This window comes from Actinotignum timonense, assembly GCF_030216305.1.
GTDB classification, from domain to species: domain Bacteria; phylum Actinomycetota; class Actinomycetes; order Actinomycetales; family Actinomycetaceae; genus Actinotignum; species Actinotignum timonense_A.
On sequence record NZ_JASOKT010000003.1, the window covers coordinates 1 to 115,343 of the forward strand.

At 62.1% G+C, this 115,343-nt stretch carries 89 protein-coding genes and 3 tRNA genes (1 of these 92 running past the window's edge); 34 read left to right on the forward strand and 58 right to left on the reverse strand.

What is annotated here, in order from left to right; translation table 11 throughout:
* Window positions 1–202: 202 nt before the first annotated feature.
* From QP305_RS02750 to dapA, 7 genes are all read right to left on the reverse strand, one after another.
* Window positions 203–628, reverse strand: coding sequence for a hypothetical protein (locus QP305_RS02750; protein ID WP_284903858.1), 426 nt, complete (start codon window positions 626–628; stop codon window positions 203–205).
* Between the two features lie 297 nt (window positions 629–925).
* Entirely contained in the window at window positions 926–1,189 is a 264-nt protein-coding gene (locus tag QP305_RS02755) for a hypothetical protein (RefSeq protein ID WP_284903859.1), read from the reverse strand.
* 78 nt (window positions 1,190–1,267) lie between these two features.
* Window positions 1,268–2,482: a glycerate kinase gene (locus QP305_RS02760; protein WP_284903860.1), complete on the reverse strand. Its 1,215-nt coding sequence runs from the start codon at window positions 2,480–2,482 to the stop codon at window positions 1,268–1,270.
* Window positions 2,483–2,623: 141 nt separating this feature from the next.
* The gene (locus QP305_RS02765) at window positions 2,624–3,958 is read right to left on the reverse strand and encodes an enolase C-terminal domain-like protein (RefSeq protein WP_087070091.1); all 1,335 of its coding nucleotides are present in this window, start codon (window positions 3,956–3,958) and stop codon (window positions 2,624–2,626) included.
* Between the two features lie 230 nt (window positions 3,959–4,188).
* Entirely contained in the window at window positions 4,189–5,085 is an 897-nt protein-coding gene (gene garR, locus QP305_RS02770; protein ID WP_284903861.1) for a 2-hydroxy-3-oxopropionate reductase, read from the reverse strand.
* Between the two features lie 157 nt (window positions 5,086–5,242).
* Complete coding sequence (locus tag QP305_RS02775) at window positions 5,243–6,604, reverse strand: gluconate:H+ symporter (RefSeq protein ID WP_284903862.1); 1,362 nt, start codon at window positions 6,602–6,604, stop codon at window positions 5,243–5,245.
* 138 nt (window positions 6,605–6,742) lie between these two features.
* Window positions 6,743–7,630 (reverse strand): 4-hydroxy-tetrahydrodipicolinate synthase, encoded by an 888-nt coding sequence (gene dapA, locus QP305_RS02780; RefSeq protein WP_016442120.1) that lies wholly within the window; start codon window positions 7,628–7,630, stop codon window positions 6,743–6,745.
* 316 nt (window positions 7,631–7,946) lie between these two features.
* Here dapA and QP305_RS02785 point away from each other — a divergent pair, with 316 nt between their 5' ends.
* Window positions 7,947–8,711: an IclR family transcriptional regulator gene (locus tag QP305_RS02785; protein ID WP_284903864.1), complete on the forward strand. Its 765-nt coding sequence runs from the start codon at window positions 7,947–7,949 to the stop codon at window positions 8,709–8,711.
* A gap of 340 nt (window positions 8,712–9,051) precedes the next feature.
* A complete protein-coding gene (locus tag QP305_RS02790) occupies window positions 9,052–10,182 on the forward strand; it encodes an L-talarate/galactarate dehydratase (protein ID WP_434736382.1) in 1,131 nt (376 codons plus the stop codon).
* A gap of 133 nt (window positions 10,183–10,315) precedes the next feature.
* Here the strand turns inward: QP305_RS02790 and QP305_RS02795 are convergent, their stop codons facing one another.
* From QP305_RS02795 to QP305_RS02825, 7 genes are all read right to left on the reverse strand, one after another.
* A complete protein-coding gene (locus QP305_RS02795) occupies window positions 10,316–10,744 on the reverse strand; it encodes a hypothetical protein (protein ID WP_284903867.1) in 429 nt (142 codons plus the stop codon).
* Between the two features lie 263 nt (window positions 10,745–11,007).
* Window positions 11,008–11,898 (reverse strand): dihydrodipicolinate synthase family protein, encoded by an 891-nt coding sequence (locus QP305_RS02800; protein ID WP_284903868.1) that lies wholly within the window; start codon window positions 11,896–11,898, stop codon window positions 11,008–11,010.
* Between the two features lie 153 nt (window positions 11,899–12,051).
* On the reverse strand, window positions 12,052–13,638 hold the full coding sequence (locus QP305_RS02805) for an L-serine ammonia-lyase (RefSeq protein WP_284903869.1): 1,587 nt from the start codon (window positions 13,636–13,638) through the stop codon (window positions 12,052–12,054).
* A gap of 120 nt (window positions 13,639–13,758) precedes the next feature.
* Complete coding sequence (locus QP305_RS02810; RefSeq protein ID WP_284903870.1) at window positions 13,759–14,613, reverse strand: GmrSD restriction endonuclease domain-containing protein; 855 nt, start codon at window positions 14,611–14,613, stop codon at window positions 13,759–13,761.
* A 442-nt stretch (window positions 14,614–15,055) separates the two neighbouring features.
* Window positions 15,056–17,443, reverse strand: coding sequence for an LPXTG cell wall anchor domain-containing protein (locus QP305_RS02815; protein WP_284903872.1), 2,388 nt, complete (start codon window positions 17,441–17,443; stop codon window positions 15,056–15,058).
* 35 nt (window positions 17,444–17,478) lie between these two features.
* Window positions 17,479–19,848, reverse strand: a complete 2,370-nt coding sequence (locus tag QP305_RS02820) for a hypothetical protein (protein ID WP_284903874.1) — start codon at window positions 19,846–19,848, stop codon at window positions 17,479–17,481.
* Between the two features lie 199 nt (window positions 19,849–20,047).
* On the reverse strand, window positions 20,048–22,660 hold the full coding sequence (locus QP305_RS02825; RefSeq protein WP_284903875.1) for a hypothetical protein: 2,613 nt from the start codon (window positions 22,658–22,660) through the stop codon (window positions 20,048–20,050).
* 417 nt (window positions 22,661–23,077) lie between these two features.
* Between QP305_RS02825 and QP305_RS02830 the strand changes: the two genes are divergently transcribed.
* Window positions 23,078–23,632 carry a DUF4232 domain-containing protein gene (locus tag QP305_RS02830; RefSeq protein ID WP_284903877.1) on the forward strand — a complete coding sequence of 185 codons (555 nt, stop codon included), beginning with the start codon at window positions 23,078–23,080 and terminating at the stop codon, window positions 23,630–23,632.
* 67 nt (window positions 23,633–23,699) lie between these two features.
* Here the strand turns inward: QP305_RS02830 and QP305_RS02835 are convergent, their stop codons facing one another.
* Window positions 23,700–23,951, reverse strand: coding sequence for a type II toxin-antitoxin system Phd/YefM family antitoxin (locus tag QP305_RS02835; RefSeq protein WP_350309592.1), 252 nt, complete (start codon window positions 23,949–23,951; stop codon window positions 23,700–23,702).
* A gap of 108 nt (window positions 23,952–24,059) precedes the next feature.
* Between QP305_RS02835 and QP305_RS02840 the strand changes: the two genes are divergently transcribed.
* The 4 genes from QP305_RS02840 to mtnN all read left to right on the forward strand — a co-directional run bounded on the left by QP305_RS02840 (window position 24,060) and on the right by mtnN (window position 27,810).
* Complete coding sequence (locus QP305_RS02840) at window positions 24,060–25,247, forward strand: hypothetical protein (RefSeq protein WP_284903881.1); 1,188 nt, start codon at window positions 24,060–24,062, stop codon at window positions 25,245–25,247.
* On the forward strand, window positions 25,244–25,438 hold the full coding sequence (locus QP305_RS02845) for a type II toxin-antitoxin system HicB family antitoxin (RefSeq protein ID WP_284903883.1): 195 nt from the start codon (window positions 25,244–25,246) through the stop codon (window positions 25,436–25,438). Before QP305_RS02840 ends, QP305_RS02845 begins: the two co-directional genes overlap by 4 nt.
* Before the next feature lie 492 nt (window positions 25,439–25,930).
* On the forward strand, window positions 25,931–26,386 hold the full coding sequence (locus QP305_RS02850; protein ID WP_434736383.1) for an S-ribosylhomocysteine lyase: 456 nt from the start codon (window positions 25,931–25,933) through the stop codon (window positions 26,384–26,386).
* Window positions 26,383–27,810, forward strand: a complete 1,428-nt coding sequence (mtnN, locus tag QP305_RS02855) for a 5'-methylthioadenosine/S-adenosylhomocysteine nucleosidase (RefSeq protein ID WP_284903887.1) — start codon at window positions 26,383–26,385, stop codon at window positions 27,808–27,810. Before QP305_RS02850 ends, mtnN begins: the two co-directional genes overlap by 4 nt.
* A gap of 70 nt (window positions 27,811–27,880) precedes the next feature.
* Here the strand turns inward: mtnN and QP305_RS02860 are convergent, their stop codons facing one another.
* Window positions 27,881–30,103: a S9 family peptidase gene (locus tag QP305_RS02860; protein WP_284903889.1), complete on the reverse strand. Its 2,223-nt coding sequence runs from the start codon at window positions 30,101–30,103 to the stop codon at window positions 27,881–27,883.
* 442 nt (window positions 30,104–30,545) lie between these two features.
* Window positions 30,546–31,376, reverse strand: coding sequence for a ribonuclease H family protein (locus QP305_RS02865; RefSeq protein WP_284903891.1), 831 nt, complete (start codon window positions 31,374–31,376; stop codon window positions 30,546–30,548).
* Window positions 31,377–31,557: 181 nt separating this feature from the next.
* Here QP305_RS02865 and QP305_RS02870 point away from each other — a divergent pair, with 181 nt between their 5' ends.
* Genes QP305_RS02870 through QP305_RS02880 form a run of 3 tightly spaced genes read left to right on the forward strand, consistent with a single transcriptional unit; the run spans window position 31,558 to window position 33,810 of the window.
* Window positions 31,558–32,439 (forward strand): macro domain-containing protein, encoded by an 882-nt coding sequence (locus QP305_RS02870; protein ID WP_284903893.1) that lies wholly within the window; start codon window positions 31,558–31,560, stop codon window positions 32,437–32,439.
* Window positions 32,439–33,542, forward strand: a complete 1,104-nt coding sequence (locus QP305_RS02875; RefSeq protein ID WP_284903896.1) for a DsbA family protein — start codon at window positions 32,439–32,441, stop codon at window positions 33,540–33,542. The genes QP305_RS02870 and QP305_RS02875 overlap by 1 nt, the downstream gene beginning before the upstream one ends.
* A 28-nt stretch (window positions 33,543–33,570) precedes the next feature.
* The gene (locus QP305_RS02880; RefSeq protein WP_284903897.1) at window positions 33,571–33,810 is read left to right on the forward strand and encodes a hypothetical protein; all 240 of its coding nucleotides are present in this window, start codon (window positions 33,571–33,573) and stop codon (window positions 33,808–33,810) included.
* 79 nt (window positions 33,811–33,889) lie between these two features.
* On the opposite strand, the gene QP305_RS02885 is transcribed toward QP305_RS02880, so the two are convergent.
* From QP305_RS02885 to QP305_RS02895, 3 genes are all read right to left on the reverse strand, one after another.
* On the reverse strand, window positions 33,890–35,641 hold the full coding sequence (locus QP305_RS02885; protein ID WP_284903898.1) for an ABC transporter ATP-binding protein: 1,752 nt from the start codon (window positions 35,639–35,641) through the stop codon (window positions 33,890–33,892).
* The gene (locus QP305_RS02890; protein WP_284903899.1) at window positions 35,638–37,659 is read right to left on the reverse strand and encodes an ABC transporter transmembrane domain-containing protein; all 2,022 of its coding nucleotides are present in this window, start codon (window positions 37,657–37,659) and stop codon (window positions 35,638–35,640) included. The genes QP305_RS02885 and QP305_RS02890 overlap by 4 nt, the downstream gene beginning before the upstream one ends.
* A 1,091-nt stretch (window positions 37,660–38,750) precedes the next feature.
* Window positions 38,751–38,837, reverse strand: a tRNA-Leu gene (locus tag QP305_RS02895).
* Between the two features lie 317 nt (window positions 38,838–39,154).
* Between QP305_RS02895 and QP305_RS02900 the strand changes: the two genes are divergently transcribed.
* Genes QP305_RS02900 through pknB form a run of 6 tightly spaced genes read left to right on the forward strand, consistent with a single transcriptional unit; the run spans window position 39,155 to window position 47,084 of the window.
* Entirely contained in the window at window positions 39,155–39,853 is a 699-nt protein-coding gene (locus tag QP305_RS02900) for an FhaA domain-containing protein (RefSeq protein WP_087070127.1), read from the forward strand.
* Window positions 39,850–40,347, forward strand: coding sequence for an FHA domain-containing protein FhaB/FipA (locus QP305_RS02905; protein ID WP_087070128.1), 498 nt, complete (start codon window positions 39,850–39,852; stop codon window positions 40,345–40,347). Before QP305_RS02900 ends, QP305_RS02905 begins: the two co-directional genes overlap by 4 nt.
* Window positions 40,344–41,939: a PP2C family protein-serine/threonine phosphatase gene (locus QP305_RS02910; protein WP_284903900.1), complete on the forward strand. Its 1,596-nt coding sequence runs from the start codon at window positions 40,344–40,346 to the stop codon at window positions 41,937–41,939. Before QP305_RS02905 ends, QP305_RS02910 begins: the two co-directional genes overlap by 4 nt.
* Window positions 41,936–43,447 (forward strand): FtsW/RodA/SpoVE family cell cycle protein, encoded by a 1,512-nt coding sequence (locus QP305_RS02915; RefSeq protein WP_284903902.1) that lies wholly within the window; start codon window positions 41,936–41,938, stop codon window positions 43,445–43,447. Before QP305_RS02910 ends, QP305_RS02915 begins: the two co-directional genes overlap by 4 nt.
* The gene (locus tag QP305_RS02920) at window positions 43,444–44,901 is read left to right on the forward strand and encodes a penicillin-binding transpeptidase domain-containing protein (protein WP_274732494.1); all 1,458 of its coding nucleotides are present in this window, start codon (window positions 43,444–43,446) and stop codon (window positions 44,899–44,901) included. Before QP305_RS02915 ends, QP305_RS02920 begins: the two co-directional genes overlap by 4 nt.
* A gap of 29 nt (window positions 44,902–44,930) precedes the next feature.
* Window positions 44,931–47,084 carry a Stk1 family PASTA domain-containing Ser/Thr kinase gene (pknB, locus tag QP305_RS02925; RefSeq protein ID WP_274732496.1) on the forward strand — a complete coding sequence of 718 codons (2,154 nt, stop codon included), beginning with the start codon at window positions 44,931–44,933 and terminating at the stop codon, window positions 47,082–47,084.
* A gap of 432 nt (window positions 47,085–47,516) precedes the next feature.
* Here the strand turns inward: pknB and QP305_RS02930 are convergent, their stop codons facing one another.
* Entirely contained in the window at window positions 47,517–47,675 is a 159-nt protein-coding gene (locus QP305_RS02930) for a hypothetical protein (RefSeq protein WP_164545900.1), read from the reverse strand.
* Window positions 47,676–47,744: 69 nt separating this feature from the next.
* The gene (locus tag QP305_RS02935) at window positions 47,745–48,650 is read right to left on the reverse strand and encodes a class E sortase (protein ID WP_284903904.1); all 906 of its coding nucleotides are present in this window, start codon (window positions 48,648–48,650) and stop codon (window positions 47,745–47,747) included.
* A gap of 257 nt (window positions 48,651–48,907) precedes the next feature.
* On the opposite strand from QP305_RS02935, the gene QP305_RS02940 reads away from it, so the two are divergent.
* Window positions 48,908–49,285 carry a cell division protein CrgA gene (locus QP305_RS02940; RefSeq protein WP_126135064.1) on the forward strand — a complete coding sequence of 126 codons (378 nt, stop codon included), beginning with the start codon at window positions 48,908–48,910 and terminating at the stop codon, window positions 49,283–49,285.
* Between the two features lie 3 nt (window positions 49,286–49,288).
* Window positions 49,289–50,428: a 6-phosphofructokinase gene (locus tag QP305_RS02945; protein ID WP_026428940.1), complete on the forward strand. Its 1,140-nt coding sequence runs from the start codon at window positions 49,289–49,291 to the stop codon at window positions 50,426–50,428.
* A gap of 120 nt (window positions 50,429–50,548) precedes the next feature.
* Here QP305_RS02945 and QP305_RS02950 read toward each other — a convergent pair whose 3' ends face one another.
* The 4 genes from QP305_RS02950 to QP305_RS02965 form a co-directional block, all read right to left on the reverse strand.
* Window positions 50,549–52,708, reverse strand: a complete 2,160-nt coding sequence (locus QP305_RS02950) for a CAP domain-containing protein (protein WP_274732503.1) — start codon at window positions 52,706–52,708, stop codon at window positions 50,549–50,551.
* 255 nt (window positions 52,709–52,963) lie between these two features.
* Window positions 52,964–53,632, reverse strand: coding sequence for a rhomboid family intramembrane serine protease (locus tag QP305_RS02955; RefSeq protein WP_274732505.1), 669 nt, complete (start codon window positions 53,630–53,632; stop codon window positions 52,964–52,966).
* A gap of 84 nt (window positions 53,633–53,716) precedes the next feature.
* A complete protein-coding gene (locus QP305_RS02960) occupies window positions 53,717–55,213 on the reverse strand; it encodes an ATP-binding protein (protein ID WP_274732507.1) in 1,497 nt (498 codons plus the stop codon).
* Window positions 55,214–55,655: 442 nt separating this feature from the next.
* Entirely contained in the window at window positions 55,656–56,177 is a 522-nt protein-coding gene (locus QP305_RS02965; RefSeq protein ID WP_087070133.1) for a peptidylprolyl isomerase, read from the reverse strand.
* Window positions 56,178–56,321: 144 nt separating this feature from the next.
* Between QP305_RS02965 and QP305_RS02970 the strand changes: the two genes are divergently transcribed.
* Window positions 56,322–57,269, forward strand: a complete 948-nt coding sequence (locus QP305_RS02970; RefSeq protein WP_284903906.1) for a hypothetical protein — start codon at window positions 56,322–56,324, stop codon at window positions 57,267–57,269.
* A 181-nt stretch (window positions 57,270–57,450) separates the two neighbouring features.
* Here QP305_RS02970 and QP305_RS02975 read toward each other — a convergent pair whose 3' ends face one another.
* Together QP305_RS02975 and QP305_RS02980 are read right to left on the reverse strand one after the other, a co-directional pair.
* Window positions 57,451–58,494 carry an LLM class flavin-dependent oxidoreductase gene (locus QP305_RS02975; protein ID WP_087070135.1) on the reverse strand — a complete coding sequence of 348 codons (1,044 nt, stop codon included), beginning with the start codon at window positions 58,492–58,494 and terminating at the stop codon, window positions 57,451–57,453.
* Between the two features lie 144 nt (window positions 58,495–58,638).
* Window positions 58,639–59,307 carry a VIT1/CCC1 transporter family protein gene (locus QP305_RS02980; RefSeq protein WP_284903907.1) on the reverse strand — a complete coding sequence of 223 codons (669 nt, stop codon included), beginning with the start codon at window positions 59,305–59,307 and terminating at the stop codon, window positions 58,639–58,641.
* Window positions 59,308–59,504: 197 nt separating this feature from the next.
* Here QP305_RS02980 and QP305_RS02985 point away from each other — a divergent pair, with 197 nt between their 5' ends.
* Complete coding sequence (locus QP305_RS02985; RefSeq protein ID WP_284903908.1) at window positions 59,505–60,158, forward strand: NADPH-dependent F420 reductase; 654 nt, start codon at window positions 59,505–59,507, stop codon at window positions 60,156–60,158.
* 68 nt (window positions 60,159–60,226) lie between these two features.
* On the opposite strand, the gene QP305_RS02990 is transcribed toward QP305_RS02985, so the two are convergent.
* Window positions 60,227–61,147, reverse strand: a complete 921-nt coding sequence (locus QP305_RS02990) for a hypothetical protein (RefSeq protein WP_284903910.1) — start codon at window positions 61,145–61,147, stop codon at window positions 60,227–60,229.
* A gap of 466 nt (window positions 61,148–61,613) precedes the next feature.
* On the opposite strand from QP305_RS02990, the gene QP305_RS02995 reads away from it, so the two are divergent.
* Window positions 61,614–62,624: a LacI family DNA-binding transcriptional regulator gene (locus tag QP305_RS02995; RefSeq protein WP_284903912.1), complete on the forward strand. Its 1,011-nt coding sequence runs from the start codon at window positions 61,614–61,616 to the stop codon at window positions 62,622–62,624.
* 2 nt (window positions 62,625–62,626) lie between these two features.
* On the opposite strand, the gene QP305_RS03000 is transcribed toward QP305_RS02995, so the two are convergent.
* The 5 genes from QP305_RS03000 to QP305_RS03020 form a co-directional block, all read right to left on the reverse strand.
* On the reverse strand, window positions 62,627–63,442 hold the full coding sequence (locus QP305_RS03000; RefSeq protein WP_284903914.1) for a class II aldolase/adducin family protein: 816 nt from the start codon (window positions 63,440–63,442) through the stop codon (window positions 62,627–62,629).
* A 74-nt stretch (window positions 63,443–63,516) separates the two neighbouring features.
* Window positions 63,517–65,067, reverse strand: coding sequence for a rhamnulokinase (locus QP305_RS03005; RefSeq protein WP_284903915.1), 1,551 nt, complete (start codon window positions 65,065–65,067; stop codon window positions 63,517–63,519).
* A 35-nt stretch (window positions 65,068–65,102) separates the two neighbouring features.
* Window positions 65,103–66,281 carry an L-rhamnose isomerase gene (rhaI, locus tag QP305_RS03010; protein WP_284903917.1) on the reverse strand — a complete coding sequence of 393 codons (1,179 nt, stop codon included), beginning with the start codon at window positions 66,279–66,281 and terminating at the stop codon, window positions 65,103–65,105.
* 26 nt (window positions 66,282–66,307) lie between these two features.
* Window positions 66,308–68,572, reverse strand: a complete 2,265-nt coding sequence (locus QP305_RS03015) for an alpha-L-rhamnosidase (protein ID WP_284903919.1) — start codon at window positions 68,570–68,572, stop codon at window positions 66,308–66,310.
* Window positions 68,572–69,831, reverse strand: a complete 1,260-nt coding sequence (locus QP305_RS03020) for an MFS transporter (protein WP_284883194.1) — start codon at window positions 69,829–69,831, stop codon at window positions 68,572–68,574. The genes QP305_RS03015 and QP305_RS03020 overlap by 1 nt, the downstream gene beginning before the upstream one ends.
* Window positions 69,832–70,102: 271 nt before the next feature.
* Between QP305_RS03020 and QP305_RS03025 the strand changes: the two genes are divergently transcribed.
* The gene (locus QP305_RS03025; RefSeq protein ID WP_284903921.1) at window positions 70,103–72,310 is read left to right on the forward strand and encodes a glycoside hydrolase family 3 C-terminal domain-containing protein; all 2,208 of its coding nucleotides are present in this window, start codon (window positions 70,103–70,105) and stop codon (window positions 72,308–72,310) included.
* A gap of 112 nt (window positions 72,311–72,422) precedes the next feature.
* Here the strand turns inward: QP305_RS03025 and QP305_RS03030 are convergent, their stop codons facing one another.
* The 13 genes from QP305_RS03030 to gyrB all read right to left on the reverse strand — a co-directional run bounded on the left by QP305_RS03030 (window position 72,423) and on the right by gyrB (window position 88,188).
* Window positions 72,423–73,760 carry an MFS transporter gene (locus tag QP305_RS03030; RefSeq protein WP_284903922.1) on the reverse strand — a complete coding sequence of 446 codons (1,338 nt, stop codon included), beginning with the start codon at window positions 73,758–73,760 and terminating at the stop codon, window positions 72,423–72,425.
* Window positions 73,761–73,940: 180 nt separating this feature from the next.
* On the reverse strand, window positions 73,941–75,410 hold the full coding sequence (locus tag QP305_RS03035; RefSeq protein WP_284903924.1) for an MFS transporter: 1,470 nt from the start codon (window positions 75,408–75,410) through the stop codon (window positions 73,941–73,943).
* 41 nt (window positions 75,411–75,451) lie between these two features.
* Entirely contained in the window at window positions 75,452–76,426 is a 975-nt protein-coding gene (locus QP305_RS03040) for a nucleoside hydrolase (RefSeq protein WP_284903925.1), read from the reverse strand.
* A gap of 8 nt (window positions 76,427–76,434) precedes the next feature.
* Window positions 76,435–77,139, reverse strand: a complete 705-nt coding sequence (gene deoC / locus QP305_RS03045; RefSeq protein ID WP_284903926.1) for a deoxyribose-phosphate aldolase — start codon at window positions 77,137–77,139, stop codon at window positions 76,435–76,437.
* Window positions 77,140–77,162: 23 nt separating this feature from the next.
* A complete protein-coding gene (locus QP305_RS03050) occupies window positions 77,163–78,128 on the reverse strand; it encodes a ribokinase (protein ID WP_284903928.1) in 966 nt (321 codons plus the stop codon).
* A gap of 189 nt (window positions 78,129–78,317) precedes the next feature.
* Window positions 78,318–79,085, reverse strand: coding sequence for a GntR family transcriptional regulator (locus QP305_RS03055; RefSeq protein ID WP_284903929.1), 768 nt, complete (start codon window positions 79,083–79,085; stop codon window positions 78,318–78,320).
* A 293-nt stretch (window positions 79,086–79,378) separates the two neighbouring features.
* Window positions 79,379–80,623, reverse strand: coding sequence for an ATP-binding protein (locus QP305_RS03060; protein ID WP_284903931.1), 1,245 nt, complete (start codon window positions 80,621–80,623; stop codon window positions 79,379–79,381).
* 1,188 nt (window positions 80,624–81,811) lie between these two features.
* A tRNA-Ala gene (locus QP305_RS03065) sits at window positions 81,812–81,887 on the reverse strand.
* Window positions 81,888–82,029: 142 nt separating this feature from the next.
* Window positions 82,030–82,103, reverse strand: a tRNA-Ile gene (locus QP305_RS03070).
* Between the two features lie 72 nt (window positions 82,104–82,175).
* Window positions 82,176–82,865, reverse strand: coding sequence for a YczE/YyaS/YitT family protein (locus tag QP305_RS03075; protein ID WP_284903932.1), 690 nt, complete (start codon window positions 82,863–82,865; stop codon window positions 82,176–82,178).
* Window positions 82,858–83,523, reverse strand: coding sequence for a DUF3566 domain-containing protein (locus QP305_RS03080; protein ID WP_284903933.1), 666 nt, complete (start codon window positions 83,521–83,523; stop codon window positions 82,858–82,860). The genes QP305_RS03075 and QP305_RS03080 overlap by 8 nt, the downstream gene beginning before the upstream one ends.
* Window position 83,524: 1 nt before the next feature.
* Window positions 83,525–86,149, reverse strand: a complete 2,625-nt coding sequence (gyrA, locus tag QP305_RS03085; RefSeq protein WP_284903934.1) for a DNA gyrase subunit A — start codon at window positions 86,147–86,149, stop codon at window positions 83,525–83,527.
* Between the two features lie 14 nt (window positions 86,150–86,163).
* On the reverse strand, window positions 86,164–88,188 hold the full coding sequence (gene gyrB, locus QP305_RS03090) for a DNA topoisomerase (ATP-hydrolyzing) subunit B (protein ID WP_284904030.1): 2,025 nt from the start codon (window positions 88,186–88,188) through the stop codon (window positions 86,164–86,166).
* Window positions 88,189–88,459: 271 nt separating this feature from the next.
* Between gyrB and QP305_RS03095 the strand changes: the two genes are divergently transcribed.
* Window positions 88,460–88,831 (forward strand): metallopeptidase family protein, encoded by a 372-nt coding sequence (locus QP305_RS03095; protein ID WP_231366691.1) that lies wholly within the window; start codon window positions 88,460–88,462, stop codon window positions 88,829–88,831.
* A 19-nt stretch (window positions 88,832–88,850) separates the two neighbouring features.
* On the opposite strand, the gene QP305_RS03100 is transcribed toward QP305_RS03095, so the two are convergent.
* The 4 genes from QP305_RS03100 to dnaA form a co-directional block, all read right to left on the reverse strand.
* Entirely contained in the window at window positions 88,851–89,441 is a 591-nt protein-coding gene (locus tag QP305_RS03100; protein WP_284903936.1) for a DUF721 domain-containing protein, read from the reverse strand.
* On the reverse strand, window positions 89,431–90,720 hold the full coding sequence (gene recF, locus QP305_RS03105) for a DNA replication/repair protein RecF (protein ID WP_284903937.1): 1,290 nt from the start codon (window positions 90,718–90,720) through the stop codon (window positions 89,431–89,433). The genes QP305_RS03100 and recF overlap by 11 nt, the downstream gene beginning before the upstream one ends.
* A gap of 13 nt (window positions 90,721–90,733) precedes the next feature.
* Entirely contained in the window at window positions 90,734–91,864 is a 1,131-nt protein-coding gene (gene dnaN, locus QP305_RS03110; RefSeq protein ID WP_087070156.1) for a DNA polymerase III subunit beta, read from the reverse strand.
* A 667-nt stretch (window positions 91,865–92,531) separates the two neighbouring features.
* On the reverse strand, window positions 92,532–94,220 hold the full coding sequence (gene dnaA, locus QP305_RS03115; RefSeq protein ID WP_284903939.1) for a chromosomal replication initiator protein DnaA: 1,689 nt from the start codon (window positions 94,218–94,220) through the stop codon (window positions 92,532–92,534).
* Window positions 94,221–94,701: 481 nt separating this feature from the next.
* On the opposite strand from dnaA, the gene rpmH reads away from it, so the two are divergent.
* The 8 genes from rpmH (at window position 94,702) to QP305_RS03155 (ending at window position 100,705) form a co-directional block, all read left to right on the forward strand.
* Window positions 94,702–94,842: a 50S ribosomal protein L34 gene (gene rpmH / locus QP305_RS03120; RefSeq protein ID WP_039898524.1), complete on the forward strand. Its 141-nt coding sequence runs from the start codon at window positions 94,702–94,704 to the stop codon at window positions 94,840–94,842.
* Window positions 94,843–95,292, forward strand: coding sequence for a ribonuclease P protein component (rnpA, locus tag QP305_RS03125; RefSeq protein WP_284903941.1), 450 nt, complete (start codon window positions 94,843–94,845; stop codon window positions 95,290–95,292).
* Window positions 95,293–95,339: 47 nt separating this feature from the next.
* Complete coding sequence (yidD, locus tag QP305_RS03130; RefSeq protein ID WP_219619193.1) at window positions 95,340–95,666, forward strand: membrane protein insertion efficiency factor YidD; 327 nt, start codon at window positions 95,340–95,342, stop codon at window positions 95,664–95,666.
* Between the two features lie 11 nt (window positions 95,667–95,677).
* The gene (yidC, locus tag QP305_RS03135; protein ID WP_284903942.1) at window positions 95,678–96,805 is read left to right on the forward strand and encodes a membrane protein insertase YidC; all 1,128 of its coding nucleotides are present in this window, start codon (window positions 95,678–95,680) and stop codon (window positions 96,803–96,805) included.
* A gap of 112 nt (window positions 96,806–96,917) precedes the next feature.
* Window positions 96,918–97,418 carry a protein jag gene (locus QP305_RS03140; RefSeq protein WP_016442050.1) on the forward strand — a complete coding sequence of 167 codons (501 nt, stop codon included), beginning with the start codon at window positions 96,918–96,920 and terminating at the stop codon, window positions 97,416–97,418.
* Window positions 97,419–97,439: 21 nt separating this feature from the next.
* Window positions 97,440–98,090, forward strand: coding sequence for a 16S rRNA (guanine(527)-N(7))-methyltransferase RsmG (rsmG, locus tag QP305_RS03145; RefSeq protein WP_284903943.1), 651 nt, complete (start codon window positions 97,440–97,442; stop codon window positions 98,088–98,090).
* Between the two features lie 269 nt (window positions 98,091–98,359).
* Window positions 98,360–99,301: a ParA family protein gene (locus QP305_RS03150; RefSeq protein WP_284903944.1), complete on the forward strand. Its 942-nt coding sequence runs from the start codon at window positions 98,360–98,362 to the stop codon at window positions 99,299–99,301.
* Between the two features lie 12 nt (window positions 99,302–99,313).
* Window positions 99,314–100,705, forward strand: a complete 1,392-nt coding sequence (locus QP305_RS03155) for a ParB/RepB/Spo0J family partition protein (RefSeq protein ID WP_284903945.1) — start codon at window positions 99,314–99,316, stop codon at window positions 100,703–100,705.
* A gap of 567 nt (window positions 100,706–101,272) precedes the next feature.
* On the opposite strand, the gene QP305_RS03160 is transcribed toward QP305_RS03155, so the two are convergent.
* The 7 genes from QP305_RS03160 to QP305_RS03190 all read right to left on the reverse strand — a co-directional run bounded on the left by QP305_RS03160 (window position 101,273) and on the right by QP305_RS03190 (window position 111,555).
* Window positions 101,273–102,265: a D-alanine--D-alanine ligase family protein gene (locus QP305_RS03160; RefSeq protein WP_284903947.1), complete on the reverse strand. Its 993-nt coding sequence runs from the start codon at window positions 102,263–102,265 to the stop codon at window positions 101,273–101,275.
* Between the two features lie 54 nt (window positions 102,266–102,319).
* Window positions 102,320–103,603, reverse strand: coding sequence for a PLP-dependent aminotransferase family protein (locus tag QP305_RS03165; protein ID WP_284903948.1), 1,284 nt, complete (start codon window positions 103,601–103,603; stop codon window positions 102,320–102,322).
* Between the two features lie 229 nt (window positions 103,604–103,832).
* Entirely contained in the window at window positions 103,833–104,456 is a 624-nt protein-coding gene (locus QP305_RS03170) for a hypothetical protein (RefSeq protein WP_284903949.1), read from the reverse strand.
* A gap of 193 nt (window positions 104,457–104,649) precedes the next feature.
* Window positions 104,650–105,624 carry a thioredoxin-disulfide reductase gene (gene trxB, locus QP305_RS03175; RefSeq protein ID WP_284903950.1) on the reverse strand — a complete coding sequence of 325 codons (975 nt, stop codon included), beginning with the start codon at window positions 105,622–105,624 and terminating at the stop codon, window positions 104,650–104,652.
* Between the two features lie 163 nt (window positions 105,625–105,787).
* Window positions 105,788–108,433: a hypothetical protein gene (locus QP305_RS03180; protein ID WP_284903951.1), complete on the reverse strand. Its 2,646-nt coding sequence runs from the start codon at window positions 108,431–108,433 to the stop codon at window positions 105,788–105,790.
* Between the two features lie 36 nt (window positions 108,434–108,469).
* Window positions 108,470–111,019: a DUF6049 family protein gene (locus QP305_RS03185; protein ID WP_284903952.1), complete on the reverse strand. Its 2,550-nt coding sequence runs from the start codon at window positions 111,017–111,019 to the stop codon at window positions 108,470–108,472.
* On the reverse strand, window positions 111,016–111,555 hold the full coding sequence (locus QP305_RS03190) for an NUDIX hydrolase (RefSeq protein ID WP_026428902.1): 540 nt from the start codon (window positions 111,553–111,555) through the stop codon (window positions 111,016–111,018). Before QP305_RS03190 ends, QP305_RS03185 begins: the two co-directional genes overlap by 4 nt.
* A gap of 36 nt (window positions 111,556–111,591) precedes the next feature.
* Here QP305_RS03190 and QP305_RS03195 point away from each other — a divergent pair, with 36 nt between their 5' ends.
* The 3 genes from QP305_RS03195 to QP305_RS03205 all read left to right on the forward strand — a co-directional run.
* The gene (locus QP305_RS03195; protein ID WP_087070171.1) at window positions 111,592–113,085 is read left to right on the forward strand and encodes a CCA tRNA nucleotidyltransferase; all 1,494 of its coding nucleotides are present in this window, start codon (window positions 111,592–111,594) and stop codon (window positions 113,083–113,085) included.
* Window positions 113,082–114,380, forward strand: a complete 1,299-nt coding sequence (locus QP305_RS03200) for an MFS transporter (RefSeq protein WP_284903954.1) — start codon at window positions 113,082–113,084, stop codon at window positions 114,378–114,380. Before QP305_RS03195 ends, QP305_RS03200 begins: the two co-directional genes overlap by 4 nt.
* Window positions 114,381–114,597: 217 nt before the next feature.
* Window positions 114,598–115,343 carry the 5' portion of an AI-2E family transporter gene (locus QP305_RS03205; protein ID WP_284903955.1) on the forward strand. The gene runs 664 nt beyond the window's last position, so only the first 746 of its 1,410 coding nucleotides appear in the window; it begins with the start codon at window positions 114,598–114,600; its stop codon lies beyond the right edge, outside the window.

Genomic DNA, 115,343 nt, shown 5'->3' on the forward strand with positions numbered 1-115,343 from the left:
ATGTACCACCCCCGTGGTCGTCGTCGTTCTTCCAGATAGCCACCCAAGCCCGGCACACCCAAAGTGGTACCAGAACTACATTAACTAGATGATTTCCTGTCGTGGAGTACCACTTTGTTGGGTCACGACCGAGCCGGCTCAGTAGGTGGCAGTGTGGTTGTGAATCGTATCCTTAGGAATGGCCATAATAACTACGACACAACTACTCGGGTCTGTTTTCCACAAAAGATTCGAGGTGATCAAATATGACCGTGCCGTCAACCGTGATAACGATACGTGCCGATAGCGAATTACCGTTAAAGGGGTCTTTCTCGTCTTCGCCGAACTCGTCTCCATACCATGTTACTTCGATATCATCAGCAGTAAGCTCTCGGGGAGATGCTACTTTGTAGCGGTGAGGTTCATCGGGCTTAGCCTTCTGCCAGCTGGCCGCATCAACGTAAACATCGTTACCATCCTGATAGACAGCTACGGTGTCGTACATAGATTCAATGGAGCATATAAAATTTCCCGGAATAGGTTCTCCCGGCGAAAGTCGAAATGGACCTTCCTGGGTGGAGCATGAGGTAAGGAGACCGGCGAGGAACACGAAAACTGCAACATTCCGTCCCGTTTTACATTTCTTCATCGCGGTCTCCTTACCCCTAGCGTGTGGCACTCAACTCGTTGGTATAGTTTTACCCCACCGACTCGAACGAGGAAATGCCACGAAGAGGATTTTGCTCCTTTTTATATCCGCGAGGGCCGGGGTGCAGGCCGCCGGACCCGGTATGTATTTTCCGAGATGTACTGCCGATGTCGTACATACGAAGTACAGCTCAGCAAACACATAGTGCCACCTCAGGTGCTGGTGTGACTCCTGAGGTTCGACTTACGGATCCTCGGCTTATAGAGCCCTCGGAAAGACCGGGGCTAAATGCGCGTTTTAGGAAGCTATTTTATGGGCGTATTTTTGGAAAGCGCCCTGCCGGGAAAGATGGAGATGTCCCCCGATCTGCTCCCATGTAAGACCGTCTTCGCGAGCTTTACGCACGGCCTCAAGTGAGGCTATTTGCGCTTGCTGAGTTGCTATGCGGGCTTTTTCCAGTGCAATAGCAGCCGTATCGACCTCGATGGTATCGAAGTCGGCCAGCGTGCAGTTCTCAAACCAGTTCGCCATTTCTTCAATGCTCATTTGAGTAGAGTCCATGATTCCTCCTCGCCCTACGTTAACACTTGTTTACGCCAGGGGTCATGGGTGGTTTATCTAGCTGCTGCCGCCGAGAAATTACACCCGCTGGCCGGCCACGTAGAGGCGCAGGGCGCGCTCGGCGGCGTTTTCCAGGTTCGCCGCGCCCTCCGCGAGCGCCTCGTCGAGCGTGCAGGGCCGATCAACAATCGGCACCAGGCCAACGAAACCGTGCTCGTACAGATCCTCGACGCCTTCCCCGAGCTTCCCCGCGAAAGCAATAATCGGCACGCCGGCAGGCTTGGCGCAGCCGGTAGGTTTACCGCCGCCGACACCGCCAGCAGGCTTACCGTCGCCGGCGCTTACATCGCGCCCCGCACCCGCACCAGCCGCCGCGGCGAGCCGCGCCACCCCGGAAAGCGTTTTACCCATGAGGGTCTGGCGATCCATGGCGCCCTCCCCGGTGAGGACCAGGTCCGCGCCGGCCATCGCCTCGGCCAGCCCCACGGTTTCCATCACCAAGTCCACCCCGGATTCCAAGCTGGCGCCCAGCAGCAAAAACGCGAAACCGAGCCCGCCGGCCGCCCCCGCGCCCGGCGTCTCCTGCACATCCATCTTCCCGGCAACGGTCGCAAAATTACGCAGCACTCCGTCCAGGAAGTCCACATCCTCCGGCGACGCGCCCTTCTGCGGCCCGTAAATCGCGGAAGCCCCGCGCTCGCCGAGCAGCGGATTATCCACATCGCAGGCCACCCGGATGGTCACGCCAGCTAGGCGCGGATCCAGACCGCTGAAGTCCGCACGCGCCAGCCGCGCCATTTCCGCCGGGGTGGTGCCCAGCTCGGTGGCGGCGTCGTCGTAAAAACGTGCGCCGAGTGCGGCGAGCATCCCGGCACCGCCATCGTTCGTGGCGGAACCGCCCAGGCCCACCAGAATTTCGGTGGCGCCCTCGTCAAGCGCCCGCGCAATAAGCTGCCCCACCCCGGTGCTATCCGAGCGACGAATATCGCGTTCCTCGGGGCGCAACTGGTCCAAGCCCACCGCGGCCGCGCTTTCAAAAATGGCGCGCTCCCCCGCGAGCGCCAGCTCGGCCGTCACGGTAGCCCCGCGCACCCCGGCCACCGGAAGCGTTATAACCCGGGCACCCAGCGCATCAGCGATGGCGCGGGCGAAACCTTCGCCGCCGTCCGCCATGGGGACTTCCACGCACTGCGCATCGGGAATAGCCCGCCGCGCCCCGGCCGCGAGCGCCGCGGCCGCCTGGGCCGCCGTCATGGATTCTTTGAAGCTATCGGGGCAGCACACAATTTTCATGGCAGAGCCTTTCACGTTGATGCTAAAGCTATAGAAAATACGCGGGGCACGCGAACGCGAGGAAATGGAGAAAACCCGCGCCCGCGCACCCCGCGCGATAGGAACACTGGTTGCTAGGAACTAGCGTATGCGGTCGCCGACTTAGCGCACCAGTGCTGGCTTCTTATTGTCGAACTTCCAGCCGGGGATGAGGTACTGCATGCCGATGGCGTCGTTGCGCGCCCCGCCGCCTTCCACCTTCTCCTTGTAGAGTTCGTGCGCCGCGAGGATCTGGTCCATATCGGGCTCGATGCCCAGGCCCGGGCGCTGCGGGATCGTGAGCTTGCCGTCCACGATCTTCAGCGGTTCCTTGGTGAGGCGCTCCACGCCTTCCTGCCAGATCCAGTGGGTATCCAGCGCGTTGTATTCGCCCGGGGCCGCCGCGCCGCAGTGGGCGATCTGGGCCAGGGAAATATCGAAGTGGTTATTGGAGTGGCAGCCCCAGGTCATGCCCATATCGTGGCAGAGCTGGGCCACGCGCACCGAGCCGCGCATCGTCCAGAAGTGCGGGTCGGCCAGCGGGATGTCCACGGATTGCAGGGTTAGCGAGTGGGTCATCTGGCGCCAGTCGGTATTGACCATATTGGTGGCGGTGGGCAGGCCGGTGGCCTTGCGGAACTCGTTGAGGATCTCACGGCCGGAGAACCCGTTTTCGGCACCGCAGGGATCCTCGGCGTAGGTGAGGATGCCGACCTTGTCCTTGCACAGCTCGATGGCTTCCTTGAGGGACCACGCGCCGTTGGGGTCGAGGGTGATGCGGGCCTCGGGGAAGCGTTCCTTGAGGGCCACAATCGCCTTCATTTCTTCGGCGCCTTCCAGCACGCCGCCCTTGAGCTTGAAGTCCTGGAATCCGTAGAGATCGTGGGTGGCTTCCGCGAATTTCACGATCGCTTCGGGGGTGAGGGCTTCTTCGTGGCGGATGCGGTACCATTCCACATCCGAATCCTTTTCGCGCAGGTAGGGCAGGTCTGTTTTATCCGGGTCGCCCACGTAGAAGAGGTAGCCGAGGGCCCGCACCTGGTCGCGCTGCTGGCCTTCGCCCAGGAGCGCGGCCACCGGCACGTTGAGGAACTGGCCGAAGAGGTCCAGGGTGGCTGCTTCCAGCGCGGTGACGGCGTGCACGGTGGTGCGCAGGTCGAAGGTTTGCAGGCCGCGCCCGCCCGCGTCGCGATCCGCGAAGCGCTGCCCCACTTCGCGCAGGAAATTATTGTAATCGGCGAGGGAACGCCCCAGCACAATATCCTTGGCGTCCTCGATGGTGCGGGTGATCTTCTCACCGCCGGGGACTTCGCCAATACCAACGTTTCCGCTGGAATCTTCCATCACCACCACGTTACGGGTGAAGTAGGGGCCGTGCGCGCCGGAGAGGTTGAGTTCCATGCAGTCGTGGCCGGCAACCGGGTAAACATCGATTTTCTTAATTGTGGGAACTGACATCGTTGTCTTTCTTGTTTGGGCGCTGCGCGAATTGGGTGCGCGGCGCGGGTGGGTACGTGGGTGGTACGTGTAGTGCGGGTAATACGGGTAGTACGGGTAGTACGACGCCGCCAGCTGGCCGCCGGCCGGCCGGTCAGGGGAGGTTCCTTTCCGGCCGGGCCGGCGCGGTAGCCAGCCGCATCATGCCGGCCGCGCGGCTAGGAGTCACATTCCCGCGGCCGGCGGGTGCTTTACTCGGGCAGGCCCGGGTGCAGCTCGATATTCGCGAGCTTCTCGTAGAAGCGCACGAGGGAGGAGTGGTCCTCACCGGCATGGTCATCGCCCTCGAGTACCGACATCATCTCGCGCACCTGGGCGGTGAGCGGAAGCGCGGAATTGACCCCGTGGCCGGTGTCCATGACGTTATTGAGGTCCTTAATATGGAGGTTGATGCGGAAGCCCGGCTTGAAATTGCGAGCCAGCATCATGGGAACCTTGGCGTCCATCACCGTGGAGCCGGCCAGTCCGCCGCGGATGGCGCGGTACACGGCTTCCGGATCCACCCCGGCCTTCTGGGCCATGGTGAAGGCTTCGGCGCAGGCGGCAATATTGATCGCCACGATGGCCTGGTTGGCCAGCTTGGCAATATTGCCGGCCCCGATGGGCCCCACGTAGGTCACGTCCCCGGCCATTACGCCGAGCACGTCCTTGACCTCGTTGAAGAGTTCTTCTTCGCCGCCAACCATCACGGACATGGTGCCGTCAATGGCCTTCGGTTCGCCGCCGGAGACCGGGGCGTCCAGCATCCGCACGCCGGCCTTTTCCAGGCCCGCGGCCACTTCGCGCGAGGCGAGGGGCGCGATGGAGGACATATCAACGTAGATGAGCCCTTCGCGAGCGCCTTCGATAATGCCGCCTTTGCCCAGGGCCACCGCCTTGACGTGGGGGGAATTCGGAAGCATGGTGATGACCAGGTCGGCCTTCTCCGCCGCTTCCTTACCATTGGCAACGGCGGTCGCTCCGGCTTCCACCACCTCGGCAACAGCTTCGGCATTGTGGTCGTTCACGAAGAGTTCGTGGCCGGCCTTGAGGAGGTTCTTCGCCATGGGCTTGCCCATAATGCCAAGACCGATAAATCCGATCTTCATGGAGTTTTTCCTTCCTTTTTGTATGATCGTCAGGTTGGTGTTTCCAACGGGCGGAGCGTGTCACGTGGGGTGGGGCGCTCCGTTTTTATGCACACCATTCCTCGCGAGGGTGGGCCGACGACGCAGCTGCGCCGTCGTACCCCCTATTTCTCCAGCGTTAAGCCGGAACCACGAGGCTCAGCAACAGGCAGGCGCCCAAGCCGAGCACGGAGAGCAGGGAGGTGTAGGTGGTGCGGACCTTGATGGTTTCCGCCACCGAGAGCCCGAGGAATTCCTTGAACATCCAGAACCCGGGGTCGTTCACGTGCGAGGCCATAATGGAACCGCACGCGGTCGCCAGGGTCATGATTTCGGGGCTCACCCCGCCGCCGGCGATCATCGGCACCGCGATACCGGCCGCGGCCACCACGGCCACCGAAGCCGAACCGAGGGCCACGCGCATAAGCGCGGCAATAAGCCAAGCGATAATAATCGGGGAGAGGCTGAGGTTTTCGGTAATGGAAAGAATGTAATCGGAAATGCCGCCGTTCTTGAGCACGGCCGCGAAGGCGCCGCCACCGCCGATGATGAACACAATCATCGCGATGGACTTCACCGAAGCCGCGCAGGACGCCATGATGTTATCCATCGGTACCTTGCGGACCAGGCCGAAGTAGGCCACCGCCACCAGCAGGGAGATCATGAGGGCGAACCAGTCGTGGCCGATGAAGGCCATCACTTTGGTGACCGCGTGCTCGTGGCCCAGGGTCACTTCGAGGATGGCGTGCCCGCCGATGAGGATAACCGGGAGGGCGGTGATGCACAGCGAGGCCCAGAAGCCCGGCATTTCTTCGTCGGTCCATTCCTTTTCGTTGACCAGGCCGGCCGGCGGGCGGGCGGTCACGGACTTGACGAAGGGCAGGCGCGGCCACATGATCGCGACCACGGCGCCCAGCGGAATGGCGAAGATAAGGCCGTAAAGCATGGTCAGGCCGATGGAGGCGTCGTACATATTCGCCACGGCCGAGGGGCCCGGGTGGGGCGGAAGGAAGGAGTGCATCGTGGACAGCGCGATCGCCATGGGCATCGCCAGCCACATGACCGGGATCTTGTAGGCCCGGCACACGGCGAAGACGATGGGGATGATGATGACGAAGGCGGTCTCGTAGAAGAGCACAACGCCCACGAGGAAGGACACGATAACAATCGCGAGCTGGGAATGCTTGATTCCGAACTTGTTAATCATGGTGGTGGCGAGGCGGTTCGCCGCGCCCATATCCGCCATGAAAACGCCGAGCATGGCGCCGAAGCCGAGGAGCAGCACGAGTTTACCGGTCTGCCCGCCCACACCCGATTGGATGACGTCAAGGAGTCCCTTGACTTTCTCACCCTTGTCATCAACGGTGGCCAGGAGAGGCATACCCTGCGCCATGCCCACCACGACCGAGACGATGACGAGGGCAATAAAGCCATTCATCTTCAGCACGATCATGAGGAACAGGAGCAGCGCAATGCCAAGTGCGAGGATTACTAGTGGCATGGTTTTTCCTTAGTTTCCAATCTCATCACTGAGAGAGCCGGATGCGGCGCTGCGGTTTTCCCGCGGCGAGGCGTGCTACAGGCACAGCTACTCCGCAGGCACCGGCAGAACCGCGCGGCATGTTGAGCCGCGAGCGGCTTAGATATTGGTGACCGCTTCGACGGCCTTTTCGAGCGCCGGGCGGAATTCGGGGGCAAGTTCACGGGCCGGTGCGAAGCAGTAGCCCGCTTCCACACCAGCCATGCGCAGGCCTTCCTTGAGGACCACCGGGAAGGTGGCCACGTCCACGAGGTTGCGCAGCGGCGAGAGCGCATTTTGCAATTCGAGGGCGCGTTCGCGGTTGCCGGCGCGGTATTCGTTGTAAATGCTGGAAACGAGCTTGGGCGCAATATTCGCGGTGGAGGCGATGGCGCCGGCGGCTCCCAGGCACAGGGCCGGGTAGATGAGGGTATCGCGGCCCATGATCACATCGAAGTCATCGGGGAGTTCGCGGATATAGTCCCCGGTCAGGGTTAGGTTTCCGGCGGAATCCTTGATGCCGATGATATTGGGGACATCCACCAATTCGAGCATGGTCTTCAGGGCCACTGGGACCTGGGTGCGCCCCGGATTGGAGTACACCAGGATGGGCAGATCGGTTTCCGCCGCGATGTTCTTATAGTGTTCGACCAGTTCGGACTGGGTGGGGGTCATGAAGTAGGGGGTGAGGACCGAAAGAGCGGATACCCCGCCCACTTCCTGGACCATATGCGCGGTTTTAATGCAATCGCGCGTGGTAATTTCCGAGGCGCCGGCGTAGACCGGGACCCGGCCATTGGCTTGCTCCACGGCGATTTCAACAACGCGGCGCTTTTGGGCATTATCGAGGCCGTAGATTTCGCCGGAGCTGCCGAGCACGAAAATACCGTGCACGCCGTTGGTAATCGTGTAGTCAATGACGTCGCGCAGACCCTGCTCCAGCAAGTTTCCTTCGCGATCTAAGGGAGTGACGAGAGCGGGAATCACGCCTTCTGCATGGAACTCCATAGTTCTCCTTGGTTGCGGCTTCAGTTTCGACTTCAGCAACGAAGTTCGAAACTTTGTGGACAGTCAGCTACGTATGTAGACACTAGTATTAAAACGCGATTGCGGTACTACAGGCTGGGACTAACGTCTGAGGTATGCAGAGCGACACAGGCGTGCAGCGGCGCAGTTCCGGGGAACTTGTTGCGCTGTCCTTTACTATGGAACCTAGAGAAATGGAAGAAATCATCGTGGTACCGTGGCATCCCTGAGGTACCCCACAGCGCGTGGCGTTTTACCGCTCGCCGTGGTACCGCGGCTACGAAGGTGTTGGATTCGTTTGAGAGCTACAAGCACACATAGTGGCGGTGTTCGCCCCGTAAAATCTGCCTCGCGCACGGTTGACCTGCTCGAATTCCTCGGCAGGCGCATTGCCGACCCGCCGCGCTTGGCGGAAATCTGCACGGAGTTAGATGCGCCACGCTCCTCCACCTACGCACTGCTGCGCACCCTCATCGACGCCGAATGGGTGCAGGCTACCTCCACGGATCGCTATATGCTGGGCATTCGCGCGCTCACCGTGGGCACGGCCTATATTGATGCGGATCCCTACGTGCGGATTGTGCGCCCGATCCTGGTGGACCTGGCGAAGGAGCACGGGGAAACCTTCCACATGGGCCGTTTCGATAACGCGGAAATCGTGTATCTGCTTACTCAACAATCCGATCGGTCCACCCGCACCTATTCGCGCGTGGGGCGCCGCCTGCCCGCCGCGGCCACCGGGCTGGGCAAGGCCGTGCTGGCCCACCGCCCCGAGGACATTCCGGAGGAGTTGGTGGAGCTGACCGCGCGGACGATCACTTCGCCGGCGCAGCTGCGCAAGAACCTCAAGGAAACCGCCGCGCGCGGGTACGCCATTGATAACGAGGAAAATACCCTCGGCCTGCATTGCGTGGCATTTTCCCTCCCTTACGAAAGCCCGGTGCGCGACGCCATCTCCTGCTCGGTTCCTAGCGCGCGCTGGAGTGCCGAACGCGAAGCGGAGATCGCGGCCGCCATGCGCACGGCCGTCAATCGGATTCTCGATTCCGCGCCGATTGCGTAGCGGGAGTTCCGCGACGCGGTAGTGTTGCGGCGTTTGCGTAGCGCAGATTCAGCGGCGCGGTAGTGTTGCGGCGATTGGGTAGCGCCGATTTAGCGGCGCGGTAGTGTTGCGACGCGCGTTAGCGTAGCGAGCGCTACCGCGCGTTTTTAACGACGCCGCCAGCTGGCTTTCTCCCCATTAGCCGCGAAAGTGCGCCGCCTGGGGACTTATGTCACATTTGCCCTGGTCTACATGTGTAGATACTTGTACTGCCCGCAAATATGATGGCGTCGTGTGTATACCACTGCACGGGCGTCTTTCCGGCATATCTCAGGCAGACCCCAAGGCAAAGGAGCATATTGTGAGCCGGGATACCATCGCACACGTGAAGCTTTCTCACGTTATTTTGCCACTGAACAACCCGATTTCTGACGCAAAGGTGTTCACCGGGCGGCAAAAGCCCATGACCGAGGTGAATTTCCTCTTCTGCGAGATCGAAACAACCGATGGCCATTCCGGAGTTGGTTTTTCGTATTCGAAGCGGGCGGGTGGACCGGCCCAATTCGCCCACGCTTCCGAGGTCGCCGATAACCTCATCGGGGAAGATCCCAACGATATTGACCGGCTGCGCGTGAAGCTACTGTGGGCCGGGGCTTCGGTGGGGCGCAGCGGGGTGGCGGTGCAGGCCATTGCCGCCATTGATGTGGCTCTGTGGGATTTGAAGGCGAAGCGGGCCGGGCTGCCGCTCTCCAAGCTTATTGGCGCCCACCGGGATTCCATCCGTACCTACAACACCTCCGGCGGCTTCCTCTCCTCGCCGCTGGAAGAAGTGATCGAGAATGCGCTGACTTCCAAGGAGAAGGGCATTGGCGGTATCAAGATCAAGGTGGGTCACCCGGATCACCAGGTGGATTACACCCGCGTCAAGGCGGTGCGCGAGGCGCTGGGCGATGACTTCCCGCTCATGGTGGATGCGAATCAGCAGTGGGATCGCCCCACCGCGAACCGCATGTGCGAGTGGCTGGAAGAATTCAATCTGGTGTGGATTGAGGAACCGCTGGATGCCTACGATTACGAAGGCCATGCGGAGCTCGCGCGGCGTTTCATCACCCCGATTGCTACCGGTGAGATGCTCGCTTCGGTGGCCGAGCACGTCAAACTCATCGAGAACCACTCCTGCGATTTCATTCAGCCGGACGCTCCGCGCGTGGGCGGCGTTTCGGAGTTCCTCAAACTGACGAAGCTGGCCGAGCATGCCGGCCTACAGCTCGCCCCGCATTTCGCCATGGAGATCCACTCCCACCTGGCGGCCACCTATTCCCTGGAGCCGTGGGTGGAGCACTTCACCTGGCTCGATCCGCTCTTCAATGAGCACATGGAAATCAAGGGCGGCCGCATGATTGTTTCTGACCGGCCCGGCCTGGGGGTGACTCTTTCCGATCAGCTGCGCGCCTGGACGGTGAATACCTTCGAAGTCGGTAAGCGGCGCTAACGGGAACGCGCCCCTCAACCGTTCGGCAACTGCGAGCCGCATCGAGATGAACAACAGTTCATCTCGCAGTCGAACCTAGAGAAAACTGGGGCGTGATTGACGGCTATACGCTGACAATCACGCCCCAAGGGTACTAATTTTCGCTTCCTATAGCGAGGTTTTCCCTCCGATATTTATAGCCGACCGCATAGCCCACTACGAGGATAACGACGGCGAATCGCGTCCATGACGAATTCTGTATTACGAGCAGTGCTATTGCACTTGCCATATAGAATCCCGCGTGGAGGATTTCCGTGAGACCTTCCCGCCGCCGCCAAGAAAAACTCCACAGCGTTACAGGAACCAGAAGAACGGCCTCAAGAATAACCGGGATGTCAGTCCATCCCACCTGCTCAAGATTGGCAGCGAGGGCTACCAGGATTCCGCCCCACACCACCTCTGGGAATAGACGCCACCACATCGTTCCCCTCCTTATTTCACGGAGCTTCAATTCTTGCCACATTCGGAGTTCCGTCATCAGCGACGCAACTTGGCGAAATTCTTGCGGAGAAGCGTATCTCATATTAGATACATTATTAACATACACGTCAGTGCAGTATTTGAGCAATGTTTCAATCGGAGGGTGGGCTATTTTTCGACCGTCGATTCTGCGTTTTTGTGACAGTCGCCGATGACTGCGAAATACCCGAGCAACGGCGTGGGCAAGGAACACAGTGGCCGGTTGGCCCCGGGGTGGGCGGATTTTCCGCCCACCCCGGGCGTCGTCGTATTTAATGCGCGATATTTAGTGCACGGTACTTAACGCGGCACTTAATGCGCGTTTATTTATGCGCGTACCTCGCGCAGCAGCGTCGCGATTTTCTCCGAATCCTCCGCGCTCAGCGGGACCTGCGGGGCACGCATCAACGGCGAGCACTCCACCCCGCACAAACGCACCCCCTCCTTAATCGCAGCAATGAAAATATCACCGATCTCATACACCGCAGCCAAACGCGTAATCTTCCCCAACTCCACAGCCGCGCGCGTAACATCCCCGGCCTCATACGCCGCATGCATCGCCGCAAACACCTCAGGAATCAAATTCGTGAGACCCGAGAGCACCCCAGCCCCGCCACACACCCGATTCCCAATGTAATACTCATCAAAACCAGAAAGCACCGCGAAATCCGGGCGCGCCTTCTTCACCTCACGAATCACCCGGCGCGTATGACTCTGGGTATCCACCGTATCCTTGAGCGCCACAATATTTTCGTGCCGGGCAGCCAGCTCAGCCACCAACTCCGGACTCAAATCCGCACCCGTACGCTCCGGGAAGTTATAAAGCATCACAGGAAGCTGCGTCGCGCCCGCAACCGCGTCATAAAAATCAAGCGCCCGCCCGTGCGAATGCCCGAAATAGAAGGGCGGGAGGGCCACCACGCCATCCACACCAGCCGCCTCAGCAGCCGCGATATTCTCCAGCACCTCACCCAAACGCGCCGCGCTCACCCCGGCCAGCACCTGGAAACGCCCCGCGGCCTGCTTGACCGCGAACTTCAAGAACTCGGCCTTCTCCTCGGTAGAGAAAGAGAAAAACTCCCCAATCGAGCCGAAGAAGAGCACCCCGTTGAGCCCGGACTCGGCAAGACGATCAATATGGGCAGCCATCGCCGGATAATCAATCGCACCCGAATCGTCGATCAACGTGACCGACGGGCAATACACACCAGAAAACATTCCAACCCCTTGTCAGTGGCGCGCGGCCGGCCACCCCGAATGGGCGGCATGCCGCGGCAGTCGTTCATACATCTATTATGGAACTAAGTTCCACCTAATGGGACTGTGCGGGGCTTGCGCTACGTCACATTTCGGGGATGCCGCACGGTACGGCTAGCACTCCACCACGTTAACCGCGAGCCCGCCCTCCGAAGTTTCCTTATATTTGGAGAGCATATCCATCCCGGTTTGGCGCATGGTTTCCACCACGGTATCAAAGGAGACGGTGTGGGAGCCGTCGCCCCACAGCGCGATATAGGCAGCATTAATGGATTTCACCGCGGCCATGGCGTTGCGTTCAATGCACGGAATTTGCACCAGGCCACCCACCGGATCGCACGTGAGGCCAAGAGAATGCTCCATAGCAATTTCCGCGGCATTTTCCACCTGAGCAGGGGTGCCGCCCAGGGCTTCCGCGAAACCGGCAGCCGCCATTGCTGATGCTGAACCGACTTCACCCTGGCAGCCCACTTCCGCCCCGGCAATGGACGCATTTGTCTTAATAATTCCGCCGATGGCCGCCCCGGCGAGCAAAAAATTATACATTCCCTCACGGGTGGCCCCGGGCACGAACCGTTCATAATACGTGAGGACCGCGGGAACGACGCCGGCCGCGCCGTTCGTCGGCGCGGTGACGATCCGGTGGCCGGCCGCATTTTCTTCGTTGATCGCCAGGGCGAAAAGATTCACCCACCCGAGGGCTTCCAGCTGGTCCGCGCGATGCCCCGCCGCGGTTTTTTCCTCCAGCTCACGGGCCAGCCCGGGGGCGCGCCGCTTCACGCGCAGCCCGCCCGGAAGCGTCCCCTCCGTGGCAATCCCGGCTTTAATGGCCTCGTCCATGACCGCGTGCACCCGATCCATATGGGCAATAACCGCCGGCTGCGGGCGCAGCGCGGTTTCGTTAGCGAGCGCGAGTTCAGAAATGCGCATGCCAGTTTCGGAACAGAGCTCCAGCAGCCGAGCGGCGGTGAAAAAAGGATAGGGGACCGCGGTCTGGGCGGCCTCGGCCTGTTCTTCCGTGGCGAGCGGCGCCACCCGCGGTTGGGCCGGATCGCCCAGCTCTTCCATCACGAAACCGCCACCCACCGAATAATACGTATGTTCAGCGAGGAGCTCCCCTTCCGCCCAGGCGCGCAAAGTTAACGCATTTACGTGGTAGGGCAAAATATCACGCGGGCGAAAAATAATATCGCGGTCGCGCACGAAAGGCGTGGGCTCGAAACCGGGCACGGTGAGGGTGCCGGAAGAATCGATAGCAGCTTCCATGCCGTCCACCACCGCGATGGACACGTTTTCCGGGCTGTACCCGGACAGCCCGAGGAGGACCGCGCGGTCGGTATTATGCCCGCGCCCGGTGGCGGCCAGGGAACCGAAGAGATCCACGCGCAGGCTCGTGATGCGGGCGCCCGGGGCGCGGGCGGCCAGCAGCGTTGCGAAATGCAGCCCGGCGCGCATGGGCCCCACCGTATGCGACGACGACGGGCCTATCCCCACCCGGAACATATCGCATACCCCCAGGGGATTCGCGCGGGTTTCCTCCTCTCCGGATTCGCCGGTGGTCCCGGTTACTTGCGTTTCGCCGGCGAGGATGGCGGCGGGCAGGGCGGTGTGCGGGGTGCCGGGGTGACGTTCGCTGAGGGAAACCGGGACGGTATGTGCGGCGTCGTCGAAATCAGGATTGAGCCTTAAACGCGAGGTCATACATGTCCTTCCGGTTGCTGGTCACGCACCGTTTGTGATCATACGGCAAGCGGCCGGGAGCTGCGCGCCCCCGGCCACTTTTGTGCTTGCCTGTGTGGCTATCTGGCTACTGCCCTCAGGCTACTTACCCGCCGGGCCTTCCCAGCCGGGAACCAGCTGGTTCGGGCAGGTCTGCAAGTACTGGGCGAAAGCATCGTGCTCGGCCTGGGTGACAGTCAGCCCGTAGGTGGCCTTCACGCCGATCTGCCGCGCGACGTACTGGCAGGTGAAGTTCTTGTTCGCGGGGACCCACTCAGCGGCGGAACGCCCGGCCTTTTCCTTGGCCTGGTCCGCGGAGACGGCCTGCATATTGCGCGGGTCGCTGGCGAAAGCGGCGCGCTGCTCGTCCGTGAACTGGTTGGCGCCCGAAGCCCAAGCGTTATCGAGGCTGACGATGCGGTCCACCACCACGGTCTTGGTGCCGGCTTCCGGGCGCGCGTAATCAACCATATTGCCGGTGTAGCTATCCACCAGGGTGCCGTAGGCGATACCGCAGCCGGAGGTGCCGGGCTGCACACCCACGTTCACGAGGTCGCGGCGCAGAATGTCCGTGTAGACGTTACATTCGTCTTCGTTCAGACCGGCCGCATTGGGACCGAACTTCGCCGGATCGGCCTTATCGGTGGCGGAAGGTTCGGCAACTGTGAGGGTGCCGAGAAGTTCGGTTGCGCTTTGCGGGTGGGCCGGGTTCGGGATGACTGCCGGGAGCTTTTCCGGCGGGGTTTCCGAAGCGCCGGGAGTGACGACGGCGGAGCTAGCGGCAGGTGAGGTAGCGGGAGCGGAGGTGGCGGCAGCCTCATCACTACTCTTGGTGCATGCCCCCATCATCCCCGCGAGAATAGCCAAGGACCCCATGGCGGCGGCGCACTTCGCAAGCGAGGTGCGGGCGGTGGTGGATGCGCCGTGGCCGGCGCTGCCAAAACTAGTGCGTGGCATGACTTCCTTCTCTTTTCGTTCTCTTCTCGAATAGATAAAACTGCACGGCGCCGAAACGCCGCGTGACAATGGTAGACAAGCAACCGCGCGGATTCAAAGGCGGGGCGCATGGTGGAATACCAGGTGGACGCGGTGCCTGGGGTGCGCGGCGGTGGTGGTATGCTGCGGGCCGGTTTGCGGCGCGGGGCGTGTGCGTGCGGTGCAGCGGGGCGGGCGCGGCCGGGCGCGCGTGCGGTACGACGACGCATTCACGACGCCAGGCCGGGCTGAATCCGGCGCGGGCGGACATATATAAGTTTCGAGCTGTACTGCATACGTAACACAAACGAAGTACGGCCCTGAAAACAAGGTGCCCCGCCCGGAGCCAGAACGATACTGACCGAGCGGGGCACCTATTCGCAACAAGTGGCGTCACGTGCCACGAACTAACGCGAGTGCACCTTTACTTCATCGCATGCCGCGCACGGGAACGCCCGAGAACAACCGCACCACCGGCGAGCATGAGAAGCGTTGCCGCACCAATAGCGCCGCTCATATCGCTTCCGGTCTCGGGAAGCTTCTGGGTGGGAGTTGCATTCTTCACCGTCGCTCGCTTCGCCACCGACTTGCCTGCCGGCTGGGACGGCGACGGCGCGGCGGGTGACTGCCCCGGATTCTCGGGAACGGCAGGGTTCTCCGGATTCCCCGGCTGACCCGGCTTCCCCTCGGGCTTCCCCGGTTTCTGCCCCGGCTTCTCCTCCGGAGTCGGGGCCTGCTGACGCGCCAGTTCCAGATCCCGCAGAGCCGCCTTCAAGGCAAGCTCCGCCGCGGTCAGCTCCCGCTGTGCTTCACCCTGGGCTTTCAGTGCGGACTCCTCTGCTTCACGAGCCGCCTCAAGCGCGAGCGTCGCCTTACCGTGAGCATCCTGAGCCTTGAGCAGTTCCCCCTTGGCCGCCTGCACCTTTTCCGTGGCCAGCCGAACATCCCACTGACGCTCATCGTAGATATTCGACGCATCGGCGAGCCGAGTCAATTCGGCTTGCTTCTGGGCAGCGGTCGCACGAGCATCAGTGAGGGCACGCACCGCTTTCGCGGCCACTTCGCGCGCCTTATCCGCAGCAGCCTTCGCCTGAGCTACCGCTTCCTTGGCAGCATCCGCGGCGGCCTGTGCCGCGGTCATATCCTTTTCGGCCTTTGCGAGCCTCTCAGCAGCCTGCTTCCAGGTGGGTTCAAGCTCCGCGACGCGTTCCTTGAGCGCACTCACCTTCTCGGTAGCATCGCTGGCCGTCTTATTAGCTGTATCGCGCTTGCCCTCCGCTTCGCGTACCGGAGCTTCGGCTTGCTCAAGCACTTTTTGCTGGGCAGCAACAGCGGCATTCATTTTCTCTTCCGCGGCTACCCGAGCCTCCTGCGCGGAGGCATATTCTTTCGCCACCGCCGTTGCTTTTTCGCTAGCCTTATCGGACTCCGCCTTCGCAGCCACGAGCTCCTGCGCCCGCTGCACCGCCGCGGTCGTCGCCAGCTGTACTTGCCGCTCTGCTTCTTCCTTCGCGGTTACGGCCTTCGCCTGCTCAGTCTTTTTCTGTTCCGTTTCCTCGCGCGCAGCTACCAGCTTTTCCTCGGCCGCAGCACGCTCAGCCTTTGCTCCCTCAAGAGCCTGCTTCTTTTGCTCCGTGCTCTTTTTAGCTTCCTCAACTTTTTCTTTTTGCTGCTGGACCAGTTTCTTCACATCGTCATCGGTCTGGTCCAACCCCTCGAGATTTTTGAGCTGTTCACTCAGAATATTTTCCCGGGTTTTGGCATCCGCAAGCGCAGCCTCTGCATCTTTCTCAGCCGCTTTCTTTTCGGTTTCCTCTGTTACGAGCCGACCCTCTTCTTTTTCAAGCTCCTCGATCTCCGATGCTAGCCGCGCTTCCTTCTGCTCAGCTTCCGCCTTAGCTGCCTGCGCTTCGGTCACGACTTTCTTCGCGGTTTGGTCAGCTTCGGTGGCGGTGACCATCGCATCTTCTGCCTTGCGAGCCTCCGCTGCCGCAGCATCCTTCGCCGCTTCCTTCGCCTTCACCTCAGCCTGAGCAGCCCGGACCGCGTCCGATTCCTTGCGAACTTTCGCAGCCTCAGCATCGATGACCGCATCGCGCTTAGCCTTGGTCTGTTCCAATGCTTCCTCAGCCTGCACGAGCGCCTCCAGCGCCGCGGCTTTCTCCTGCTCGAGCTGCGTGACTTCCTTGCCCAGCCGCTCCTTATCCGCCCGCGCCGCCGCGTCCACCTCACGAGCCGTCGTCAGTTCGGCATCGGCCGCCTGCGCAGCCGCGGCCTTTTCCTTGAAGTCCGCTTCTTTTGCGGCGACGCCGCCCGCGGCTTCCCGCGCGCTCGCCTCCGCTTTCTCATGGGCAATCTGCGCAGCTGCGGCTTTGTCGGCAGACTCTGTGGCCTGCTCAGCCGCCTGCGGGAGCTGGCCCTTCGCGGTCTTCCCCGCCTCGCTGACCGCGTCCGCTGCCTTCTGGGCGGCCTTCGCTTCCTTCGTGGCATCCGCGAGCTTCTGCTCACCCTGCGTTACTCCAGCTTGAGTTTGCTCCGCCGCTTTTTCGGCTTCCGCTGCCTTGGCTTTCGCTTCCGCGGCGGCCGCGGCGAGCCGGTCCACGTCAGCTTGGCGCGCCGCCACTGTTTCTTGGGCAGCTGCCACGTTCTTTTCCGCTTCGGCAAGGCTGGGTACGGTTCGCGCGGCGGTAGCCGCGCCGGCGTCGTCGTTATTCTGCACCGGCTGCGCAACGGCAGCGCCGGCGGGGAGTAGCGCGACGGCGACCCCCGCGGTGAGGGCGGCGGCGAGGGCGCGGTGAGTGTGGGTCCTCATGGTTATCCTTTGGTCTTGGAGTTAATTGAGATTTTTTATGAGTGGGCGCGGCGGCCGCGAGCGCGAACGGCCATCGCGGCGCCGCCGGCCAGCAGCAAGAGCGAGGCCGCGCCGATGGCACCGCTGGCGTCACTGCCGGTTTCGGGGAGTTTCTGGGCCGGCGCGGGTTTTGCGGTAACGGCATTCTTTGCCGCGGCCGGGTTCTTCGCGGCGGGCTTGACCGTCGGCGCCTCGGGTTTGGCCGGCGCTTCGGGTTTCGGTGCACCTGGCATCGATGCACCAGGTTTCGAGGCGCCCGGCTGCGACGCATCTGGCTTCGGGGCCGGGGCCTGCTGACGCGCCGCCGCAAGTTCCTGTTCGGCCACGTGCAAAGCCACACTCGCCGCGCCGAGCTTCTGCTGCGCCGCCGCCTGTGCGGCCTGGGCCTGCCGCAACGCCTCCTGCGCGCCCGCAACCGCGGCACTCGCTTTCTCGTGCGCGACCCGCGCGGTTTCCGCTTCCGCACCGGCGAGCCGAGCCGCCTCGGTAGCCTGCTGCAGCTGCGCCACGCGCTCATCGTATTTCTGCGCCGCGGCGATCAAACGCTCCAGCTCAGCCTGCTGGTGGGCGGCGACCTTCTGAGCATTCTCCGCGGCTTTCACCTTTTCCGCTTCCGCGGTTCGCGCGGCTTCGAGCTGCGCATTCGCAGCCTGCACGCCCTGTTCTGCCTGCACCTTCGCTTCCTGAGCCGCCGCGAGATCCCGCTTCGCCTCGGCGTGCTTGGCCGCCGCCTCCGTGTGGCGCGCCTGCGCCTGCGTGGCCTGGTCTTTCGCCCCGGCGAGCTGCGTGGTCGCGTCCGCGTGATGCCCCTGCGCCGCGTCCCGCTCCGTCTTAGCGTTCTGGGCGGCTTCCTTCGCGCCGGCCGTCGCCGCATCCGCATCCGCCTGCACCGCGGCGAGCTTCTCCTGCGCCTCGCGCACGGCCTGCTCCGCCTGGGCGGCCTCCGTGGCAGCGTCCCGTGCTGCCGCTTCCTTGCGCTGGAGCTCCGCCTTCGCGCTGGTTTCCGCCGCGGCCCGCTGCGCGGTCGCCTCTTGTGCCTCCTGCAGCTTTTGCTCAGCCTTATTCTTTTCGACGACGGCGCTATCGTGTTCCGCCTTCTTTGGCGCACATTCGGCAATCGCGGCATCGCGGGCGATCACGGCTACGTCGTGATCCTGTTCCGCCTTGTTGTACTTCTGCTCTTTGACTTCCACGTCTGCCTGGAGGGCTTTGAGTTCCCGACGTTCCTTTTCCAACTTATCTTTGAGGCCCGTCGGATCGAGCTTCGCAGCGCGTTCCACCGCCTGAACCCACAGTTCACGCTCCGCTGCGTCGTTCTTCGCCTTCTCCCACAGTGCCTTCGCCCGCTGCTTCGCTTTCTCAAGACGATTCGCCTCGGCGGTCTTGGCCGTTACATTCGCTTCGAGCGGTTCGAGCTCGGCGACCAGCTGCTCTACCTTCTTGGTAGCGTCGCTGACATCTGACTCCGCAGCCGCTTCGACCTTCTTGGATTCTTGCAGGTCTTTGGCTGCTGCGACTACTGCGTCCTGGGCGCGCAGGGCTTCCTGCTGGGTGGTTTCGCGGGTGGCGATTTTCCCTTCCGCGGCCTTAGTGGCCTGCGCCAGGTGGCTAGCGGCGTCGTCGATCTTTCGCTGCTCACCCTGAACCGCAGCGTCGCGTGCCCCTTCCGCCTTGCGTAGGTTTTCCTCCGTCTCGGCCAGCTTGGCCTTCGCTGCCGCCTCCGCGGCGCTGAGCTTCTCCACTTCCGCAGCCAGGCGAGTCTTGTCCGCCTGCGCGGCAGCTTCGGTAGCTTCCGCTTGGGTGAGGGCCTGCGCGGATTTCTCTGCAGCGGCGGTCTTCTCTTGGAGCGTTTCCTGCTGGGCTTTCAGATTCGCGGCGGCCTGCTGGGTTTGCTTGGCTGCGGCGTCGCGCTCGGTGGCAGCGGTCTCGGCCCGAGCCGCGGAATCCTTCGCGGTTTCCTGGGCCGCGGGGAGCTGGTCTTTGGCGGCGGTACCCGCTTCTTTTGCTTCATCGACGGCACGCTGGGCAGTCGCTTTCTCGGCTTCGGCAGCGCTGAGCTTGTCCGCGGCGTTCTTCGAGGCCGCGGCAGCTGTGGCCGCGGCGGTTTCCGCTTCTTTCAGGTTGTTGTGTGCGGCGGCGGATTCGGCGGCGAGGCGATCCACCTCAGCCTGCTGGGCCTGGACCGCGGCGCGCGCGTCAGCGACTTTCTGCTCCGCCTGCTCGATATTTCGCTGCGTTTGCGGGGTACTGGCGGAGGTTCCCGAGCCGGAGAGCGGCTGGGCCTGCGCGGCGCCGGCGGGCACGAGGGCGACGGCGACCCCGGCGGTGAGAGCGGTCGCGAGAGCGCGGTGAGTCTGGGACCTCATCGTGATCCTTTCGGAATATGTGTAGGTGAGCCTGGCGCGCGGGCCAGATTGAGGACGTACGGGACTAGTTAAGAGCAGAAAATCCGGATCGGGCTTGGATTTTTCTGGAATTTCCTCAGGAGCGCTGCCCCGTGTCTGCCAGTGCGAGGCAGCGCTCCTTCGGTTGCGCGCGGCGCTGTGTTATTTCGGCTTTTTGCGGTTATTTCGCGGCGTGCAGGGCACGCGAGCGGCCCATGACCACCGCCCCACCGGCCAGCAGCAGGAGGGTCGCCGCGCCGATGGAACCGAGTGCCTCGCTGCCGGAAGCGGCCAGGGCCGGTTTGGCGGGTGCCTGGGCGCGCGCTGAAGTGTCCGGGCGCGCGGCCGGGGCAGCAGGGGCCTGCGGCTGTGCCGAAGGTGCAGCGGGCTTCGCAGCCGGAGCCGTGGGAGATCCGGGCTGCGCCGGTGTGCTCGGCTTGGTATCGGGCTTGGTCTCCGGCTTCACGCCGGGCTTGATCTCGGGTTTCACCTCGGGTTGGCCGGGCTTCACCTCAGGAGTGCCGGGTTTCGGAGCATCCGGCCTCGGAGTGGGTACATCCGGTTTGATCTCGGGCGTACCCGGCTTTGTTTCCGGCTGATCGGGCTGTTGCGGTTGTTCCGGCTGCGGAGCCGGCTTCACACCCGGCACATCGGGCTTGGGCGCGTCCGGCTTTGGCACATCGGGCTTCGGTGCCGGGGCCTGCTGGCGAGCCAAGGTGAGTTGCTGCTCGGCGGCATGCAGGGCGACCGTCGCCGCGCCAAGCTTCTTCTTCGCTTCGGCCTGCGCGGACTGCGCTTGCTGCGCTGCTTCGCTCGCCGCAGTGACGGCCTGGGTTGCTTTCTCATGCGCGGCCCGGGCCTGCTCTGCTTTTTCACCGGCGAGCCGCGCCGCCTCGGCAGCCTGCTGCAAGTGCGCCACGCGCTCGTCGTACTTCTGAGCCGCGGCGATCAAACTATCCAGCTGAGCTTGCTGCTGGGCGGCAGCCTTCTTCGCACTATCCAGGTTGCGAGCGGTTTCCTTCTCAGCTTCCCGTGCGGCTTCCAGCTTCATCTCCGCGGCACGCATATCCTTCGTTGCCTGGAGAGCCGCTTCGCTCGCGGCGCTCACATCAGCTTTCGCCGCGGCGAGCTTCTTTTCCGCATCAGCCCAGCCCTGCTTTAGCCCGTCTACCTGGCCCTTGACGTCAGCGAGCTTTTTCGCGGCTTCCGCGTGCTTATCGCGCTCAGCATCATGTGTACCTTGCGCGGCCGTCACCTTCTCATCCTGTGCGGCCTTGATTTTCTCTGCCGCGGCGTTTGCCTCAGTCAATTTTTGCTGAGCATTTTGCAGATTCGTAGTCGCCTGCTTAGCAGCGGTATCCGCCTGCTGCGCGGCAGTTTTCGCCTGAGCAACCGCCTCCTTTTTGCGCGCTACTTCCGCAGTGAGATCTGTAGCCGACTTCTGAGCGTCCTTTAGCTTTTGCTTAGCCTTATCGAGTTCACCGACAGCACTAACGCGTTCCTCTCGCTTCTCCTCTTGCTTGGCGAGAGCCTCATCGCGCTGAGCAGCCATAGCATCATATTTTTGCTTCGCTTCGGTGTAGCTCTTCTGCTTTTCGGCCACCTGCGCTTGCAGTGTAACGAGATCTTTGCGGTGTTCTGCAAGACGCTTATTCAGGGAGTCTTTTATGTTATCCGGAGCGGTTCGCAACGCGAACTCAACCTGTTTTATTTCCTGCTGTTTCGCCGCTACTTCCTTTTGGGCGTTATCAAGCTCCTTTTTCGCATTATCCATAGGAGCCTTGAGTTTCTCCGCAGCTGAGACCTTCTGCGCTGACTCTTGCTGTAACGCTTCAAGTTCGGTAGCCAGCCGAGCTTCTTCCTGCTTCGCCTTTTCAGCTGCAGCTTCGGCTTCCGCCTGAGTTTTCTTGGCTTCCTGCAACTTCGACTCAGCGGCTGCATGCTCTTTCTGGGTGCGTTCCATTTCTTGCTGAGCGGCATCCCGCTCCGCAGCCTTCTCCTCAGCGAGCTTCTTGGCCGCGGCTACCGCGCCGATTTCTGCATCAACCTTGGCCTTGTCCTGCTTGAGCGCCTCGTCGCGCTCGGCTTCGGCCTTGCTCAGTTTCTCCTGCGCTTCGGCCAGCCTAGCCTGTGCGGCTTTTTCTGCTTCTGTCAGCTGCTGGACTTCCTCGCCCAGGCGCTTCTCTACAGCCTTAGCAGCAGCTTCGGCTTCCTCAGCCTTCGTCAAGGCTTGATTGGCGGCCTCCAACTCCGCGGCCTTTTCCTGCGCCAGCTTCTGCTGCTCGCTGAGTTTCTCCGTTGCGCGCTCCAGCTCGGCGGCGGCTTCGTCATGCTTGGTTTTCGCGGCATCGGCGCGCTTGGCAGAATCCTGCGCCTGAGCGCTGGCTTCCTGCAATTGGTTCTTAGCAGCCTGGCCCTCTTCTTTTACCTCATCGACAGCCCGCTGCGCGGCATCGCGTTCTTTCTGCGCAGCGCCAAGTTTTCCTTCGGCTTCCTGAGTAGCAGTAGCAGCGGTGGCCGCCGCATTTTCCGCCTTCTTGAGGTCATCCTGCGCGGCGGAATTCTTCTTGGTGGCCTGATCGAGTTCCGCCTGGCGATTCTGGACTTCCACCTGCGCCGTGACCACATTGCGCTCGGCTTCCTCCACGCTCAGCACGGGACGCGCGGCATCGGCAACGGGCACCTCGCCCGCTCCGGAAACCGGCTGGGCCTGCGCTGCGCCGGCCGGAACAAGTGCAACGGCTACCCCAGCGGTGAGAGCGGTAGCGACGACGCGGTGAGTCTGGGACCTCATCGTTATCCTTTCAAGGAATATACATCTAGGTGAGAGTGGCACCCTTTGCCTGGGCCACGATTTTACGGGGAACAGTTAATGGCAGAAAAGCCAGATTCGGCTTGGAATTTTCTGGGATTTTCTCGGGAATGCCACCGCATTTTCGCCATTCCGCACCCACAAGCCCGCAAATAAGCGGATTATTGGTTAATTGCTATTATTTACATATACCCGCATTATTATTCCTTTAACTAGCGGTCGGGCCTTCTGGCCCATGCCAACCTCACCCCAACCACCACATTTTGTGGCGCAGGTTACTAGAACGCCGTAGACTGGCGGTGGTGCAGGTTCGCTCGTGGGCCGGGTGGCGCCCCGCTGCTGCGGCGTCGTCGTACCAATAACCACGCGGGTACGCACGCCTGCATGAAGGAGGTAACCATGAAACGTTTCGCGCTTGTGCCCGTGGCCTGCGCCGCGGCGTTACTCTTCGGCGCGTGTTCGGGCAGCGCCACGCAATCCGCGCCACCGAACGCCGCGAGCGCACCCGCGAACGCACCCGCAGAAACCGCGAGCGCGGATTCACCCTCGCGCTGCGCGCCGGCGGAAATGGCGACCACGCTGGAGTATCAGGACGGCGGCGCCGGGCATCGGTATTACGTGCTGCGGGTGGAAAATACCGGCCGGGTGCCGTGCTTCATTCCGGCGCAGCTCGAGGTGACGCCCATCAGCGCCAACGGGAATATGTTTACCGAGCCGGCGCCGGCGACCAGCGCGACCGGAGCGGATGTGGTGCTGGAGCCGGGCGAGCGGATCGCCATGGAGGTGGACGCTATTAATCCCGGCGCGTTGTGCCCGGAGAGGACGGTGTCGGGTCTCGATCTTGCGGTGGGGTACACGGGCACCAGCGTGTATTCCGTTTCCCACGGGGAGAAGATGAATTCGTGTTCGTCCGGGGAGGCCACGGTGAAGGTTGGGGATTTTGAGGTGGAGTGAGCGCGGTTGCGACGAGGCTGCGGCGCGGGAACTGGAGCGAAACCGGCGCGTGGGAAACGGCGCGAAACTACTTGGCAACCTCGCACAGTGGATGGTCGGTTCCCCCGCCCGCCTCAATTTGTTCCATCGCATCAAGCAAGCGCCGAGCATTGCGCGGCGAACGCATGGGGTAGACCGTTTCGCGCAGGGAGGTGTACTCGTCCAGCGCGAGGATCACCACGGACGGCTGGCCGCTGCGGGTGATGATCACCGGTTCGCGGTCGTCTACCGCGGATCGCAGAACCTCCGCGTAGTTCGCCAGCGACTCTGAAGACGTCATTGTTTTCATTGCGCACCCCCGGGTACATGCGTGCTATCTACCCGTAGAATAACAGCTGTGCAGCGTTGCACACGCGGGCGCCGCCCGCCGATCCGCGAAGGAGAACCCATGAAACGATTCACTCCCGCAGCCCTGGCCCTCGCGAGCGCCTTCGCGCTCACGCTCGCCGGGTGCACGAATTCTGGCGGTTCGGCCGCGTCACCCGATTCCAGCGCGCCTGCCGCGAGCGCCGCGCCCGCCACCGCTGCTCCCGCACCCGAGTTCGCGGCGCTGGCCAGCTCGGAACTCGCGCTTCCCGATTACCTCGCGCGGGCGGTGCGCGACGGCGACGGCACCTACCCCGGCAAAGAACCCGCCCAAGTCACCGTGCCCTTCACCAACGGCACCGCACTCCTCCACGACACCGAGCGCGGCACCCCCGCGCGCACACCCGTCGCCGCGGGCGCCACCCCGAGCACAAACCTTTTCGAAATCCGGATGGACGATCTGGGCTCCACCACCCTGGGCGGGGTGCCTGTGCGCGGCGTGATTTTTACGAGCAGTATCCGCAGGGCCGGGCCCGAAGCGGCGCCGGAAACTCCGTCGGTCACTTTCGCGTGGTACGACGGCGCCAACCGGCCTATCGCCCAGATTATGCCTGAGGACTACCGGCATGGCAGCGCGCGTGCTCCCCGAGTCGACGTGGTGGATATGCAGCCGGACCAGATCTCCCTGAGCTGGGCGCCGCTGGATAGTTTCGGTGGGCAGGCCAGCGTGCGTGGGCGTTTCACGTGGAACGGAAGCGCGTGGGTCCAGGATCGGGTCGAGTACACGCTGGCCGATGGCAGCGTCGTCGTGCAACCGAAAAACGCCGAGCTGGAAGCGCTGGCAACAGCAGAGAAGGCGCGGGAGGCTGGAATGCCCGGCGAGCTCGCCGGGCGTGTGTTCACGGCGGATACTCGGATCGCCGGGTGTTCGCTGCGCGGGCCGGACTCGATCACGTACTTCCCTTACGCCTCGTTTATTGCGGATAACCGGGCGGATGCGGCGGCGGGCGATGCGCAAGCTGCGAGTGGCGAGCGCGGGCGCTCCTACTGGATCGGGGAGCCCGCGGAAACCAAGCCGGCCGCGGCCACCGATATTCTGTGTGCGCTGGATGGAAATGAGTTCGCCATTTTGGGCGGCAACCGGCGCGAGGCCGCGCAGCTGGTCCCCGAGACCCCGACCAAGCGTTTCGATTCCTACCTGGTGTTGGAGGGCAACCCGGCCGGTGAGGCGCGGCTGAAGGAAATCGTTGCTGCGGAGAACGAATCATGAGTACATACACTGCACGCGCTACCCTCGAGGACGGCTGGTGGGTAGTCGAGGTGGACGAAGTTCCCGGGCTCTTTACCCAAAGTCAAAACCCGGAGGATATTCCGGATATGGTGCGTGATGCCCTTGCGCTCTTCCCCGAAGTGGAACGTAATCCGGCCAGCGCCCGCGTTCGCGTTATCCTTCCGGACTGAGCCAGCCCGCAGCAGACATGGCGAAGGCCGGGGGTCCACGCTCCCCCGGCCTTCTGAAGACTCTCGCGCTAGAACAGCGGATGAAATGGGAACCATCCGGGTTCATCTTGGCTGCGACTGAGCCTGTCCCCAGGAGATAACCAGTCTCCCGGCAGCGGAACGGGTCCACGCCTCCCGTTGCTTTCCGCTGACATGTTCTATATAACCCGAGGTTCCCTAAAATACCATGCACCAAGGCTGGAATTTTCCTGGGAATCTGAGACCGCTTCACCGCACTTGTTAAAGCTAGATACAATAGCCGTTGTTTGTAATACGCCGGGCGGACCCGGCCAGGCCAGCAAAGCCCAGCGCGCCTCGCCAGGCCCAGCAGAGCCCAGCGAGGCCTCGCCAGGCCTCGCCAGGCCCAGCCGAACCGCGCGGGCCCAGCACAACCGGGCCCGCACCCCGGCCCACACATATCGCGTTCCAAAGAAGGGAAGAGCCGTGCCGCATATGAACGTCGAGTCCTTCAACCTCGACCACCGGAAAGTTTCCGCACCTTACGTGCGGGTTGCCGATATCAAACACCTGCCGCACGGGGACGTCCTCACCAAATACGACATCCGCTTCTGCCAGCCCAATAAAGAACACCTGACCATGCCGGTTATCCACTCCATCGAGCATTCCTTCGCCGAATACTCCCGCAATCACAGCGACGCCGTGGTCGATTTCTCCCCGATGGGCTGCCAAACCGGCTTCTACCTGCTGCTGGCCGCCGAACCGGACGTGCCCGCCACCTGCGACCTGGTGGAACAAACCTTCCGCGATATCCTGGCCGCCACCGAAGTCCCGGCCGCGAACGAAGTCCAATGCGGTTGGGGCGCCAACCACAACCTCAAAGCCGCCCAGGAAGCGGTAGCCGCCATGCTCGCCGGGCGCGAAACCTGGGAACAGGTGATGGCCAAGTGAGCCCTACCCGCACCCGCTCCCTCGCCCCCGGCAAGACCCGGGCACGCGCCCTCATTATCGCAGCTCAAGACGAAGAAATCGTGCCGGTCCTCGCCGCCCTGCGCGCCGAACCTTTCTACGCCACCACCCCGGCCACCGCCGAATCCCTCCAGCCCATCTTCCCCACCGAACTGCGCGGGGCATCCGGTGTGAACGTGCCCACCGCCCTCGGCCCGATTCTCTGCATGCGCACCGGTGTGGGCCTGGTCGCCACCGCCTGCGCGCTCGGCTGGGCACTCTTCCGCTACCGCCCCGAAGTCATTATCTCGGCCGGGTCCGCCGGTGGCCTGGCTGCTGATATCCGGGTGGGCGACGTCGTCGCCGGAACCCGCTACCGTTACGGCCGCGCGGACGCAACCGTCTTCGGATACGCACCCGGGCAGGTCCCCGGCGCCCCCGAATTCTTCGAAGGCGATGCCACCCTGCTCGCCGCCGTCCCCGAGAACATCCGGCGCGGCGAAATCCTCTCCTCCGATGCCTTCGTCACGGCCGCGAACGTGGAAGACACCCGCACCCGCTTCCCCGATGCGCTCCTCACCGATATGGAATCGACCGCCGCCGCGCACACCGCCGCGCTCGCGGGAATTCCCTTCCTCACGATTCGTTCCGCCTCCGACCTGTGCGGCCCGCAGGCCGGGATCGACTACCACATCGGCATCGACGAAGCCGCCGACCTCTCCGCCCGCGCGGTCACGGCCACGCTCGCGCGCCTCGCGGAAATCACGCCGTGGCTCGGCACCTCCGCGGGTGGCTCGCGCGCCCGCCGCCTCACGCCGCGTTTCTCCCACCTCGCGCTCGAAGCCGCGATTCTCTACATTTTCGGCCGTGTCCACACCCCTGAGGGCGACGACGCCGCGGCGCCCGCCGCCTCGCTTGACGCGGATATGGTTGCGGATGTGCGCACAGCGCTCGAAGATTCTGAGTTGGACGTGGAGGAGGTGCTCGCCTGCATTGCCCGGGCCCAGGGCGCGATTGCGGCCGACCCGCACCTCACCCTCACAGCAAAGCAGTACGACGCCGAACGCCTGGCCGTCACGGAACTTGCGGGAGCGGAATCCGGGCGCGGGAAACTGACCTGGCCGCCCACTTCACAAACCGTCATTAAGCGTTTCTCCGGATATTGGAACGAGGCACTCCAGGCGGTTGGCCTGGCGGTGAGCAACGGACGCAAGCGCGGGGCCTTGAAATTTGACCGGGAGGACTACGTGGATGCGCTGCGCAGCCACGCCATCGCGGCGCGGCGGAACGGCAAAACCGTCAGCTACAACGGGTACGTAGAGTGGCTGGCCGATTCGGGCAACCAGGGCACCTACCCCTCCGGGGCCGCCATCCGCCAGCGCTTTGGTTCGTGGTCCGCGGCGCTGGCGGAAGCCGGGATTAGCTAGCCGGCGCGGCCGTGCGGCGCGCGGCAACGTGGCCCGGCCGTTGCCGGAACTGACCGGGCCGTACGCGCGCTTAGTACACCTCGGTGGCGCCCACTTGGTCCAGCATCCACGCCACTTCCTCGGCACGCTCGCGCCAGGCGTCGTAGCGCCCGGTTTTCCCGGCGTGCCCGGCCACCATCTCGATGCGCTCCAGGATGGGGCGCTCCGGGTTGGGCTTCGTTTTCTCGCGCAGCACCTGGACCCACTTGGTGGGCTCCACGTACAGCACCCGAATATCGTTGAGGGACGTGGTAGCCAGCACCGCCGGGTACTCCACCCCTTCGCGTACATTCTCCACCGGGCTGTACTCCTTCATATAGGCGTACACCTCCGGGGAAGCCACCGGGTTGCCCCATTCTTCCCACTCGCCCACCGTGAGCGGGAGTTCCGGCTTGAGGATGGTGGTCAGCGCATCCACGAAAGGCACCGCGGCATGCACGGCCCGGAATAGCTCCGGGGCCTGGTTGATCGCCGCGCCGATGAGCAGGCCGCCGGCGCTCCCGCCTTCGGCCACGAGCCGGTCAGGTGCCACCCAGCCGGAGTCGATAAGCCACCGTGCCGAATCCACGAAATCGTTAAATGTGTTTTTCTTGCGGAGGAGTTTTCCGTCGTCGTACCACTGGCGCCCCAGTTCACCGCCGCCGCGGATATGCGACCACCCGATAACGACGCCGCGATCCAGCAAACTCAGGCGGTAAATCGAGAAATAGGGCTCGTTGGACACTTCGTAACTGCCGTAACCGTAGAGGTAGCCGGGGTTGGTGCCGTCCGGGTGTATATCGGCGCGGCGCACCACCGTGAGCGGGATTTCCACGCCATCGCGGGCGGTCACCCACACCGCGTCCTGGGTGTAGAGCGAGGGGTCGTAGCCCGGGATGTCGAGGGTGCGCAGGACTTCAATATCGCCAGTGAGCGGGTCGAAGGCCTTTTGGGTGGGCGGTTCCAGAATGGACTGCTCGGTGAACACCACCCGGGAGGTGAACCAATTGCCCTCCGGGTAGGTTTCCACGAAGCTGCCCTCGCCGGTGGGGATGGCCACCGGGGTGGACCAGCCGTGATTGGTAGCCGGTGCGGCCGGCGTTTCCGCGGCCGGTTGGGCGGGCGCCACGGTGGCGGCGTCGTCGTTCCCGGAAACGGTCCCGGAATCGGAGGTGACCGCTAAGGGCGGCGTCGAACCGATGGCGCTGGCGGCAGAAAGTGGACGTTCCCGGCGCATGACCCGCAGCTGCGTTTGGCCTTCGGAGCGCATCGAGATGACGGCGTGGCCGGCGTAAGCCTCCACGTAATCGACGCGCTCGCCTTCCTCGGGCACGAAAATGGGGTCCCATTCTTCCGGGGTGGAGGTGCGCAGTGGCGCGGAAGCGACCTCGAAATCGGGGCGGTTGGCGTTGTGGACGATGAGGACCTGGTCGCCGGCCGGTTCGGCGGTGTATTCCAAGCCCTCGCGGCGGTCGAGGATCTTGACGCGCTGCTCGATATTCTCCGTGGAAATAAACCGCACATCCGAGGAGGTCACCGAGGCGGAGCGGATAATAATCCACTTGCCGTTGCGGGATTGTTCGTGATCGACGGAGAAGCGCTCGTCGTTTTCCTGGAAGAGGATCGTGTCGTTGAAATCGCCGATGCGGTGGAGGTTGACCTGCCACTGGCGCCACGAATCGTCCACGCGGGAATAGGCCACCGCGCTGGAATCGGCCATCCAGGCCAGGCCGTAGCCGATATTGCGCACCGAATCGTCCACGATCTGGCCGGTTTCGATATCGAAAATGCGCAGGGTGAAATGCTCATCGCCGGTGAAATCCACGCTCATCGCGCCGAGCTTGCCGTCCGGGGAGGGCATGAAGCCGCCGCAGAGGAAGAATTCTTCCCCGAGGGCGAGTTCGTTGCCGTCCCAAACCGGGAATTCCGGGAAAGACGTGTTGAGGTCCGGGCGGGCGGCGCCGCGCGCGGGGGTGCGGAACATCGCCGGGTACTGCCGGTCCTGGAAAGTGCGCCGGTAGTACCACCAATCCCCCACGCGGTAGGGCAGGGCGCGGTCGGCTTCCTTGGTGCGCGCCTTGAATTCGGCCACTAGGTTATCGCGTAGATCGCCAAGCCCCGCGGTTTGCTCCCGGAAATAGGCGTTTTCAGCGTCGAGGAGCGCGCGGACATCCGGATCGGATTTATCGCGCAGCCACTCGTAGTTATCGACGTAGGTGTCGCCGTGGAAAGTACGTTCGGTAGGGATCTTCTTCGCAATCGGGCCGATAGTCATGGAGGGATTCTACTGGAGATGCGGGGGTTGTTGCGCGCGGGCGGTTGGTGGGCGCGGGCGTGAGGTACGACGGCGCAGCCGCCGGCCACCGCGGACCCCGCCACGTTAGTGGACGGAAGAGAGTGGGGACCTCACAAACCTCAGCAGTCACACCAGCACCTGGGGAGGGGGCACGTGTTGTCAGAGATGTACTTCGCATGTACGACATTTGCAGTACACTTCGGAAAAACACCCCGTGCCCAGCGGAGAAAACGAGGACCGGCCCTGGACTACTCCGAGGAGCAGCGGTACCGGTCTTGGTGGAATAACCCTACCAGATCATTAAGGAAACGCAAGCCCCTGTGGATTCTAGTCAGAATCTAGGAGCTTTGAGCAGGTCGCGGGCGGTTGAGTAGCTTTCTCCGCTGCCGGTTTTCCGGCTTCCGAACGGAACTACGCGCGGTCAGCCGCGGCGGGAGAATTCGCGGGAGCGGGCGACGGCGAGGGAGTCGACCAGCTCGTTGGCGGCGTCGCCGGCGTGGCCCTTGACCCACTCCACTTCGGTGCGGCCGGTGCGGGCTTCGTAAAGATTAAGGAGGCGCTCGACGAGATCACGGTTCTTCACCGGTTTGCCGTCCGCCTTCTTCCAGCCCTTCGCACGCCAACCGCGCGCCCACTTCGTCATCACATTAATGACGTATTGCGAATCAGCACGAATAAGCAGCGGAGCCTGGGGTCCGTGCTGAGCCGCCACATATTCCAAACCCTCGATGAGCGCCGTCAGCTCCATAATATTATTCGTGGTGCGGGCCGCGCCTCCACTGTTCCGCGCCCCGCTGAGCTGCTCCACCCAGGCCCAGCCGCCCGGCCCCGGATTACCCGAGCACGCCCCATCGGTGGCGAGCACCGCGGCAAAACCCGGGCGGGGGCTGCCGACCGGGCTACCGCCACCGGCCGGCTGGGCCGGAGCGGGGCTGGCTGCGGCGTCGTCGTACCCCTCAACCTCTTCACCCACGCCCGCGAGCGGCAACACGCCCTGCACCTCGTTATCCACAGGCTCCGCAGCGCCGGTGCCGCTCGCATCGGTATCCACAACCGCGCGCAGCAAGCGCTCAGAATCCGCGTGCCACAGCGCCCCGCTTTCGCGCCCCACATCAGCTAAACCGTGGCGGGAAGCGAGCGGCGAGGGCGCGGCGCCGTCGGCCAAACCTAAAAGTTCGAGGGCGGCGAGGGTAGTGAAGGTATCCGTGCCGCAACGTTCGGCCAATTCAGCGGTTGTTAACCAGGTTGTCATAGCTTTAGGTTAGCGTGCCGGGCGGCGCGGCCACGCATTCCCCGGGGATACCGCGAAGTTATCCACAGGGGCGGGCGCGGGCGCACGCGGCCACGGGCCCTGTGCATACGCGCACGAAAACCGTTTCTGCCCGGTACCCTTGTACTAGGGAACCCTGTTCGGACCCAGAATAAGGAGAATAATGCTCAACCTAGCTGAATATCGCGACGCCCTGAAGCTCGACGACGAGTGGCCCGCGCCCGCCGCCTCGAAGCGCACCGACCGGGAACTTTTTGAGATTGCCTTCGGCGGCCTGGAAGGCAACCTGGCGAAAATGACCGACCGGGAGCTCTTCACCGAACTCAACCACCGCCTCATCCAGCGCGATCCTGAAGAAGTCAGCGAGGAGGTCTCGCGCGCGATTGACGTGCTGCTATACCGGCTGTCCGGCTACCTGGGGCGCACCGAGGCCCGCCACCTGGCTCGTATTTCTGACATGATGCCCGAATCCGAATACCCGGCCCGGGATAAGACCGTGATTTGGCGCGGGGATGCGCGGGAACTCGTGGTGGACGCGGTGGTCAACGGGGCGCGCCCCAATCTGCTGGGCTACCGCGATTACAATAAGCCCTCCATCGACCAGGCCATTCACGGCCAGGCCGGCCCGTGGCTGCGCAATGATTGCGCCACGCTGTACTCGATGTCGGATCGCGAACTGGAACCGGGCGAAGCGGCGCTCACTCGCGGGTATCGCCTGCCGGCGCGCTACGTGCTCCACACCCTGCCGCCCACGGTGGAAGGTGAGGTCACGGATGCGGATCGTGCGGCGCTGGCCAGCTGCTACACTCGCTGCCTCGACCTGGCGTCAGAAAAGGGCGATATTACTTCGGTGTCCTTCTGCTCGCTGGCCACCGGTCATTCGCATTTCCCCTTCGCGGAAGCCACGCGGATCGCGCTGGATACCGTGGCGCAGTGGCTGCACCAGAATCCGCGCTCGAATGTGAATCTGGTGGTCTTTGATATCTTCGCTGATGAAGATGCGGAACATTTCGTGCGCACGATTGAGCGCTGGGTGGAGGAATAATGAGCCAGGGAACTCCTGACTCCGTGGATCGCGGCCAATCTGGGTTCCAGGGTCAGTACGGTACGCCCGCAGCGGCGGGTTCGGGTGCGGGCGTGGGCCCGGATCCGAGCGTCGGTGCAGCCGCGGGCGCTGGTACCGGCCCGGCTTCTGGCACGGGCGCTGCTACCGGCGCCGCCCCGGCGTGGCCGCCTTCCACACCTCCCGCACCTGCTGGGGAAGAAGAACAGCATCCCAGCAGCCGCGGGTTCTGGGTGATGATCACCGTGCTGGCGATTATTGCCCTGGTGGTTTTCGCGGTGCTGCTTACCCTCGGTTCGTCCAACGGGCGTTTCGGGGGCAGCGCCGCGCCGCATCCCACCGCAACCGCCACCGCGCCGGCCACTCCCGGCGCGGGGCAGGGCGGACTGAACACCACGCCCGGCCCCGTCGAGACGCGCTACACCCAGCTCGCCACGGACCGCGGTTGGGTGGCCGGTCAGGATTACATTCCCACCCAGCCCGATGAGATTCGCACCCAGCTCCAGGCCCTGCCGCAGCTGGAAACTGCCTCCGGGCAAACCGCCGGGGACCCGAAGGCCCCCGTGCACGTGACGATCTACTCCGATTACGCCTGCAGTTTCTGCAATAAACTCCACGCCGAATCCGTGCCGCAGCTCCTGGAGCTGGCCAAGAAGGGCGATATTTACCTCGCGTACGTGCAGGTCCCGATTTTCAAGGACACCGTGTCCAGTGATCGCGCAGCCGCCGCCGCGCACGCGGCCGGATTGCAGGGCAAGTTCTGGGAGTATTCTTCTCTTCTTTTCGACGGCGCAGCTGCCGCCGGCCACGACCCTGACAAAGCATCGTCGATGTTCTCCGATGAGAACCTCGATGCTTATGCCACCCAGCTGGGTTTGGACGTGGAAGTTTTCCGGGCCGCGCGTGACAGCGCGGAAACCACCAGCTTCATTGCCGCCCAGGAATCCTTGGGGCTAGAAACCCTCGGCCTGCGCGGCACCCCCGCGATTATTATCAACGGCACCGCGAGCACCGGCTACCAGCCACTCACCGCAATCACCAATACGATTGAGCTCGAAAAAGCGCTGGTAGACGCGGCGGGTTAACGGGCTGAACAGCTACGCGGCGCGCGATATGCTCGCCACATTCACCACGCTGCCGGTGGTCCTCTCCGCCCCGCTGTTCTACGAGCTCAGCTCCGCGCCCACGTACCTCCAGGTCATCGCGCGCTGCAACCCGCTCACGTATCACGTGCAGTGGATGCGCGCACCGGCGGCTGCGGATGTTGTGTACGCACTTCTCTGGGTTGGAACGACGACGGCGCTAGCCCGCTACGCCCTCAGCCGCGCAGATAGGCTCAGCTCCGAGCGGTAACCTCTCCGAGCCTGCGGCGCGAAGCACAAACTAAAGCTGAACACCTCACGAAACGCACTCGCGCCTCACCCTTTCATCCTCACACCTCCGGCGCATCCACCGCCTGCCACATCTCCCATAGCCGGGCATACTCCCCGCCGCGTTCGACCAGCTCATCGTGGCTGCCCAGCTCGGCAACCCGCCCGTCGATCATCACGGCCACCCGGTCCGCGGCATGGGCGCTATACAGGCGATGCGCAATAGAAATAACGGTGCGCCCTTCCAGCACTCGGGCCAGGGCGCGCTCCGCCGAGCGCGCCGCATTCGGATCGAGCATCGCGGTGGCCTCGTCCAAAATAAGGATCTGCGGATCCAGCACAATAATGCGGGCCAGCGCCAACTGCTGGGCCTGCGCGGGCGAAAGCTCGCGCGCCCCGCCCGCCAGGCGCTCCTCCAGAGGCAGATCCAGTTCCACCGCCGCGAGCGCGGCCCGCATCTCCGCCTCGCTGGCATCGGCGCGGGCCATGCGCAGGTTATCGGCCACCGTCCCCACGAACACATGGTGCTCCTGCGTGACCAGCGACACCGTGGCATGCAGGTGATCCTCCCTAATCCGAGAAGCATCCGCCCCGCCGATCCGCACCACGCCCGATTCGGGCCGGTTGATTCCGGCGATCAGCCGGGCCAGCGTCGATTTCCCGGCCCCGGACGGCCCCACAATCGCCAGATGCTCACCGCTGCGCACCTCCAGATCCACGCCCTTGAGGGCGTAGGCGCGTGGCTCGCTAGGCCCGGCGTCGTCGTTCATGGTGCGGCCGTAACGGAAACGTACGCCGCGCAATTCGACATCGGTTCCGCGCGGCACGTCGGGGCGCGACTCGGGCGGCACCGTATCCACCCCGAAAATGCGGGCGAAGGACACCAGGGAATACTGGAGTTCGGTGATGAACCAGCCGAGCTCTTCGAGCGGGCCGGCCAGTTGGATCGCGAGCATCGTGACCGTGATGACCTGGCCGAGGGTCGCGGCGCCGCGCGGGATGAGCAGCGCACCCACCAGCGGCGTGACCAGGACCGGCAGCCACACGGACAGCGCCACGCCGGCGCGGAACAGCCACACGATGCCCGCGCCGTACGTTTCCACGCGCACGTGTTCCTCGATGAAGGTGCCCAGGCGCCCGAGGCGCACCCGCCCCAGGTTGAGGGCGTCGACGGTGGTTTTTTGGGTGACGGTTTCGGAAACCGAGCCGGCGAAAGCCGCGCGCACCGCGCTCCCCGCCTGGAAAACCGGGACGATGCGGCGCAGGAACCAGCGCACCACCGCGGTGACCAGCGCCGTGAGGAACAGCGTCCAGCCGAGGGCCGGGGCCGCCAGCAGCGCCGCGCCCAGCGAAACGCACACGGTGGTCACCAGCACCACCAGGCTGGAAATTCCACGTTGGATAAAGAATTGCACGCGGGTGATATCGTCCGTGGTGCGGCCGAGGAGATCCCCGGAGCCGGCGCTTTCCACCAGGTCAAGGGGCAGGTGGGTGATGCCGTGCACCACGCCGTCGCGCAGCTGGGCGAAGACCCGGTTGCCGAAGTATTCCGCGCGCAAATCCGCGAGGAAGGTGAATAGCGTGTGGACCACGACCGCCCCGAGCATGAGGGCGATGAGCGTGGCCGCGCGGGCGGCGGCTTCCGGGTGGCCGGCGATATCGATGGCGCGGCCGATCACGATGGGCGAGATGACGGCCGCGATGGCCGCCACCAATTGCAGCCCGACGACGAGGCTGAATTCGCCCAGGCGCCCGCGGACAATGCGCGCCAGGGCGCGCACGGAAAAACTGCGCGATGCGACGGGAAGGATCATGCCGGCTCCTCTCCGGGTTGCGGGGTTTTTGCGGCGGCGCGGTTTGCGGCGGCGCCGTTTGCGGAGACGGGGCGCGCCGCGGATTGCGGGTCTTCTCCGGTTCGTGGTTCTTCTCCGGTTTCCCGCACCACGATGCGGCGGTAGTCCGGGTGCTCGAGTAGGTGCGCGTGCGTGCCGCGCGCGATTTCTTTGCCGTCGCGGATAAGAACGACGACGTCAGCCGCGCCCAGCACCAGCGGGGATGCCGACACGACTACGGTGGTGCGCCCCTTCCTGGCCTGGGCCAGGGCCGCGGCGATACGAGCCTCGGTGTGGGAATCCACCGCGGAGGTGGGGTCCACGAGGATGGCGATCTCCGGGTCGGAGGCCAGCAGCCGGGCGAGCACCAGGCGCTGGCGTTGGCCACCCGAAACATTGCGGCCGCGCTCGGTCACGGTGCCGTCCAGGCCGCCTAGCGAATCCACGGCGTCGCGGGCCTGGGCCGCAGCCAGTGCTCGGTTGAGGCGGTCATCCGCGCTGGTATCCGCCGGGGCGTGCTGCTGGCCGGCCTGCCCGCTCGAATAATCCTCGAAGAGCTGAGGCAGGGTGCGGGCCGGAACAGCCGGGGCATGCTCGCCCTGGAGATTCTCGCGCAGAGTGCCGGCGAAAAGATCGGCGACCGGCCCGGAGTAGCGGATATGGGCGCGGAGTTCGTCCAGGGGGATATCGGAGGCGCGGGCTTCGCGCGGAGCGGGCGCCCCGCCCGGCCCACCGCTAGCTGGCGGGGCAGGCCAGCGCAGGCGGATGTCGGCGTCGTCGTTCATCCGCGCGAGCCGCGCCGCAATCGCGGTGCCCTCCTCCACGTTCGCGCCCACCACGGCGGTGAAGCGCCCGGCTTCGATGTGCAGATCCGCCGCGGCGTCGTACAGCGAAACCGCAGGCCAGGCCGGCGGGATCACGGTGCCGGTGTCGGGCAGCAGCGGTTCGGCCGCGAGCGCGCGCGTGATTTTTTTGGCGCTCACCCAGGCCGCGACCGCGGTGGTCGCGAAACTGGAGAACATGATGATGGGCATGGAGAGGATGGCGCAATAGCCGGCGAACGCGAAGAGTTCGCCGGCGGTGAGGTGCCCGCTGAGCAACATACTCACGCCCACCGTCACGATGACCGCCTGGAAAATAAGCGGGCCGCCGTTGGTTACGGTGGACATGAGGGCACGCGACGGGGCGGCGTCGAAACCGGCCTTTTTGACCGCTTCCGATTGTTCGCGGTAGCGCGCATTGTAGTAATCTTCTCCGCCGACGCCGCGCATCACCCGCAGCCCGACCACGCCGTCCGTGGCCAATGTGGTTAGTTTGCCCTGTTCTTCGCGCAGCGGCTCTCGCCATTTGGCCATGACGCGGGAAATCCAGGAAACCACCGCCATGACCAGCGGCAGGCCGATAATCACCGCGAGGCCAAGCGGTACGCTCATCCGCATCATGAGCACCGCCACCAGGGCGAAGGACAGCAGCGAGGCCAGGGTAGACGGGGTGTTGATGAGCATGGACCCGACCATGTAGGTATCCGAGTTGAGCACGGAGACGACGTCACCGGTTTGCATCTCCAGATCGGTGCGGCGCGGGAAAAGCCGGGCGGCGAGGGTGCGCTGCGGATGGATCATCGCCCGCATCCACAGCACGTTCTCGGGGATTTCCGTGCAGAGCGTGAGGGCAAGGATAAGAGTGGCGACGACGAAGGCCCCTGCCGGCGCGAGGAGCTCGGCGGTGATGCCGTGCTCCAGCCCGGAATCTAGCATTTTCCCGACGAAATGAATTTGGGCCACGCTGGCCACCGAGGTCAGGCAAGCTATCAGCGTGGTCAGCGCGATCAGCCCGGCGTTTTCGCGGGTAATGGCGAGGAGGAATGCGAGGGGCCGATTCGGGTAGGCGTGGATATGTTCCTCAGAAAAGCGCAGCGAGCGCGGGCGGAAGGCAGCGAAGCGGGAGATATGCGGGGCGGGTTTTGTGCGTGTGGCGGACGCGGCCGATGGCTGGGTCATGGGATTCCTCAAGATGCTGTGGTTCGAATATTCCGTGGAGGTGGAGCGGAGCACGCGAAAAATGCGGCGGTACGCGGAGTGAGCGCGAGTGCGCCAATGCACCTACCGGTGAGTGTTGCGTGCGTGACCTGGCGTGACTGCCGCGCTTCAACGCGAGGCGCCACGCCGATCTACAGGAATAGTTGAATGCCCATGTGCGGAATAGTAGCACAGAAATTCCGGGCGCCCTATAACCCCAAACCTCAGAATTCACACCAGCACCTGGGGAGGAGGTATGTGCTGTCAGAGGTGTACTTCGTATGTACGACATCCGCAGTACACCCCGGAAAACACATACCCGGTTCGGCGGCCTAAGCACTCAGAGTCGATGTCCATTGACCCGGGACCAGCAACGTCTAAGAATTGCCTTGTATGAATCGAAACACGGGGCGGAGCGATGGACACAACCAACTTCTCTACTTTCGACGCAAGTAAATACCTCGATAGTCAAGAGGCAATTGACGACTATCTGGCAATCGCGCAGGCAGAGGTGTCAGAATGCGCTTTCTGGGCCGTGTAGGCGCCATAGTGCGCGTTAGAGACACGAAATCGGGTACAAACGGTGCTCTCCCTCGCACTTTGTCTGCGGTCCCGGTTCGTACGGATCCAAGTCAGTTCTAAGCCAACGACACGCCGTCATTAGCAACTATTTTTGTCTATTAACCCGCAAACTCGGCTTATAGGCCGAAAAGCACAGAGCCACACCCGGAGATGTGGCTCGTGATTTGTGAAGGCGAAAATTTCGCCTTGACCACTACCGCTTCCGCGGGCGGGCAGCTGGGTGCCGGTTTAGTCCGAGGCCAGCTACGTATTGAGTATCGCAGCTCAGCGGTGTTGCCGTCCAGAGTTGAAATCAAAGACCCCGGCGGTAAGAGCGCCGGGGTCCCTAACTGAAAGGAGTTCGCGTGCGTAATCGCGAGACTACCGGCAGTAACTGTACGGCACAACGCCATTGAGCGCAATGGAAAATTGGGGGTAATGCCGGGTAATTCCATCTGGGGCGATATCGCCAAAACCGCTATGAGAAATGCTAGCGGTGCCAATATCAACTGTGGTGCTCAAGGGGGGAGTTGAACCCCCACGCCCTCACGGGCACACGGACCTGAACCGTGCGCGTCTGCCTATTCCGCCACTTGAGCAAGTGCACGTATGAGCTTATCGTCTCATCCCCGATTAGTCCAAGTTTTTGCAGCCCGAATTTACGTGAGACGCGTCGCAGCACCGCGCCGCCAGCTGGGCGTCGTCGCCCCACCACCCGCTCCGCTCACGGCGCGGAAGGTAGCGGCACACCGGCGCGGGCGATTACAGTCGCCTATAGAAGCCGCGGAAGCTTAACAAGTTGCAGAAGCTTGAGAACCCGCACAGGCTCACGAAGCTTCAGCGGCCGCCGAAGCTTGACGAGCTACAAAGGCTGAGAAGCTACAGAAGCGAACAGGAATAGGGAAGGGGCAGGGCCATGGGCGCCCTCGGGAAGTTTGAAAAGGGAGTGGAGAACGCCGTCGCCGGGGCGTTCCGCGTTTTCCAGTCCGAGCTGAAGCCGGTGGAAATCCTCACCGACATCAAAAAGGCCATGACGCGCGATGCCGCGGAGCTTTCCCGCGACCGCACCGTCGCCCCGAATGTTTTTACCGTTGCGCTCGCCCCGGCGGATCTGGCCCGGGTGGATTCCTGGGGCCAGGAAGCCCTCCGCGAGGAACTCGCCCGCTCCGCGGTGGAATACGCCACCGAACAGGACTATCTTTTCGTCGGCCCGATTGAGATCACATTCGAGGAGGATCCCCAGTTGCGCGAAGGAACAGCACGCACCCGGACAACCACGCAGCGCGGCGCCATCGCCCCGGCCACTCGCAGCGCCGGCACGGAGGAAAACCCGCTCATCCAGGTGGGGCGGGACCGCTACCTCCTCACCGGCACCACCGCAATCATCGGCCGCGGCTCCGATTGCGATATCAGCGTGGACGATTCTGGCATCTCCCGCCACCACCTCGAACTCCAGGTCACCCCGAACGGCGTGATCGCCACGGATCTCAACTCCACAAACGGCACCTTCGTGGAAGGCCACCGCATTAGCGCGGCCACCCTGGTGGACGGCAATACCATCACCATCGGCCGCACCCACATTATGTTTTGGACCGGAACGGCATCCGCCTCATGAATCTCGCAATAACCTTATTGCGCTTCGGTTTTCTAGCGCTGCTGTGGCTGTTCATTTTCGCCGTCGTGCTGACGGTGCGCCGCGATGTGCTGGGAACGGACGTGCGCCGTCGTTCTTCTCTTCTTTCGGCACGACGCCGCAGCATCCACGCGCCCGCCCCCGCGGAAAACGACTCCCCCGCAGCGCCTGCCGCGCCCGTCGAACGGCCCGTCTACCTGGTGGTGACCGGCGGTCCGCTGCTGGGAACCGCGGTGCCGCTCAGCTCGCAACCGGTCTATATCGGGCGTGCCCCGGATAATACGCTCGTCTTGGATGATACCTACGCCTCCGGGCATCACGCCCGTATTTTCGCGGCGGAGGGCCGGCGCTGGGTGGAGGATCTGGGCTCAACAAACGGTACCCTGGTAGGGGGGATCCGCATTAACGGCTCGGCCGCGCTGGACCCCGGCGTTGTTATTCAGGTGGGGGAAACCACGATGGAGCTACAAGTTTGAGTATTCAGCTACGCTACGCGGCGTTTTCCGATGTCGGCCTGGTTCGTTCCAATAACCAGGACGGTGGCTACGCCTCGCCTCATTTGCTCGTGGTGGCAGATGGAATGGGCGGGGCGGCCGCCGGGGATATCGCCTCATCGGTGACGGTGGGTCATTTGGTGGCGGTGGATGATGTGCACGCCGCCGATGATTTGCTGCCGTTGCTGCGCCGCGCGGTGGAGGCCGCGCATGACGATATGCTCGCGCTCGTTGCCGAGAACCCGAAAATGGCGGGTATGGGCACCACCTGTATCGCGATGCTGCGGGCCTCGAATAAGCTCGCGATGGTTCATATTGGTGATTCGCGGGCGTATTTGTTGCGCGATGGGAAGCTCGGGCAGGTCACGCATGACCACACCCTGGTTCAGTACCTCGTGGATCACGGCCGGCTCACCCCGGAGGAAGCCGAACACCACCCGCAGCGCAATGTGATTATGCGGGCGCTCGGGGATACGCCCGGCGAGGTGGAGCTGGACGAATCCGTGCGGGAAGCCCGGGTGGGGGACCGCTGGCTGCTGTGCTCGGACGGCCTGTTCGGCGTGGTTGCGCACGACACCATCGAGCACGCGATGTGCGCGATCCCGGACCTGCACCAGCTGGGCGAACACCTCATTGATTTAGCGCTGGCGGCCGGCGCGCCCGATAACGTGACGGTTATTCTTGCGGATGTTATTGACGACGCCGCACTTACCAGCCCGCTGCCCTCTCAGCCGATCGTGGTGGGTTCGGCGGCGCGCGATTACCGGAGGCCCACCCGCGGGGGGAATTCCGCCGCGGCCAAGGCGGCGACGCTGACGCGGAATGCGAATGCCGGGGCTGGCGCGGGTGCTGGGGCTGGCGGCGCTGCCTCATCAGATCAGGCCCGGTCAGCAACTTCGAGCGGTAATAGCAGCCATAGCAGTAATCCTGACTCTAGCGCGGGTGAAGCTGGCTCAGGGACCGGCACCGCTTCCGGCGCTGGCACAGTTTCGGGTGCGGCTTCTGGTGCGGGCCGCAAGAATAAATCGGCAAAAAGTGGCCCGGCGTGCGGAGCCGCCGGCCGCGAAAACTCGGGCGCGGAGGGTGCGCCCCGCGCGCGCTGGGGGGCTCGGCTGGCTGTTATTCTCACGGTTCTGGCCCTGGCGGTGGCCGGCCTGTTCGGAGCTTATCGCTGGACCCAAAGCCGCTACTACGTGGCCAATAACAATGGCATCGTCACCATTTACCGGGGAATCCCGCAGCGGCTCGGTCCGCTGGAGTTCTCCCACGCAGCGGAAGCTACTGATCTTCAGGTCCGTGACCTCACTCCGGTGGCCCAAGATCGGCTAGCCACGCCCATCACGCGCGCTTCGCTGCGCGAAGCGCGCGCCGTCGTCGCCGCCCTTCGTGAACAAAAAGCACAGAACAACGAACCTACGCCAGCGCCCGCGAGCGCGAGCCCCGCGCCGAGCGCTCCGGCCGTGCCGGCACCGGGAGCGCCCGCCCCGGCACCCGGGCAGAGCGCGCCCGCACCAGAACAGCCGGCGCCTGCCGCAAACGCCCCCGCCCCCGCGAACCCGGGAGAGAACCGATGAGCACGGTGGTTCCCCCGCGCACGCGCCGCGGCCGCTGGCCCGAGATCACCCTGCTGCTCCTGGCCGGAGCCATCGGGGTGGGCGCCTATTACCTGGTGTGGACCGGGCTGGGTAATGCCGCGCTACCGCCCAGCTTCGCGCTGGTGGTGGGGGCCGGCGCCGCGCTGGTTTTCGCCTGCCACCTGCTCATTCGCGCGCTGTGCCCCTACGCCGACCCGGTGCTCTTCCCCTGCGCCATCGTGCTCAACGGGCTGGGCCTGGCCATGATTTACCGGGTGGACGCGGCGGCGGAAACGGATCACGCCCGCAGCCAGCTCATCCTCACCGCCGGGGCGCTGGTGTTCTTCGCCATCACCATCCTTGCGGTGCGTAATTACCGGGTGCTGCAAAATTACATGTGGACCTCCCTCATCGCCGGGGTGGTGCTGCTCCTGCTGCCGCTCAGCCCGCTGGGCCGCACCCTCAACGGATCGCGCCTGTGGATTGCGGTGGGCGGGATGTCCTTCCAGCCGGCCGAAGTCGCGAAAATCTGTTTCGCGGTGTTCTTCGCGGCCTACCTCGTGACCGAACGCGATAACCTGGCGCTGGCCGGCCCGAAAATCCTGGGGATTCGCCTGCCCAAAGCCCGCCATATCCTCCCGGTGCTCATCGCCTGGGCGCTGTGCATGGGCGTGCTCGTTTTTGAACGCGATTTCGGCACCGCGCTGCTGTTCTTCGGGCTCTTCGTGGCGATGCTGTGGGTGGCTACCGAGCAGGTGTCCTGGCTGGCCATCGGCGGCCTCCTCACCGTGGGCGGTGTGTGGTTCATTTCGACGACGGTTTCCCACGTGCAGGCGCGCTTCGCCATCTGGCTCAACCCCTTCGACCCGGAACTGTACGACGCCGTCGGCGGCTCCTACCAGGTGGTTCAGGGGCTCTTCGGCATGGCCTCCGGGGGGCTCTTCGGGGCGGGGCTGGGGCGCGGCTACCCGAACCTGGTTTACGCGGCGCATTCCGATTTCATTTACGCCTCTTTCGCCGAGGAACTCGGCCTGGTGGGCGTGGGTGCCATCCTGTGCATCTACCTGCTTCTCATCAGTCGCGGCATGCGGGTTGCCCTGGAATCGCGCGATGGCTTCGGCAAACTCCTCGCTTCCGGGCTGTCTTTCGTGCTCGGGCTGCAATGCTTCATCGTTATCGGCGGGGTGACGCGCATTATCCCGCTGACCGGCCTGGCCCTGCCTTTCCTCGCGCACGGCGGCTCGGCACTGCTGACGAACTGGATCATTATCGCGCTGCTGATCCGCATGTCGCACACCGCCCGCCGCCCGGAAGAAGCACGCCCGCTGCCCACCACCGATGAACTCGCGATCCTGCGCGGGAACGCCGATGAGGGCGTTAGTGAGGGCGACGACGACGCGCGCCGCGCCCCGCGCGGCGCGGAAAGCTCCACCGGCGGGGCTCACACGGCGGCCGCGGGTTCCCGACCCGCGGGCGGCGACGCCCACACAGAGGTGGTGCGCCCGTGAATCGCCCTATCCGCCAGCTCGTCGCGGTCCTCGCGGTCATGTTCTTAGGTTTGGCCGGCTCCACCACCGCGATCCAGTTCTTCCAGGCCGCCAGCCTCAACGCCAATGCGTGGAATGTGCGGACGCTCTACCGCGAATACGGCACCCAGCGTGGTCCCATTATCGTGGCCGGGGAATCCATTGTTTCCTCCCAGCCCATCGACGATGCCTACAACTACCTGCGCGTTTACGAGCGCCCGGAGATTTATTCGAATCTCACCGGCTACTACTCCATCGCCCATAACTCGATGACGGGCTTGGAACGCGCCATGAACCCGGTCCTGGGCGGCTCGGATTCCTCCCTGGCCGGTCAACGTATCGAAGAGCTCATTACCGGCTCCCAACCCCAGGGCGGGGGCGTTGAGCTCACTATCGATCCCCAGCTCCAGGAGGCCGCAGCCGCCGCGCTGGGTAACCAGCGCGGCGCCGTCGTCGTACTTAATTCCCGCACCGGAGATATTCTGGCGCAGGTCTCCACCCCCGGATTCGACCCGAACGGCGTGGCCACGCACGATACCGCGGCCGCGCGCGACAACTATCAGGCTCTCGAAACCGATCCCACCACGCCGCTCATCGACCGGGCGACCGGCGGGGACCAGTACGCGCCCGGCTCGTCGTTCAAGCTGCTTACCGCCACCGCGATGATTGAGAACCTCGGGCTGAGCCCAGATTCGCTGGTGGAGGCCCCCCGCACCTTCGTGCCGCCGGGGACCACGCACGATATGTGGAATCCGGGGCAGGCCGCCTGCGGAGACGGCTCCGGGAAAGTTACGCTTACCGAGGCGTTCGCGCAATCGTGCAATACGCCGTTCGCGATCGGCGGGATCGCGGTGGGCCCGGAAAAAATGGTGGCGCAAGCCGAAAAATTCGGTTTCAATAGCGAGCTTTCCACGCCGCTACCCGTTTCCGCTTCGCGTTTCCCCGCCCCCGCGGACGCCGCGGCGCTCGCCATGGATTCCATCGGCCAACGCGATATTCGGGTCACCCCGATGCAGATGGCGATGGTCGGTGCGGCGATTGCCAATGACGGCGTGGTGATGAAACCGAATCTGGTGCGCCGCACTCTCACCGCGGATCTCGAACCCGTGAGCGAAAGCGAACCGGAAGTGCTCTCCCGCGCGATGAGCCAGCAAACCGCGGGCTATATGCACCAGATGATGGTCAATGAGGTCAAGAACGGCACCGGGTACCTCTTCACCCTCCCCGGGATTGAAACCTCCGGGAAAACCGGGACCGCGGAAATCACGAACGATATCCCCCCGCACGCGTGGTTCGTGGGGAATGCGACCATCGGGGACACGGCCTATACCGTGGCCGTGGTGGTCGAAAATTCGGGCAATGCCGTGTGGAATGGCGACGGTGGCTCCGTTGCCGCCCCCCTTGCCCGCACAGTACTTGAAGCTAAGGTGAACTAAGCAGATGCTCAGCAGAAAGGTGACGCGACGTGAATGATATCCCCCGCGTACTCGGCAACCGCTACCAGGTGGGCGAGATCATCGGTCGAGGCGGTATGGCCGAAGTACATCTCGGCTACGACACCCGGCTCTCACGCACGGTAGCGATTAAAATCCTGCGCACCGACCTGGCGCAGGATGCCACCTTCCTGGCCCGTTTCCGGCGTGAGGCGCAATCGGCGGCCGCGCTCAACCACCCCTCCATTGTGTCCGTGTATGACACCGGGGAAGAAACCGTGACTTCCGCGAGCGGCACCGAGCTGGCGCTGCCCTATATCGTCATGGAATACGTCAAGGGCCGCACCGTGGCCTCCCTGCTGCACGGCGGGGACCCGGTACCCATCGGGGAGGCCGTGCAGATCGTGGTGGGGGTGCTTTCCGCGCTGGAATACTCCCATCACGAAGGCATCATTCACCGCGATATCAAGCCGGGCAATATTATGCTCACCACCGGCGGCAAGGTGAAGGTCATGGACTTCGGGATCGCCCGCGCGATTGCCGATTCCGCTGCCACGATGACGCAAACGAACTCCGTGGTGGGCACCGCCCAGTACCTCTCCCCCGAGCAGGCGCGCGGGGAAGTGGTGGATGCGCGCTCCGACCTGTATTCCACCGGCTGCGTGCTGTATGAGCTGCTCACCGGGCGCCCGCCCTTCGTGGGTGATAGCGCGGTGGCGGTGGCCTACCAGCATGTTTCTGAAACTCCCAAGCCGGCTTCCCAGATCGCTTCCGATATCCCGGACGCCATTGACCGCGTGGTCATGAAATCCCTGGCGAAGAGCCGCGAGGACCGCTACCAGGACGCCGCCGAATTCCGCGCGGACCTGTTGGCTGCGGCGCGTGGGGAAGGCGTGGACGCCCCGGCGGTTTCCTCCTGGAATGCTTACGGGGCGGGGGCGATTGGCGCGGCTGGTGTTGGCGCGGCTGGTGTTGCCGGTGCCGGTATTGGCGCGGCCGGGGCGAATGCCGCGACGGCCGCTACGCAAGCCTATTCGGCCACTAACGCCCGCCCCGCCTCCACCACCGCTTATCCCACCGCGACCGCTGGGGGCGCCGGCGGTGCCGGTGCAGGTGCCGCGGGCGGTGCCGGTGCGGGCGGTGCCGGTGCAGGTGCGATTTCTAGTACGACGGCGCAGCCGGGCGGCGCGCCCACCTACCCGGGTGGGTACCCGACGGGCGCCTACCCCGGGGCCTACCCCACGGGCAGCTACCCCACCGGGAGCTATCCCGGTTATGACCCCACGGCAACCGGAGCGCAACCGCCGGTAAAGAAGAAGTCCAGTGCGCCCTTCATTTGGGGCGGGGTGGCTCTGCTTGTTATTGCCCTGGGGATCCTGGGCTGGTTCTTCCTGTCCGGGCGGGGCGACTCCGCCGAACCGCAACCCACCGAAACCGCGGTGGCGCAGGTGGCGATCCCCGATATGGTGGGGTGGACCGAGGTGCAGGCCAGCCAACAGCTCACCAGCTTGGGCCTGGAATTCGTGCGCGGCACGGATGTGTCCAGCGATACCGTGGACAAGGGGCTGGTTGTGTCCTCCAATCCGGCGATGCGGAGCACCGTGGATGTGGGCAGTCGCGTGACCTTGCATTTCTCCTCCGGTCCGTCCGCCGTGCAGGTTCCCGATGTGGTGGGGATGAGCACGGATCAGGCCTCCCAGGCGCTACGCGCGGCGGGGCTGACCGTGGGCGGTATGGAGCAGGTTAATGACCCGAGCGAGGACCGCGACCGGGTGGTGTCTACCAGCCCGAATGTGGGCGAAAGCGTGAAGCCGGGCAGTACCGTGAAGCTGCAGGTAGCCAGCGGCAATGTGGCAGTTCCGGATGTACGCGGAATGAGCGTAGATGAAGCGCGGGCGGCGCTGCGCGATGCTCGCCTCACGGTCGTGGGCCAAAGCGAGCAGGAGGTCACCGACCCGGCGAAGGTCGGCAAAGTCGTGGATGCGAGCATTGCTCCGGGCACCGTGGTTCAGCGCGATACCGAGATGCGTATTACCGTGGGCATCGCCCCGGCACCCACTCCCACCCCGAGCACTCCGCCCGCCGGCTCCGGTTCTGGTGGTTCCGGCTCTGGCGGATCGGGAGGTAACGGTGGCGCGGGCGGCGCGCACCCCAACCCCGCACCTACCGGGCAGGGGAACGGGTAAGTAGCTACCGGGAACCGGGTCGCTCGCGGATCGGTCCGCAAAATGCAACCACAACTACATTAACTTTTCCAAATCGTGCGCTGGCGTTGCTTTTTGTGAGCTCCTAGCCCAGAGTGTTGCTTTCTGCAGCGCCTGTGTGCTGAGGCGTTGCTTTCTGAGACCTTCCGCGTCGAGAAGTTGCATTTTACAAGCTATCGCGTTGTGGTGTTGCTATTTGCCGGCGCTCATGCCGAGAGGTTGCATTATCCGAGCACCCCGCCCGCCGGCTTTCCGCTTTCCTATTTTCTAGCCGGCGGGCAGGGGTGTCTTTTCCGGAGTGTACTGCACGTGTCTTACATACTAAGTACAGCTCTGACAACACGTACCGCCCCCGCAGGGGCTGGTACCGTGCTACCGTGTGCTAGCTGTGGTCCGGCTAACCCCGTGGCCCAGCTACTGCGTGATGGTGGTATCCTGCGGGCGGAAAACGGTATTTATCCAGGGGAAAACCCACTCAAAGAGCGCGAAAACAATCGCGGCGATAATGATAAGGGCCTCGATGACCTTCAACCACGTCGGGCCGGGCAGGTGCCGCCAAATAAATCCGTACATTGCATGCTCCGTTTCTTCTTCACGTATATCTGCTAGTGCCCACCCCGGGGCGAGCCGACCGCCTACTTTTTACTTCACCAGCTCCGCCGGGGCGCCCTCGGCGGCGTCGACCCAATGATCGAGGGTGGCGTAGGTAATCCAGCGGTCGCTGGACACAAAGGGCGGATGGCAGGTGGTAATGGTGAGGATGCGCTGGGTGGGCGCCTCCTCCGGCTTATTCGGTACCGGCGCCAGCACGCCTACCTGTGTGGGCGGCACAACCTCATGCTCGGTGACCTTGTAGACGTAGTAGGCGTTCTTGGTTTGCACAATAATCGGGTCGCCTGGTTGGAGCTCAGGCACATCGCGCATGGCCGCGCCGTACGTCTGGCGGTGCGCGGTGATCGCGTAATTACCGATCTCCCCAACGTACTGGGTATCCGGGTAATGCCCAAAACTCCCGGTATCCACCACGGCTTCCAGGTCCACCCCGTATTTGACGGTGTAGCGCCAATCGGCACCGAAGCGCGGGGTGTAAATAATGCCTTCCAGGTCACCCGTGCGATTTACGTGATCCGGGGCCGGCGGGGCGTCGGTGCGCGGGGTCCCCACCTTGGTGGTGCCGCGCGGATCGCCCCATTGCTTATTGACGGTTTCGATCTGCTGGGCCTGATCGCGGTTCGCGCCCAGGTCAGTCCAGTAGACCTGCCACACGATAAAGAGGCCCACCACGATTCCCGCGGTAATGAGCAGCTCCCCGATCACGCCGATAATTGCGTTGAGGATGCCGCCGCGGCGCCGGGCGGGTGCGCCTGCCCGGGTTGTGCTGACGGTGGCGGTGGCGGCCGGCGCGGCAGGCTGCTGCGGCGTCGTACCTGCACTGGCGGTAGCCGGGCGGTACCGCCCCACAGCTTCGTGCCGCGGAGCGCGAGCCGCGTTTCCTTCCGCCGCGCGCCTTCCCGCACGGCGCCCTCGTTCGGGCTGCTGTTCGCGCATAGTCTCACCTTCCACTGCCACCGGATTCGTACTAGAAACAGAATAGTGGTTTCGGCTCGAAAAATGCGGTGAGATAACTCCCCTCACTTTTAGGAACGACGACGCCGCTACGCCCGCGCGCCACCCGCCAGCGGCCGTGCACATGGCCCCGCGCCGGCTTTTGTGAAAAAATACCAGAGGAATCGCGCGATTGAGCGCGCCACCGGGCGCGTTACTTCGTTAGGCTTAGGGGCGGAAGGAACCGCGGAAGGTAGAACATGACAGATCAACAGTTTGACGAACCCGAACTTTCGGAAGCCACCGGCAACGCTGCCCCGGCTCGGAAGTCGCGCAAGAGCTCTGCTCCCTCGGCGAAGGACGTGCGCCGCCCCGGCACCAAGCGCGATATTGCGGCGCAGGCCACTCGGGAAAAGGATGAGGCGAAGCGCTCCCGTAAGGTCGCGCAGAAGGATCGCCGCTCGCCGAGCTGGTGGGCGCCGGTCATGTGTACGCTCATGATTATCGGCCTTATCGTGGTGGTGCTCGCTTACGTGACGGGTGGCCGTTTCCCCATTCCGGGGTGGAATAACGGCAATCTGTTCCTCGGCTTCGGCTTCATGATCGTGGGCTTCCTCATGACGATGGGGTGGAAGTAGCCGATGGGGAAAGCAGTGAAGCGGGTCGGTATCCTCACTGCCGGCGGTGATGCCCCTGGCCTCAATGCCGCCATCCGCGGGTTTGGTAAAGCCGCGATGGGCAAGTACGGCATGGAGCTGGTGGGGTACCGCAACGGTATTACCGGGCTCGTCAATAACCGCTATATGCCGCTGGATTCGGATTCGCTGGCCGGGATTTTGACGCAGGGTGGCACGATGCTGGGCACCTCGCGCGATAAGGTTCATAAGTTCCCGGACGGCAACGGCGGGTACGTGGATATGATTCCGCAGATCGCCCAGAACCTCGAAGATGAGCATATCGATGCGCTGGTGTGCATCGGCGGGGGCGGGACCGCGAAGAACGCGAATCGGCTGGCGCAGGCCGGGCTGCCCGTTATCCACCTGCCCAAAACCATCGATAACGACATCATGCACACGGACACCAGCTTCGGTTTTTCGACGGCGCTGTCTATCGCCACCGATGCTATTGACCGGCTCCATTCCACCGCCCATTCCCATCACCGCATTATCGTGGTGGAGCTGATGGGGCATCGGGCCGGGTGGCTTACGCTGGGTGCCGGGATTGCCGGAGGTGCCGATATTATTCTCATCCCGGAGATCCCGTATTCGATTGAGTCGTGTGCGGCGTCGATCCGGCGGCGGGCGGAAAATGGGCGGCCTTTCTCCGTGGTGGCCGTGGCCGAAGGCGCGCATTCTATTCCGGTGGCAGCCCAGCTGGCCGCCGCCAATGACCTAGTACGCCACGCCCCCACCCCGGAGGCGAAAGAGGCGGCGAAGAGCCACCGGCGTTCCATTGAGGAAAACGAGCGCGAATCTACTTTCCTGGTGGCGCAGCAGCTGGAGGAGGCCACCGGCTTGGAGGCACGCGTAACCATCCTTGGCTACGTGCAGCGCGGGGGAATTCCCGACGCCGCGGACCGGCTGCTGGGAACCGTGCTGGGGAGCGCGGCCGCCGATGTGGTGGCGCACGGGAAATCCGGCGTGATGATCGCCTCCCAGAACGGGCAGGCCGTGCCGGTGCCGCTCGAGGATGTGGCCGGGAAGGACAAGTTGGTCCCGGTGGATCACCCCTGGGTGGCCGCGGCGCGCGCCGTCGGCACCAGCCTGGGTGAGGCGCTCTAAGCGACAAACCCTCGCGTCACTGACCGAGAAGTGGCGCATGTAGACACAACCGCGGGCCGGAAGTTTGGAACTGATCCAAACAACCGGCCCGCGCTGTATATGTGCCACGGCGGCTGATCGCTAGCGGCGCACCGCCGGGGTATCGGTTCCGTTTCCGTCCCAATCGCCCACGTAGAGCTCGTCGCTCACGCGCCCGTAGGTGAGCACAGAATCAGCATCACCAGCACCCAGCGAGTTCTTGACGTAGATGTTGTTGGCCCGCCGGACCGCGAAAGTATCGCGGCCATCGCCGTCGAAATCACCCAGGATGGTGGCATCTCCAGCGCGCCCGTAAGCGAATACATGATCCGCGATTCCCGAGGAGATGTGGTTCTTCACGAAGTAGGTGCTACCGCGGCGCACCGCGAAAGTATCGATACCGTCTCCGTTGAAGTCACCGGCGTACACGGTGTCCCCGTAGCGGCCGTAGTTAATGACCTGGTCGGCGTTCCCGCTGTGGAGCGAGTTGAGAACATAGAAGGTATTGCCGCGCCGGACCGCGAAAGTATCGCGGCCATCGCCGTCGAAATCACCGACGAGGATCTCATCGCCCACCCGTCCGTAGCTGAAGGCAATATCGGCGGCACCCCCGTCCACGGAGTTCTTCACGTAGATCATATTGCCGCGGCGCACCGCGAAAGTATCCGTACCGTCGCCATTCCAGTCACCGACAAGCACTTCATCGCGGGCTCGGCCATAGGAGAACACCGAGGATGCCTGGGTGGATGTCCAGTCATTCGACACGTAGAACACGTTGCCGGTATCTGCCGGGCGCCCCGGGGTATCGATCCGGTCCACCCACTCTTGGGCGCGCAGCACCTCAGCTTCGGCCTTGGCGAGCTTCGCGATAAGATCGCTAGCTTCGGAAAGTTTGGCATCAATGTCCTTGAAATGCGCCAGGGCCTCGGCGCGGGACTTCTTGGTTTCCGGGAAGCTCTTTTGGGCCTTGAGCGCTTCGTCGTAGGAGTGTTTGGCAACGAAGTGGACGCTGCGAGCGCTCTTCAAAGTATCCCTGGCCTGATCGAGTTTCGCCCGCGCGGCCGGATCTTCCTTACCCGCATTCGCGCGCTGGAAGGCATCCTGTGCTTCCACCACCGCGCGGCGCGCCTCGGGAGTCCCGTGGGTCATATTTTCCCGCGCACTCCCGATATATCCATCCAGGCGGGCCAGGTACTCAGCGGTGGTGTAGCCGGGTAGGTAGCTCTGGCTAAATCTATCCCCGCGCCCGAAAGTATTGCCAAAGAAGTACGTGGGATGCGCATCATAATCTGCGATGGCGAAGCCGGTAACCACGTACTCCGGCTTAATAATATTGAGGTAGTGGCCAATTTTTGGGTAGTCGCGCACGCCCCGGTCATACTCTGCTTTTTCCTTGTCATACCACAGGGTGAAGGGATCCCCATTGCGGCTGGGCATGGCGGCAATATTCTCCCCGTAATTGAAACCACCCACGTGATCGAAGAAGCCGCCGTGCACATTCACATTGGCATTGACCTGGGCACGAGCCATAAGAGCGGAAGAAATCTTCAGCGGGGCAAGCCCGTGGCGCGCCCGCAGCTCATTGAGCTTATCCACGCGCTGAATTGAGTCGCGCATGAGATCCAGATTAGTGGCGTCGCCAGGCTGCCCGAAACGGGTGTATTGCGGAATCGGAACATCGTTCACGGTACCCGTCTCAGAGAAAGCCTCAACCGCGGCCGTATCCCCCATCGCCTCGAAGAATCCGAGCGAGCCGCGATTCCAACGGGCCTGGGCTTCCCGCTTGGAGGCCTCGAGCGCAGCATTCGCGCTATCCATCTGGCGTTGCGCCGCTGCTACGGCCGCCGGATCAGGCTGGGTGGCGGCGTTGTATTCCGCCTGAGCCTGATCGAATTCACGCTGAGCCGCCGCAAGCTGGGTTGCGGCATCGTCGTACGTCTTCTTCACCTGATCGAAGTTATCGACGTAGTACTTTTCCTGGTTATACCGCGCTTCCCAGGTGCTGCGGTCCTTAGCTGCCTTGGCCCATTCCTGCGCGAGTTTGCGCGCTTCGGCCACATCAATCCCTTTGGCTTCCAGCTCAGCGACGATGGCGTCGCGATCTTTAATAGCTTTGGCCAGGCAGGCCCGCATCTGATCCGGGGTCATTTTTCCCGCGCCGCACACCAGCCGGGCTGGCTCTTGCGCAGGGGCGGCGGGCAGGGCCTGGACTGCCAGCGGGGCGAGAAGCGTTCCCGCCAACATGAGTGCTGTTGTGCGCATATGTGTCTCCTTCGATCAGCGCTATACTCCCAGGTAATTTTCAGAATATAGGCATACACATTGAAAAATAAGTGACCCTGCGCACTATCACGAAGTCCGCGAAACCGCCCGGAGCACATACCCAGCTCAGGGCCCCGTTATCCCCAACCGGGGATAACCCTGTGGATAATTACATCGATGTTATTTGGGTGCGAATTGCGAGGTGGCGGCGGCGTCGTACCAAGAAAAAGAACGACGGCGCAGCGTGCCGCCCCCCTACCGGTACCCGAAGAAAACCGCGGCCACCAGGAATGCCGCGCCGAGCAGCAAAATCGCGATGTCGCGGGCGGTGAGCGCGCGAGAGACGTGACGCCGGCGGGAAATAAAAGCCATGAGCAGCGCGCCCATAAGAAGCCCGCCCACGTGAGACTGCCAGGAAATATTGGTGCCGGGCAGGAAGCTGATCGCCAGGTTGATCGCGATGACCACGGCCATTTGGGTGAAGCTGCCGCCGAAACGCCGCAGCACCACGAACATCGCCGCGAAAATGCCGAAAACCGCGCCGGATGCGCCGACGGTGCCGGTGTAGTAGTCGATGTCGGTGGAGACCGTGTAAAGGACCATGACGTTCCCGGCCACCGCGCTGAGCAGGTACAACCCCAGGAAACGCCACCAGCCGATCATGCGCTCGAGCACCGAACCGATCAGCCACAGCGCGTACATATTGAAAAGTAAATGCGTGAAGCCGGCGTGCATGAAAGTGGAGGAGATGAAACGGTAGGGCTCTTCGTGGGCGATACCGGGGGCGAAAATGAGGACTTGCCCCACGCGCGCGTCGAGCCATTGGGCCAGCAAAACCGCCACGTTTACCACAATAAGCGTGATGGTGACGTAGGGAACGGGTTTGCGGATCTGAAGACGGCGCTTCTTGGGAACGTTGTGCACTTTCGGCCTCTCTGCGCGGTCATCCCGCTCGACAACTCTGCATTAAGCGTACCGGACAGCGCGCGGGTGTGAGCGATAAGGCAGCTAAGCGCCGGGCTTGGCGAGGCGGTAACGCTGCTTCGGGCTCGTCTTCGGTTCGGTGCGCTGCACCTCGCCCTCGGTAACCAGCGTATTAAGAACCGCTCGGGTGCCGCCCAGGCTAATTCCGGCAGCTCCGGCCAGTTCACGGCTGGTGGCGCTGGCATGCGTGCGCAAATAGTCGAGAATACGTTCACGCGAGGAGGTCCCCGCAGCGGCACCCTGCTCCGCGGGTGTCATGCGGCGGCGCTCGAAAGTCAGACTAAAACTATCCAGGCGGTCGACAGGCCGCGCGGGGGGAAGCATTTCCCGCTCCAGCTGAGTCATAATTTCCTGATAGCCACTCCCCCGGTTTTCCGCCACAAAACCACCTTCTTCGAAGGGCGTAGATTCCAGCAGCCGAGCCAGGAATTGATTTCGTGTGGAGGAGAGTCCGGTTGTACCCAGGGAATCAATGGTGACCGTGCCGAATAGCCCACCCGGATTGATTACCTCCAAACGATCCGCGTAGAGGTTCAACTGCACCTGCGTACCGCGCGCCACCGGAGAATAATCGCGATGCATCAGCGCATTCGTGAGCGCCTCACGCACCGCAACGAGCGGATAATCCACAAGGTCATGCCGAAAAGCACCGCGCACCACGCCACCCACGCGCATATTTTTTGCGACGACGCCGACACCGTCGGCCACCAGGCTAGGAATGGGACCCGCCAGAGTCCCCGAGTCCAGATGCCGCTGCCCGGAAAGCGAGGAAGCTTTCGTTGATCCCGGATATACCGCGTAGGTGACCGTGAGGCGCGGGAAGAATTCCTGGGGATAGGTACCGAGGCAGAGGAGGCCGGCAAGGGTGGGATGGAGCTTCCCGTCCACGCCCGTGCCGACAATACGCAACTGTGCCATCGCGGTTTCGTCCGGTAGTTTCCCGAAAATGCGCGGATGGTTGAGACGTTCGCGTTCCAGAACCGCGTGGACTAAATCATCATCGAGGGAGTCGAGGCCGGCTTCTTCCACCAGGTCGGTATCCCAATGCGGTTGTGTTTTGTTTTCCAGGAGGCGGTCAATTTCGTAGGCGGATAATTTGCGATCACCGTCGCCGGTGCGGATGAAGGAACCACCGTATACATTGCGGGCGGTGACGTAGCAGGGTTTATCGCGTGGCTGGAGCGGTGGGATAGCGGCCATGACCAGCGTGATGTCCCCGTACGGAACCATGGAAATATCCGCGCGCACCGGAGGCGTGAGGTTATCGCTACACACACCCGCGAGCGCATCATAGATTCGCGTTGCCGAGAAATGAGGAACCGGTGTGAAACCATGCGCCTCATCAAGCCCAAGAACAATCAAACCGCCCGAACCATTGCTGAAGGCTGAGAGTGTCTCCACGATGCTTTTCGGCAAACCGTGCGCGGCTGCTTTCACCTCGATGTGCTGAGAGTCGCGCCCCTGTTGGCGAAAATCTTCAACAAGGCGATCCGTTTCCTCGCTTGTTGTGGGGATGTGCATACTGCCATCCTACGAACTCTCAACTTAACACTCAACTCAACACTCATGTATGTGAGTGTTAAGTTGAGTGTTGGGATGAGTGTTACCGGCACGTATTACGTAACCCGGCTCGCGAGCGCGCGAAATCTAGCTATAGGCGATTTGACCAGGTTATTTAGCGCCTTATCCACCCTCTCATCCATTCCTAACCCAAGTAAAAATATGGGCGCACCCGCAAGCTCTCAACTTAACACTCAACTCAACACTCATGTGTGTGAGTGTTGAGTTGAGTGTTCGGATGAGTGTTGAGTTGAGTGTTCCGGCGCGGTGGGCAGCGGCGCGTGTAACAGAAGGGCCAGCGGAGCGGGCAGCAATGGAGCGGGCGGCGGCGCGGACATACAAAAGCGGGGCGGTACCTGGGCACCACCCCGCTCATCACGTATGCGGAAACTTCGCTTATTGCTTAGTCGATAACCTCGACAGAGGAAATCACCACGTCATTGAGCGGGCGATCATTCCCGCCGGTGGGAACCGCGGCGATCTTATCCACAACCTTGACGGATTCCTCATCGGCTACCTTCCCGAAGATGGTGTGCTTGCCGAGCAGCCACGGGGTGGGGGCCACCGTGATGAAGAACTGCGACCCGTTGGTGCCCTTGCCGAAGCGAGTGCCGGCATTGGCCATGGCCAGCACGTAGGGGGCGTCAAAGTTGAGGCCGGGAGCGATTTCGTCGTCGAACGTGTAACCGGGACCACCGGTGCCGTTACCGAGCGGATCCCCGCCCTGAATCATGAAACCGGAGATCACGCGGTGGAAGATCGTTCCGTTGTACAGCGGATCGGTCGAAGCCTGACCGGTGGCGGGATTGGTCCATTCGCGTTCACCGCGAGCTAGTCCGGTGAAATTAGCGACCGTTTCGGGCGCTTCGTTCGGGAAGAGTTCGACGCGAATATCGCCTTCGCTTGTGTGAAAAATTGCTTCCATGCGCTCAAGTCTCGCACACCTCATGGTTTTATGCCACGCGAAAAGCAAACGTGATTCAAGTGACAAATAGGGTGCGAAAAGTGAAACAATAGAGGGGTACTCAATCGCAGGAAAATTCTGTGGTTCAACGGTAGGAGGTCAACGATGGCTTGTGGACGAAGCCGCGCGGACAAGCGGGCCAAGAAAGCGCAGCGGGAGGTTGACGCCATTATGGCGAAAATCGATGAGCTACGCGGCCAGGCCGAACGCACCGCGAAGAAAGCCCAGCTCAAGGGGAAGCGGAATCAGAAGAAGTGGGAGCACAAGGCGAAGAGCGCCGCGTCTGATTTCCAGGATTACGCGAAGCAGGCCGGCGAACGCCTGAGCGATTACGCCAATCAGGGTTACGAATGGGCGGCACCACGCGCCCAGGAGCTGGCCGAAAAGGCGAAGCCGTACGTGGAGCAGGCGAAGGCCGTGGGCAACGATCTTGCGGAGAAGGCCAAGCCCTACGTGGAGCAAGCCCGCGATAATGCTTCGGAGTTCGTGGAGAACGTCCGCAATGATTACCTCCCGCGCGCCCAGCGTGCCCTGCATGCCGCGGCGGAGGCAGCCAAAGGTGAGGGAACGGTGGCCGAACGCGGTCAGAAGATCGCGCGGGTGGCCTCGCGTGAGATTCAGACTCCCGAACCGGTGAAGAAGTCCCGCGGGAAGGGCCGGGTTTTCGGCACCATCGCGCTGGTTGGCGGCCTCGGAGTTGCGGTCTACTACCTGTGGAAGCGCTCGCAGCCCACGGAGGATCCCTGGGCGGAAGCCTACTGGGAAGATGTGGACGGCGTGAAGGCTCCCGTGGAAGATGCGGAAGATTCCGTGCAGGCCGGTGCTGAGGAAGTTGCGGAAACTGCGGAAGATGTTGTGAACGACGCCGCAAGCGCAGCTGGCGACGTGGCCGATAAGGCCAAGCGTGCTGGCTCCCGGGCTGAAGATGCCGTCAAGGAACGCGCGCACGAGGCCAAGGATGCGGCGGAGGATGTTGCGGATAAGGCCAAGGAAGCCGCGCAGCACGCCGCTGACCAGGCCAAGGACATCGTCGAAGATATTGCGGAGAAGTAGGGTTTTCGGGGAGGGCTCATACCTCCTGGAGGGCTCACGCCTTCGCGGAAACTAGAGCGGCAATAGCGGCCGGCGGTAGCCGCAGTAGCGAGCGCGGCTCGGGCATAGAACGGCCCGGGCCGCGCTCCTCTATATCTGCTTTGGGGTCGCAGGTGCTGCGAGTCAGCTACTCCGAGCCCCGCTATTCGCCGGCCAGCAGCTCCTTGACCCGCGGGATCACCTCGGTGCCGAAGAGCTCGATGGAGGAAAGGTTCTGCTCGTGGGGCTGCGAGCCGTAGGAGACCTTGAGGTCGTAGCGGGTGGCGCCCAGTTCGCGCATGCCGGTGGCGATTTTGCGGGCCACCGTTTCCGGTGAACCCACCGCCAGCGCCCCGTTCTTCACCTCGTAGAGGTATGCCTCCCGCGACGGCGGGCGCCAGCCGCGCTCCCGCCCGATCCGGGAATTTGTTTCCACGTAGAAGTCGAAGAAGTCAGCCACGGCTTCCTCATCGGTGCGAGCAACATAACCGTAGGAGTGGTAGCCTACCTCAGCTGCGCCGTCGTTCCCGAACTGCTCCCAGGCGCGCCGGTACAGATCCGTGAACGGAACAAAACGCGAGGTGGGGCCGCCAATAATGGCGAGCATGAGCGGGAGTTTGTAATGCGCGGCGCGCACCACCGATTCGGGGCTGCCGCCCACGGCGACCCAGGTGGGCAGCGGGCCGTGTTCGAGCGGCGGGTAAAGGGTGACGGCGCGCAGCGCCTGCGTGTGCGGGCCGCCTTTCCAGGTGACAGGTTGGCCGTTGCGAGCGAGGAGTTCGGTGAGCAGGGAGAGTTTTTCGTTGAAGAGATCTTCGTAATCGGCCAGGTCGTAGCCGTATAGCGGGAAGGATTCGGTGAAGGAGCCACGACCCACCATGAGTTCGGCGCGCCCGTTGGAGAGGGCGTCCACGGTGGCGAAGCGTTCGACCACACGGACCGGATCGTCCGAGCTGAGGACGGTGACGGCGGAGGAGAGGCGGATGCGCTGGGTGCGCGCGGCAATCGCGGCGAGGACCACATCGGGGGCGGGGATCGCGTAATCGTCGCGATGGTGTTCACCGATATTGAAAATGTCGACGCCGACCTCTTCGGCGCGCACCGCTTCGGCCACCACATTGCGGACCACCTGGGCGTGGCTGAGCTTGGTGCCGGAGGCATCTGCGGTGACGTCGCCAAAAGTATCGATTCCGAAGGTGTAGGTCATATCAGGTCCTTTCGAGGGCCGCGTGAGAGCCGGTGGCGCGGGGGCCGGGGCGCGAGGTACCGGTGGCACGCGACTAACCAGTAGCGCAAGCCACCGGTCTGAGCTTAGCCACAGCACGAGCCGGAGTCACCCACTGATTGAACTCTACACTACTTGACCGAAGAGTGCTCCGATGCCGAAGGTGAGGGCGAGGCCGAGGGTGCCGCCCACGGCGGTGCGGATGGTGGGGCGCAGCGGTGGGACTTGGCCGATCCAGGCGGCGATCCAGCCGGTGAGCGCCAGCGCAGCCACGGTGACCACGAAGCAAATCGGGGCGATGGCGCCGAGTGGGGCGAGCAAGCTGGCGGCGAAGGGAACCGCGCCACCGGCGAGGAAGGAAAAGAAGGAGGAGAAGGCTGCACCGAAGGGGGAGACGACGTCGTTTTCTGTGGCAGGTTCACCCACCCCGACACTCCGGCATGCCACATCCGCACGGCGTGCCACATCTACGCGCCGCCGCAGCGCGTCGAGTTCGGCATCGCGCTGGGAGGAGACGGAAATGTATTCACCCAGGGCCATAGATACCGCTCCGCCGATGAGGGCAGCGAGCCCGGCCAGTAAAATCGCGGTACTTGAGGCCCGCGCACCACCCATCGCGATGACCACTGCAGCCACGGAGACGATACCGTCATTCGCGCCGAGCACCCCGGCCCGCAGCCGATTCATGGCCTCAGCTCCCAGCACTCCCGGGATACCGGGAGCGGTATCGCTGGCATCTGCGCGACACGTGTCGCCATGCTTCAATTCACATGCTTCAATAGCACACTTCCCCATAACAATTCCCTCCGCTTGTTTTACCGTTATAGCCATTGTTATGCGGGAATTGTGGAAAAGATAGGAAGGTCAGGCTACGCTCACTTAGATATAATGTGTTTTATTTTCGAGCGGTCTGGGGTGGGCGCCGCTGCCGGAATACGGCGTGGTGCGCTGCCCGCGGGAATACTTCGCCGCGGGCTTTCCGTTCTTTCTTCATGAACACCACTGCGCAGAACGACCGCGACCTGATCGGCCTGCTGGGCGCGGGCAAGCTTGGCACCGCTATCGGACGCTTGGCCGCGGAGGCGAGTTTCCCGTTGGCGGTGAGCGTGCGCCCGGGTAATCCGCTCTACGATCTCACGTTGCCGACCTTGCTGCCGACCGCTCGCCTGGTTCCGTTCGAGGAGCTTGCCCGCACCGCGGATATTCTTATTCTGGCGCTGCCGCAGCCTGCGCTCGCTTCGATTGATTTGAGCGGGGTGCGCGGCATTGTTGTTGATGCCACGAATGCTTGGAAGGCTACCGATGGAGCCTCAGATACCAGCACCACGCCCACCCAAAACACCACCGCCGCGCTGCAAGCGCGTTATCCGGAGCTGGCTATTATCAAGAGTCTCAATCATGCGGGGTATACGGAGTTGAGCGCGGAGGCCCGCCCGCATGGAGCGCCGGGGCGGCGCACGGTAGCCGTTGCGGGGGACGACGCCGCCGCACGTTCCCGAGTGGCTGCTTTTATTGATGCGATTGGTTTTGATCCGGTGGAGCTTAGCTCCGAGCACGCTGCGCTACTGGAACCGGGTGGCGTGGCTTTCGGGCAACGCCTGGAGCTGGCCGATTGGCCAGCAAATATCGTGGCAACCCGCCACTAGATCTACCCCGAAACCCGCCGCCACGGATACGACCGAACTCCTCCGGCGAATCCTGGAACTCAGCGCGCCTAGGGGCGCACACCCACGTCGACAAGGGGCGGGGTGCCGGTAGCTGCGCCGTCGTACACAAGGTAGTAGGTGTAGTTCGCTAAGCCATTCTCAACGGCCGGGTTGTCCGCGGAAAAGACGCACAGGATATCGGTGGGGCGCGGTTCGATATTGCCTTCGCCGGGCACCTGTGCGTCAAAGCGGTCGGTTTCTCTTAGGTACCCGCCGGTATCTTTCACGCGCCCGCCGCTCACGGTGGTGCTCAGCGGTTCGCGCGCATTGCATCCGCGGAAAACGGGGTGTGCTGCGGCGGAAGCGGTGCGCTGTTCTTCATCCGTGAGGCGTGGATCGCCGGTGAGTTCGGGGAGCAGATCTTCCCATTCCGAGCCTGCCGCGGCGAGGACTTGCCGGTCAGCCTGCGCACGCTCTTCGGTGGGTGCGGTCACGGAATGCCCGCCGTCGAACTGGAAGGAAACCTCCCCGGTTTGCACGAATTCGGAACCGTTCCACACGAAATTCACGGTGGTGGAATGCGGCGGATACGCGCGTTCCATTGCCCGCGTTACGCCGCCGACCGGCGTATAGGAGGTGTACGTGATGCGCGCCTGGCCGGCCTCAAATTCCATGGAACTCACGTTGAAAGACCACAGGCCGTCGTCATCTTGGGCGATGCGGGTGCCGCGAATTTTTTCGCCATCATCGTGGGTGCGGTTCCCGATGGCGGAAACGAGCCTGAGGTTCGCGTCGTAAATCCCGATGGTACCGATGGCCGGGTCCCCCACCCCGCAGGACATCGCGACCGCGCGATATTCCACACCTTCGAGCACGAGCGGCTCGGTGAGGTGAATGGTTCCCGGCTGCATCCCCGTTTCGCGATCCGGAAGAATCTTCCCGTGCGCCACGGTTACGGGCGCGGGCGGGTTGCGTTTGCTGTAACACACATCCGGAAGTATGTACGTGCCGTTGCGCATTTCTTTATCCGTGGGGCCGGGCGCCGGCGCGGGGCTAGTTTCCGCCGCGATAGTGGGCGACGACGCCGCACCTGCCGCTCTGCCCGCCTCAGCCGATACCGTTGCGGTAGCCGCGGGGCCAGCCGCTGGGGTTGAGGAAGTTCGCCCGTTGAACCACCACCAGAGCCCACCAGCCACGCCAAGTACAAGCACCAGAAATGCCGCAATCAGGGACGTGCGGGTGGCACGGCTGCGGGGTTCTTGCCGAGTTAGGGCTCCATTGTCGCTCATGCCATCAGTTTACCGGGCGGCTACGACACGATTTTTGGCCGCGACGAGTGGTCACCACCAAAGTCACTCAGTGGAAAATTCGAAGGGGTCTTTTTTAACCACACCTCATAAGCGCAAAGTAGCTTAGGATGATGGAAGTAACCGTCTGAAAATCCCAGGAGAATTCGTGAAACGTCCCCCCAGTATCCGCGAAGTTGCGCAGCTGGCAGGCGTTTCCTTGGGAACGGCATCTAATGTCCTCAATCATCCCGAAAGAGTGTCCACCGCTACCCGGAAGAAGGTGGAAGCAGCGATTGATGAATTGGGATTTATCCCTTCGGAAGCCGGACGACGTTTGCGCCGAGTGGATTCTAAACTTGTGGGAGTTATTGTTTTCGACGTTGCCAATCCGTTCTTCTCGGAAGCAGCAAGCGCGATCGAAGCTTATCTAGCCCAGTTTTCTTGTTTCCCCGTCATTGGTTCAACTGGCGGGGATCCTACACGGGAAGCGGATCTTCTTCGATTACTCCTCGGGCAAGAGGTGCGCGGCATTATTCTCACACCCTCATCTGGAGCAGCGGAGAGTCTCAAACTCCTGTCCTCACGGCGTATTCCTGTTGTGCTTTTTGATCATCCAGCCTTGGAAGACGGGATGAGCGCGGTGTCAGTTGATGACACTCGCGGCGCAGAAATCGCTATCGAGCACCTGCACAGCTTAGGTCATCGACACATCGGATTTATTAATGGATCTGCTCGGGTACGCCAGGCTCAGGCTCGACGCGTAGGAGTAGAGCGTTCGGCGCGTGCTTCGCATAATGAACTCACCCTCACGGAAGTACACGCCGCTCGCTTCGATGCCGCCAGTGGTGAAAAGGCTATGCATGAGCTGTTGACATCTCATCCCGAAATAACAGGGGTCTTTTGTGCGAATGATTCCTTAGCCATCGGCGCTATGCGAGCTGCACGCCAACGGAATCTAGGTATTCCGCAGGATATATCGATTGTTGGTTTTGACGATATTGATGTGGCGCGAGAACTTATTACACCCCTCACTACAGTCCGCCAGCCGATGACAGAACTAGGAACCACAGCGGCGCAATTACTTCTGGAACAGCCGGCACATGCTCAAGATATTGCATTTGTCCCGGAGCTTATTGTTCGCGAATCAACCGCGCCACCGCGGTCCTGGCGTATATAGCTTTAGTACAGCGAGGTTTGTACCCCAAAATCGGCTATAACGGCACGAAGTTCGTCTTCTGTGAGTCCCTCGCCGGAATTACCCATCGTGCGGTTGCGATATTCATACATGGCACCAGCTTCGGCATATTCCATCTTGTCCACCGCATCGAGAGCACCGGTATCGGAGCGCACCATAATGCCGTGCTTAGACCACACGACGATGCGATGATCCTTCAACGCCGCAACGTTATTTTCCTGCAATTCATTCGATCCGGGAACCATAAATTCCAGTACAGCGACACCATCGGGAAGCTGAACAATCGTTTCGGGTTCCCAGCGCAGAATTGCGTGATTGAAATCCTTCGTGTTCCGCAATTCCTTAATATGAGAGAGCGCAACCAAATAAGGGGGCTGTGCGTGGATAAGTACCTGGAAAGGAACCTGCCGATCCCGTACCTGGCTTTCGTGTACCGCTAGATGCGAGTTGAATTCGCTTGTTGGTTTCGTGAACTGTCGCTCGGGATGCGTCCACCACGTCCCGGTTGCCCCTCCTTCGTCGATAACAAAAGCGGATACCGCGGCGAGGGGATTTACTTCAATTTCCCGCAGTCGCACCCCGGATCCCGTGACAAATACCGTGTGACCTGCCAAACCCCGCACCGACCACGGGAGTGAAACTCCGGCGGTTTTCTCGGGAAAAACACTATCGAGGGGAAGTTGTTCCCGGGTAGCAACAGAAATATTTCCCGCACCTGCTTCGCATGCTGCGAGATGATCAAGGCGGGCACCCGCTTCGCCCATCTGAGTGAAAATATCAGAGATTGTTAGAGCGCTCATGCGCTGCTCCTTTCATCAAGAGTTCGCCATGACTGGCAAGGGAAGGGATAGGGGCTTCTGCGCCCCACAACGACTTAGAGGAAATGATGGGTGAATACCCTCCTTTCCGCCGAGCGCCATTCCTCCACAGAGCTTTCTGGTTCAAAATGAATGAGGTCGAAAGAAGACCGCACGATGTTACGCAGTTCGGAAAGGTCCTCACCTACATCCCCGTGAGCACGAGCCTGAATAAGAAGGTTTCCGGTTGCCGTTGCCTCCACGGGCCCAGCGGTTACCGGACATCCACAAGCATCCGCCGTAAGTTGGCACAATAGCGTATTTTTGATACCTCCCCCCACCATGGTCACCGAAGATATATCGACATTCGCGAGGGCCGCGGCTTCCTTTACCGCACGGGCATGGGCAAGAGCCAGAGAATCCACCACGCAACGAGCAATTTCCGCGGGAGTTTCCGGAACGGGCTGATCACTAAGCTGAGCCAGCTCTTGAATTCGCTGGCACATATCACCCGGATGGGTAAAAACGGGATGGTTAATATCGATGACGGTACGCAGAGCCGGAGCCGAACGTGCTGCCTCACTTAACTTATCCACCGTGAGATCCGGGTGGTACTCGCGTAGCTGCGCGAGACATCCATTGAACACCCACATACCCATAATGTTCTTGAGGTAGCGAACCGTTCCATCGACACCCAGTTCATTCGTGAAATTAGCCTTGCGCGAGGCTTCTGTTACGACAGGAGAATCCAGTTCTACTCCCACCAGCGACCAGGTACCGCAAGAAATATACGCGCTCCTCTCAATGAGAGGAGCGGCAATAACCGCCGATGCAGTATCGTGGCTCGCCACGTTAATGATGCGAGCTGGACTAGCTGTTGTTCCGAGCTGCGCCACGTCCTGATTGAGGTATCCCAAGCAGTTCCCGGCCTGCACCAGATCAGGAAGTTTTACGCCTAGATCCTGACCCACCGCCTTCCCCATCCGTTCGATCACACTGGAGTTCCACGTGCGATGCACCGGATCGATAAGGCCCGTTGTCGACGCATTTGTTAGTTCCGCCGCCATCACACCGCACAAAAGAAAATTCAGCAGATCGGGAAGAAGGAGGATCTTTTCAGCAACAGCTAACTCCGCCCGTCGAGCTTCATTCTTTCCGTCGGCTAGAAGTTGAAAAATTGTGTTGAAAGTTTGCATTTGCAAACCTGTAACCTGGTACAGCTCTTGCGCACCCACAGTGCGAACAAACTCCCCGGCAACGCCTTCGGTGCGTTGGTCGCGATATGAGCGGATCGCGCCGAGGACTTCACCCTCAGCAACGAAACCATAATCAACACCCCAGGTGTCTACACCGATAGATGCCACATCGGTGTTTTCTAGAGTGCGGAGCGCCAACACTGTCTTCTGCCATAATCGTGGAAGATCCCAGTGAATAGCTGGCACTCTCCCTGTATCGCTAAGCGGCCTCGCTCCTGCTGCGTCGTCGTGTTTCCCGTAACGCGGGAACTGGATCGGCGCATGCGAGAAACGGGCAATTTCCCGGCTCTGCACAACCGAATCAACCACCCGTCCCGCAACAACGCGACCGGATGAGGCACCTAAATCAACAGCAACTAGCGCACCCATCATGCGTACCTTATTCTTTCCTCCTCGCCTCAGTATCTTTAAGCACCCCAACTCATGGCAGTGCCACCGGTGCGTTCGGAACGAATCTTGTCCAGATATCCGGACTCCTGGAATGCTTCGTAGGGCCGCGCGGGCAATCCACGCTCCTCTCGCCATTCTTCGAGCAAGGGGCGAACATCGGTCGAGAAAGCGTCCATAAGAACCCTGTTCCCGGCAAGCACATCATCGCTGCACTGTGCGGCAGCGAGTTCCTCCGGATCAATGAGAAGAGCCTTTGCTACTGCTTCCTGCACATTGGTTGCAGACAGAATCTCACCCGGAATTTTCTCCTCGAGATTGTGGCATTGATCCAGCATAAAGTTGACCTCCGCTGCCGGATCAAAACCGCCCCCGGAAACGATCTCCCACACGATACGGAAAAGCTGGAAAGGATCCGCTGCTCCAACAATGAGATCATCATCAGCGTAGAAACGGGAATTAAAATCAAAAGCACCAAGGCGCCCGCGCCGCAAAAGTTGCGCCACGATAAATTCGATATTTGTTCCCGGAGCGTGGTGCCCCGTATCAAGCACCACCTTCGCACGTTCACCCAGGTCAACACAGTGAACCAGAGCTGTGCCCCAGTCAGGAACATCCGTGTGATAGAAAGCCGGCTCGAAGAATTTATATTCGAGTACCAGGCGCTGATCCTCATCCAATTCGTTGTAAATACGTTGCAACGACTCAGCGAGGCGGTCTTGGCGAGCCCGGATGGAATCCTGGCCCGGATAGTTCGTTCCGTCTGCTAGCCAAATCTTTAAATCCCGTGAACCTGTTTGCCGCATAATATCGATGCAGGCAATGTGATGCGCAATCGCTTTCTCGCGTACCTTCGGATCCGGATTGCATAGCGATCCCAGCTTGTAGTCCTCGTCCTGGAATACATTCGAATTGATCGTCCCAAGCTCCACACCTTCACTTTCCGCAAAGGCCCGCAACTCAGAGAAATCATCGACCATATCCCAGGGAATATGGAGAGAGACCCACGGGGTCACTCCGGTCATCTTGTGAACCTGCGCCGCATCCGCAATTTTTTCAAAAGGCGTACGGGGAGTTCCCGCGGTTCCAAATACCCTGAATCTTGTTCCGGAATTTCCAAAAGCCCACGAGGGCAACTCAATAGAGAGCTGATCCAGAATAGCGCGACTACCCGCGGTCATATTATCGAGATGTAGCATGTCTACCTTTCCAACGCCTTAAGCGCTTAGTTACTCAAGTTCGTGGAGATATCAAAAGTTCCGCTAACGGTGTGGGTATCTCCATTGGGGAGAAGAAGTTCTGCTTCGCGCGGCACCTCTCCGGTAACGCGCAGCACACTTTCTTCCAGAGACCATTCCAGAAACACCAGCCCGTGAGGTGTTGTTACGTGCCCAGAAGCCCGCGTGAGGGAGCCACCCGGCTGAGGCTTCAGAAGGATTGCTTCGTACCCAGGCCGCGCAGCATTGATACCAAGAACGGTCCGGTACACCCAATCGATAACCGCACCCAGGGCGTAATGATTGAAAGAAGTCATACCACCGGGATTTACCGTTCCGTCGGGAAGCATGGAATCCCAGCGCTCCCATACCGTTGTCGCACCCATGGTGATGGGATATCCCCACGAGGGGCACTTCGTTTGCTCGATCAAGCGATACGCAGCATCGAGGTGCCCGGTTTCCGTCAATGCATCACAAATTTCAGGGGTACCCGCGAACCCGGTTCCTATGAGGTAATCATTTTCCGCTACCAAATCGGCTAGGTACTGACCGGCTTGGTTCTTCTCTTCCTCTTCGAGAAGCCCGGTATTGATCGCGAGTGCGTATGCGGTTTGCGAATGGGAGGCCAGCCGGCCTTCCGTATCTGACTCCTGATCAAGGTAGCGATTGCGGAATGCCTTGCGGCACGCTGCAGCCCACTCCCGAATCTCTTTTTCGACATCCTTACCGAGTATCTCCGCGATGTCCGCGGCCCTCGTGAGGCACCGAACGACGTATGCATTCGCCACCAACTGCGGATCAGTCTGACCATCTTGGGGAGCATCAGCCGGAGCCGTGGGATCTAACCAGTCTCCTAGCTGGAAAGCTTCCAGCCACAAACCGTCCGCACCTGCTAGCTCATGGAGGTCTCGAGCCCAGCTCCACACGAGTTCCCAATGCCGCTCAAGATAAGAAATATCTCCTGTTGCTTGATACAGATTCCACGGGAGCAGAATTACGACGTCATCCCATACCGAAGCCGGATCTTCCACTTTCCAGAAGAAGGGGGCAGGCACCCACGGCACATACCAAGGAATCACTCCGAATTCGCGATACTCTGTTTCCACATCACAGAGCCAATCGGATAAAAAGTCCGCGCAATCCCCAAGGGTCAGGGCAGTAGGCCCGAATACCTGAATATCTCCGGTCCATCCCATCCGCTCGTCACGTTGCGGGCAGTCGGTAGGAAGTCCCACGAAGTTCGAGCGCATGGACCACTGCACGTTGGAGTGCAATTGGTTGAGAATTGGATTGGAGCACTCGAAACTTGAGGTCATATTGATAGGGGTGCGAATAACTTGGAGCCGGAGAGTCGTAAGATCCACCGAGCCTTCTGGGTCCGTTATTTCGATATAGCGGAACCCGTGCACCGTAAATCGTGGTTCGTAACGACGGCGCCCTCGTCCAGCACCGGTGAATTCATCGATGGAATGTGCTTCACGCAGGGTTCGTGTGTAAATTCGCCCTTCTTGCAGCACTTCTGCGTGGCGAATAGTTACTGTCACACCCTCGGGAATATCTGCCTCGAACGATACCCGCCCCGCAGCGTTCTGCCCGAAGTCCACCAAAATAACATCATCTAGTCGCGTGATTTTTTGTGGTTCCAGAGTCTCCATTGCGGTGATTTCTCGCCACGGAACGAAAACTGGTTCCTCACTCACTGAAAGGGCTGTGACGTTCTTCCACACCGTTCCTGGATCTGCCTGGGCGCTCGGCAAAACATCGCAACGTTCGTCGTAGTGTTCCCCTCCGTAGAGTTCTGCGCGTACCCGTGGAGAACGGATGCATTTCCACGATTCATCACTGGAAATAACCTCGTGCGAACCATCGGCATACTCGATATCCAGATGGAGGAAAGCTGCCACATCTTCTCCGTAGAGGTTAACGTTGCCGCCATCGAAGCCGAAACGGCCGCGCCACCACCCATCTGCCACATCAAGGTCAAGAACAACGGCACTACCCGCCTCCACGGACGCGAAAGAATGAGTAACGTCCAGGCAGGCAATGGGCATCCGGTGCCGGTAGCTCATCCATCCGGGAAGAAGTGTTTGCTCGTGAGCCAGCACACCGTTGACGTACATGTCCACAATCCCGTGAGCGGAGAGGTAAGCGGTTGCTTGACGCACCGGTCCCGCGGTAATAACGGTTCGGCGGAGACGCCATGATCCTTGTTCTGGCCCCGGATCTTCCGTGGGGCTAATCCACTGCCCTTTCAGTTGAGTGAGGTCCTGCATTAGGAATCCTTCCGTACCGCTCCCTCGGTCGGAGCAATGAAATCGGGAGCCTTACGAGTACGTCCGAGCCAGAACACACCGATGAGAACGGCAATAATCTGGAGCACAACGATGAAGATGTAGAGAACACGCGGTCCGGCATCCAGAATCACCGGAGTCCACAGCGCTACCACTGCGGCGACAATTCGAGTGAAGGCAGTGGTAATACCTTGCGCCGTCGAACGAAGGAGGGTGGGGAAGAGTTCCTGAGACCATACCTTCCACATCGGCTCACCGGCGATAGCACCGCCAATCGCATAAACAATGGCGAGCGTAATGAGGACCCAGGGCTGGAAGCCGAAGATAATAGGCAGCGACCATGCTGCGATAGCGAGCACACCGGCACCGGCAAAGAGCGGCATGCGGTACTTGGTGTCCACGAAACGCATAAGGAAGAACGTGGCTACCACGGACACACCCACACCGATGAGCCCCACCAGCGAAGCGGTACGAACCGTGGATCCGGCGACATTCACCCAGATGTAGGTCGAGAACTGGCCGTTAGTATTAGCGGCAACGTTCGCCAAGGCATAGAAGAGTCCGGTGCCGATGAGGGGAAGCAGGTAACGCCCGGTGAAAAGTTCACGCAGCTGCATCTTTTGGGGTTCAACACTTCCCTTGCCGGAATGCGCCTGGACCCAAGCCTGCGATTCGGGAAGAGTCGCGCGCAAAATCAGCACGATAACAGCGACGATAGCTAGGTGCGCATAGAGAATCTGGCCGCCCGTGCGCCCCATATTTCCGACCACAGCGCCAATGCCCATCGCGGCAAGCATGCCGCCCATCCAGAGCAGGTGGGAGAAAGTAATCATCTTCCCCTTATGGCTAGGCGGTGCCTCCTCTGAGATCATCGCCAAGGAAACCGGAAGATCAGCGCCTACCGCAAAACCGAGAGCTGGGATGAGGGCATAGAGAATTCCCGGGCCTCCCGCGAAAACCATCCCGGCTGCCGCGAGCGCGTAAAGAATCATGGTGACGGTGAAAACGTGGCGTCGCCCGAAACGGTCACCCATGCGCCCGCCGACGATTGCACCCGCGGCAATCCCGAGGGTCAGAAGTGCCGAGTAATGCCCAATGGCGTGAGAGCTCAAACCGAGGGCATCCTGGTAAAGCACAAGCGCCGTTCCCGTGGACACAATCGCCGCAGCGTCAAGATATGACGCCATGCCTGCAATAGTCGCCACCCACCACGGGTTGACTTTTTTGCGTTGCAGATTCATTTTTCCTCCTTCGCAGCCACTCTGCTGCGTCAGGCGTATTCCTTGCCATGACAACTTGGTTTTTACGTCTCTTACGCCGGTCATGCGCATCTGCACGCTCTACCTTGTGCGTATTGAAACGTTTCAAGTAGTATTGACTATAGGAGCTCGCAGCTCTGGTGTCAACATTGCGAAAGTATCTCGATAATGTAGAAAATACGGCAGGCACCACAGAGTACTGGCACAACGCTCCCGGACGACACCCTTACAACGACGTAGAAAGGCCAACACCATGACAGAGAAACCACAGCAAACCCAGCACACCTCCACCCTCCTCACCGGCGGCAAAGATTTCTGGCACACCCACGAAAACGAGCACGGGCATGCGATTATGGTCTCGGATGGCCCGCACGGCTTGCGGGTCCAACCCGGCGAGGGCGATCACCTCGGCTCGGGCGCCTCGCTGCCGGCCACGTGCTTCCCACCCGCCGTGGCCCTCGGTTCCACGTGGAACCCGGAGGCGGCGCGCGCCGTGGGAACCGCGATTGCGGAGGAGGCGCGGGCGCAGGGTGTCGGCGTCGTTCTTGGGCCCGGAATTAATATCAAACGTGACCCGCGCTGCGGCCGTAACTTCGAGTATTTCAGCGAGGATCCTTTCCTCACCGCGTCCATGGCAACGGCCTACGTGAGCGGCGTGCAAAGCCGCGGCGTGGGGACCTCGCTCAAGCATTTCGCCGCGAATAACCAAGAAACGGACCGGATGCGCCGCGATTCCCAGGTGGACGAACGCACCCTGCGCGAAATCTACCTGCGCGCTTTCGAAAAGGTGGTCAAGGAAGCCGCCCCGTGGACGATTATGTGTTCCTACAATTCCCTCAACGGCACGCTCGTTTCCGAAAACCGCTGGCTGCTTACCACGGTGCTGCGCGAGGAATGGGGTTATGAGGGCGTGGTTGTGTCCGATTGGGGTGCGGTGCGCGACCGCCGCGCCGCGCTGCGGGCCGGGCTCGACCTGGAAATGCCCGCGCATCGCATCCACGAAAAGGAAACCCTCGCCGCGCTGGAGGCCGGCGAGCTGGAGCCGAGCGCGGTGGAAACCGCCGCCGCGCGCGTGAGTGCGCTGATCGAAAAAGCACCGCGCGAGCGCGGGGAAGATTTTGATGCCGCGGCCCACCACGACCTGGCCCGCGAAGTTGCGGAACAGTCTGTGGTTCTACTTAAGAACGACGGCGCACTTCCCCTCCGCACCGATGCCAGCATCGCGGTATTCGGTGAATTCGCCCACCGTCCGCGCTACCAGGGCGCTGGATCGAGCCTGGTCAACCCCACCCGGGTCGCCACGGCCTGGGATGCCATCCAGGCGCTCGCCCCGCAGGCGACCTACGCCCCGCTGGATGAGTCGCAACTGGAGCAGGCGCGTGATGCCAGCGTGTGCCTGGCTTTCCTCGGCCTGGGCGAAGCCGAAGAATCGGAAGGCTACGATCGCAGCACGATCAGTATTCCGGCCGCGCAGCTGGAGTTCCTTGATCGCTTGCTGGAGGTGAATCCGAATGTCGTCGTCGTGCTAACGAATGGGGCGGCCGTGACGATTCCCTTCGCGGATAAAGTTCCCGCCATTCTGGAAACCTGGGTCCTCGGCCAGGCCGGCGGCGAGGCTATCGCCAATATTATTTTCGGGAAGGCGAACCCCTCCGGGAAGCTCACCGAAACGATTCCGCTGCGCCTGGAGGACTGCCCCTCCTACCCGCATTTCCCGGGCGACCGCTCCGGGGTGCGCTACGGCGAAGGGCTTTTTGTGGGGTATCGCGGTTTCGATGCGCGGGCGCTGGACGTGGCTTTCCCCTTCGGGCACGGCCTGAGCTACACCACTTTCGACTACAGCGATCTGGAAGTCGAAGCTGCCGGCAATGATATTCGGGTGAGCTTCACGGTCCGCAATACCGGGCCGGTGGCGGGGCGTGAAGTCGCCCAGGTGTATGTATCGGTGCCCGATTCCTGCGTGGTGCGAGTGCCGCGCGAACTCAAGGGTTTTGCCGGGGTGGAGCTCGCGCCCGGGGAGGCTCGCGCGGTTTCTATCACGGTGAGCGCCGCCGATCTGGCCTATTGGTCCGTGGAACACGGCGCCTTCCTGGTGGAAAAGGGCACCTACCGGATTTCGGTAGGGGCCTCCAGCCGCGATCTGCCGCTGGTTGCCGAGGTGGAGCTAGCCGGCAATGAGCCGCCGGTCCGCCTCACGCTGCTCTCCACGGTCAACGAAACCCTGGCGGTTCCCGGCGGGCGTGCCATTATCGAGGACTTCGTGCGCGGCGCTTTCGATAGCGGTGACCTTGGTGTGGATATGCTCGCGCTCATGGGCGACGCCCCGCTCAGCGCCATCGCGGGATTCCGCGGCGCTGACCCGGCCGAACTCAAGGCCCGCCTCGCGGAGTTGAACGGCGGCGGTGACAACTGCGGTAACGACGGCCGTAACGACGGCGCCGCCGCGCCCGCGGGGAGCTAAACGCCGACGCTCACTTTTCCTCCCGGACGCTGGGCCGCGGCGGCGCGGGGATGTGCCGCTTATCGCGCTCACCCCGCGCTCCGCGCTCATCGCGCGCGCCCGGTTCGCCTCGCTATTCCCGCGCGCCCCGCGCGCCCTGGCTCAGCGTCCCGCTGAGGAGGAGCACCGTGATGCCAGCGAAAGGCACCACGCACAGGCCGATACGCAGCCCAAACGTATCGGCCACCATCCCCACAATCGGCGGAGACACCAGGAAACCGATGCGCATAAGCCAGGAAATCGCGGTCAGGCCCGTGCCCGGCTTGAGGCCAGGAAGTTCGTCGGCTTGCTGGATCGCGGCCGGCACCAGCGTGGCCGAACCAAACCCGGCCACCGCGAAACCGGCAATCGTGCCCAGCACGCTCGGGAACAGCAGCGCCAGCCCCATCCCCGCGGTAATGAGCGCCGCCCCGCCCTGAGCCACGGTGCGCCGCCCGAAGCGATCCACCAGCCCATCGCCCAGCAGCCGCCCCACAAATTGCGAGCCGACCAAACCCACATAACCCGCGGCAGCCAACCCGCCCGCGGCGCCGAGCTGCCCCACGTACAGAGTCGCCCAACTCGACCCGGCATCCTCGATGAGCCCGCCCATCGTGGCAATGAGCACCAGCGCACCCAGCATCGCCACGGTTCGAAGCGTGAGAGGCCCCGCAGTCCCGGACGGCGCGCTTGACCCGGTGGGCTCGGCTTCTTGCGGAGCCGTAGTGAGATTCGACGACGCCGCCACTTCCCCCGCATCGCCTACCCCGCCACCAACGTGACCTGCGGTAGTACCGCTTGGCCCGGGGTCTGCGGCGTCGTTCCCAGGTAAACAGAAGCGCCGGGCCACCAGCGCAACCACGGCCCACAGTATTCCGGAGAGCACCATATGCGTGGGCACCGATAATCCGATCCCGATCGCGGCGGCGGACATGAGCCCGCCGCTCATCGCGCCCACGGACCAGGTGGCGTGGAAGGTGTTAATAATTGAGCGCCCGTAATGGCGCTGGACCCGCAGGCCGTGCGCGTTTTGGCCAACGTCCGTGGCGGCATCGCAGGCGCCGCCGAGGAACATGCCGGCCGCGAAGAAGATTCCCGTGGGGCCCACGCCCGCCATAATGAGGCCGAGGGCGGTGAGCAGCGTGCCGGCCACCGCCACCGGCGCGGAGCCGAATTTGCGAATGAGCGGCGCGGCGAATATACCTGCGATGATGCCGCCGGCCGGGAAGGCCGCGAGCGCGAGGCCGTACACGGCGTTGTCGAGCTCGTGGATCCGCTTGAGTTCGGGGAAGCGCGGCACGATATTGGCGAAAATGGCGCCGTTAGTGAAGAAGAGCGCGCTCACCGCCAGGCGGGCATGGTGCAATTGGGTGGCGGTGTAGTGGCGCGAACTCGGCGGGCGCCGGCGGCGGGAAACGTGCTGCGTTGTCACAACTATCCTTTGCGTGCGGATCTTTTGCGTGCGGTGTTAACGCTTCCACCCTACCGAGAAAAGCGGGGCCGCGGGCTCGCTGCAACGTGCATAACTGCACGGCAGAAAAACCCGCGGGCAGCGCTCAGGAAGAACGCCACCCGCGGGTTTACTACCCGGCCGCAGCCCGGGAAAGCCGGCCTAGATCTTCTCACCTCCGGTCGTTTCCTGGGCCGGCAGCGCCAGGGAAATTGCGAAGGCGATCACCGCGCAGACCAAACCAACAATCGCAGCCTGCGAGTACCCGGCGGTGATATCGCCGGCCACCGCATTGCGGGCCACGAAGGAGGCCATTACCCCGGTACCCACGCCCGCGCCCAGGTTGAAGGCCGCGGAGGTTAGGCCCGGGAGCACCCCCGGCCGGGTGGGCGAAGCGTAGAGCACGCCCATGGCATTGAGGGTGGTATTGGACATCGCGGTGTAGGTGGCGCCCATGAGGAAGGCCAGGGTGAAGAGCACCCAGCGATTCTCGAAGCCGAAAACCACCACCCCGGTGATGAGCACGATGCTGCCCAGCAGGCCGGCACGTAGGATCGCGCGGTAGCCCAGCCGCGGGGCGTACTTGCCCACGAAGGGTGCCAGCAGCCAGCCCAGCAGTGAGAAAGGCGTGAGGTAGAGCAGCGCGGATTCCGTACCGCCCATACCCAGGCCGTTCTCCGCGTCCTGGGATACCGCCGGGATAAGGTACATAAGCACCGAGAAAGCGGAAGCCAGGGTGAAGAAGGCCGTGCCGGTCACGCCCCAGGTTTGGCGTTTGACCAGCTCGTTGAGCGGAACCAGCGGATCAGATACCCCGCGCTCCACCAGCACGAAGGCCACCGCCAGCACCACCGCCGCGATAATCGCGGCAATGGTCCAGGTGTTCCCCCAGCCCAGCGAACCGAAGCCGAAGGTGAGCGCCATATTCGCCGACCATAGCGAGCCGGTCAGGGTCATCGCCCCGCCCCAGTCCATGCGGCTGGCCGCCGGAACTCGAGTTTCCGGCACCCAGGCCACCACGCAAATGAGAGCCAGGACTTCCAGAGCCAGGATCGTCCAGAAAATTCCCTTGTAGCCGGCGTGATCCACGATGACCCCGCCCAGCAGGGTGTCGATCCCGGCCACCCCGGAATTAATCGCGGCAACCAACCCGATATAGAAACCGTATTTCTTCGGGTGGAGGATGGCGCGCAGCGTGAGGTTACCCAGCGCGAACGTGGCTCCGCAGAAGCCTTGGAGGAAGCGCCCCACCATGAGCATGGCCACGCTGCTGGTCACCAGCACCAGCACCGTTCCCACCACCATAAAACTCACGGAAATCAGCAGGGTCACGCGCCGCCCGATTTTATCGGCGAGCGGCGGGAAGAAAATCGCGAGCGCCGCTGCCACCGCGAGGAATACCGTGGAGCTCCAGCCAATCACCCCGGAATTGGTATTGAGGGCGCTGGCCATATCGCCGATGGCCGGCGCCAGCATCGTGGCGTTGAGCTGGAAACTTGCGATGACCAGCATGAGTGCGGTGAGCACCAGCTTCGGGTTAATCGCGCGGTTGCCGGCGGCACGCACCGTGGTCCCCTCAATATATTCGGAGGGGAGTTCCCTTGGGGGTTGTTCCCTCGAGAGTTCAGCCATGGAATTCTCCTTCACAGATGATGAATCGATATCCGGCAGAACTACGCGAGGCCCGCGAAGGGCTGATTCGGGGTGGTTTCCAGCGCGAGCAAAGCATCCAGGCGCGCGAAGAACGCCTTTTTATCGGCTTCTTCCACCACGTACGCATTCGCGGGGAGCGGGAATTTCTCCCAGGCCATGGCTGAGTACCCCCGGGTGAGCTCCGAACCGGTTTCAATATCCACCCGGTAGCGGTTTTCGCTGAGGATAAGTTCCGGATGCAGGAGGGTGGCCACCGTCATGGAATCGGGATGTGTGGAGCCATCCACCCCCACCGATTCGTTGAAGTCCAGGGTGGTATCGCAGACCTTCTTGAAGAACTTCGCGAGGGTCGTATCCTTATCGGCCAGCGCATTGTATTCCGCGCGGGTGATCGTGGCATCACGCAACGTGATGGGATCCCAGGTCACCACGTGAATATCTTCGAAGCCGGCCGTGAATACAATTTGGGCGGCTTCCGGATCCACGTAGAAATTAAATTCGGCCGCGGAAATCGTATTTCCACGGCCGTTATTGGATCCACCCATAATGTAGAGGCTCTTGACGTTCTTCACGAAGTTACGGTCTTTGACCACCGCGGTCGCGATATTCGTGAGTGGCCCGATGGCCACCACGCTCACTTCACCCGGTTGGGCAGCTGTGATGCGCAGAAGAGCGTCTACGGCGTGCTCGTCCTCCACGTGCGTCGTCGTAAAATCAATACTCAAACCGCCGGTGCCGTCACCGTGGACGTCCTCCGCGGACACCCATTCGCGCAACATCGGCTGCGAGCAACCCACGTGAATGGGGACCGCGCCGAGCTTCCCGGCAGCGTTGAGCGTCATCTGCGCATTTTTGATCTGCCGCTCAAAACCAACATTTCCGGCCACCATGGTGATGGCCCGCAAATCAGCCCGCTCATCGAGAAGGCCGAATAGAATCGCCACGCAATCGTCCTGCGCGGTATCGGTATCGAGGATAAAAGGTACCTTCGTCATGAGTGCTCCTAGTAACTTTCGTGGCCGTTTTCCCCGGTCACAATGGCAACCGAGTTCGAGGATCCCACCAGGGCCGCTCCGGCCCGGATCAACGATAGTGCGTGGTCAAAGGTGGAGATGCCGCCCGACCCCTTGATGAGAACGCCCGCGGGCGCCAGGCTTTTCAGGAACTTAATCGATTCAACGCTCGCCTTTTCTACCGAACCGGAGGAGGCATTTTTGAGGTATTTCGCGCCGGCTTCCACGGAGAGTTCCACCGCGGCGCGGCGTTCGGCCTCGGTGAGGAGCGGCAGTTCGAGCATCACTTTAACGGGCACGCCCGCGGCGACGACGCCGGCAATATCCTCGCGGAACCTGTCATATTCGCCGTCCTTGAGCCACCCGATCTGCACCCCGATATCAATTTGGGTGGCGCCGGCCTTCACCAGCGCTTCGGCTTCCGCGGCTTTCCCGGCCGAGGTCATCACCCCGGTGGTCGGGAAATCAAGCGCGGAGGCCACCTCGATCCCGGTACCCTCCAGCACCTTCGCGGTAATGGGCACCTGGGATCCGGCGACCATCGCCGCGTTGAATCCATATTCAATGGCCTGCTCCGCGTGCCGGATCGATTCGGCCCGCGTGGTTCCGATCTTAATGAGTGTGTGTTGAATATACGGGGCTAAATCGCGCGGATTCGTAATATCTTCCGGCGCGATACGCGTGGGTTTTTCCATTATTTATCCTTCCGTTCGGATTGTTATGAGTTACGTGGAAGTACGACGGCGCAGCGCTCGGCACCGAAGCGGGTGTGAAGATCATCAATGCTGGGTATACCCGGCAGCACTCCTTCCGCTTCTACGGTAAGCGCGCCAGCGCAATTCGCGAAGCGAGCCGCCTCCGCGGGCCTTGCCCCGCAGGTGAGGGCCGCCGCGAGCGCCGCGTTCGTAGCATCGCCAGCCCCGGTGGTATCCACAACAGCGCGGGGCGTCTCAGCTGGGATTTTCTGCGGCTGGCCCCCGCTTTCGCACACATAGCAGCCCTCCGCTCCGTGGGTGAGCACCACGGTGCACTCCAGAGCTTGGGCGATACGCGCGGCTTTTTCTTGGGGTGGTAGGGCCGCGAGCGCGGCGGCGTCGTCGTTCCCCAACATCTGCAAGAGGGCGAGCGCTTCCGTTTCGTTCGGCGTGATCACGTCTACCTGGCGTAACACGTGTTCGGGCAGGCGCGGCACCGGGGCCGGGTTGAGGATGACGCGCGCCCCGGCCGCGCGCCCGAAGGTGATCGCGCGCGCTACGCTGGGCGCGGGGATCTCGCAGGAAATAAGGACGGTATCCGCGCTTTCAAATATGGCGGCGTGCGCGCCGATATCTGCCGGGCTGAGCTGGTCTAAAACCCCGTTGGCAAGGATAATGCGATTTTCTCCGGTGGCGTCCGTGATAATCGCACCGACCATGGTGACGCCTTCTTTGGTGACGACGGCGGAGGCGTCCACGCCCTCGGCCGCCCACATCTCACGCGCGGCGTGGGCGTACCAATCCGAGCCGACGGCGGTGAGTAAGCTGACCGGGATTCCCAGCCGAGCCACCCCGACTGCCTGGTTGGATGCTTTGCCGCCGTGTTCCTGGCTGAAGCGCGCCCCGGAGATGGTTTCTCCATCCGCGGGCGGGCGCTCGGTGAAAAATGACAGGCCGACGCCGTAGCCGCCGACAACAAGTATTCGCATTGCTCCCCCTTGAACTCGTGCGTTAAGGCGAGAGTAGCAGTGTGAACAAGTATATACAAGTAGGTACAGCTAGTGGACAGGTTATGCGGCGCGCGGGCGGCCGGCCGTGGGTTCGGGGGTGACCACGCGACAACGGGACGCGCCGCAACGGGACGCGCCGCAACGGGCACCCCGGAAAGCGCGCAGCCTTTACGAGGGCAGCGGGGTGCGGTGCACGATGGAGTGAATCCGCAGGCGGTCCGGGCGGATCCAGATGCGCGAGGTTTCTACCGGGCGGTCGGAGGCATCGTAGGTGACCTGCTTCATGTCGATGAGCGGGAAGCCGTGCGGAACGGCGAGGATGCGCGCGAGGTTGCGGTCCGCCCCGACGGCGGAGATAGTGCGGCTGCCGTGGGAGAGGGCGATGCCGAGGTCGTTTTCCAGGGTGCCGAAAAGGGAATTTGCCTCGTAATCCTGTTTGACGAGGACGGCGCGTTCCGCGCAGAGCGGGGGGAGGATCACCCAATTATCGAGGAGGGTGATGGAGCCTTCGGCGTCGCCGCGCATGCGGCGCAGGTGGAAAATGTTGCCGTCTACTCCCAGAGCGGCGGCAATCGGGGGCGGGGCGGGGATGACTTCCTGGGCGAGCACCCGGGTGGTGTAGTCGATGCCGCGCTGCTCGAGTTCTTCGGCGAGGGTGGTGAGGGAGGAGGTGAGTGGCGAGCGCACAATATCGTGGGCGATGAAGGTGCCGCGCCCGCGCACTCGCACCAGCAGACCTTCGTCGATGAGCTGGTCCACGGCTTTGCGCAGGGTCCCTCGGGCCACATTGAGCTGTTCGGCGAGGGTGATTTCCATGGGGAGCTGGTCGCCGCGCCGCCACGCGCCGGTGCTTACTTGTTCACGCATCCAGGTGGCGAGCTGCCGAAAAATCGGAGTGGGGGCATTGCGGTCAAGGCCCGGGGACTCGGTGTGCATGGTTCCTCACCATCGCTTCCTGGACGTCTATGTTCGGATACATGTTCGGATTCGGGCTGCTTTGCCCGGCATCTCTAGGGTACCGCGCGGCCTGGGAGGGCGCTGGAAAGCGCCTGATGGTGGGCTGGCGGGGCGGGAGTGCGCCGGGACGCGAGGCTTGGGCATATTCGGGACGCGAGGTGCGGGTGCGGGTGGATTCGGAACACGAGGTCCGGGCGGCGCCGGAGACGGCATGTTCTTTCCGAGCTGTACCTCGCATGTACCACAAACGCAGTACGTTCCCCCCACCGCCTTCACACGCCGAGGTTTCCGAAGGCCACCACGTGCACGCCATCGGGGCGGGTGTAACTCAGACCCGATCCGGTCACCACCACGAGGAGCGGATCCGGACTTTTCACATAACGCTGCGCGAACCGCTGCAGATTTGTGGCTGCTCCATCAATAATGCTCGGAACCGAGCCGAGTTTCACTTCGACCAGCACCGTTCGCCCACCAATATCCAGGATGGCATCCACTTCCAGCCCGTCAGCGCTGCGGCCGTGATAAATATCGGTACGAGCCAGGTAGCGCAGATCGTGCACAACCTGGGATTCGAAAAGCTGCCCGAGAAACTCCAGGTCGTCCAGGAGTTCGCGCTCGCTCGCGTGCAATGCGGCAGCGGCAAGCGCCGGATCGGCCAGGTGGTGCTTGGGCGCTTCTCGGAGCGGCGCTGCGGAGCGGAGGTGCGCACGCCAGGCTGGCTGCGGCGTCGTAATAAAAATTCGCTGCAAAGAATCGAGGTAATCACGCACCGAATCGCGCGCCAGGCCGGTATCGCGCGCCAGCGCGCTGACGGACATTTCCGTTGCGGTTCCGCGCGCGAGGGAGGTGAGGAGGGCCGCGACGCGCTGCGGGTCGCGATACGTATTGTCCGGAATTCTAATGTCGACAGCGCAGACGGTCTTCAGATAATCACGATTATTAGCACGGGCTTGTTCCGTGCTGAGCTCAAGGTTGCCCGGCCAGCCCCCGTGCGCGATGCGCTGGGCGATATCGGGGACGGTGAGCGAGGAGGAGGCCGGAGTTATCGCAGCTCCGGGCGGTAATTGCGCGAGCTTACGCAGGGAGACGGCGCTATCGCTGTGCCCGGTTTCCGCGAAGGTCATGGTTCCCATCACGAGGCGCGCGAACCGCCCCGCGCCGCTGTGGCGGGCGGCGCCCTCGCCGGGAGCGGTGGAACCGGTAAAAATGAACTGGCCCGGGCGGTGGCGCCGATCAATCTCATGCCGGGCCAAATCCCATAGCACCGGGTAAACCTGCCATTCGTCCACGAGCCGCGGGGTATCGCCCTCGAGGACGAGCTGCGGCAGTACCGCTAATTGCTGTTCGAGCTGCGGATCAATATCCGCCTGGATCGCACTCTTGGCATACCGGCGAGCCGTTTCCGTTTTCCCACATCCCTTAGGCCCGGTCACGAGCACACCGCCGGCGCGCGCCAGGGCCTCCTCCAGCTCGCTATCGGCCAGCCGAGGGCGGTAGGAGATGCTTTCCTGAGCCATATCGCCTGCTTTCATTTTCCCTGATATCTCGTGCTTTTGGGGCGGAGTCGCCAGTTTGTGGACCGTATAGTCGTCAGTTTATCGGAAATCGAGTCGTCAGTTTGTGGGGATTCCAGTCGTCAGTTTGTGGGCGATGCAGTAGACAGTTTGTAGCGCGCGAGCGACTTCGTTGAAGAAATTATTGATACGGAACTCTATCGGCAGGCGCGGGAGCAAGACGACGGAATTCGGTATTCCATGGACGAGGTCATGCGTATAGCCGCAGAGGATTGAACCGATACCGTCTGACTAAATGAGCCAAGTCAGGAAGGGGCAGATAAGCGGACTAATGGTGTAACTATGCCCTCAGCTTATGGTCAACTGTTCACTATCGGCTGGAAAATATGTCAAGCGTGGATGTCACCACCTCAAACAATTCCCGCAGTCTTTCCTAATTGCGCTCTACGACAATCCGCCATATCATTTGAATCAGGATAGATTTTTCGCTTGAATCCATAGGGAACTCCTATCCATCAGAGACACCCGGTGTTAGCCCACCGGGTGTCTCGCATGTAGCGCGGGTTAAGGGTTAATAGACAAAGTAGTTGCTAATGGCGGCGTGTCGTTGGCTTGGATCCAGCCTGGACCCGCACGAACCTGGTTCGCAAACGAAGTGCGAGGGAGAGCACCGTTTGCACCCGATTTCGTGTCTCTAACGCGCACTTGACGGATCCGATGGTTCGAAATGCGCACTTTAGCGCCTCTGCCCACTCCGCCGACCGTGGCGCGCTTACACAGACCAGGAGCAGCACTATTCCGGCCCTTTACGTGCGTCGATACACTGTTGACTTTGCTCGGATTTCCCGTAGGATTGCTCGCGAAGACCCCGGAACGATCACCAGCCTCGGCTGAATCGCCGGGGTTACGTTTATCCTGAATGGGCCTCGAGCTTCCGGCTTCACAGAATGTACATTTCGGATCTAACGAGCCGCAAAATGTACGCCACGAACATAAAAACCGCGGAAAACTGTCACCCACGTACATTTTGCTGACGGGACTGGCAAGGCAGTCATGCCGGCAGGCCGCCGCCTTCCAGCACCAGCGGCGTGGCCGCACCAAAGTGTGCATAAGACACCCAAAATCAGAAGAAAACGGTGCTCATACGCACACTATGCGGGCGGGCTAAAGACCAAGCGTGAAAGGAAAATCTGGTGGAGCTAAGGGGACTCGAACCCCTAACCCCCTGCTTGCAAAGCAGGTGCGCTACCAATTGCGCCATAGCCCCTAAGATTCCGGCGCGGGATCCGGAACGTGGTGCCAACGAGAATGCTCATCCATCACGTGCACGAGGGCAGCGACAGCACAACATCCAGCAGCAAGCGAACCGAGGAAGAAACCAACCCGTTTCATAACCCTCCTCGTAACCGTGGGCCTAGATGGACTCGAACCATCGACCTCAGTCTTATCAGGACTGCGCTCTAACCAACTGAGCTATAGGCCCGGTGACCACATGAGTTTACACCGGCGAGCCGCCGTTTCCAAATCGTTTCGCTTGCGGTTCGCGTCACACTTGTCAGCTCAGCCGCAGCAGCCGGCGCAGCGGCACCCCGAGCCAGGGAGTCACCAGGCGGATGGCCGGGCCGGTAAGCACCGCCGCCGCCAGGGTACCTTCGCGCACGCCCACGAGCTCCCCGAGCACCGCGAACGACAATGCGGTGGCCAGAGCAACCAGGGCGGCGTCGTTATAGACCTTGATGGCACCGAAATTAGTCCAGCGATGCACACCGAAGCGGCGCACTGTTTTTCGGTAGATCGCGATGACCACGCCTTCGCCGGCGTTGACGACCGCCCCGGAGCTCACTTCCACGCAGATTCCCACCGCGAGCACCGCTACCCCGCCTAGGCACAGCAGCCACTGCTGGGTGTAGCTCGCATACGTGATCGGGCCGAGGATCGCGCCGGCCGCGTCGATGCCGGTCGCCATGAGCAGGGCCATCGGTAATTGCAGAAATTCCAGCGGCGGGAATTCGCGGCGCAGCAAAGCCAGCTGGATCGCGATGAAGACCACGTGCATGCACCCGGTCAGGGTGCCCACCGAGATCGGCGTCATGCGCGAAACCACGTAAGGGAGCGAAGAAATTGGCGAGGTACCCAGGTCGGAGGCAATAGCCAGCTGAATACCGAAGCCCATAATGAACAGGCCTAGGGCCAGCACCAGGTAGCGGATAACCCACAGCCACCACGGGGCGAGCGCCCTACTCATCGGTGACTGTCAAGCGCAGTCCTCCCACCAGAGCCGCGAAGAGGTTATAGATCAGCGCCGCGATCGCGGAGAGCGCGGTCAGAAGCACAATATGAATAATCCCCACCAGCACGGCGAAAGCCATCCAGCGGCCAAATTCCATGTATTCGCCCACTCGCAGCAATTCTTCATTGCCGAGGGTCTCAAATAGATCCGACATCTGGGAGAACACGTGCATGCCGTCCAGCACGAACCAGATGAGCATCATCGCGATCACGATCATCACGCCAATCGCCACGGACAGCAGGAAGCCGATTTTCATGGCGGACATCGGCTCCACCTTGGCGATGGTCATCCGGATCCGGCGAATGCCCACGGTTTGCTTCGCGGGAGCAGCACCTTCCGGGGCGGAAACCCGCGAGTAAGCGCTGGCCCGATGCCCGGTAGCTGCCCCGCCCGCGGCCGGGCCAGCTGATCCGCTGGCGGCCCGTGCCGGGGCGCCAGCGGCGCCGTCGTACTGCATAGCTGAATGCGCCGGCACGGAAGCAGTAGAAGCAGCCGGACCGGTGTGGCCCTCCGCTGCCGCGGGCATGGCCCCGCGCACCCGGGTTGCCTCCAGCCCCGCGCCCTCACGCCCGCGGCCGGGCCCGCGTTCCGGAGTGTGTTGTGTATCTGTCATCTCAGTTCTCCAAGGTTTCAGCGGCCGGTTCTGTAGATTCCGTAACTTCCGCAGCTGCCGGAGGTTCCGTCACCTCAGCAGCTTCCGAAGCTTCCGCGGATGCCTCCGCTGCCGGCTGCTCGCCTCCGGCGGGGACCTCTTCTTCGATCTCCACCTCAGCATTACGCGCGACAGCAATAATTCTGTCACCCTTATCGGGCCGCACGAAAGTAACGCCCTGGGTGTTGCGGCCGGTGAGCGACACTTCATCAACCGCGGCGCGCATCACCTTGCCCGATTCCATAATAGCGAGCACTTCGTCACCGCTGGACACCATGAGCGCGCCCACCAGATCCCCGCGGGCCTCGGTCAGCTTCGCCACCTTAATACCCATGCCGGCACGCCCCTGCACCCGGTATTCATCCGCGCTGGTCCGCTTGGCAAAGCCCTGTTCGGTCATCACGAATACCTGGGAGTCATCATGCACAACGTCCATGGTCAGCAAAGAATCATCCCCGCGGAATTTCATACCCGTCACGCCGGAAGCCGCCCGGCCCATCGGCCGCAACGCTTCCGCATCCGCGGTGAACCGCAAAGACATCCCGTGGCGGGAGACGAGCAGCAGGTCATCGGCCTCATCCACGAGGGAAGCGGCCACCACCTCATCGCTGGACCCATCCGCCAGCTCGCGCAGCTTAATCGCAATCAAACCGCCCGAGCGCGGAGAATCGTAATCCTGGAGCGGGGTCTTCTTCACCAGCCCAGACTTCGTGGCGAGCACCAGGTACTTCGCGTCCTCGTAACTGCGGATCGAACGCACCGCCGCTATCGTTTCCCCAGGCTGGAAGGCCAGCAGATTCGCCACGTGCTGGCCCTTCGCATCGCGCCCGCCTTCGGGAAGCTCGTAACCCTTGAGGCGGTACACCCGCCCCAGGTTCGTGAAGAACAAATGCCAATCGTGGGTGGAGGCAATCCCAAAGTGATCGACCACATCGTCCACGCGCAGCGAGGCCCCGCGGATCCCCTTGCCGCCGCGGTGTTGGGCGCGGTATTCACTCACCTTGGTGCGCTTGACGTAACCCGAGCGCGTGACCGTAACCACCACGTCCTCTTCGGGGATGAGGTCTTCCACGCTCATCTCCCCGTCGTAAGGAAGGATGGTGGTGCGCCGCTCATCACCGTACTTATCGGTAATGGCCTGGAGTTCTTCGGAAATAATGGAGCGCTGGCGATCCTCGGAAGCCAGAATCCCGCGGTAATCCTCCACGAGGGCCCGCTTTTCTTCGTATTCATCCAGGATCTTCTGGCGCTCCAGGGCGGCCAGGCGGCGCAGCTGCATTTCCAGAATCGCATTGGCCTGGTCCTCATCAATATCGAGGAGTTCCATGAGGCCGGTGCGGGCCACATCCACCGTGGCCGACGCCCGAATCAGCGCAATAACTTCATCGAGGGCATCGAGGGCCTTGAGGTAGCCCTCCAGAATATGCATGCGCTTGAGCGCCTCGTTGAGGCGGTATTCGGTGCGCCGGCGGATCACGTCCATCTGATGCGCAACCCAGTGCCGCACGAAACCGTCCAGGGAAAGCGTGCGCGGCACCCCGTCCACCAGCGCCAACATATTCGCAGGGAAATTATTTTGCAGTTGCGTATGCTTGTAAAGATTATTGAGGACCACCTTCGGTACCGCGTCACGTTTAAGAACGACGACGATCCGCTGGCCGGCCCGCCCGGAGGTCTCATCACGAATATCAGCAATGCCCGGGAGGCGGCCATCCTTGATGCCCTCCACCATTTTGTCCAGCAGCCGATCCGGATTGACCTGGTAAGGCAGATCGGTGATGACCAGGCAGGTGCGGCCCCCGATCTCATCGACTTCCACCACGGCGCGCTGGGTGATGGACCCGCGCCCGGTCCGGTAGGCATCCTCGATACCGCGGGTTCCCAGGATCGTTGCCCCGGTGGGGAAATCCGGGCCCTTGATACGGCGCATGAGCTCGCCCAGGAGTTCTTCCCGGGAGGTATCCGGGTGGGCGAGGTACCACTGCACGCCGTCATTCACTTCGCGCAGGTTATGCGGGGGGATGCGGGTGGCCATACCCACCGCGATACCTTCGGAGCCGTTGACTAGCAGATTCGGGAATCGGGAGGTGAGGATGGTCGGTTCCATGAGCGAGCCATCGTAATTCGGCTCGAAATCAACTGTATTTTCCTTGATATCCCGCACCATTTCCAGGGCGAGGGGAGCCATGCGCGCTTCCGTGTAGCGCGGGGCGGCCGCCCCCAGATCACCGGAGGTACCGAAGTTACCCTGGCCGGAAACCAGCGGGTAGCGCATGGACCAGGGTTGGGCCAGGCGCACCATCGTGTCATAAATCGCGGCGTCGCCGTGGGGGTGGTAATGCCCCATAACATCGCCCACGATTTTCGCTGACTTGGAGAAGGAGGAATCTGGCCGGTATCCGCCGTCGTACATCGCGTAGATAACGCGCCGATGCACGGGCTTGAGGCCGTCGCGCACGTCCGGCAGCGCGCGACCCACAATAACGGACATGGCGTAATCGAGGTAGGAACTCTCCATTTCGCGCTGGAGATCCACCTCCATAATCGCGCCGTGATTATACGTGGACGTCGTTTCGCTTTCGCTCATAATGATGACAAATCCTAGATATCGAGGAAGCGCACGTCGTGCGCATTACGTTGAATGAAGCCGCGGCGAGAATCCACATCTTCGCCCATAAGAACACTGAAGGTTTCATCTGTTGCGGCGGCCTCCCCGATGGAGACCTGCTTGAGGGTGCGGAATTCCGGATTCATGGTGGTATCCCACAGTTCCTCCGCGTTCATTTCACCCAGACCCTTGTAGCGCTGGATGCGCTGGGATTCTTCGCGGGGTAGCCGCCAGCCGTTGGCTTTGCCTTCTTCGAGCACCTCATCGCGTTCCCGATCCGAGAACACGTAGGAATGGGGGGCGTTCGTCCACTTGATGCGGTAGAGCGGGGGCATGGCCAGGAAGACGTGCCCGGCTTCGATCAGCGGGCGCATATAGCGGTACACCAAGGTGAGCAGGAGGGTCGCGATATGCGAGCCGTCCACATCCGCATCGGCCATGAAAATGATCTTGTGGTAGCGCAGCTTATCGATATCGAATTCATCGCCGATGCCGGTGCCGAAAGCGGTGATGAGCGATTGGATGGTATCCGAGGAAAGTGCCCGATCCAGGCGGGCCTTTTCCACGTTGAGGATCTTGCCGCGGATGGGCATAATCGCCTGGTGCTCCGGATCGCGCCCGTTCACCGCGCTACCGCCGGCGGAATCACCCTCCACGATGAAAATTTCGCATTCCTCGGGTTTATTCGAGGTGCAATCCTTGAGCTTGCCGGGCATGGAAGCTGATTCCAGCACGGATTTGCGGCGGGTGGCTTCCCGGGCTTTGCGGGCCGCGGCGCGCGCGGCAAAAGCCTGGGTGCCCTTGCGGATAATTTCTTTGGCATCCGCGGGGTGGGAATCAAGCCAGTCGCTGAGCTGGGTGTACATCTGCTGCTGCACGAAAGTGCGCGCTTCGGTATTCCCGAGCTTGGTTTTGGTCTGGCCTTCAAACTGGGGGTTGCCCAATTTCACGGAGATCACCGCGGTGAGGCCTTCGCGCACATCATCACCGGAAAGATTCGGGTCTTTATCTTTGAGGAGCCCGTGTTCGCGCGCGTACTTATTGATTACCGAGGTGAGGGCGGAGCGGAAGCCTTCTTCGTGCATCCCGCCTTCGGTGGTGTTAATGGTATTCGCGAAGGTATTGACCGATTCGGAGTAGGCCGAGGTCCACTGCATGGCCACTTCTACTTCGATCTGCTTCTCATCATCTTCGGCTTCGAAGTAGATGATGTCGTTATTGATGATGTCCGATTTCTTCATCGAGTTGAGGAATTTGACGTAGTCAAGCAGCCCGCCGGAATAGCAATAGGACACTTCGCGCTTGGCCGGGACCTCCGCGGCGGTTTCGCCTTCCGCCCCGGTGACTTCATCGCCTTCCGAGGTAGCAGAGCGGCGCTCATCAATAAGGTTGATACGCAGGTTCTTATTGAGGAAAGCCATCTGGTGGAAACGCTTACGCAGCGTTTCGAAATCATAATCCGTGGTTTCGAAAATATCCGGATTGGCCCAGAAAGTTTGGGTGGTTCCCGTTTCGGTGGTTTCTTCCCCGCGTTCCAGCTCCCGGGTGGGTACCCCGTTTTCGTAGGCGATGCGCCATACGTAGCCATCGCGTTTGACGATGGTTTCCATCCGGGTGGAGAGCGCATTCACCACGGACACACCCACGCCGTGCAGGCCGCCGGACACCGCGTAGCCGCCCTGGCCGAATTTACCGCCGGCGTGCAGCACGGTCATCACAACTTCCACCGCGGGGCGCCCTTCGGTGGGATGCATATCCACGGGAATACCACGCCCGTTATCTTCCACGCGCACCCCGCCATCTTCACGCAGAGTCACCGTGATGGTATCCGCGTAGCCGGCCAGCGCCTCATCGACCGAATTATCTACAACTTCGTAGACCAGGTGGTGCAGGCCGCGCTCCCCGGTGGAGCCGATATACATACCGGGGCGCTTGCGCACCGCCTCCAGACCTTCGAGGACGGTAATATTCGATGCGTCATAGGACTGATCGGGGGATACTTCGCCGACGTGATGCACAGGGCTCTGCGGGGCCGGGTTTTGCGGGGCCGAATTCTGCTGGGCCGAATTCTGCTCCGGCTGCGAGGCCGGGTTTTGTTCCGGCTGCTGCACCGGTTCGGGATGACTCGTTGTTTCCGACACGCGCGGAACACTCCTTCAGGCTAACTCTCAAAAATGGGCCTCTCCCGCATTGACCGCCGTTCTGGTAGGTACCTACGCTGGAGAGTCCCTCGTCTATTCTAGCCTATAAGCAGCTACGAAACTGAGACGGAGGACCGCTGTGCTGGAGATGTCCGAGCAAGAATTCGAGGAGGCGGTGGCCGATGCCATCGATCTGCTGCCCGAAGCTTTCCTCGCCTCCCTTCCCAATGTGGTGTTTTTGGTGGAGGAGGAGCCCGAACCCGATATGCTCCGCCCGGAAGATTACGATGAGGACGGCCTGCCCGCGGTACTCGGTTTTTACGACGGGGTAGCGCTCACCGAGCGCGGCGATGATGCCGGTTTACTTCCCGACCGCATCTTTATTTTCCGCGGCCCGCTCATGCGCTGGTGCGAAACACGCGAAGAATTGGTGGAGGAAATCGGGGTCACCATTATTCACGAGGTCGGGCATTTTTACGGTTTGGACGACGACGCCCTGCACGCCCTGGGCTGGGAATAGCCAACATCGGTGCGCCGGGCTAGCCGTAGGTATCGCGGGGTCCGCGGCCAGGAACCGAGAGCGGGCCGTGCTTCCAGCTGGGCCGATGCGGGCCCAAAATCACAATCTCCTTGACAATCCCCTCCCCTATTTCGGCGGCTATCCGCCCGGAAAGGGTAGCGAGGAGCGCGCGCATCTGAGTTTTCCATGAGGTAGAGGAGGCGCGCAGGGTGAGGACGCCGTCGTCGGAAAAATCTTCAATACGGCAGTGCCGCGCTACATTCGGTCCCACAATCGCATCCCAGCGCGCGGAAACGGAGGCGATATCGAGGTGGCTTTGCCAGCCGCGGTCGCGGATGGTGCGGGCCAGGAGTTCACCGATCGGATGCGGGTCGCGCCAGGAGGGCCGAGCCCCGGAACCCACATCGCCCCAGCCCGGGCCGGGGCTGGCCACCGGGTTACCAATGCGATCAGCAGCGCCGTTTTCGCCGGGCGCGCCCGCACCGCTCGCCGCTAGGTAGCGGGGCGCGGCGGCAGGGCGGCGAGTGCGCACATCCCCGCGCCGAAACGCCGCTTCCCGGGCGGCATCCAGGGCGTGGAGCGCGAAAAGATCGCCGGCATCACGCGCCATTGCCGGCCTCCTTGGTAATGGCGCTGCCGGAAGCTTCTTCCGTTATCGCGCTGCCGCGATCTTCTTCGGTAACCGCACCATCGCGAACCTCCCCGGTAATACTGCCGGCCGCGATATGGAGGCGGTCCCCGCGCAGGCTTTCGGGCAGGTCATCACCCACCGCGGCGGTCACAATCACCTGCTCGGCGCCGGCCACCAGCTCGGCCAGGCGCTCCCGGCGCCGAGCATCGAGTTCAGCAAAAACATCGTCGAGGAGGAGGATGGGTTCGCCATCTTCACTCAGTAATTTCCAGCAGGCCAGGCGCAGCGCGAGGGCGAAACTCCAGCTTTCCCCGTGGCTGGCATAGCCTTTGGCCGGCAGAGTACCCAAAGATAAGCGCAGGTCATCACGGTGCGGGCCCACCAGGTTCACGCCGCGCTCAATTTCTTGATCCCGGCGTTCATCCAGCTGGGAGCGCAGCAGAGCCCGGGCGGTTTCCACATCCCGCAGTGCTTCTTCGTGGGAGGTGACGGCGTGGCAGCTGGCAGCGTCGTCGTTTAAAAGCGCGGCGGCATCGGGCAGGCTGAAGGTGCCGCGCCACGCATTCGCCGCGTAATCGAGGCGGGCGTGCCCGCGGTTGCCGGAGACCACGTTGTACATCTCCGTGACGTACGGGCGCAGCCGCGCCACCAATTCGGCGCGGGCGGCCACGATCTGGGCGGCAAGCGCGGCTAGCTGCTCGTCCCACACATCAATCGCGGCGTGATCCACGGCTTTCCCGCGGCGGCGCGCAGCCCCGGCTGTTTTGAGGAGGGCGGCGCGCTGGCGGATCACCCGCTCGTATTCGCTTTTCACAGAAGCGAGCCGCGGGCGCAGCTGCACCATAAGGTCGTCCAAGAAAGCGCGCCGGACCGCCGGTTCGCCGCGCACAAGAGCCAAATCTTCGGGCGCGAAAAGCACCGCGCGAATCGTGCCCAGAATTTCTATCGGGCGCACGTTTCCGCGATTGAGCCGAGCCCGGTTAGCACGCCCGGCATAAATTTCGACTTCGACGGTGGTGGGCGATTCGCCGCGCAGCACTCGGGCCTGCACCACGCCGGCGGCCGCGCCCTGGCGGATCAGCGCATTATCGGAGGAGACCCGGTGGGAGGTGAGGGTGGCCAGGTAGCCGATGGCCTCCACCAGATTGGTTTTCCCCTGGCCGTTTTCGCCCACGAGGATGGTCACCCCGGGGCGGAAACGCGCCACTTCACGCCGGTAATTGCGAAAATCCGCCAGCGCTAAGTCAGAGATGTACACTCACACCCGCGCCTTAGGAGTAGGTGCGAATCGGCATGAGGAGGAGGCGGAACTCATCCGTATCGGAGCCGGTTTCTTCGGGCTGGCCAGTAATAACCGCCGGTTTCGTGGGGCTGGTGAAGGACAGGCGCACGAAAGGCGTATCCACCGCGGTCAGGCCGTCTTGCAGGTAGGCCGGGTTGAAAGCCATCGCGATATCTTCCCCGGTGAGGGTGGCCGGCAGGGCTTCACTGGTTTGCGCCGAATCGTTTTGACCGGCGTCCAAAACCACACTGCCTTCGCTGAAGCTCAGGCGCACCGCACTATTTTTTTCGACGACGAGCCGCGCACGCTTGATGGCATCGAGCAGCATAAGGCGATCAATTACGGCGTACCCATTGACGGTATCCGGGAAGAGGGCCCGCACCTGCGGGTAATCCCCGTCGATGAGGCGGGCCACGTTCTGGCGATCCGCGGCGCGGAAACCGATGAGGCCGGTACGGCCGGTGGTATCCAGGGTCATGCGCACATTACCCACCGAGCCGAGGGACTTGGCGATATCGGACAGGCGGCTGGCCCGCACCAGGATGCGCGCGGAAATCTGCGGATCTTCCGGTTCCCAGGTGAGGTTGGCGATGGCCAGGCGGTAGCGGTCCGTTGCCATGAGCGCAATATTTTCACCGTTGATTTCGATGCAGACCGAGACGAGAAGCGGGAGGGTGTCATCGGTGGAGGCGGCGGTGACGGCCTGGGCCACCGCGTGCTGCCAGGCCGCGCCGTCCACCACGCCGGAAACCCCATCGAGAGGCGGGGCGGCCGGGTAATCTTCCAGCGGCATCGAGGTCATCACCATGCGCGAGGAACCGCATTGCAGATCGAGTTTGGTGCCTTCAACCGTGAGGTCAATGGGCTTATTGGGCAGGGCGCGGGCGTATTCAGCCAGCAGGCGCCCATGCACCAAAATGGTTCCAGCTTCTTCCACATCCCCCGTGATTTCGGCATAGGAAGAAATATCGGGATCGTAGGAGGAAAGCGCAATGACACCGGTGTCTTTGGCTTCGATTTTGATCCCGGAGAGGATGGGCAGCGAAGGGCGGGTGGGGATAGTGCGTGCCGTCCACGAGACGGCGTCCGCGAAGACATCGTGTTCAATCCGCAATTTCACAGCGAACCTTCCTCCCAATAACAAGAAACGTCTAGGGCTACTTTACGCGAGGGAGGGCCCGGAAGGAAAAGAATTTAGCGGCTTTGTAATTACACCAGTGTAATTTACGGGGTGCGGGTGCACCGGCCCTCGGCGACCGTTTGTTGTTCATGCGGGTGTTAATAGGTAGTGGTAGTAGTAGGTGCTGTGGACACTGTGGAAATGTGTTCGAAACGGCGTGAGCATGCGGATCTGGGCTGTGGATGAGCCTGTGGACGGTGCTGTGGATAATATCGGTTTTCGGGGGATGAGACACTTTGGGCTTTCGGCTATCCACCGCTAGATCTCGCCGATCCGCTTAATTTACGCCCGTGTCCACAGCTTATCCGCAAGCCCTGTGGATAGCGTTCGCGCAGGTAGTGTGGGTGAGGAAACGGGGCGGTTTGTGAGGCGGGCTGTGAGGCGCACGTGACATAGACGTGCCGGACTTGAAACATGACTTGGCTCATTTAGTCAGGTTTTTGGGAGCGGGCGCGCTGGAGCGGTGGAGGAAAACGCGGGAAAGCGCTGGAATAAGCCGAAAAGTCGCTTCGACGGTGGAGTGCGCTTAGTCAGGTGGCTGCGTCGTCGTACTAAAGTCGCACTAAACGTGCCGCACGGACGAAACGCGAGTTACAAAGTTACAGAGCTACTCCGCCTGGCTGGCGGCCTGCTTAATACGCACGGAGAGCTCGGAGACCTGGTTATAGGTGGTCTGCCGCTCGGCCATCTGCTTATCGATTTTGCGATACGCGTGCATGACGGTGGTGTGATCGCGCCCGCCGAAAAGCGAACCGATCTTCGGGAGGGACAGATCCGTCATTTCCCGGCACAGGTACATGGCGATCTGGCGCGCGGTCACCGGAATCCGGGAACGATCCGCGCTGGTCAGGTCATCAATCGTGATGGAGAAGTAATTCGCGGTCTGCGCCATGATGAGGCTCGGTTTAATATCCACCGAATCCGGATTGGTGATGAGATCCTTGAGAACCATCTCGGAGAGCGTAAGCGAAACCGGCTGCTTAGACAAATCCGCGAAGGCGGTGACCCGCCGCAGCGCCCCTTCCATTTCACGCACATTCGTGGTCATATGCGTGGCGATATATTCATGCACCTCGCGCGGCACACTAATGCCATCCACATGCGCTTTCTTCTCCAGAATGGCGATACGAGTTTCCAGATTCGGGCGGTCAATACTGGCCACCACCCCGGAATTGAAACGCGAGAGCATCCGCTCTTCAAAACCATTGAGCAGATTCGGCGCCACATCGGAGGTAATAACAATCTGCTTATTGGAATTCGTCAGGGCGTTGAACGTGTGGAAGAACTCCTCCACGGTGGTATCACGCCCGCCAATGAACTGGATATCGTCGATCAGCAAAATATCGACTTTGCGGAAAGAATCCTTGAATTCACTCTGCCGCCCGTCACGCACCGCGTTAATAAAAGCGTTGGTGAACTCTTCGGCGCTGATATAGCGCACGTGAATATTCGGGTAGAGCGAAATCGCATAATTCCCAATCGCGTGCATAAGATGCGTTTTCCCCATCCCGGAATCCGAGTAGAGAAACAGCGGATTATAGGTAGTCCCGGGCGCTTCCGAGACCGCTAGCGAGGTCGCAGTCGGAAAACGATTCGAATCCCCAATCACGAAATTATCGAAAGTGTATTTCGGGTTGAGCCCGGCGGCCGTAGACATCGCCGCAAACGACGGATCGGCCGAATTCCCGTAAATCTTTTCTTCCCCGGAAGCCATCGTTTGGGTGGCGAGCGAGGTCGGCGCGGTTGTTTCAACCGGCGCGGTTGCATGTGGTGCCGGCACGTGCGGTGCCGGTGTATGTGGCGCGCTTGCGTGGCTGGTATTGAGGGCCGACGGCGCAGCTGGGGCCACCGGCTCGCCCGGCGCATCAGGGAAAGCTCCCGGTTCCTCCAGGGTGAAATCCCGGTAGGTGGCGGACTTATTCCATTCCGAATCCGGGGAGAGCGCGGTGGGAGTTTCCGCCCGGCGCGGAGCCGGAGCAGCCTCAACGGGCCGAGATTCGCGGCGCTCAGCAGCCGGGAGCGGGGATTCATTCACGCTCGGATCAATGGAAATCACCAGGCGAATGCTGTGGCCCAGAATATTGGAGAGCGCCCCGGTCATGAGATCGGCAACGTGTTCCTCGATCCAGTTCTTCACGAACTCGGATCCCACCACGATCATAAAAATGTCCTCGGCGGTGGCCAGCGGGTGGGCCATGCGCACAAAGGCGGATTGCGAATCGGAGAGATCGCCCTGCATACGCAGCAATTCCAAGGCAGCAAGCCAAGCATCGCGCGCGGGGTTCATCTCCGCCATGACATCCTCCTGAGGACTCTTTCAAGAAAAAAGGGGGCGAGCCTCGCAGCCAGGTGATCCGAGCGCCGTTGATGATCACGACTGTAAGTTTCACGGTATCTGGTGAGGCCATGCCCTATCTGTCTGCCTATCGTAGGTGAATGACGCGCAACACGCTAACGAGTTATCCACAGGCTTCTCCACACCTGTGGAAATTACATCTCTGTTATTCACAGGTCACTTGCGCGCTGTGGAGCCTTAAAAACCTATCCTCAGATTTTTCCACAGATGTGTATAGGTCGAAAAAATTGCTTTGGTACGTGTTTTCTCACAGTGATCATCCTTGAGATAACGGTCACCGCGCGCTAAAAACCTTTGACTCACCGGCCTGATCTCGCGTAAAGTCATCTAGTCCATGCGTGGTTCAGCCGCGCGTCATTTGTCAAGAAGGGCCGCCACCGCTTGTGGATAAGCCCGTCAATATCTAGTGGAGGGGATCACCGTGGTTAAGCGGACTTTCCAGCCGAATAATCGCCGTCGCGCTAAGGTACACGGTTTCCGCAAGCGCATGTCGACCCGCGCGGGTCGCGCTGTTCTGGCAGCTCGCCGTCGCAAGGGTCGCGCCAAGATTTCGGCTCAGTAAATGCTTCCAGCCGTTCACCGCATGCGGAGTTCGGCGGATTTCGACTCGGCCTTTTCCGGAGCGCGCGGCTCTGCCCGGCGCGTCCAAGTCATCCTCGGCTCCCAGTCGGAATCGACCCTAACCGGCCCTCACCCTGTGCGGGTCGGTTTTGTCGTATCCAAAGCTGTGGGAAATTCCGTGGTGCGGCATCGGGTATACCGGCAACTGCGCCACCTCATGCGTGCGCGCCTAAGTTTTTTCGACGACGGCGATCTCGTCGTCGTTCGAGCTTTTCCCGCCGCGGCGGGAAGCAGCAGCGCGCAACTCGGTGAGGACCTGGACCGCGCGCTAGCCAAGGCACGGGCGCAAGCAGCGCGCACGCACGAAACACGTGGGCACCAAAGCGCGGATCTAGCAGGGCATACGCAAACAGCACGCAAGCAAGAAACGCGGGCGGTGAACGCGTCATGACGCAAACGCCGGCAAGCGGACAACCGGAACGGCACGGCAAAGAAAGCATGCTGGTGCGGGCGGTGCGCTGGTACCAACGCACAATCTCAGCCGCGCGCCCGCCGCGATGCCGCTACGCACCGAGCTGTTCGGCCTATGCGATACAAGCCATACAGATTCACGGGACCGGCAAAGGTACACTTTTAACCGTGTGGCGCTTGCTACGGTGCAACCCGCTGACGAAGGGCGGCGTAGACAGAGTGCCACCGCCGGGTCAGTGGCCAAGCAAACCATTGGACCAAGATGAGCTTCTCGAGCTTTACGCCAAAGAAGACGCCTTAGACGATACGAACAACGCTACGGGCAATCCCAAGCGGGAACACCCAGCAGCGTGAGGAGAAACTAAGTGGATACAATTCTCGCTCCGTTTATGTGGGCGGTCTCGTGGGTGATGTACGGCATCCACGAAGGACTCGTACTCCTGGGAATGAACCAGGGCGCCGGGCCGGCGTGGGTCTGCGCCATTATCGGCTTGACCATTGTGGTTCGTCTGCTCATCTTGCCGCTGTATAACCGGCAGATTCGCGCTTCGCGGGCAATGCAGGTGCTGCAACCCGATATCCAGAAGCTGCAGAAGAAGTACAAGGGGAAGCGCGACCAGGTGTCCATGCAGCGCCAGCAGGAAGAACTGCAGGCGCTTTACCGCAAACACGGGGCCTCCCCCATGGCATCCTGCTGGCCGATGCTGGTGCAGATGCCGATTCTCTTCTCCCTGTACCGGGTGCTGATTAACTTCCCCTCCATCGCTAATGGTAAGCGCGGGCCCATTGGGCCGATCACCCAGCCGGTGGCGCAGTCCTTTGAGGAGACCACCTTCTTTGGCGCTCCCATGTCGGCCACCATTTCAACCGCGGGCCAATTTGCCAATGCCACGCAGGTACGGATTGTCGCCGTCGTTCTGGTGATCATCATGATCCTCAGTATGTTCTGGACGCAGCGTCAGCTCATGACGAAGAATATGCCGGAACAGAAGGATCCGAATAACGCGGCCCTGCGCATGCAGCGCATGATGCTTTACGGCATGCCGCTGATCTATGTGTTCTCCGGCGCGGTGTTCCCGGTGGGTGTGCTCATCTACTGGTGCGCCGGCAACCTGTGGAATATGGGTCAGCAGAGCTGGTTCATTCGCCATAATCCCACGCCCGGTTCGCGTGCCTATATTGAGCGGGAAAAGCGGATCCTGGAAAAGCGCAAGCGCAAGGGTCTCACCGATGAGGAAATTGCCGAACTGGAAGCTGAGGAGCAGAAGGGCGGCCAGCGTTACCAGCCGATGAGCAAGGAACGCGCGAAAAAAGCCGGGCTGAGTCCGGATGCTTATATGCCGCGCCCCGCGGATGAGGACGAGGACGATAAGCCCGTCGTCGGCAAAGATGGTTTGACGGATGAAGAACGCGCCCGTAAGCGCTACGAACGCCGCCAGGCCGAACGGGCTCGGGCCCGCGCCAAGAAGAATAAGAAAAACCGAGGGAAATAACACCCGGCTACCGGCGTAGAACAAGCTAAACTTAGTCAAAGAAAAGGAACGGACGGGTTGCGCAAAATCTTGGCAGCCCCAGAAGGGGATCCCCCGGATACCAGGAGAAAGAATGAGCGAAACGTCTGAGGATATTAAGAAGCTTGATCGCGAAGGCGATATTGCGGCTGACTACCTCGAAGAACTGCTGGATATTGCTGATCTCGACGGCGATATTGATATCTCGATTGACGAAGATCGTGCCACGATCGCCATTGTCACCGAGGGTGAAGCCGATGAGCGGCTGCGCCGCCTGGTGGGCCGGCACGGTGCCACTCTCAACGCGCTCCAGGATCTGACCCGCCTCGCGGTTCAGGAAAAGACCGGGGAACGCTCGCGGCTCATGCTGGATATTGCGGGTTATCGCGATGAACGGCGCGCCAAGATTGAGGAAATTGCCGCGGAAGCGATCCGCGAGGTGCAGGAAACTGGCGATGAAATTGAGCTGGATCCCATGAATCCCTTTGAGCGTAAGGTTGTGCACGACGCCGCTGCCGCCGCCGGGCTCGTTTCTGATTCCGAAGGTGTGGGTGCCGGGCGTCACGTGGTCATCAAGCCCGCGGACGAAGACTAAGGCGAGGATTAATACGCATATATGGCGGAAGAACATCCTGTGATCGAGGTTCCTCCTGCCGCCGGTGCCGAGCATTTCGGCACGGCGACATGGGGAACCTTGCTTCATTTTGCGCGCCTGCTCGAAGAAGAAGGCGAGGTGCGCGGGCTTGTGGGGCCGCGCGAACTGGGCCGCTTGTGGTCCCGGCACCTGCTCAATTCCCTCGCTATTGAGGAGTTCATTCCGGCGAACGCCACGGTGGGCGATGTGGGTTCCGGTGCCGGTTTTCCCGGAATTGTGTTGGCGATTGTGCGGCCGGACGTGACCGTGACCCTGATCGAATCCATGGAGCGGCGCACCGAATGGCTGCGCTACGCGGTGGGCGAGCTGGGCTTGCAGAACGTGAAGGTGCGGACCGCCCGCGCAGAACAGTTGAAAGGTCGGTTTGCGGCGGATATTGTGACCGCCCGTGCCGTCGCGGCACTTAAGAAATTACTGCCGTGGACGATGCCGCTGGTCAAACCTGGCGGACGCCTGGTCGCCCTTAAGGGCGAGCGTGCCGCCCAAGAAATTAACGACGCCGCAGCGCAGTTGCAGCGTTACGGCGCTGCGGAGGTTGCGGTTCATACTGTGGTGCCCTTCGGAACAGACGAGGCTACTCGAGTGGTCGAGGTGGTCAAGAAGGTTTCGTAGCTCAGGCGGGCGTGTTGCTGGGTTGATGGGTTACTGGGCTTGAGAACTTGGTTGTTCACGACGTAGTTTTCCGGGGCTTAGTTGTGAGGCCCGGTTTTATAAGGGATGTGTGCTGGATTTATACGGGACGTGTTCTGATTCGGCCAGGTCTATCGAACATACGTTCGTGATGTGTGGCGCTTGTGGATAACGCGCGTGATGCAGATGACGGCGGCGCAGAGACGGCCTGATACCGGCTAGAATGTTCTGAGGTAAGGAGGGCGTTATTTATGAGTGATCCCCGTAAAAAAGTTGGACGTCGTGCTGCGCCGAGTTCGGCACCTTCGCCTGCACCACAGGATCGGGACACTCCGATCGCCCGCGAACTTCGGGAGGATTTTAAGCGCCTCAAGAAGGTCAAGGCGAGTAAATTCCAGAAGCCGGAACATACCCGCGTTGTTGCAGTGACGAATCAAAAGGGTGGCGTCGGTAAAACCACCACTGCTGTGAATATGGCTGCTGCCCTTGCTCTCAACGGAATGCGGGTCTTGCTGGTCGATGCGGATGCGCAGGGGAATGCCTCCACTGGCTTAGGTATTAGCCCACAGGAAGAACGCAACGACGTTTATGAAGTTTTTAAAGGCGAAGCACGGCTCGAGGATGTTCTTATTCAGCTCGAGGATATTCCGAATCTCTACGTGGCTCCGTCGAGTATTACTTTGGCAGCCGTTGACTTTGAATTAGGCCAGGTGCCAGGGCGTTATTCTATTTTGCGCGACGCGATCCGGGAAACAATGGATAGTTTCGCGGCGCAGGGCAAGGCTTTTGACTTTGTATTTATTGATTGCCCGCCGAGTATGGCGCTGTTGCCAGTGAGTGCGCTGGTGGCTGCTGATGAGGTGCTGGTACCGATTCAGGCGGAATTTTATGCGCTCCAGGGTGTGGCTCAATTAGTGCAGACGGTTGAGGATGTGCGCTCATCTCGGAATGAGAAGCTACATATCTCGGCGTTTATTGTGACGATGGTGGATACCCGCACAAATCTGGCGAAGGATGTATCCGAGGAAGTGCGTTCGCACTTCGGTGACCGGGTGCTTCATACGGAGATTCCTCGGTCCGTGGCCGCTGCGGAAGCGCCGTCCTTCGGGAAGAGTGTACTCACCCACGATCCCCGAAATCGTGCCGCTATTGCCTATCTTGCGGCAGCAAAAGAATTTTCAGCTCTCTCATAGTTAGGATCCATCGTGGCAACTCGCAAACGGCGTGGTTTAGGCAGTGGACTCGGTGCCCTCATTCCACCGGAACAGGCAGAGAATACCGAAAGCCCTATTGATATCTTTTTCGGTACCGTGAAGAAGAAGGACTCGGGTTCGCGGGAGGCGGCGGGCTCACGGCAGCACGAAGATTCTCAACAGGACGAGGTTAACCCCCTAGATCTTGGATATGGCACGGCGGACGAGAATGTTTCACGTGAAACATCGGGTGGTTCTAAGCGTGTGGCTTCGAAACCATCGGGTGCTGCATCTAAGAAGAAGGTGGCCGGCAAGAAGACTCAGGTCAGTAATGGGCCGGTCGAGACCCCACATGGTGTAGTCGAATCACAGGGAGTGATAACTGGAGCGAAGGCTGTTGGAGCTGAGGGTACTAAGGTAACCGAGGAAACTCCCGTAGTTGAGGCTGACGCTGTTGCGGCGAGGACTTACGGTGTCGCGGGGACTGACGCAGCGGAGCCGAGCAATGTTTCACGTGAAACATCGGAAGATGACCTCGTTGCCGTGCCGGGTGCTACCTACGGCGAGATTGATGTCAATGTCATCGTTCCTAATCGAGCACAGCCTCGTACCAATTTCGATGATGACGATTTAGAGGAACTCGCACAGTCCATTAAAGAAGTGGGTGTTCTTCAACCCATTGTTATTCGCCCACTTAGTGAGCCTTTGGATAACCATTCGGAGGCCCGATATGAACTCATTATGGGCGAGCGGCGCTGGCGTGCTACCCAACGGGCGGGCTTGACTCATATTCCCGCGATTATTCGGCGCACTTCTGATGAAGATTTGCTCCGTGATGCCCTTCTTGAGAATCTGCATCGAGCTGATCTCAACCCGTTGGAAGAAGCAGCTGCCTATCAGCAGTTACTCGAGGACTTCCAATGCACACAAGATGAGCTGGCGAAGAGGATTGCTCGCTCACGCCCCCAGATCACTAACACCTTGCGACTTTTGAAACTTCCTGCCTTGGTGCAGCGCCGGGTGGCAGCGGGCGTGCTGTCGTCCGGGCACGCGCGTGCCTTGCTTGGTCTTGCCGACGCTGGTGCGATGGAGCGGCTGGCGCAGCGAATTGTGGCAGAAGGATTGTCCGTCCGAGCTGTTGAGGAGATCGTTGCTCTTGGCGATGAATCCACCCCAGCTTCTGTTCGCCGAGTTCGTGTGAAGCGCTATGAAAACGAATTGAGTTCGGTAGCAACGCAATTGGGCGACCGGCTCAATACTCGCGTGAAGGTTGATATGGGTCGCACGAAGGGCACTATGCGCATTGACTTCGGTTCACTTGAGGATCTCAATCGCATTTTGAGTGTGCTGGCGCCGGATGTTGCCGGTGTAGATATTCCTGAAGGAGAAACCGACAAAGAATAGACGGCAGATCTTTCTATAGGGGGCAATGTTTCACGTGAAACATTGCCCCGTTTTCTTATTCACACACAGGTCCTTTATGCGGGGTAGCTACTATCAGCCATGGCTGGAAAGTAATCGAGAAACTACGCATGACTCATGCAACTTTAGTGACCCAGTATGCGTAGGTTTATATAGGTTTGTGGAGTGATCTGAGCGCCGGTATGGTGCTGTTACAAATATTGGCGACGCTGTTGACGACGGTCGAAAAGTAGCCCAGGACCAACGGTTGAAAAGTAGCCCGATGGAGAAGGACTGGATAGAGGAATTCCACTGCAGGATGTTTCACGTGAAACATCCTGGCCAACAAATTACCTAGCTCGACTCATTGAGTTTTGAGCGAGTGCTGCAGCGAGACTGCATTGCGCGAAGGGTAGGTCGAATATACATTTTGCCAGCGGCAACGCGTCATTAATACCGCTCTAATCGAGCAATTGAACAGTGCTCCTAGCATTGCGGAAACGAAAGCGGGCAATGTTTCACGTGAAACATTGCCCGCTGCTTGGAGACTTTCCTGGAGTTCCTATGCCGCTACTTCGCCATTTCAGGGAGGTCTTCCGGCTCGCTGACATCCCGATCCGCTGCGCGGTGCAGGATTTGCAGGTAGAGCGATTCGGGGCTGGTCCCATTCTCGCGCGCATATGCTTCAACAGCTTGGGGAAGCAGTGAAGTCTCCGTCATTCCCGGTGCGATATTCACATCGATGACATACGGAGTATCTTCTTTCACGATGAGGTCAATCCGGGAAACATCGCGAAGTCGGAGGGTGGTATGCGCCATGAGCGCGGCTTCGGTAACCCGTGCCTCTTCCTCATCGGAAAGACGAGCGGGTACATAGTACTTAGCGCGACCGGCGAAGTAGCGCGCGTCGTAATCATAAGGTCCATCGGTTTCGATTTCGACTGGAGGAAGCGCGATAGGCCCTTCCGGCCCGTCAATAACCGAAACGGAAACTTCCGTTCCATCGATAAAGGTTTCGACATGCGCTTCTTCCCCGTAGGCGAAGCAATCGACCATCGCCCGGGGGAGGTCCCCTGGCTTATCAACAATGGTCACACCCAGTGCTGACCCGCCCAAATTCGGCTTCACCACCAGCGGGAATTCATAGCGTTCCCCGAGAAGATCAAGAATGGGTGCGACCCCAACCTCGCGGAAAAGAGCTTCCGGGAAGCTGACCGACCACGGCACGGCAAGCCCGGCGTGGCGCAAAAGCGATTGTGCGACCGTTTTATTAGAAGCGATTCGCGCGGCGTTCGCCGTCGACCCTACAAAACGGTACCCGCTGAGAGAAAGCAGATCTTGAAGAGCTCCGTCTTCCCCGGTCGCGCCGTGCACCAACGGCCACACGACCGTAGGATTCATGGAGCTGAGGCGCTGAAGCAGGGTTGCATCAACATCGAGAACCTTGACCTGCGCGCCCGCTTCCCGCAGGAGTGTGGCGACCCGACGCCCCGAACTCAGCGACACATCGCGTTCGTGCGTGAGACCACCGGCAAGAATAGCAACGGTAAGAATATTGTCCATTTTCCCTCCGGACTTCACTCTACTCATCAGTGATGAGAACCGATAGCAATCGAATTACTTCGTTGCCTGTGGCGAGGAATCATCCACGCCGAACATCTGGACTAAATCATTTTCTTGGCTAATAACTTCGCCAAGCCTGCGCACGCCCTCGGTAATGCGTTCCGGGGTGGGATAGCAGAAGGACAGGCGCATATGGTCGCTACCCTGGCCGTCGGCAAAGAAAGCAGTGCCGGAAACATACGCGACGAGGTTCTTCACCGCGCGGGGAAGCATTTCATGCGCATTGAGGCCGCCGGGCAGTTTGACCCAGGTATAGAAGCCACCGCGCGGCTTATTCCACGTGCACATGGGCATGTATTTTTCGAGCGCGGCCTGCATAGCCTGCCCCCGCTCGGCGTACATGCCGCGGTATTCCTTGACCTGCTGATACCAGTCATAGGTTCGCAAATACTCGGCGATAGCGAGCTGGCCGAAGGTGGTTGGACACAGGATCGCATTTTCCGCGGCGAGGGTGAGACGCGCGCTGAGCGCGGCCGGGGCCAACGCCCAACCCACCCGGAACCCAGGCGCGAAGGTCTTGGAGAAAGATCCCAGGTATACAACACCATCCGGGTTGAAGGTCTGGATGGCGGGAATCGGATCGCCGTCAAAACCAAGCAGACCATAGGGATTATCTTCCACGATAAGAACATGGTGTTTATCGCAGATCTCGGCAATGCGCCGGCGGCGTTCCTCAGATTGGCTCACGCCGGCTGGGTTATGGAAATTGGGGATGGTGTACAGGAATTTGATGGGCTTCCCGACGGCTTCCAAATCCTTGATGGTTTCCTCAAGCTGTTCCGGAATCAGGCCGTTGGCATCCATCTCCACGTGCACCACATGGGCTTGGTAGGCCCGGAAAGTTCCCAGCGCCCCAACATAGGAAGGAGCTTCGGCAATAACAACATCGCCCGGGTTAATGAAAATTTGGGAAACAAGATCGAGAGCCTGCTGGCTGCCGGTCGTAATATTGATATCGTCCGGATGGGCGCGAATACCTTCGGGCCGCATGACCTCCACGATCATTTCGCGGAGCTCTTCAGTGCCCTGGCCACCGCCGTACTGTAGCATCTTGGCGCCGTTATTCCGGATGAGCCGCGCGGTCATCTCCGCGAGGAAGTCCAGAGGTAGCCCGCTAATATTAGGCATTCCGCCTGCAAGAGACACAACTTCAGGGCGATTTGCAACTGCGAAAAGCTGACGAACCTCAGATTGCTTCATTCCTAAAGCTCGATCAGCATAGACATTGTACCATGGATCAAGTCTGGTAAATCCGGGACCGGCGTGCTGCTCGCCCATACGTTCTCCTTCTCTTTTAACACACTAAGTGTGCCACGCTCGGGGCCGTGATAAAACAATCTCCGCTGGTGTGCTTTGTGCATCACTCAATCGCGGGGCAGCCACGGGATGGCCACAAGACAACCACGGGACTACCGCGGAGCTACCGTAGAACTATCGCCGGCCCGGACGTGTGAGTCCTATGGGGTAGTAGCGTACCCGCAAAGAAAGGCCCGTGTCAGCACTGCGTTTATTCGGAAGCCGAGAGTTTCCCGAGTTTCCCGAGTTTCTCGACTTTCGCAAGTTTCGCGAGGCGGGGGAGCTGGTCCAGGAGTTTAGCGCGAATTTCAAGTTTGGGAACCAGCCCCGCGAACCGCGCATATTCCTTGCCCTGGTAGACAAGGAGCAGGGTCGGCAGCCATTCGAGCCGCGGGATAACAGAAGCGACTTCCTCCCACGGATTCGACGCGTGCGTTTCAGGAACGGCATCGTTCGTGGGGCCAGAATCCGAAGCGCCAGTATCAGTGGCGCGAGCATCGGTAAAGTCGGCTTTCGCGGGATCCCCATTCGCGTGCCCACAATCCGCCGGCTCATCTTCCGCGGGATCGATATCTCCATAACCCAGAGCGTGCTGAATTGCGTGGGTTACTTGCGCGGAGAGCTCGGAAAAATCGATCTGATGTTCCGGAAGGCCACCGGGCAGAATGTGCTGGGTCTCGGCATCCGCTCCGGTAGCAGCGGTGGTTTCGGAGTTGCGCCGCGGGCCCACGGGTGGCTGAGTGAGAACGTCCAGGTTGACGCACCATGCGTCGAAGCTTACGTCCGGTATTAAACGATGAAGGTCGACGACGCTCTCCTCGAAAATTACGCGCATTGGCCGATCATAGGGAACCCACGAAGCTGTATAGAGCAGCAAAGTTGGAACCATAGGTCGATACGTGGCCATGGCACCTCCTTCCGGCCGGGCGGGTGGAACCTTAGCAACCATCCTAAACGCGAACCGGCGAGGCGGATTTCTGATCCACCTCGCCGGTTTTCTAAATAAATAAGCAGTACCCCGCGCTGAATTACGCAGCGCTCCCACCTGCGGCAGCCTGCTGAGCTGCGAGGTTTTCAAGGTAGCGTTCTGCATCGAGAGCCGCCCGGCACCCGGTGCCAGCTGCGGAAATAGCCTGGCGGTAGTACCGATCCACGACATCCCCGCAGGCGAAAACTCCGGGAATCGAGGTTTCGGTGTGCGGGTGGTTCACGACGATATAGCCGCCGTCGTCCAATTTAAGCTGTCCCCCAAGAATTTCCGTACGCGGGAGGTGACCGATGGCCACGAAAAGGCCGGTCACATCGAGGTTCGAATCTTCCCCGGTCACGTTGTTGTGGAGGGTGAGCGCGTTCATGGAACCGCCGTCTTCCCCGCGAATATCGGTGATTTCGCTGTTCCAGTGCATGACGATCTTGGGGTCGGCCAGGAGGCGATCCGCCATGATCTTCGAGGCGCGCAGCTCATCGCGCCGGTGGATCACGTGTACCTTGGTCGCGAAGCGGGTGAGGAAGAGGGCGTCTGTGACGGCGCTATCCCCGCCGCCCACCACGGCGATTTCCTGATTCTTGAAGAAGAAGCCATCGCAGGTGGCGCAGTAGGAAACCCCGCGGGAGGCGAACATGGTCTCGCCATCCAGACCGAGCTTCTTGTAGGCCGACCCGAGAGCCAAGATGACCGTGCGGGCCCGGAATTCGGATTCATCGGTGCGCACGATCTTGACATCGCCGTTCAGGTCCATGGAGAGGGCGTCGTCGTACTCCATTTCGGCACCGAACTTTTCGGCCTGCTGCTGCATATTGGCCATGAGGTCGGGCCCGAAAATCCCATCTGGGAAGCCGGGGTAGTTTTCCACCTCGGTGGTGGTCATGAGTGCGCCACCGGCATCGATGGCGCCGCCGATCACCAGCGGCTTGAGGCCCGCGCGTGCGGTGTACAGCGCGGCGGTCCAGCCTGCCGGCCCCGATCCGACGATGATGACGTCACGAATATCGCTCTCGGTCATATTTCTCCTGTGTTCTTGTGAGTGAGCGTGCCGCGTTGCGCGAGCACACCGCTCCCCATCGGGCACATCATTGGATACAACGTCCCGGGGTGCATGGCTATTCCCAGCTGTCTGTCAACGCTGTCTGTCAACGCTGTCGATACAGCCCGTCTGTAAACACCGTTTATTTCACGGTGATCTCAGAAATCTGCAATTTGAACTGCCCAGCTGCATTCTTCGGCAATTCAGTGAACCACAACACCACGTGATCACTGTTTACTGGTGTTGGTGCAGTAAGCGTTGTTTTCGCGCTCATCGGGCCTTCGGTCACCACGGTGCCACCGCTGGGTTGATCCGCGGTGGTATCACGCCACTGCACATTCCCGCCCTGGCCGCTCAGCTGCAAGGTCACTTCCTTGACGGTGGAAGGCTTCGCCAAGCGCAGCTCAATCCCGACACCGTCCTTGAGCAGGCCGAACTTCGGATTGCGCAGGTATTCCCAACTGGCCCATTCCGTTGCCGGATTCTTGTCGATGGCCAGCGGGAGCGTCTTCGGATAATCCTCGTCTGCCTCGCTCTTCTGCGGGTTGAGAAGATTCGCCGAAACGATCTGCGGAGTGGCGGAGCTGGGCGTGGGCGCTGCACTCGCTCCCGGCTGGGCACCCGGGCCTTCCGAACCCGGCGCATCGGCCGAGGCAGAAGGCGCAGCGGAAATCACCGGCGGGCGGGTGGACACGTCCGTGGGCCGGAAGAATGTGGTCACCGCGAAATACAAAGCCACTGCGACCAGGCCAATGGCGCCCGCAACGATGAGCTTGGAGGAATCGAAAATGCGCGATCCGAGGGCCCGCCCGTTTTCCTCATCGGCGATAATCGGCCGCGAAGGAGCGGGCGGCCGAGTGGCCGGCTTGCGATCCCCGCGGGTGCGGGCAGCGACTTTCGCCGGAGCGGAACTCGCGCGCGCAGCCGCCGAAACCGAGTGAATACGTGACGCTGCCTGAGGTGCTGCGGGCGCGGGAGCTGTGGGCACGGGAGTGGCGGCTGCGGGAACGGCCGATGCAGCAGCTCCGGCCGCGGCGGCGGACTTATTCGCTCGCTCAGATTGGCCGGCGTCTTCCTCATCGCCGACGTTCATAATAGAACGCCGCTGCGGGCTCGCCCCGCTGTGAACACTGTTTATCGCAACCGTGGGAGCGGAATCGCGCTCGCGTTCCGCTGCGGCGGCTTCGCGTTCTGCGCTTTCGTGCCGAGCGGCTTCGCGTTCAGCAGCGGCACGCGCGGCGGCCTCATGTTCCGCCGCCTCACGTTCGCATTCTTCCAGCTCACGTTCCGCTTCGCGTAGCGAGGGGAAATGCGGCTGGAACCGCGGAGTTGCGGCATCCTGAGCGACGACGCCGCCACCGGCAGCATGACCACTGTGGCTATCGATGTTGATCGCGGGAGTTTCTTCAGTCTTGGTTTCACCACGATCGGCGTAAACAGTGTTTACTTCCGTTTCCTCGATGGGGGAATCCGGCGCTGAAGATTGCTCGGCATGAAGCTCCGATCCGGCTGGGGAGCTGGCCTCGGAATCCCGCTCGGTTTCCTCCTCATCGCGGAATTCCTCCGGGGAGACCCACTGCGGGTGGAGCTCTACTTCCGGAGCTGCGGTAATACCTAATTCGGTATCAACGTCGCCTTCGAAATTCGCCCCGGATACGCCCTCAGGATCCAATTCTTGGGATCCAATAGCGGAGGAGGCCGATGCGGCTGAAGGAGCCGCGGGAGTCTCATCAGCTTCGGACGTTTCATCGGCTTCGACTGGCTTACCAGGATCATCGGATCTCTCGCCGGTTTTGGAAGCCTCGCCAGAGTCACCAGATTCGCCCGGCCCGCCGAAGTCCCCAGCTTCACCAGCCTCACTCAACTCCGCCGCCTCGCCGGATGCACTGGTGGCAGCTGCGGCGTCGTCGTGCTCAGAATCTTCGGCGCCGAAGGAAACGTGACTGGAACCCAAGGTGACGCGGCCAATCGCGCCCCCGCGCACGTGCCCGCCCAGCGGGTCGAAACCGAAACGGGAATCCCCGCCGCCGGGCAGCTGCGGCGCTACCAGCACCGGATCGGGGAATTCCCGCAGGTCAGGCCGGTTGAACGGCACGAGGCTGCGCAATACCTCCCCGGGGGAAAGCAAGCGCTCCGGGGAAAGCGTGCGCCGGAAAACCTCCCGAATATCATCGGGCAGCGAATCATCGCGCGCCAGCGCCTCGAGGGTGGTCTCATCCGCCTGGGCGCCCTCAAGCAGGGTCGCCAGGAACAGCACCAGGTCCGCGGCCTCGGCGTTATTGAGGCTGGCCGGATCGTATTCATCCGTGCGCGCACCGGCCAGAGCTGCGTCAATACCGATGCCGTCCAGGTACACATCCCCGGCGTCGCCCACCCGCACCCGCGAGGGCGTAATACGCAAATGCCGCATACCGCGCCCGGAAACCTGGGTGAGAATCGCGGCGAGCTCGCACACCACAGCTTTGGCCTGCTCGGGCGCGAAACCCTCCCCGTGCACGTACCCGGTGAGCGAGGTACCCAACGGAATCTCGCTCACCACGAAATTTTCGCCGACGGAGAGCGTGCGCACGATATGCGCGTCGTCGAGCAACCCGGTGCGCCGCGCCGCGTCCAGCGCATCCGCGCGCGTGGGAATATCCCCGATGAGCAGCACCCGCACCGCGGTGCCGAGCGCGTCATCCACGGCGTACCACTGCTCGGTACCCGCAATATCGAGTTGCTCCTCGTACAAATTCTCCAGGCGGTAGCGACCGGCGAGAGTCATGCCCCTGGTTCCGATGGCGCTCACAGTTCCTCCTTGCCGTGCCTCGCGGCCACATTACTCCTATGGTATTTCGTGTTCCTCGCGCAGTTTATCGACGGCGCGCGGCCCGGCTTCTTCCGCCGCGCTAGCCTCACGTAAATTGTGGAGATGTTTTTCAGGGTCGACGCCGCCCGAACGCCGCCCGCTACGCAGGCTGCGTGCGATCCCACCGAGCAAGAGCACCCCGAGGAGTGTGCCAATAATATACGTTCCCGTGGTTTCCCAGCCGGCGCGCACCCGCACATTAATATCTTGCACCGCGCCGATCGCGGTGCCCACCGGGTCGGTGACCGCGGCCGTCACCGTGACATTCCCCGAGCCGGATGCCTGCACCGGCACCGCCACTGTGACGGAGGTGGCCGGCGGGATCGTTGCCGCAACGGGATCGGAGGGCACAATGCGGAAATCTTCGGCGCGCAATTCCACTACCGCGCCCACCGGAACGGGCAGCGAATTATGCACGTGCACGGGCAAATCCGCGTTTTCCGAAATGATGTTAATCGTGGAGGAGGGCTGCACCGTGACGGCACCGGCCATCTCCTCGGCGAGCTGCGTGAGCTGCGCGGATAGCTCCTCACGCTGCGCGTGGTGGTCGCGGAGCGCCACCCCCGCCAGTTGCGCGGCGTGATGGGTGACCGGCCCGGTGATACTAGCGGGTGCCGGGGTAAGAGCAGCGGTGGTGGAAATTGTGGTGACATGCGCATCGCCCCGGGCGACCATTGCCGCGGAAATCTCCCCGGGAAGCACGCGTTCCTCGGGAAGCTGGGCACACCCGGCCGCGGGCGCGTCAAGAAGATCCCCGGCCGCGGTGGGTGCCAACCACGGCGCACTCGTGAGCGCCCCGAGCGCGGCCCCGATATCGCGATCCGGCAGCGCCCCGGCCCGGGCTAGCGCCCCGCTTTCCGGCCGATCCACCAGCACTACCTGGGCGCGCGGCGCGGCGGGCAGTTCCCGGTAGGTGGCGGCCGACAGCGCGAGAGCTGTTTGGCGGGCGTCGATAGCGGAGAGCCGGCTCCCGGCAGCTTCCGGCAAACCTTCCCCACCCCCGGAGGCCAGCACATTTGCCTCATCCGAACTGGGCAAATAGCCCTGCACCAGGGCGGAGAGCACGCCGTCCGCGCGCAGCGCCGCGGCTTCATCCGCATCGGCGGTTTCGTTTGCATCGCCCGCGGCATCGTTTGCGCCGGCCGCGCCGCTCGCGGCACCCGCCCCGGACTCCTCCGCATCACCGCGAGCCTCGCTCAGCGAACACGTATCACTCCCGTCCGCGGCGAGCGGAATATTCACCCGCCCGCTCGGGCTGAGCCAGGAGGCGTGCGCCGCATCCACATCGGTGGTGATGAGCGCCGCGGCCCCCGCATCGCGCAGCGCCCGCGCGGTGGCCCGATCCACCCCCAGCGCCGTGACCGCAATATCGGAACGCGCCGCAAATCCGGAAGTCTGCGCCGCCTGCACCGCATCCTGCCGCGCCAGAGCGAGCTTATCCGCGCGCCCCGCATGGGTGAGCGCCGCGGCATCCACGTCCGCCCCCAAACCGAAGAACACGCTGGTCTCGGCCGCGGACGCAAAAGTTTGCAACGCGGCCCGCTCCGGATCACCCGCGATGAGCAGCGGATCAACGGCCGCGCTTACCCCCGGGTGCGCAAAATAGTTCAAAGTCTGCAAGCGATGGGGCAACTGCCCGGCCTCCGCCGCGGAACCCGAAGGCGAAGAGGGAGCCGAAGCCGTGGGCGTTTTATTCGGGGCCGACGGCGCAGCCGGGGAACTCGCCCCCTGCGAAACCGACGGCGCGGCTGGCGCGGCGCTCGCCGCCGGGTCGGCAGCGGACGTGGCGCTCGGCGTGGGCGTGCTTGCCGAAGCTGAAGCCGGAGCCGGCACCGCGGCCGGCGGCTGCGGGCTGGCCGAGGGCGCGGTGAGGCTGGTGTAGACCTGCTCCTCGAGGGCCGGGGCACTGCTCACATCGCTCAGGGAGCGCGTGATCGGCACAATTGCGCTGATGGGGGCTGGCGCGGCGTCGTCGCCCGGAGCAGTGACAATAAAACTACGGTCCGTGGCAGTTTCCCCGTCCACCACGGCACTCACCTGGACCCCGCGCGGCCCCCACTCGGCGGGAATCCGCTCCCGCGGAATCGAAAAGGTGACGCGGGTGGAAGTGCCCGGCGCAATATCCGCATCCGGGGTGAGGGTGTCATACAGGGCCAGGCCGGCGGGTTCCGCGCGCATGAAGCTGAGCACCGCGCTGCGCGAGGACGGTACGTAGCGCTGGATATAGAGCGAGACCGAATTGAGATGGCGGGTTTCCGTGGTGGAATTCGTCACGGTGGCGGTGAGGGTGAGGGTAGCGTCCGCGCCGAGCACCGGGGCGCCCACGTCCACGATCTCAACGCTGGGTGCGGCGGCCGGGCGCGCGGGAAGAACCTGACCCGGAAGAGCGTGCACGGGCGAATGTTGCGCGGGCGAATGTTGCGCGGGAAGCGCCTGCGCGGCTAAACCTTGCGCACCCGCCAACCCAATAGCACCCAGCGGCACCCAGGCCGCCACGGCCCCGGCAAGCGCGCCCCGCCACATCATTCCTCCCCCGCGAGAATCGCGCGGGCCGAGGCCACGATACGGCGTTCATTGGGATAGGCGAGGCGGGAGGCTACCCGATCCAGGCGCACCCACTCGGCCTTTTCCGCTTCGTGATCCGGGTCGTTATCAACAGTGATATGCCCGGACATCCCCTCCAATAAAAAGTGGTGCACAACTTTATGGACGCGGTGGTTGGTGCCGGAGAACCAGTAATCAATAGTGGCCAAATGCATGAGCACCCGCCCGGTAATCCCGGTTTCCTCCGCGATTTCCCGCACGGCGGCTTCTTCGGGTGTTTCATTACCTTCCAGGTGCCCCTTGGGCAGGCACCACTCCAGCCGCCCGCCGCGGTTGCGCCGCGCGATCACCGCCACGTAGGCCTTCCCGCCGCGCACCCCGATCACAATTCCCCCGGCACTCGTTTCGTTCACCACCGGAAGAGAGTGGCGCCGCGCAGAAGCCTGGTGCACGGCAGCGGCGCGCCTCCAGGATCTACGGCCCCCGAACTTGGAGGGCAACGGTGCTGACTTCGACATACCTCTAACACTACAACTAACGGTCAGGGCCCCCAGATGTGGCAACCTTTAAGGGTGACCACTTCTCAACAGACTCCGAAGACTCCAACAACGGACGATATGCCTCCGGGCCAGCGCCGCGCCCTCCTGCTCCTGGCAGGCCAGCGCGCCCTGGCGAATATCCCGGACGACATCTTGCAACTAGCTTCTATCTTCTCAGATCACGGCGAAGAATTGGCCCTCGTGGGCGGCCCGGTTCGCGATGCCTTCCTCGGCGCCCCCATTCACGACTTCGATTTGACCACCTCCGCCCGCCCGGAAACCACCGAAAAACTCCTCGCCCAGTGGGGAACCACCTGGGATATCGGGCGGGAATTTGGCACGGTGGGGGCGCGGCGCGGTGACGTCGTCGTCGAAGTAACAACGTACCGCTCCGATACGTACACCATCGGTTCGCGCAAACCCGATGTGGATTTTGGTGACAACCTCGAAGGTGACCTCACCCGGCGCGATTTCACCGTGAACGCGATGGCGGTGCGCCTGCCCAGCCTCGAACTGGTGGACCCGTGCGGCGGGGTGGATGACCTCCTCGCCGGGCAGCTGCGCACGCCGGTGACCGCGGCGCAGTCCTTCGATGACGATCCGCTGCGGATCATGCGGGCCGCGCGTTTCGCCGCGCAGCTGCGTTTCGATGTGGCTCCCGATGTGCTGCGGGCCATGGCCGATTACGCCGAGCGCTTGGAGATCGTCTCCCAGGAACGCATCCGCGCCGAACTGGAACGCCTCATGACCGCGCCCGCCCCGCGCCGCGGCATTGAGCTGCTGGTGTACACCGGGGTGGCCGAGCGCGTGCTGCCGGAAATCGCGGCGCTCACCGATACCGTGGACGCCCAGCACCGCCACAAGGACGTGTACCAGCACACCCTCCAGGTGGTTGATAACGCCATCGCGCTGGAGGATGAGGAGGTGCCCGGCCCGGATCTTATTTTGCGCCTGGCCGCGCTTTTCCACGATATCGGCAAGCCGGCCACCCGCCGTTTCGAAAGCGACGGTTCGGTCACGTTCCGCCACCACGATGTGGTGGGCGCGAAAATGACGCGCGCGCGCATGCGTGAACTGCGTTTTGATAAAACGACGACGAAAAGCGTGGCGCGGCTGGTCGAGCTGCACCTGCGGGCTTTCGGATTTGGCGAACACGACTGGACCGATAGCGCGGTACGGCGGTTCGTGCGCGATGCCGGGGAGCTCCTCCCGCGCCTGCTGCGCCTCATCCGCGCCGATATCACCTCCCAGAACCGGCGGCGGGTGGCGCGCCTGCACGCCGCGAATGACGAACTGGAACGCCGCATTATCGAGCTGCGCGAACGCGAGGAACTCGAGGCGGTGCGCCCCGATATTGACGGCACCCGCATTATGGAGCTGCTCGGCCTTGAGCCTGGCCCGCAGGTGGGCAAAGCCCGCCAGTACCTGCTCTCCCTGCGCCTGGACGAAGGCCCGCTGGGTGTGGAGGAAGCCGAAAAGCGCCTGCTGGAATGGTGGGACGCCCAGTGAAACTCGTTGGCGATCTGCGCTCCCTGGCCCGCTCGCGGGGCTTCCTCAAGCTGCTCTCGGTCCGGCTCGTCACCCAGTGCGGGGACGGCATGTTCCAAATCGGCCTGGCCTCGCTTTTCTTCTTCAACCCGGCCGCGAGCGCGGATGTGCACGGGGTGGCGCTGTCCCTCGTGGTGCTGCTGCTGCCCTTCTCCCTGGTGGGGCCTTTTACCGGTCCCTTTATTGACCGGTGGCGCCGCCGCCAAATCCTGGTGTACGGCAACCAGATCCGGGCCGCCCTCACGGCGGCGCTGGTGGTGACCACACTGGCGAATATCGTGTGGCTGACCTACGTGCTAGCCCTCGTGACCCTCGGGCTCAACCGGATTCTGCTGGCCTGCATGAGCGCGGGGCTGCCGAATGTGGTGGAGTCGCGCGAGCGGCTCCTGGTGGCGAATTCCCTGGTGCCGACCCTCGGGGGTGCCTCCACCGCGCTGGGCGCGATTCTCGCCTTCTTCCTGCGGCTGGCCCTGCCCGGGGAGGAGATGCAAAAAGTGGGGGCGCTGGTGTGTGCGCTGGCGCTCTACCTGGGCGGATCGGGGGTGGCGAGCCTGTTGGGGCGCGACGAGTTAGGCCCGCATACCCGCCCGCGCGGTTCGTTCGGCACCGCGCTGCTGGCGGCGGCGCGCGATCTGGTGGCGGCGCTACGCTACCTCATTGCCCGGCGCACCCCGGCCGCGGCCCTCACCACCATGTCCCTGCACCGTTTCGTATACGGAATGCAGCTCATCACCATCGTGCTGGCAGGCCGCAACCTCTACGCCGACCCGGCCAATGCCGACGCCGGCATCGCCTATTTCGGGATGCTGCTGGGCATGATGGTGCTCGGGCACGGGGTGTCGATCATCCTCACGCCCCTCGCCCACGAGCGCATGAGCCCGAGCTGGTGGGTGGTATGCGCGCTGGTGGGCGGCACCGCCGGGCAGGCAATTATCGCGGCCACCACGAATCTGACCTGGGTGATGGCCGGGCTCTTTATTTTCGGGATCGGGGTGCAGGGCGCCAAAATCGCGGTGGATACCATCGTGCAATCCGATACCGTGGATGAGTTCCGCGGCCGCGCCTTCTCCATTTACGACGTGCTTTTCAATATCTCGGAATGCATCGCCGCCGGGGTGGCGATTCTGGTGCTACCGACCATCGGGTGGTCGCGCGAAGTACAGCTCGCCCTCATCGTGATGGTGTGGTGCGTGGCCGGAGCGTACGCGCTGTTCGTGCGCGCCAGCGGCGGGCGGCCCGCTCCGGTCACGCCCTAGCCGCGGCTGTTCCGCGCTAACTGCGGTGGTTCCGTTCTAGCTGCCGCAGTTTCGCCCTGGCCGCCGCGTTTGTGGTACGACGCCGCCACCGCGGCCCGCGTGCTCCTTTCCCCGCGGGGCGCGGGAATCCGTGCGGAGCGCGGAAAACTGGCAAGATAAGAGGTAAATGACCCGGCGCGCATTCGCCACCGGGACTCCCACCAGGACGGAGGATCCTATGGCCGCCACTCGACCAGGTGATATTCCACGTGATCGCATTGCCCAGGCTATTAACACCCTGCCCACTCAGGTTGCGGGCTCCCGGGCGGGTAGCGATAGCGGCGGCGAGGAGAGCGCGGGAGGGGCGGCGTCGTCGGCCTTGGGTAAGGCAAGCGATGCGGAACATTCCGGTGGCGGTGAACACGGCGGCTCTGGCAACTCGGAGGCCAGCCGCGGCGCGGATTCAAGTAGCGGCGGGGATTTCGGGGTGAAGCTGCTGCACGCGGCGGCGCTCCTCACGATCGTATGCGTGGGCCTCTACCTCATTCACGATTTTGTGGGGCCGGTGTTCCTGGCCCTCACCCTGGTGCTGACGGTGCGCCCGGTGCATCGCCTGCTGCTGCGCCATCACGTGCCGCGGTGGCTGTCCGGAACGCTGACCGTCTCCATTATTGTGGTGGTGCTCCTCGCGGTGGTGGGTTTGACGGCGTGGTCGCTGGCCGGGCTGCCGCGCACCCTCATGAGCTACGAAGATAAATTCACCAAGCTCTTCCAGGACACCATGACCTGGCTGGAAAGCCTGGGGCTGAGCACCGATCAGCTCAGCCAGCGCCTGGGTGACGTGCTCAATATGGACACGATTATTTCGCTGCTCAGCCAGGCATCCGGGGCGCTCATGAGCGTGGGGAGCCTCATGTTTGTGCTGGCGCTCGCGATTTTCTTCATCACCATTGACACTCTGTCCGTGCCGGCGCGTGCCCATAT

Excerpts from the sequence above, each read along its gene's own strand:
- QP305_RS02800 (WP_284903868.1), bottom strand. The coding sequence starts at position 11,898 with ATGTTTTCTGGTGTGTATTGCCCGTCGGTCACGTTGATCGACGATTCG.
- QP305_RS02810 (WP_284903870.1), bottom strand. The coding sequence starts at position 14,613 with ATGCCACGCACTAGTTTTGGCAGCGCCGGCCACGGCGCATCCACCACC.
- deoC (WP_284903926.1), bottom strand. The coding sequence starts at position 77,139 with ATGGAAAAACCCACGCGTATCGCGCCGGAAGATATTACGAATCCGCGC.
- QP305_RS02965 (WP_087070133.1), bottom strand. The coding sequence starts at position 56,177 with ATGGAAGCAATTTTTCACACAAGCGAAGGCGATATTCGCGTCGAACTC.
- QP305_RS03040 (WP_284903925.1), bottom strand. The coding sequence starts at position 76,426 with ATGACGAAGGTACCTTTTATCCTCGATACCGATACCGCGCAGGACGAT.
- garR (WP_284903861.1), bottom strand. The coding sequence starts at position 5,085 with ATGAAGATCGGATTTATCGGTCTTGGCATTATGGGCAAGCCCATGGCG.
- QP305_RS02950 (WP_274732503.1), bottom strand. The coding sequence starts at position 52,708 with ATGCGCACAACAGCACTCATGTTGGCGGGAACGCTTCTCGCCCCGCTG.
- QP305_RS03035 (WP_284903924.1), bottom strand. The coding sequence starts at position 75,410 with ATGGCTGAACTCTCGAGGGAACAACCCCCAAGGGAACTCCCCTCCGAA.
- QP305_RS03140 (WP_016442050.1), top strand. The coding sequence starts at position 96,918 with ATGAGCGAAACGTCTGAGGATATTAAGAAGCTTGATCGCGAAGGCGAT.
- QP305_RS03185 (WP_284903952.1), bottom strand. The coding sequence starts at position 111,019 with ATGATGTGGCGGGGCGCGCTTGCCGGGGCCGTGGCGGCCTGGGTGCCG.
- QP305_RS02875 (WP_284903896.1), top strand. The coding sequence starts at position 32,439 with ATGAGCCAGGGAACTCCTGACTCCGTGGATCGCGGCCAATCTGGGTTC.
- QP305_RS03080 (WP_284903933.1), bottom strand. The coding sequence starts at position 83,523 with ATGACAGATACACAACACACTCCGGAACGCGGGCCCGGCCGCGGGCGT.
- QP305_RS03015 (WP_284903919.1), bottom strand. The coding sequence starts at position 68,572 with ATGCAGGACCTCACTCAACTGAAAGGGCAGTGGATTAGCCCCACGGAA.
- QP305_RS02870 (WP_284903893.1), top strand. The coding sequence starts at position 31,558 with ATGCTCAACCTAGCTGAATATCGCGACGCCCTGAAGCTCGACGACGAG.
- QP305_RS02880 (WP_284903897.1), top strand. The coding sequence starts at position 33,571 with ATGCTCGCCACATTCACCACGCTGCCGGTGGTCCTCTCCGCCCCGCTG.
- QP305_RS02975 (WP_087070135.1), bottom strand. The coding sequence starts at position 58,494 with ATGACCTACACCTTCGGAATCGATACTTTTGGCGACGTCACCGCAGAT.
- QP305_RS03195 (WP_087070171.1), top strand. The coding sequence starts at position 111,592 with ATGTGGCAACCTTTAAGGGTGACCACTTCTCAACAGACTCCGAAGACT.
- QP305_RS03005 (WP_284903915.1), bottom strand. The coding sequence starts at position 65,067 with ATGATGGGTGCGCTAGTTGCTGTTGATTTAGGTGCCTCATCCGGTCGC.
- yidD (WP_219619193.1), top strand. The coding sequence starts at position 95,340 with ATGCTGGTGCGGGCGGTGCGCTGGTACCAACGCACAATCTCAGCCGCG.
- QP305_RS03000 (WP_284903914.1), bottom strand. The coding sequence starts at position 63,442 with ATGAGCGCTCTAACAATCTCTGATATTTTCACTCAGATGGGCGAAGCG.
- QP305_RS02865 (WP_284903891.1), bottom strand. The coding sequence starts at position 31,376 with ATGACAACCTGGTTAACAACCGCTGAATTGGCCGAACGTTGCGGCACG.
- QP305_RS02905 (WP_087070128.1), top strand. The coding sequence starts at position 39,850 with ATGAATCTCGCAATAACCTTATTGCGCTTCGGTTTTCTAGCGCTGCTG.
- QP305_RS03050 (WP_284903928.1), bottom strand. The coding sequence starts at position 78,128 with ATGCGAATACTTGTTGTCGGCGGCTACGGCGTCGGCCTGTCATTTTTC.
- QP305_RS02765 (WP_087070091.1), bottom strand. The coding sequence starts at position 3,958 with ATGTCAGTTCCCACAATTAAGAAAATCGATGTTTACCCGGTTGCCGGC.
- QP305_RS02845 (WP_284903883.1), top strand. The coding sequence starts at position 25,244 with ATGAGTACATACACTGCACGCGCTACCCTCGAGGACGGCTGGTGGGTA.
- trxB (WP_284903950.1), bottom strand. The coding sequence starts at position 105,624 with ATGACCGAGAGCGATATTCGTGACGTCATCATCGTCGGATCGGGGCCG.
- QP305_RS03170 (WP_284903949.1), bottom strand. The coding sequence starts at position 104,456 with ATGCGCGTAATTTTCGAGGAGAGCGTCGTCGACCTTCATCGTTTAATA.
- QP305_RS02860 (WP_284903889.1), bottom strand. The coding sequence starts at position 30,103 with ATGACTATCGGCCCGATTGCGAAGAAGATCCCTACCGAACGTACTTTC.
- QP305_RS02815 (WP_284903872.1), bottom strand. The coding sequence starts at position 17,443 with ATGAGGACCCACACTCACCGCGCCCTCGCCGCCGCCCTCACCGCGGGG.
- QP305_RS02820 (WP_284903874.1), bottom strand. The coding sequence starts at position 19,848 with ATGAGGTCCCAGACTCACCGCGCTCTCGCGACCGCTCTCACCGCCGGG.
- QP305_RS02805 (WP_284903869.1), bottom strand. The coding sequence starts at position 13,638 with ATGACCTCGCGTTTAAGGCTCAATCCTGATTTCGACGACGCCGCACAT.
- QP305_RS03060 (WP_284903931.1), bottom strand. The coding sequence starts at position 80,623 with ATGGCTCAGGAAAGCATCTCCTACCGCCCTCGGCTGGCCGATAGCGAG.
- rhaI (WP_284903917.1), bottom strand. The coding sequence starts at position 66,281 with ATGCTACATCTCGATAATATGACCGCGGGTAGTCGCGCTATTCTGGAT.
- QP305_RS02760 (WP_284903860.1), bottom strand. The coding sequence starts at position 2,482 with ATGAAAATTGTGTGCTGCCCCGATAGCTTCAAAGAATCCATGACGGCG.
- QP305_RS02930 (WP_164545900.1), bottom strand. The coding sequence starts at position 47,675 with ATGTACGGATTTATTTGGCGGCACCTGCCCGGCCCGACGTGGTTGAAG.
- dapA (WP_016442120.1), bottom strand. The coding sequence starts at position 7,630 with ATGGAGTTCCATGCAGAAGGCGTGATTCCCGCTCTCGTCACTCCCTTA.
- QP305_RS02840 (WP_284903881.1), top strand. The coding sequence starts at position 24,060 with ATGAAACGATTCACTCCCGCAGCCCTGGCCCTCGCGAGCGCCTTCGCG.
- QP305_RS02795 (WP_284903867.1), bottom strand. The coding sequence starts at position 10,744 with ATGAGATACGCTTCTCCGCAAGAATTTCGCCAAGTTGCGTCGCTGATG.
- QP305_RS02835 (WP_350309592.1), bottom strand. The coding sequence starts at position 23,951 with ATGACGTCTTCAGAGTCGCTGGCGAACTACGCGGAGGTTCTGCGATCC.
- QP305_RS02825 (WP_284903875.1), bottom strand. The coding sequence starts at position 22,660 with ATGAGGTCCCAGACTCACCGCGTCGTCGCTACCGCTCTCACCGCTGGG.
- QP305_RS03160 (WP_284903947.1), bottom strand. The coding sequence starts at position 102,265 with ATGGACAATATTCTTACCGTTGCTATTCTTGCCGGTGGTCTCACGCAC.
- QP305_RS02750 (WP_284903858.1), bottom strand. The coding sequence starts at position 628 with ATGAAGAAATGTAAAACGGGACGGAATGTTGCAGTTTTCGTGTTCCTC.
- QP305_RS02985 (WP_284903908.1), top strand. The coding sequence starts at position 59,505 with ATGAACACCACTGCGCAGAACGACCGCGACCTGATCGGCCTGCTGGGC.
- QP305_RS03025 (WP_284903921.1), top strand. The coding sequence starts at position 70,103 with ATGACAGAGAAACCACAGCAAACCCAGCACACCTCCACCCTCCTCACC.
- QP305_RS02830 (WP_284903877.1), top strand. The coding sequence starts at position 23,078 with ATGAAACGTTTCGCGCTTGTGCCCGTGGCCTGCGCCGCGGCGTTACTC.
- QP305_RS02850 (WP_434736383.1), top strand. The coding sequence starts at position 25,931 with ATGAACGTCGAGTCCTTCAACCTCGACCACCGGAAAGTTTCCGCACCT.
- gyrA (WP_284903934.1), bottom strand. The coding sequence starts at position 86,149 with ATGAGCGAAAGCGAAACGACGTCCACGTATAATCACGGCGCGATTATG.
- QP305_RS02900 (WP_087070127.1), top strand. The coding sequence starts at position 39,155 with ATGGGCGCCCTCGGGAAGTTTGAAAAGGGAGTGGAGAACGCCGTCGCC.
- QP305_RS02775 (WP_284903862.1), bottom strand. The coding sequence starts at position 6,604 with ATGCCACTAGTAATCCTCGCACTTGGCATTGCGCTGCTCCTGTTCCTC.
- QP305_RS02935 (WP_284903904.1), bottom strand. The coding sequence starts at position 48,650 with ATGCGCGAACAGCAGCCCGAACGAGGGCGCCGTGCGGGAAGGCGCGCG.
- QP305_RS02755 (WP_284903859.1), bottom strand. The coding sequence starts at position 1,189 with ATGGACTCTACTCAAATGAGCATTGAAGAAATGGCGAACTGGTTTGAG.
- QP305_RS03165 (WP_284903948.1), bottom strand. The coding sequence starts at position 103,603 with ATGGGCGAGCAGCACGCCGGTCCCGGATTTACCAGACTTGATCCATGG.
- QP305_RS02940 (WP_126135064.1), top strand. The coding sequence starts at position 48,908 with ATGACAGATCAACAGTTTGACGAACCCGAACTTTCGGAAGCCACCGGC.
- QP305_RS02945 (WP_026428940.1), top strand. The coding sequence starts at position 49,289 with ATGGGGAAAGCAGTGAAGCGGGTCGGTATCCTCACTGCCGGCGGTGAT.
- QP305_RS03190 (WP_026428902.1), bottom strand. The coding sequence starts at position 111,555 with ATGTCGAAGTCAGCACCGTTGCCCTCCAAGTTCGGGGGCCGTAGATCC.
- QP305_RS03020 (WP_284883194.1), bottom strand. The coding sequence starts at position 69,831 with ATGAATCTGCAACGCAAAAAAGTCAACCCGTGGTGGGTGGCGACTATT.
- QP305_RS02960 (WP_274732507.1), bottom strand. The coding sequence starts at position 55,213 with ATGCACATCCCCACAACAAGCGAGGAAACGGATCGCCTTGTTGAAGAT.
- QP305_RS03095 (WP_231366691.1), top strand. The coding sequence starts at position 88,460 with ATGTCCGAGCAAGAATTCGAGGAGGCGGTGGCCGATGCCATCGATCTG.
- QP305_RS02980 (WP_284903907.1), bottom strand. The coding sequence starts at position 59,307 with ATGGGGAAGTGTGCTATTGAAGCATGTGAATTGAAGCATGGCGACACG.
- QP305_RS03055 (WP_284903929.1), bottom strand. The coding sequence starts at position 79,085 with ATGCACACCGAGTCCCCGGGCCTTGACCGCAATGCCCCCACTCCGATT.
- rnpA (WP_284903941.1), top strand. The coding sequence starts at position 94,843 with ATGCTTCCAGCCGTTCACCGCATGCGGAGTTCGGCGGATTTCGACTCG.
- dnaA (WP_284903939.1), bottom strand. The coding sequence starts at position 94,220 with ATGGCGGAGATGAACCCCGCGCGCGATGCTTGGCTTGCTGCCTTGGAA.
- QP305_RS03100 (WP_284903936.1), bottom strand. The coding sequence starts at position 89,441 with ATGGCGCGTGATGCCGGCGATCTTTTCGCGCTCCACGCCCTGGATGCC.
- QP305_RS02885 (WP_284903898.1), bottom strand. The coding sequence starts at position 35,641 with ATGATCCTTCCCGTCGCATCGCGCAGTTTTTCCGTGCGCGCCCTGGCG.
- QP305_RS03150 (WP_284903944.1), top strand. The coding sequence starts at position 98,360 with ATGAGTGATCCCCGTAAAAAAGTTGGACGTCGTGCTGCGCCGAGTTCG.
- QP305_RS03075 (WP_284903932.1), bottom strand. The coding sequence starts at position 82,865 with ATGAGTAGGGCGCTCGCCCCGTGGTGGCTGTGGGTTATCCGCTACCTG.
- rsmG (WP_284903943.1), top strand. The coding sequence starts at position 97,440 with ATGGCGGAAGAACATCCTGTGATCGAGGTTCCTCCTGCCGCCGGTGCC.
- QP305_RS02890 (WP_284903899.1), bottom strand. The coding sequence starts at position 37,659 with ATGACCCAGCCATCGGCCGCGTCCGCCACACGCACAAAACCCGCCCCG.
- QP305_RS02915 (WP_284903902.1), top strand. The coding sequence starts at position 41,936 with ATGAGCACGGTGGTTCCCCCGCGCACGCGCCGCGGCCGCTGGCCCGAG.
- QP305_RS02970 (WP_284903906.1), top strand. The coding sequence starts at position 56,322 with ATGGCTTGTGGACGAAGCCGCGCGGACAAGCGGGCCAAGAAAGCGCAG.